The following is a 94,111-nucleotide window of genomic DNA, read 5'->3' as shown; positions in this document are numbered from 1 at the left end:
CCCCCCCCCCCCCCCCCCCCCCCCCCGTCCTGCATCCGACTTGCATCCGACGCCTAACATTGAACGTTGAACACTATGAATCGCTATCCTGTCTGGAAATACATCCTCATTGCCGTCGCCATTCTGCTGGGCGCGCTGTACACGGCGCCTAACTACTTCGGCGAATCGCCGGCGGTGCAAGTCACCAGCGGCAAGTCCACCGTCAAGATGACGAGCGAGATGGCAGCCCAGGTGGCCGCCGTGCTGCAGAAGGAAAACCTGGCGGTGGAAGGCGTGAGCTTCGACGGCACCGGCACCTACGCCTCCGTGCGTGCCCGCTTCGCCGACACCGACACCCAGTTCAAGGCCAAGGCCGTGCTGGAAAAGGACTTGAACGCCGATCCGGCCGATCCGACCTACCTGGTGGCCCTGAACCTGCAGCCCAACACCCCGAAATGGATGCAAAGCCTGCGCGCCCTGCCCATGTATCTGGGCCTGGACCTGCGCGGCGGCGTGCACTTCCTGATGCAGGTGGACGTGAAGGCGGCCCTGACCAAGCGCGTGCAAGGCATCCAGGCCTCGGCCCGCAGCCTGCTGCGCGACAAGGGCGTGCGCCACGCCGGCATCGACCGCGTGGGCGACGTCATCGAGATCAAGTTCCGCGACGAAGACACCCGCGCCAAGGCGCGCGAAGTGCTGTCGTCGTCGATGGCCGACCTGTCCATGGTGGACGGCGGCGCCGGCAGCGAGCTCAAGCTGACCGTCACCCTCAAGCCGGCCGCCCTCAAGCAGACCATCGAAGAAGGCGTCAAGCAGAACATCGCCACCCTGTCCAAGCGTGTCAACGAGCTGGGCGTGGCCGAACCCATTATCCAGCAGCAGGGCCCGGACCGCATCGTGGTCCAGCTGCCCGGCGTGCAGGACGTGGCCCGCGCCAAGGCCGTGATCGGCCGCACGGCCACGCTGGAAGTACGCATGGTGGACGACACCATCACCCCCGGCACGGAACTGTCGGCCGCCATCCCGTTCAACTCGGAACTGTTCACCGTCGGCAAGGGCGTCCCTGTCGTGCTGAGCAAGGACGTGGTACTGACGGGCGACTACATCTCCAGCGCGACGGCCAGCTTCGACCAGAACCAGCAGCCGGCCGTGGGCATCGACCTGAACGGCGACGGCGGCCGCAAGATGCGCGACGCCACCCGCGAACGCGTGGGCAAGCGCATGGCCATCGTGCTGTTTGAAAAGGGCAAGCCGGAAGTGCTGTCGGTGGCCACCATCCAGAGCGAACTGGGCAGCCGGTTCCAGATCACCGGCATGGGCAATGCGGAAAACTCGGCCGAACTGGCCCTGCTGCTGCGCTCGGGCGCCCTGTACGCGCCCATGGACGTGATCGAAGAACGCACCATCGGCCCCCAGCTGGGCGCCGAAAACATCAGCAAGGGCTTGCATTCGACCATGTACGGCTTTGCCGCCATCGCCGTGTTCATGATGGCCTACTACATGATGTTCGGCTTCTTCAGCGTGCTGGCCCTGGCCTGCAACCTGCTGTTGCTGATCGCCTTGCTGTCGCTGATGCAGGCCACGCTGACTTTGCCCGGCATTGCCGCGATCGCGCTGGCGCTCGGTATGGCAATTGACGCCAACGTGCTGATCAACGAACGCATCCGCGAGGAACTGCGCGGCGGCGCCTCGCCGCAGCAAGCCATCTCGGTCGGCTTCGACCGCGCCTGGGCCACCATCCTGGACTCCAACGTGACCACGCTGATCGTCGGCCTGGCGCTGTGGGTGTTCGGTTCCGGCGCCATCCGCGGCTTCGCCGTGGTGCACTGCCTGGGCATCCTGACGTCCATGTTCTCGGCCGTGTTCATGTCGCGCGGCGTGGTCAACCTCTGGTATGGCCGCAAGAAGAAACTGCAATCGATCGCCATCGGCACCGTGTGGGTGCCCGGCCTGTCGAAATAAGTTCACCGTCCCGCCGCGGCGGGACGGGCTCCAACCTCAGAGGATTTCATGGAATTTTTCCGCATCAAAAAAGACATACCGTTCATGCGCCACGCGCTGGTGTTCAATGCCATCTCGGCCTTGACCTTCGTCGCCGCCGTGTTCTTCCTGTTCCACAAGGGCCTGCACTTCTCCGTCGAGTTCACGGGCGGTACCGTGATGGAGCTCAAGTACGCCAAGCCGGCCAACCTGGAAAGCATCCGCCACACGCTGGAAAAGGTCGGCTATGAACAGCCGGAAGTGACCAGCTTCGGCACCGCGCACGACGTCATGCTGCGCCTGCCCGTGATCAAGACCGTGACCGGCAACGCCGCCTCGCAGCTGGTGTTCGACGGCCTGTGCAAGACCGAGCAGGGCACGCTCAAGCGGATCGACGGCGTCAGCGCCAAGGGCGAGCAAGTGACCAAGACGGCCTGCGTGGACGGCGCCGGCACGGAACTGGTGTCGCTGCAGAAGGTGGAATTCGTCGGCCCGCAGGTGGGCGACGAGCTGGCCCAGAACGGCATGAATGCGCTGGCCATGGTGATCGTCGGCGTGATGATCTACCTGGCCGTGCGCTTCGAGTGGAAGTTCGCGGTGGCGGCCATCATCGCCAACCTGCACGACGTGGTCATCATCCTGGGCTTCTTCGCCTTCTTCCAGTGGGAATTCTCGCTGACGGTGCTGGCGGCCGTGCTGGCCGTGCTCGGTTACTCGGTCAACGAATCGGTCGTGATCTTCGACCGTATCCGCGAGAACTTCCGCAAGCAGCGCAAGATGTCGGTACATGAAGTGATCGACAATGCCATCACCAGCACCATCTCGCGCACCATCATCACCCACGGCTGCACCCAGATGATGGTGCTGTCGATGCTGTTCCTGGGCGGCCCCACGCTGCACTACTTCGCCGTGGCGCTGACCATCGGTATCTGCTTCGGCATCTACTCGTCGGTGTTCGTGGCGGCGGCCGTGGCCATGTGGCTGGGCGTCAAGCGTGAAGACCTGATCAAGCCGATCAAGGAAAAAGACGAGACGGACGGCGCCGTCGTCTAAGCGCCCCCGGTCGCAAAAAATGGGGACGTACCCCGATTTGATCTTTATCAAATCGGGGTACGTCCCCATTTTCTTTGCCGGTGTCAGGGCTGGGCGCGGTGGACGCTGCCTTTCATGGCCGTGGGGCAGGCGGTCGAGCGGATGCGGAAATAGCTGCGGCCGTCGTCGAGCGAACGCAGCACGATCTTTTCCTGCGTCAGGCTGACGATCTTGTCCTTGAGGATGGCGCCGTCCGACAGGAAGGAGGTGAGGACGCCGTCGCGGATGTTCCAGCGCACGGTGATGCGCTCGACCAGCTTGCGGCAGGCCATGTCCTTGTACTCGTAATAGGTGTAGGTGCCGTTGGCCAGGAAGGTCTCGCGCGAGGGGATGCGCTCGTAGTCGGGGCTGTCCGGCGGATTGATCCAGGTGCCGGCCAGCAGCGCGCTCAGGGCCGCGTCGTCCGATTCGTTGTCGGCCGCGGGACAGGCCGGCGGCAGCAGCAGCACCGCGGTCAGCATCAGCGCCGCGGCAGTTTTTTCTAACATGCGATGTCCTTGCGCCTGCCGGGCGGGGTAGGGGCCGGGCGGTGCAGAGTGTTGGTAAATGGAAATAACAATGGGCAATAGGATAATCCAGGATGCGTGCTGACAGCCACAAATTTGTCATAATGCCGTACCGGCCGCATGGTCAAACTGTTGCGTGGATGGGAAAACGATGAGCCGTACGGGCCGATTATTCTTGCTGATGGATGCCATGCGCGGTTACCGCCGTCCCGTCACGGCGGCCAGGCTGGCCGAGCAGCTGGGAGTGTCCGAACGCACCATCTACCGCGACATCCAGACCCTGGCCAGCCTGGGCGCCCCGCTCGAGGGCGAGGCCGGCGTGGGCTATATGCTGCGGGCCGGCTTCTTCCTGCCGCCGCTGATGTTCGGCGCCGACGAGCTCGAGGCGCTGGTGCTGGGCGCGCGCTGGGTGCGCCGCCAGGGCGACGAGGCGCTGGCCCAGGCCGCCACCAATGCCTTGGCCAAGATCGCCGCCGCCACGCCCAAGGACTTGCGCGACGACATGGCCGAAACCAGCCTGTGGGTGCCGCTGGGCGTGAGCCAGCCCGACGCCAGCGACGCCTTCGTGCGTCCCGTGCGCGAAGCGATCCGTTACCAGCACCGGCTGCGCATCCACTACCGCGACGAGCACGGCGCCGAGTCGGAACGCTATGTGTGGCCATTCGCGCTGGCCTTCCTGGAGGGCAAGCGCCTGCTGGCGGCGTGGTGCGAGCTGCGCATGGCCTTCCGCCACTTCCGCATCGACCGTATCGCGGCGGCCGAATCGACGGGCCAGCGCTATCCGGCCCGGCGCCACGACCTGCTCAAGACGTGGCGCGGCGAACAGGGCTTGCGCGAAGACTCCTGACAGAAACTGTCAGCGGCCGGGCCTAGCATGAAGTCCTCAACCCACCCTATGGAGACTGACCATGCGCCTGTACTACCATCCCGTTTCTGCCAATGCCCGCCGCGTCACCCTGGCCGCCCAGCACATGGGCGCGCCGCTGGAGCTGACGGAAGTGAACCTGCTGGACGAGGCCGACCGCCGCCGCCTGCTGGCCATCAACCCCAACAACAAGGTGCCGGTGCTGCAGGACGGCGACTTCGTGCTGTGGGAATCGTGCGCCATCATGCAGTACCTGGCTGACCGGACCCCGGGCCACACCCTGTATCCGCAGGACGTGCGCCAGCGGGCCGACATCAACCGCTGGATGTTCTGGGGCGGCGAGCACTTCGCCCCGGCCCTGGCCACCTTCGCCTTCGAGCACATCTGGAAAGGCGTGACGGGCCAGGGCGGCCCCAATCCGGCTGAACTGGAGCGCGCCGGCAAGCTGGTGGCCCGCTTCGCGGCCGTGGCCGACGCCCAGCTGGCCGGCCGCCAGTGGCTGCTGGGCGACAGCCTGACCCTGGCCGATTTCGTCGTGGCCACGCCCCTGATGTACATCGAGCAAGCCCACCTGCCCGTCAAGGACTACGCCCACCTGATGGCGTGGTTCGGCCGCGTCCAGCAGCTCGAGGCGTGGAAGCGCACGGAGCCGGTCTGGTAAATCGGTCTCCTTATGTGCGCTGCCGCACGGAAAGGGGGGAGGGCCGGGCGTATGCTGCCTTCATCTCTTTCGGGAGATCCCTAGTTTTGGACTTTGCCCGCCTCCCCGGCGGGCTTTTTTTTGACTCGACGAATAGGGTGCAATCCGGAAAACCGTGTCAAAAAAGGGGTACGTCCCCATTTTTTTATCCGGCTTCCGCGGGTGCTCTGCTGCATAATTTGTGTGCAAAAAAAAGTTCAACAGGGCCATTGCGGTGGCATAGAATGGTTTGCATTCGTCTGGCTATGTGATCAGGAGGAGCCGTTCCGTGAACCATTCCGCGCATGAGATACCCGACAGCTTCCTGCGCAAGTGGCAGGATACGACCAACGTCATGGCCCATATCTTCGAAGTGCCAGCCGGCCTCATCATGCGGGTGCTGCCGGAGCAGATCGAAGTGCTGGTCTCCAGCCACACGGACGGCAATCCCTACGAGGCCGATGAAAAAGCCCACCTCGACACCGGCTTGTACTGCGAGACGGTGATGGCCACCCGTAACGTGCTCAGCGTGCCCAACGCCCTGCAGGACGCGCAGTGGCAGCACAATCCCGACGTGGCCCTGAACATGATTTCCTACCTGGGCGTGCCGCTGCTGTGGACCGACGAGGAAGTGTTCGGCACCATCTGTGTGCTCGACAGCAAAACCCGCCATTACCGCACCCGCTATGTGGACTTGCTGTGGGAAATCAAGAAAAGCATCGAGGCCGATTTCAAGGTGATCCAGCAGCAAACCCGCCTTATCGCCAGCAACCTCGAATTGCGCGACGCCGTCGAACGCCAGCGCACGGACGCGCTGGCGCTGCAGCGCAGCAACGTCGAACTGCAGGCGGCGCTGCAGACGCTGCAAACCATGCAGGCCGACTTGCTGCGCTCGGAAAAGATGGCCGCGCTTGGTTCGCTGGTGGTGGGCATCGCCCATGAGCTCAATACGCCGATCGGCAATTGCCTGATGGCGGCCAGTACCATGCAGGCCCAGGGCGCGGAATTTGCCGACGAACTGGCCCGTGGCCTGACCCGGACCCGGGCCGCGTCCTTTGCCCAGACCGTCAACCAGGGGGCCGATATCGTGATGCGGGGCCTGGGCCATGCGGCCGAGCTGGTGGGCCGCTTCAAACAGCTGGCCGTGGACCAGTCCGGCCTGGAGCGGCGCCGTTTCCTGCTGGTCGATGCCATGCTGGACCTGCGCACGTCGCTGCGCACGGTGCTGGGCCAGGCCAGCGTGGTCACCACCATCCCGTCCGAGTTGTCGCTCGACAGCTACCCGGTCCAGCTGCAGCAAGTGCTGGCCAGCCTGATCACCAACGCCGTGCTGCATGGTTTCGCGGGCCGGCCCCACGGCACGGTGACGGTGACGGCCGAGGCGCTGCCGGACGGGCTGGTGCGCCTGGCCGTGCGCGACGATGGCGTGGGCATCGCGCACGAACACCTGGGACGGGTGTTCGATCCCTTCTTCACCACCCGGCTCGGCCATGGCGGCAGCGGCCTGGGGCTGCATATCACATACAACCTGGTCCATACGGTGCTGGGCGGGACCATAGAGGTCAGCAGCGATCCGGGGCAGGGCGCCTGCTTTACGCTGCTGCTGCCGCAGGTGGCGCCCGAGCCGGTGACGCACGACAGCGCCGGCAACGTGCTGCATTGAGAACGGCCGCAGACGGAAGCCAGGGGCGGGAGCCTGGGCCGGAGCCCAGCGGCCAGAAGAGAGCGCAGCGGCCTGCGCGCTGCTTACAGCATGAGGACGGCGAACAGGGCCTGCACTTCGTGGGCCGATTCGGCCAGAATGTCGTGCAGCGTGCCTTCGCCGACGAGGAAGTCGATGGTGCGCGCGCCCAGCAGCGTGGTGGCGCCGGGGCGTTCTTGCAAGGGCGAGGGGACGGGCGCCAGGTCGTTGGCCAGCAGCAGCGTGTCGCCCAGGGTTTCCGGCGGCAGGGCCCGCAGGCCCACCCACATCGCTTCCACGGCCTGGGCCACCGGCTCCGGGACCACCAGCTTCTTGAGCACGCCGCGGCCGATTTCGGCCTCGCCGAATTCGATCCAGTCGCCCGGTTCGCCGTCCAGGATGCCGGGCCAGGCGCCGGCTTGCGACAGCAGGTAGAAACCGCCCACTTCGTGCACGATGCCGGCGAACATGGCCGTGTCCGGATCCACATGGGTTACCCGGCGCGCGATCACCTGGGCCAGCGCGGCCACATGGGCCGTGTGTTCCCACAACTGGGCCGCCTTGGCCTTGACGGCCGGGTCGCTGGACTGGCCGCCCAGCTGGCGCACGATCAGGGCCGCCACCTGCGACTGCAGGGTGCGCATGCCCAGCCGCTGCACGGCCGCGCGGACGCTGGAAATTTCATTACCGGAACGGTTGTAGGCGACGGCGTTGGCGATGGCCACGGTGCGGGCCGCCAGCAGGGGATCGGCCTGGATCAGCTTGGCCGCCGCGTCGATATGGCAGTCGGGATCGCCCAGCGCCTGCTGCAGGCGCAACGAGGCGTTGACATTGGTGGGGAACGTCAACTCTCCCCGGCTCGCTTGAGCTGCGATCTGCTTGAAGGCGTCCAGTCTGTCCATCGAAAAAATTATACTCGGAATATTGCCGTGTGGAACTTTTTCGCAAAATACTTTTCTATCCCTTGCGGCATGTCAATAGCATGCCGCAAGGGTGTGGTACGGATCAGGCCTCGCTGAAGATGGCGTCGCAGCCATCCTGGGTCGCGTCCGTGTCCTGCAGTTCATCGACCAGGCCCAGGTCGAACAATTCCTCGATCGCGTTCATGAAGCTGTTGTGCTTGGTCGCGCCGATCAGGCGGTAGATTTCACCTTCTTCATTGCGGATGCCGATCAACAGCTTTTCCTGGCGCACGACGTCCGGCGTGCTGACGTTGAGCAACAGATTGCCGATGATGTGTTTATCGAATTTGGCAGGTTTCTTGCCTTCGAGCAGAGTCGTTTTCAAAAGTTTTCCTTGGTTGAGTCGTGGGTGGCCGGACTGCCGCCGATAATGACAGTTTTGAGTGCGGACAGGGTTTTTTCAAGGGCCGCGTAGTCCTCTTCCGTAAAATTGGCGAAGACTGCGCCGCCCCTGGCCACAACGCGGGGAAATACGTCGTGGAACGTGCGTTCGCCGGCCGCCGTGAGACGGACGAAGAACGAACGCTTGTCGTCGGCGCTGCGCTCGCGCTGCACCAGGCCCTTGTGCTCAAGACGCTCGATCACCCCGGTCAGCGTGCCCTTGGTGATCAGGGTCTTTTCGCCGAGTTCCTTGTACGACATGCCCTGCGTGTTGCCCAGCGTGGCGATGATGTCGAACTGGGCGTGGGTCAGGCCGCACTGGCGCACGTGATCGGCCGACAGGCGTTCAAAACCCTGCATGCATTCGGCCAGCAGCCGGATACTTTTCAAATAGCGTTCACCCATAGACCATGATTATAGCTGGCCGGGGCGCCGCTTCCCGGCCCCGGCCCGCCAATTTCACCGTGGAGCGGGTACACTATGGCTCCCCGGCCGCCGACGTTGGCGCGCCGCAACCTGCCAGCCTTCCGTCGAGACCTGTTTGAAGCCCTCTGCGCCCCTGCATCTGCGCGGCATCGCCGCCCTGTTGACCGTCACCCTCGTCTGGGGCACCACCTTTCCCGCCATGAAGGAGATGACGGGCGCCCTGTCGGCCAGCGCCATCGTGCTGGTGCGCTTCGCCCTGGCCGGCGTCCTGCTGGCGCCGTTTTTGTGGCGGGCGCGGGCGGGCGACCTGTGGCAGGGCTGGCTGGCCGGCGTCGTGTTGTTTTTCTGCTACGTGTTCCAGATCGAAGGCCTGGCCTTGACCAGTTCCAACCGCAACGCCTTCCTGACGGGGCTGAACGTGCTGGTGGTGCCCTTGCTGGGCATGGCGGCCGGCAAGCTGCCCGAGCGCCGCATCGTCGTCGCCTTGCTGCTGGCGCTGGCCGGCCTGTTCGCCCTGTGCTGGGACGGCGGCATCAGCTGGGGCCGGGGCGACACGCTGGCCCTGCTGGCGGCCCTGTGCTTCGGCCTGTACGTGAAGATGATGGAGGCGGCCACCCGCAAGGTGGAGCGCCTGATGACGCTGACGGCGGCCCAGATCGTCACCGTGGCCCTGTGCGCGGGGGCCTGGCTGCTGTGGCGCGACATGCCGTCCGGCGCCCAGGCCGGCGCGTGGCAGGCGGCCACCTGGCAGGCCGTGCTGGACTACAAGAGCAACCTGATCTACCTGGGCGTGGTGGCCACGGCCGCCATCATTTCCCTGCAGACGTGGGGCCAGCGCCACAGCAGCGCCAACGAGGCGGCCGTGATCTATGCGTTCGAGCCGGGCTGCGCCGCCATTTTCAGCTATGTCTGGCTGGACGAGCGGCTGGCGTGGAACGGCTTGCTGGGCGCGGCGTTGTTGATCTCCGGTATGATAGTGAGCCAGTGGAGCAGCACCCGGCCCGCCGCCGTGCTGGCGCCCGAATGAGCGCCGCGCCACCGTCCCGCCCGCCCCGTCAGAACTGAATTCGCCGTATGCCATTTTCCTCCCTATCCCGCCTGGCCCAGGAACAGCCGCTGCGCCTGCTGCTGGTCAACGCGGGCGAGCCGGACGCCATCACCTGGGCCGGCCTGGTCCAGCCGCTGCGGCTGGCGGCCCAGATGCTGGGACCGGACCAGCTGCGGCTCGACATCCTGAGCCCGCAGCAGGCCGCCGAGGCCCAGCCCGGCTGGCACCTGGCCTTGCTGGTGGCCGACGAACACCAGGCGCCGCCGCCGCCGGCCCTGCTGCGCACGGTGGTCGAACGCTGCCGCTCGGCCCGCTACTGGGGCGGGGTGGGGGCCGGCGTGCTGTGGCTGGCCGACGCCGGCCTGATGGCGGGCGTGCGCATCGCCCTGCCGTGGGCCCTGTACGCGGAAACGGAGGCGGCCACGGAACGGGCCATCCTCACGCCCCATCTGTTCGAGCTGGACGGGCGCATGCTCAGCTGCTGCGGCGGCGCGGCCAGCATCGATTTTGCCCTGACCCTGGTGGCGGCCCTGTACGGCGCCACGGTCCAGGCCGCCATCAAGGAAAGCCTGTGCATCGACCGCGTGCGCGGCCACGAGGAGCGCCAGCGGGTGGCGCTGCAGGCCCGCTTCGGCGCGCTGCAGCCCAAGCTGTCGGAAGCGGTGACGCTGATGGAGGCCAACATCGAGGAACCGTTGTCGACGGACGACATCGCCGGCCTGGTGGGCCTGTCGCGGCGCCAGCTCGAGCGCCTGTTCAAGCAATACCTGGGCAGCCTGCCGTCGCGCTACTACCTGGAGCTGCGCCTGCAGCGGGCCCGCCAGCTGCTGCTGGAGACCAACCATTCCATCGTCCAGGTGGGACTGATGTGCGGCTTCTCGTCCGGTTCGCATTTTTCCACCGCCTTCGGCGCCCTGTTCGGCAATACCCCGCGCGAGGAACGCCAGCGCAAGCTGATGCCGCCGGCCGCCTGAGCCCGCTCAGATCGGCGTCTGGACGGCCGGCCCGCCGGCGTCCGGCAGCGCCACCATGCCGTGCGCGCCGCTGGCGTTGCGCGCGGTGAGCTGGGGCGCCTTCAACGGCAGGCTGATCTGGAACAGGGTGCCGGCGCCCGGTTCGCCCTGCAGCGCGATGGTGCCGCCCAGCACCCCCGTCACCAGCGTCTGCACGATGTACAGGCCCAGGCCGGAACCGCCCTGGCCCAGCCGGGTGGTGAAGAAGGGGTCGTAGATCTGGCCGCGGTATTCGGGCGGGATGCCCTTGCCGTCGTCCGTGTAGGTCAGCAGCACGCGCTCGCCCTGGCGCTGGGCGGCGATGCGGACCCGGCCCCCCTTGCGCCCTTCGAAGCCATGCACCAGCGAATTTTCCAGCAGGTTGGACAGCACCTGGGCCAGCGGCCCGGGGAAGCTGTCGAATTCGATGTCGGGCGCCACGTCCAGTTCGATGTGGTGGCCGCGGTGCTTCCACGCGTTGTGGTGGCTGGCGATCACTTCCTCCACCGTGCGCCGCAGGGGAAACTGGCGGCGCCGCACGCTGGCCTGGTCCACCGCCAGTTCCTTGAAGTTGTCGATCAGCCCCGCCGCGCGGAAGGTATTGCGTTCGATGATCTCGCTGGCCTGCTGGCACTGGGCCACGAAGGTGTCGGCCGCCGAGCGCTTGAGCAGTCCGGCCGCCAGCGCGCGGGCGAAGCTGTCCACGTGGGCCTTGAGGGTGGTGGCGGCCGTCAGTGCGCTGCCCAGCGGCGTGCTCAGTTCGTGCGCGATGCCGGCCACCAGCCGCCCCAGCGAGGCCACTTTTTCCGTCTGCAGCAGCTGTTCGGCCGCCAGCTTCAAGTCCTCGTTGGCTTGCTGCAGCTCGGCCGTGCGGGCCGTCACGCGCTGCTCCAGCACATTGTTGAGCTCCTGGATTTCCGCCTCGCGGGCGCGGCGCACGGTCACCTCCTGTTGCAGCTCGGCCGTGCGGCGCTTGACCATCACCCGCAGCTGCACGATGAAGGTGACGGCCACCAGCACGGCCAGCGCCAGCGCGCCCAGCGGCCGGTAATCGATGTCGTGCGCGTAGTGGACGGTGCTCCAGTTCTGGCGGAAGGCGTCGCGCTCGGATTTGGGAATGGCGGCCAGCGCCGCGTTCAGGATGGGCACCAGTTCCGGCCAGTCCGAGCGCACGCCGATGCCGATCTGGTAGCGGTAGTCCGTCTCGCCGGCCACCCGCACATCGGTCGCGCCCAGCTCGACCAGCTGGTGGGTGCCCGTCAGCAGGGGGGCGACGATGGCGTTGACCTTGCCGTTGCGCAGCAGGTCGGCGCCGGCCCGGAAGTTACTGACCGGTACCACGAGTACGCCGGGCCAGTCGTGCGGCAGGGCGTCGGCCACCACCGTGCGGGCCGCCACGGCCACCCGCTTGCCGGCCAGCCCGGCCAGGCCGCCCATGGGCGCGGTGGCGGTGCCGGCAAAGATCACCACGGGCGTGCTCATATACGGTTCCGTCACCGTCATGTAGCCGGCCCGGCCCGGCGTCTGCGAGATGGCCGACACCAGGTCCACCTGGCGCCGCTCGATGCGGCCGATTTCGTCGGCCACGTCGCGCGCCGGCACCAGTTCGAAGCGCACCCCCAGCTGTTCCTCGATGCGGCGCAGGAAGTCGAGTGAAATGCCGTGCAGGGCGCCGTCGTCGCCGCGCCATTCGATGGGCGCGCGGGCGCTGTCGACGGCCACCCGCAGCACGGGGTGGGCCGTCAGCCAGGCCCGCTGGGCCGCGGTGACGGGCAGGTCGCGCTGCACGGGCGCCCCTTCCGCCGTGGCCAGCCAGCGCGAACGGATCAACGCATGCTCGTCGGCCGTGATGGCGGCCACGCCCTTGTCGACGATGGACAGCAGTTCGGGTGCATCGTTGCGCAAGGCCAGCCGTATGGTGGCCGCCTCCGAGTAGTAGTACAGCAGGGCGATCTTGAGGGACGCGCCGGCCGCGCCGATGGCGCGCTGCACCACGGGCAGGTCGTCGAAGTAGGCGTCGGCCTCGTGGCGCAGCACGCGCGCCATGCCGTCCTGCGAGTCGTCCACCTCCACCAGCACGCAGTCCGGGCAGCGCGCCTTGAGCACGGGCACCCGCACCGAGTTGCGCACCACGGCCACGCGCTGGTGCGCGTAGTCGCCCAGCACGCGGGTGGCGCCATGGTCGGACCGGGTCGCCATGGCGATCGGCAGTTCCAGGTAGGGGATGGAGAAATTGAGACGGCTCCTGCGCTCGGGCCGTTCGCGCGCGCACAGCACGCCGTCCACCTCGTGCGCCATGCCCTTGGTCAGGGCCTGGTCCCAGGTGGAGCCGACGTAACGCAGCGTGAGGCCCGTCTTGCGCGCCACCAGTTGCGCGTAGTCGTAGCAGGCGCCCGCGTAGGCATCGCCGTCGGCGCGGCGGAACGCCATGGGGGGATTGAACTGGTCGAGCGCCATGGTCAGCACGGGATGGGCCTGCACCCAGGCCTGCTCCCGTGGCGTCAGCGCCACTTGCGCCGTCGCCAGCGCGGGCCATCCCAGCAGCATGAGAAGAAATATTGCCAGCTTGACCAGTGCCGTGTGCATGTGAGTGAGCCTTTAGCCTGTGCGCGCCCGATGCCGTACAGCATAGCCGACTATTTCGCCGGCGGGCATGGCCGCGTGCATAAACTGCGCGGCCGCGACACATCCGGGCCATTTGCGATACGCATGCCGGGCAAAAATGAAAATCCTTGTCGCCATTAGAAAAGAGTTTTAGCATGCCGCTTTTTATAATGGGTGCTCCAGCGCGGCCGCCGTGCCGCCACCGTACCCACTTTGATAGGGAAAGCCATGAACGCCAAGCTTGATACGACCGTGACCACACGTCCTGTAAATCGCCAGACCTTCGACGAAGTGCTGGTGCCGACCTACGCACCTTCGGCCATGGTGCCGGTGCGCGGCGCCGGCCTGGACCTGTGGGACCAGAACGGCAAGCAGTACCTGGACTTCACGTCCGGTATCGCGGTCAACTCCCTGGGCCACTGCCATCCGGTGCTGGTCGAAGCGCTGACCAAGCAGGCCAACACCCTGTGGCACCTCGGTAACGGCTACACCAACGAGCCGGTGCTGCGCCTGGCCCTGGCGCTGACGGAAGCGACCTTCGCCGACCGCGCCTTCTTCTGCAACTCCGGCGCCGAGTCCAACGAAGCGGCCCTGAAGCTGGCCCGCAAGCACGCCCACACCAAGTTCGGCGCCCACAAGTCGCGCATCGTGTCGTGCTTCCACTCGTTCCACGGCCGTACCCTGTTTACCGTCTCCGTCGGCGGCCAGGCCAAGTACACCGAAGGCTTCGAGCCGCTGCCGCCATCGATCGACCACATTCCGTACAACGACATCGAAGCGGCGCAGGCTGCCATTACCGATGACGTGTGCGCCGTGGTGGTCGAGCCGGTGCAGGGCGAAGGCGGCGTGGTGCCGGCCGATGCCGACTTCCTCAAGGAGCTGCGCGCCCTGTGCGACAAGACCGGCGCCGTGCTGATCTTCGACGAAGTCCAGTGCGGCATGGGCCGTACCGGCGACCTGTTCGCCTACATGGGCTACGGCGTGACGCCGGACATCCTGACCTCGGCCAAGGCGCTGGGCAACGGCTATCCGATCGGCGCCATGCTGACCACCAACGAGCTGGCCGCCAGCCTGGGCGTGGGCAGCCACGGCACCACCTACGGCGGTAACCCTCTGGCCGCCACCGTGGCCCTGAACGTGCTGGAGACCATCAACCAGCCGGCCTTCCTGGCCCGCGTCAAGCAAGCGAACCAGGTGCTGGTGGCCACGCTGCAGAAGCTCATCGCCGACTACCCGCAGGTGTTTACCACCGTGCGCGGTTCCGGCCTGCTGCTGGGCATGGTCGTGGCGGAAGGCTTCAAGGGCCGTTCCAAGGACATCCAGAAGGCTGCCGAAGCCCATGGCCTGATGCTGCTGATCGCCGGCACCGAAGTGGTGCGCCTGGCGCCGGCCCTGATCGTGACGGATGCCCAGATCGCCCAGGCCGACCGCCTGCTGCGCGCTGCGCTGGATGACCTGACCAAGGCCGCCTGAGCTTAGCGAATAGTTCGCCCCGCCGCTCCCGCCCCGCGCGGGAGCGCTGCGTTTTACCACACCGGCATCCGCAAGCCTGGTTTGAAATTGAAGGAGCTCCCATGTATGTTGTCCGTCCGGTAGAAATTGCGGATATTGCGGCCCTGGAAGCGCTGGCGGCTGTGACCATGCCGGGTGTCCATACGCTGCCCAAGACGCGCGAGCAGATCGCCGCCCTGGTCGAACGCTCGATCGCCTCGTTCGCCGCCCACGTCGACATTCCCAGCGAAGAGTCCTACCTGTTCGTGCTCGAATCGCTGGCCGACCACACCATCCTCGGCACCGCGTCGATCTACGCGGCGGCCGGTTCCAACGGCACCTATTTCTCGTTCCGCAACGACGTGATCCAGCAAGTGTCGCGCGACCTGAACATCAGCCATAGCGTGCATGCGCTGACGCTGTGCTCGGAGCTGACCGGCTATTCCCAGCTGTCCACCTTCTACGTCGACCCGCAGGTGCAGGACGCGCCCGAAGCGGCCCTGCTGTCGCGCGCCCGGCTGCTGTTCGCCGTGCTGGCGCCGCAGCGCTTCGCCGAGCGCTTCTTCGTGCCGCTGGCCGGCATCACCGACGCGCAGGGCGGTTCGCCGTTCTGGGATGCGCTGGGCCGCAAGTTCTTCCAGATGGACTTCCTGGACGCCGAACGTGTCATCGGCGGCGCCCGCAACCGTACCCTGATCGTCGAGCTGATGCCGCACTATCCGGTGTACGTGCCGCTGCTGCCGGGCGACGCCCAGGCGGCCATGGGCCAGATCCACCCTTCGGGCGAACTGGCCTTCAACCTGCTGACGGCCGAAGGCTTCGAAGCGGACGACTACATCGACATCTTCGACGGCGGCCCTATCCTGCAGGCCCACAAGCACGCGCTGCGCACCTTCACCGGCGCGCTGCAACGACGCGTGGCCACCTGCCCGGCCGAGCCGGACCGCAACCGCGAGCCGCCCGTGACCTACGCCATCGCCACCGGCGCCGACCAGCACTTCCGCGCCGTCGTCATGGCCTGCGCGCCGCTCGAAGCGCTGGCCGCGGTGGCGCTGCCGGTTGACGTGCAGGCCGCATTGCAGGTGACCGACGGCGACACCGTCGTCTGCGTCCGTCTCTAAGCACACTGTCAAACATTGGAAATCCTATGCTAGTTGTACGCGCCATCAAAGCCGACGACCTCGACGCCCTGTACCACATGGCCACCCAGGTCGGCAGCGGCATGACCACGCTCAAGCCGGACATGAAGATGCTGGGCGACCGGGTCAGCATCGCCGTCGCCTCGTTCGCCGAAACCATACCGCCCGAAGAGCGCGACTACATGTTCGTGATGGAAGACACCGACAGCGGCCGCATCGCCGGCGTGTGCGCCATCAAGAGCGCCGTCGGCCTGACCGAACCGTTCTATAACTACCGCATCGGCACCCTGGTCCACTCCAGCCGCGAGCTCGACGTGTTCACGCGCATGGAAACGCTGTACCTGTCGAACGACCTGACGGGCAGCACGGAACTGTGCTCGCTGTTCCTGCATCCGGACTACCGCAGCGGCAACAACGGCAAGCTGCTGTCGAAATGCCGCTTCCTGTTCATCGCCCAGTTCCCGCACCTGTTCACGGAAAAGCTGATCGCCGAAATGCGCGGCTACCAGGCCGAGGCGGGCCGCTCGCCGTTCTACGAGGGCCTGGGCCGCCACTTCTTCAAGATGGACTTCAACCACGTGGACGAACTGACCGCGCTGGGCAAGAAGTCCTTCATCGCCGAGCTGATGCCGCGCCAGCCGCTGTACGTGGCCTACCTGCCGCAGGAAGCGCAGGACGTGATCGGCAAGGTACATCCGTCCACCGCGCCGGCGCGCCGCCTGCTAGAGCAGGAAGGCATGCACTTCGAAGGCTATGTCGACATCTTCGACGCCGGCCCCGTGCTGCAGGCCCGCGTGTCCGAACTGCGCGCCATGCGCGACAGCACGCTGGCCCAGATCGGCCCGGCCGGCGACTGGGACGCGGCCTGCGCGCCCGAAACGGCGCCGGCCGAACCGGTGCTGGTATCGAACACCAATATGCGCGACTTCCGCATGCTGCTGTCGCATGCGGCCCCCGTCAACGGCGCCATCGCGCTGCCCGAAGCCGAACAAAAGCTGCTGCACTGCCATACCGGCGACTCCGTGCGCACCCTGTCTCTCAACGTGAGGAAGAACCCAAATGTCTGAAGCGAATACCCGATTGAGCAACTTCATTGGCGGTCAATGGCTGCCCGGCAGCGGCGCCGAACTGGTCACCGTCAACCCGGCCAACGGCCGCCAGACCTGGGCCAGCCGCGAGGCGACGGCGCAGGACGTGGCGCGCGCCAGCGCCGCCGCGCGCGCCGCCTTCGACGGCTGGGCACTGACCCCGCTGGCCGAGCGCATCGCCGTCTGCACCCGTTTCCGCGACCTGCTCAAGGCCAACGCCGAGGAACTGGCGCAGCTGATCTCCGAGGAAGTGGGCAAGCCGCTGTGGGAGTCGCGCACCGAAGTGACCACCATGGCCAACAAGGTCGACATCTCGGTCCAGGCCTACGGCGCCCGCACCGGCGAGAGCCACAACAAGGTAGCCGACGGCGAGGCCGTGCTGCGCCACCGTCCGCACGGCGTGTTCGGCGTGTTCGGCCCGTACAACTTCCCCGGCCACCTGCCCAACGGCCATATCGTGCCGGCCCTGATCGCCGGTAACACCATCGTCTTCAAGCCCAGCGAGTTCGCGCCGCGCACCGCCGTGCGCACCGTGCAGCTGTGGCAGCAGGCCGGCCTGCCGGACGGCGTGATCAACCTGGTCAACGGCGGCCGCGACACCGGCATCGCGCTGGGCCAGGACGCTGAGCTGGACGGCGTGCTGTTTACCGGCAGCTGCCAGACCGGCACCGCGCTGCACAAGCAGTTCGGCGGCCAGCCGGGCAAGATGCTGGCGCTGGAAATGGGCGGCAACAACCCGCTCGTGATCTGGGACGTGCAGGATATCGACGCCGCCGTGTTCATGGCCATCTCCTCGGCCTTCATCTCGGCCGGCCAGCGCTGCACCTGCGCGCGCCGCCTGATCGTGCCTGACAACGCGCAAGGCCAGGCCATCGTGGCCCGCCTGGTGGACGTGGCCAGCCGCCTGACCGTGGGCGCGCCGGACGCCGAGCCGGCCCCCTTCATGGGCCCCGTGGTGTCGGCCGCCGTGGCGCGCCGCCTGGTGCAGGCCCAGGCCGACATGGTCGCCAAGGGCGGCACGTCGCTGCTGCAGATGCGCCAGCTGGACGAGAACACCGGCTTCGTCACGGCCGGCATTGTCGACGTCACCAACGCCAAGGGCATCCCGGACGAGGAATGGTTCGGCCCCCTGCTGCAGGTGATCCGCGTGGCCGACTTCGACGCCGCCATCAAGGCCGCCAACGCCACCTCGTTCGGGCTGGCCTCGGCCCTGATCTCGAACGACCCGGCGCTGTGGCAGACCTACCAGGTGCGCGCCCGCGCCGGCATCGTCAACTGGAACCGTCCCACCACGGGCGCGGCCAGCAGCGCGCCGTTCGGCGGCGTGGGCCAGTCCGGCAACCACCGTCCGAGCGCCTACTACGCGGCCGACTACTGCGCCTATCCGGTCGCCTCGATCGAGAACAGCGCGCTTGAAATGCCGGCCAAGCTGTCGCCGGGCATGCACTTCTAAGGACCATCATGGGCAACTCCGCACGCGAATTCAACTTCGACGGCCTGGTCGGTCCGTCGCACAACTACGCCGGCCTCTCGTTCGGCAACGTGGCCTCGTTCAGCAACGTCAAGAGCGCCTCCAATCCCAAGCAGGCGGCCCTGCAGGGCCTGGCCAAGATGCGCGCGCTGGCCGCGCGCGGCTTCGCCCAGGCGCTGCTGCCGCCGCAGGACCGGCCCAACTTCCGCCTGCTGCGCAGTATCGGCTTTACGGGCACGGATGCCCAAGTGCTGGCCAGGGCCTACCAGGAGTCGCCCGTGATCCTGGCTTGCGCCTACTCGGCCTCGCCCATGTGGACCGCCAACGCCGCCACCGTCAGCCCGTCGGCCGACAGCGCGGACGGGCGCACCCATTTCACGGCGGCGAACCTGAACAACAAGCTGCACCGCGCCTTCGAGCACGCGCAGTCGGCCCGCAGCCTGCGCGCCATCTTCAAGGACGACAAGCACTTCGCGGTGCATGACGCGCTGCCCGGCACGCCGGCCTTCGGCGACGAGGGCGCGGCCAACCACACCCGCCTGTGCGCCAGCCATGGCGGGCAGGGCGTGGAGCTGTTCGTCTACGGCCGCGTGGAATTCGACGCCGCCGCCCCCGCGCCCAAACGCTACCCGGCCCGCCAGACGCTGGAAGCGTCGCAGGCCGTGGCCCGCCTGCACGGCCTGGCCGGCGAACGCACCGTCTACCTGCAGCAGAATCCGGACGTGATCGACCAGGGCGTGTTCCACAACGACGTGATCGCGGTCGGCAACGGCAACGTGCTGTTCTACCACGAGCAGGCTTTTGCCGACGAAGCGGGCGGCCTGGCCCAGCTGCGCCGCGCCATGGCCGGCGTGGGCGCGGAACTGAACGCCATCCGCGTTGATACCAAAAAGGTATCAGTGGCGGACGCCGTGGCCAGCTACCTGTTCAACAGCCAGCTGCTGTCCAAGGACGGCGGCAAGATGGCGCTGGTGATCCCGCAGGAATGCCAGGAAAACGGCGCCGTGGCCAGCTACCTGCAGGAGCTGGTGGCCAGCGGCGGCCCGGTCGATGAGCTGATCCATTTCGACCTGCGCCAGAGCATGCGCAACGGCGGCGGGCCCGCCTGCCTGCGCCTGCGCGTGGCGCTGACGGACGCCGAGGCGCAAGCCATGCACCAGGGCGTGGTGATGACGGAGACGCTGTACCACACGCTGGTGGCCTGGGTCGAGAAGCACTACCGCGACCGCCTGGAGCCGGCCGACCTGGCCGATCCGGCGCTGGCGATCGAAGTGCATACGGCACTCGAAGAGCTGAGCCGCATCCTGGGCCTGCCCGGACTGTACGATCTGTAGAAAGAAGAATTCGCCCCCACATCAAGCGGATTCAGAGCGCAGTGGACGCTGCCGCCCGAAAGCGGTTAAATACACGGCATAGTAAGTAATTGGAACGGGCCAACCCCGTTCTTTTAGCGGTATCCGACCGAAGCGCCAGGCCACAAGCCGGGGCGCGCGGCCGGAATCAAAACACTAACGGAGAAAACAGATGAAACAAATGCCACAAGACCTGCGCAAGCAGACGCTCGACCTGGTCAACGCCGGCAAGCCTGCTACCGACAGCAGCCAGGTTGCGGCCCTGATCAGCGCCTGGCTCGGTTCCCTGGACGAGGAAGACCTGGCGGGCATCGCGCCCGACAGCCTGGCGCCAGTGTTGTGGGATGGTTTCACGCAGGCGTCCCGACGCGCCGCCGCCGGCTGCCAGATCGCCGCGCTGCGCTACGCGGACGGCCGCGGCGGCATGGCCACCGCCCTGTTGATCCTCAACGATGACATGCCCTACCTGGTCGACTCGATCGTGATGGCCATGCGCCACCAGCGCGTGGCCGCCAACGGCGTGCTGAACGCCGTGCTGTCCGTGCGCCGCGGCGCCGACGGCGTGGTCACGGCCGTCGGCCAGCCCGGCGACAAGGCCGAATCCTACGTCATGTGCCTGCTGGCCGAAGAGCTGCCGCAGGCCGAACTGGACGCCCTGCTGGCCCGCATCGACATGGTGGCGCGCGACGCCGCCGTGGTGCACCGCGACCATGGCGCCATGCTCGAACGCTTTGCCGCCGTGGCGGCCGAAGCGGCCGCCGTCAACGGTGAAGAAGGCCAGGAAGTGGCCGCCTTCCTCGAGTGGGCCCGCACCGAAGGCTTCGAGCCGTTCGGCTATGCCTACTACCAGGTCAAGCCGGGCGAGCGCGAACTGGAACGCGACATCCCCAGCCGCATCGGCGTGCTGCAGGACACCAGCCACCCCGTCTACGGCACCTGCCTGGCCAACATCCCCGGCGACTTCGACACCCTGTCCAAGCGCAATCACACCCTGTCCATCGTCAAGGCTGACGTGGAAGGCACGCTGCACCGCGACCAGCAGCTCGACTTCATCGGCGTGCGCCATGTGAACGCGCAGGGCGCGATCCTGGGCGAATACTGCTTCGTCGGCCTGTTCACCCGCGCCGCCACCGCCACCCCGCTGGCGCGCCTGCCGTTCGCGCGCGGGCGCATCGCCAAGGTGCTGAGCATCGCCGGCGTGCGCCAGGAAGGCTTCCGCGCCGAGAAGTTCGTCGAGATCCTCGAATCGCTGCCGCGCACGGAAGCGCTGGAAGCGGAACCGGAATGGCTGGCCGAAGTGTGCGGCGCCGTCGTCTCGCTGTACAAGCAGCCCCGCACCAAGGTGTTCGCGCGGCGCGACGTGTATGCGCGCCACCTGAACGTGCTGGTCTACCTGCCCCGTGAACGCTACAGCGCCAGCGTGGCCTCGGCCCTGGCCAAGGCACTGCAGGGCAGCTCCGGCGCCACCCACATCAGCTCCCAGACCCTGGTGGCGGACGGCCCGCTGGCCCGCGTCTACCTGATCGCCCACGCCGCGCGCTACCCGCTGGACCTGGAAACGGACATCCAGCAGCCGCTGCTGGCCGTGCTGGACGGCTGGCACAACCAGTTCGCCGCGCTGGCCGACGCCGTGTTCGACGTGCCGATGCGCACCAGCCTGCGCAAGCTGTGCGCCACCCTGCCGGCCGACTACGTGGCCTCCACCGCGCCGGCCGTGGCCTTCCACGACCTCGGTTCGCTGCTGCGCATCGAAGACCCGTCGCGCGTCTCGGTCCGCATCGAGACGGCCGATGACGCCACCACCATCCGCCTGTACTCGGTGGAGCGGGTGCCGGCCCTGTCGACCATCCTGCCGGCGCTGCATAACGCCGGCGTGGCCATCGACCGCGAGCGCGCCCATTCGATCACCGTGGGCGGCAAGCGCCACTTCGTCAGCAGCCTGTCGGTGGACGCCGTCAGCGCCGCCAAGCTGGCGCAGCCCAACGTGGTGGACGTGGCGCAGGAACTGTTCACGGCCCTGTTCAACAACGACGCCGAAGACGGCCGCCTGAATGGCCTGGTCATCGAAGGTGGCCTCAGCATGCGCGAAGTGCAGCTGGTGCGTGCCTACATGAGCTACTGGCGCCAGGCCGGCAGCCGCTTCTCGGTGCGCTACGTGGCCGAGTGCCTGCGCAAGCAGCCGGCCGTGGTGCGCCAGCTGGTGCAGGCCTTCCTGCAGCGCTTCGACCCGTCGCTGGACGAGGCCAGCCGCCTGGCCGCCCAGCAGGCCATGCACGACATCAAGCGCGGCCTGCCGGCGATCAACCACGCCGACAGCGAGGAAATCCTGGGCGCCATCACCGACCTGATGCTGGCCACCCTGCGCACCAACTATTTCCAGAACCAGCAGAAGGGCGACAAGATCATCTTCAAGTTCGACACCAGCAACCTGGCGCTGGTGCCGGAACCGCGTCCGTTCCGCGAGATCTTCGTGTTCTCGCGCCGCTTCGAAGGCCTGCACCTGCGTGGCGGCCCCGTGGCACGGGGCGGTCTGCGCTGGTCCGACCGCATGGAAGACTACCGCACCGAGGTGCTGGGCCTGGTCAAGGCGCAGATGGTGAAGAACGCCGTGATCGTGCCGGCCGGCGCCAAGGGCGGCTTCGTCTGCAAGCAGATGCCGAAGGATGCCGTGCGTGAAACCATCGCGGCCGAAGGCGAAGCCGTGTACCGCCTGTTCATCGCCAGCCTGCTGGAAATGACCGACAACCGCGTGCTGGGCAAGATCGTGCAGCCGGCCGACACCGTGTGCTACGACAGCGCCGACCCTTACCTGGTGGTGGCGGCCGACAAGGGCACGGCCACCTTCTCCGACATCGCCAACAGCATCGCCGTGCAGCGCGGCTTCTGGCTGGGCGACGCCTTCGCCTCGGGCGGCTCGAACGGCTACGACCACAAGAAGATGGGCATCACGGCCAAGGGCGCGTTCGAAGCCGTCAAGCGCCACTTCTATGAGCTCGATCACGACATCCACGCCACCGCCACCACCATGGTGGGTGTGGGCGACATGTCGGGCGACGTGTTCGGCAACGGCGCGCTGCTGTCGCGCAAGCTGAAGGTGCTGGCCGCGTTCGACCACCGCCACATCTTCCTCGACCCGAATCCGGACATGGAAGCGTCGTTCAATGAGCGGGTGCGCATGTTCGCGCTGCCGCGCTCCTCGTGGGACGACTACAACAAGGAACTGATCTCGGCCGGCGGCGGCGTCTATCCGCGCACGCTGCGCAGCATCGAGCTGTCGCCGCAGATCCGCGAGGCGCTGGCCATCGAGGAAACGGCGCTCTCGCCGGAAGAACTGATGCACCGCATCCTGCTGGCGCCGGTGGACCTGTTCTACAACGGCGGCATCGGCACCTACATCAAGGCCTCCAGCGAAAGCCACGCCCAGGTCAAGGACCGCGCCAACGACCATATCCGGGTCGACGGCAACCAGTTGCGCTGCAAGGTGGTGGCCGAGGGCGGCAACCTGGGCGCGACCCAGGCCGGCCGCATCGAATTCGCGCTGGCCGGCGGCCGCATCTTCACCGATGCGATCGACAACTCGGCCGGTGTGGATTGCTCCGACCATGAAGTGAACGCCAAGATGTGGCTGGACGTGGAAATGAACGCCGGCCAGCTGAGCGAAGCGGACCGCAACCGCCTGCTGAACGACATGACGGCCGACATCGAACGCCTGGTCCTGCGCGACAACACGCTGCAGACCCATTTGCTGGTGCGCGAAGCGCAGGACCAGTCGGGCGCCGCGGTGCAGGATGGCTACGCCGCCCTGATCGCCAGCCTGGAGGAAGAGGGCGCCCTGTCGCGCGAACTGGAACAGCTGCCCACGGTGGCCGAACTGGCGCGCCGCAAGGCCGACGGCCGCGGCCTGACCACGCCGGAACTGGCGGTGGTGATCGCCAACGTCAAGAACCGCTACAAGCGCATCCTGTCGACCCTGCCGCTGACGGAGCACAGCTGGGCCGAGTCCGTGCTCAAGCCGTACTTCCCGGACCTGCTGGTGGCCACCCGCAGCGCGCTGGCCCACCCGCTGGCCAATGCCATCCTGGCCACCGTGCTGGCCAACGAAGCGGTCAACCGCTGCGGTCCGCTGATGCTGCGCGACCTGGCGGCCGAGCATAACGTGGACGAGGCGGAAGTGATCCAGGCCTGGGGCCAGGCCTGGTCGGCACTGAGCCTGGCGTCCGTGTTCGACACGCTGGACGCCGATGCGCTGAAGATCCCGCGCCCCGTATCGATCAAGGTCGATGGCCGCTGCCGCAGCCTGCAGAAGGCCGTGATCGAAGGTGTACTGTCGGTGCCGGCCGAGCAGCTGCGCGCCGCCGGCGGCTTGGCCGAGCTGACCCGTTTGTTCGCCAAGCCGGAGCTGCTCAAGCAGCTGACCCCGGCCGACGGCAGCGCCGACGCGGACGCCGTCCCGGGCCTGCGCGCCGGGTTCGTGCAGGCGTGGAAGGCGGTCGACGCGATCGAAGCGGTGGCGGCCTTCGTGTTCGCCGCGCTGTCCGTCAACCGGCCGGCCGGCATGGACTTGCCAGCCTTCCTGCAAGTGGGCCTGAACCTGCGCAGCCAGGCCGGCATCGACACGCTGGAGCGGGGCCTGAAACTGCCGGCCCACAGCAAGTCGCAGGAACAGCTGCGCAGCTACGCCCAGCACGCGCTGCGCCGTACCCAGCAACGCCTGCTGACCCAGGTGCTGCAGCGGGCCACGGACGGCCATGACGCCAGCGAGGCGGTGGAAGTGGTGACCTGCACGCTGGGCCTGTCCGGCTACGCGGTGCCGGCGGACCTGGAACAGGCCATGCTCGATGTGTGGGCCCTGTCCGAGGCCAGCAACGCAACCGTGGCGGCATAAGCGGATGGGCGTGACGGAAACGACATCCTCCGGCGCCCTGCCGGAGGCGGTGCGGGCCCTGGCCGAGGCGGATTTCAGCGCCGTGGCCGGGCGCTTTACGGCCGCCGGCTACACCGTGGCGCAGCCGGCCGACGGCATCCTGACCATCAAGCGTGCCGGCACGCCGGCGCGCGCCAGCGTGCTGGTGTCGGTCGGCGTGCATGGCGACGAGACGGGACCGATCGAAGTGGTGGCCCACCTGCTCGACGCGCTGTCGCGTGATGTCGGGGCGGATGCCACGGCGCTGGCCGTGGACCTGATGCTGTGCGTGGGTAATATCGGCGCCATCCGGGCCGGCAAGCGCTTCATCGACGCGGACTTGAACCGCATGTTCCGCGCCGAGCGGGGCACGCTGGCCGGCACCGCCGAGGCGGCGCGGGCCGACGTGATGATGGCCGCCACCACGGCCTTCTTCGACGGCGCCGGTCCTGTGCGCTGGCACCTGGACCTGCACACGGCGATCCGGCCGTCCGTCTATCCCACCTTTGCCATCGTGCCGGAGCTGATCAAGGCCGGCGCGCGCGGGCAGCTGATCGACTGGCTGGGGGCGGCCGGCATCGGCGCCATCATCATGAATCCGCAGTCGGCCGGCACCTACAGCTACTATTCGTCCGAGCACCACGGTGCGGCGGGTACGACGGTGGAGCTGGGCCGCATCGGCACGCTGGGCCAGAACGACATCGGCCAGTTCGCCGAGGCGGCGCAGGCGCTGGACGCGCTGCTGCGCGGCATGGCGCCCGCGGCGGCCGGACGCCAGCCGCACATCTTCCACACGGCGCAGCAGATCATCAAGCTGAGCGACCAGTTCCAGATGGCTTTCGGGCGCGACACCCAGAACTTCACGGCCCTGCCGCAGGGGGCGGAAATCGCGCGTGACGGCGACACCGTCTACACCGTGCAGCATGCGCAGGAATACGTCGTGTTCCCCAACCCGGATGTGCGGGTGGGGCTGCGCGCGGGCCTGATGGTGGTGCGCGCTGCCTGAGACGGACACGGAACCCCGCCTTTCCGCCTTTTCAAAAACAACAGGGCCGCCGGCGTTTAGCGCGGCGGCCCTGGCGTGAGCGGGTGTAGCGTCAGCGGCGCATCAGCGTTGCGGCTGCTTCTGCTGTTCCTGGATCTGGTTGCCCAGCAGGCCGCCGCCGATGGCGCCGGCGATGGTCGCTGCGGTACGGCCGCGGCCGCCGCCAACCTGGTTGCCCAGCAGGCCGCCGATCACGGCGCCGGCGCCGATGCCCACGTAGTTGGGCGACGCGTTGGCCGGTGCCGGGGCGGGCGCCGGCTGCGGCGCCGACTGGACATGACGGTCATAATCGTCCGCCTGGGCCAGCTGGGTGCTGCGGTGCGGGCGGCTCGTGTGGTGCACGACCGGCTGCGGTGCCGGCTCCGGCTGAAGCTGCGCCTGCTGAACGGCGGCGGGCGGCAGCGGGGCCGAGCCAGGGGCCAGGTCCGAGGTCAGCGCGCTGTTTGGCGCCTGGTTCATGCCGGGGTTGATGTCGCCCTTGGCTTTGGACGAAGGCAGCCAGCCGGCGATCGCCGCCGTGCCCACCAGGCTCAGAACGGTGACCGAAATCGCAGCGCCTGCGATCAGGGGATGAATGCGGCGGGTTACGGTTGGGATCTTTTCCATGTCTGGGCTCCTGGTTGTTGTTGGGTAATGCATTGCGTCAGATTAACGGTCCAGGCCGATTCTATCTATACATTGCGCTGTATCAAAAGTAAGCAACTGTAACGGCGGCGGGAAGGCGGGGGCGTCCGGGCGGAAATTATGTTGTCATTTATACACAAAAATTACTGTATGGGCTGGCGGCAAGAAGCCCTATAATCGCTTAGTTTTTTTGACCGACCATTTCGCCGGAGCGCTACCCGCGCTGCCGATGCAACCGATACAAGGATAGCCTGTGAACCAGACACTGGGCCAGAAACTGACCCGTACCAAACCGGTCGATACCACTCCTGAGCACACGCAAGGCAATAGCGGCAGCGGCCTGAGCCGTTCGATCGGTTTATTTCCCCTGACCATGATCGGCGTCGGCGCCACCATCGGCACCGGTATTTTCTTCACCATGGTGGAAGCGGTGCCCAAGGCCGGTCCGTCCGTCATCCTGTCGTTCCTGATCGCCGCCATCACGGCCGGCCTGACGGCGCTGTGCTATGCCGAACTGTCGTTCCGCATACCGGCCTCCGGTTCCTCGTATTCGTTTGCCTACGCCACCGTGGGCGAGTTTCTGGCCTTCATCATGGCGGCCTGCCTGCTGCTCGAGTACGGGCTGGCGGCCAGCGCCACGGCCATCGGCTGGTCTGACTATCTGAACAACTTCCTCGTCAACGCCTTCGGCTGGCATATCCCGTCGCTGTTGCGTTCGCCCATGATCGTGTCGGGCGCGAACGGCATCGAGTTCCATCCCGGCCATATCAACTTGCCGCCCATTATGCTGGTGTGCCTGTGCTGCTTCCTGTTGCTGCGCGGCACTAAGGAATCGGCCACCACCAACGCCATCATGGTGATGATCAAGCTGGCCATCCTGGTGTTCTTCGTCGTGATCGCGTTTTCCGGTTTCGACTCGAACAATTTCATTCCCTTCTTTAATACCGACAACAGCAAGGGCTTTGCCGGCATGAAGGGCGTGACGGCGGCGGCCGGCACCGTGTTCTTCTCCTTCATCGGTCTCGACACGGTGGCCACGGCGGGCGAGGAAGTGCGCAATCCCCGTCGCAACGTGCCGATCGGCATCCTGGCCGCGCTGGCCATCGTCACCGTGTTCTATATGCTGGTGGCCGTGGCGGCGCTGGGCGCCCAGCCGGCGGCCAAGTTCGAAGGCCAGGAAGCGGGCCTGGCCGTGATCCTGCAGACCGTGACGGGCAAGACCTGGCCGGCGCTGGTGCTGGCGGCCGGCGCCGTCATTTCCGTGTTCAGCGTGACGCTGGTGACCATTTACGGCCAGACCCGCATCCTGTTCGCCATTTCGCGCGACGGCCTGATCTCGAAAACGTTCCAGACCGTCAACCCGCTCACGGCCGCGCCCGTCAACAACACGCTGATCGTATGTTGCGTGGTGGGCCTGGTGGCCGGCTTTGTCGATGCCACCTTCCTGTGGGACATGGTCAGCATGGGTACGCTGACGGCCTTCATCGTCGTCTCGCTGGCCGTACCCGTCATGCGCCGCAAGGAAAACGGCAAGGGCGTGGCCGGCTTCCGGGTGCCGTTCGGCCCCTACGTGGTGCCGGGCCTGAGCATTTTGGCCTGCCTGTACATCATGCGCGACCTGTCGCGCACCACCTTCACCATCTTCACGATCTGGATGACGGCGGCGATCCTGACCTATTTCCTGTACGGCATGCGCAATTCGCACCTGAACGGCGCATCGCGCCGCTGATCAAAAAATGGAAAAAAATGGGGACGTACCCCATTTTGAAAAAATGGGGTACGTCCCCATTTTTTCAGGCGGCCGGACAAAGAAATAGGGGACGTAACACGGTTTTGTGTTACGTCCCCTTTTCATTTGGCCGGAGCCGTTTGTTGCCAGTGCGGCTTATTGCGCGCCGTCTTGCTCGGGCTTGGCACCCAGGTACAGGCGCAGGACGAGGCCCGACAGGGCGATGGCGGCAGGCAGATTTTCGATGATGGTCAGCATAGTTTTACTCCGATTGAGAACCAAGATATAGGCGCAGAACCAGGCCCACGGTTGCCAGAATGGCGGGTAGTAGCGTCAGCACTTGCATGCTCAGCCCCGCGACGCCATGAAGCGCAGTTCGGCCGACAGGTTGGGGGCGATGTGCTCGTAGTCGTCGGCCATGCGGGACAGATAGGTCGCTTCACTGTGGCGCTGCGCTTGCTCGGCCTGTTCGGCCGGATGCGCTTTCACCGCGAACAGGGCTGCCAGCAGACCGCGTGCTGCTTGGGCAACGTTGCTGGCGTAACCGCCGGCGGCATAATCGTTGTAGCTCAGGTTGGTGTGTGCAGTGCTCATGTGAAGCTCCTTTTCGTCCGTTGTTGCAGTGCAGTATAGGACTGATTCAGTAATAAACAAACTTTCGTTTCGTGATGTGGTCCATACAAAATCTGTATATCAATATTTTAGCAATGTAATTTTTACATGCTTTTGGGCAATGAAAAATGCGGGAAAAAGCCTGTTCTCCCTCTGGGAATGGGACTTCGCTGGGGTATGATTACTGTCCAGTTGGCAATAAGATGAAGACGGGGTGATATATGTCCTTGCGTATACGATTTATGCTTGCATTGCTGCTCAGCGGGCTGGCTGCCGTGGCAATGGTGGGTGGCCTGGCATACGTCGGGATGAGCAAAAAGGTGGATGTGATCCGGCGCCAGCAGGCGGCCGAGCACTTTTACACATACCTGAGCGCGTATCTTGAACAGTACGGTAATTGGCAAACCGCCAACATGGCCGAACCGTTCGACCGCTTCGTCCATCGCATGCAGGCCGGCGAACGGCTCAATGCTGCGTCGCAACAAAATTCAGCCGAGTCTGCGCCGCCGGGACAGCCCGCGGGGCCGGGTCCGTTTGACCGTCCACCCTCGGGCGAAGGCCGCCCGGCCGAAGGCGAACCGGGACCGCCCCCGGGTGTGCGGCCCTATCCGCCCGACGATGCGGGACCGGGCATGCGGCCACCACCCGATGGGCAGCCCCGTCCGGGACCGGATTTCGACGGGCCAGGCGGGCGTGCCCGTTCCGGACCGGATGACGCCGCCGGCGGCCGTCCGCGGCCGGGGCCAGGCTACGGCCCTGCCGACGCCCGTGCGCCGGTCGGCGGCACGGAGCGTCCCGGCAACCGGCCGCCACCGCCGCCGGGACGCGGGCCAGGCGGCGAGCCGCCCTTCCATTTCATCGTCGCGGACCAGGACTACAAGGTCTTGCTGGGCGCCGGCGTCTATCGTCCGGGGGAACTGCTGCCCGAGGCCGCACGCAAGGATGCGCGTGCCGTCATGGTGGCGGGCAGGGTGGCGGCCTATATTTCGCCGGAAGGCGTCTTCACGCCCAGCAAGGAGGAATTGCAGTACCTGACGGCCATGCGCGAAGCCTTGCTGGCCGGAGTGACGGGGGCGGCCGTGCTGGCGCTGGTGCTGGGCGTGCTGTTGAGCAAACGCCTGAGCCGCACGCTGAGCAGCCTGACCGATGCCGTGCGCGCCATGCACGGCGGCTCGCTGCTGCAGCGGGTGCCGGTGCACGGCAAGGACGAGGTGGCGGCCCTGGCCAATGCCTTCAATGCCATGAGCGAACAGCTGGCCCGCAGCCACGAGGAACTGAGCGCCTCGCACCAGACTATCCTGGCCCAGGCCGACCAGCTGCGCGAGCTCAGTGTACGCGACGCGCTCACCAAGCTGTATAACCGCCGCCATTTCGACGAACAGGCCACCACGCTGTTCAACCAGGCCGTGCGCCACCAGCGGCCGCTGAGCCTCGTGATCGGCGATATCGATTTCTTCAAGCGCATCAACGACCAGTATTCGCACGCCACCGGCGACGCGGTGCTGCGCCAGGTGGGCGAGATCCTGCGCGGCCACATGCGCCTGACCGACCTGGTGGCCCGCTACGGCGGCGAGGAATTCGTGATCGCCTTGCCGGAGACGGCGCTGCCGCAGGCGGCCGCCCTGTGCGACAAGCTGCGCCACCTGATCGAAGGCTTCCCCTGGAACGAAGTGCAGCCCGGCCTCAAGGTGACGATGAGCATGGGCGTGTATGGCGACCTGGCGGCCGGCACGGCGGAGGCCATGCTGCAGAAGGCCGATGCGCTGCTGTACCGCGCCAAGGAATCGGGCCGCAACCGGGTGTGCTTCGCCTGAGGCGGACAGCAGAACCGCCCGTCACGGTAACGGCGCCTGGCGCCCGTTTCAGGCGCGGGCGGCGTTACCCAGCCAGCGTCCGCCGAACATCACGCACACCAGCGCCGACACGATCAGCGCCGTGCCGGCCCACTGCCAGCCGCTGATGCGGTCGCCCAGCACCAGCATGCCGGCGCTGATGCCCACCACGGGCACGCCCAGGCTGAACGGCGCCACCCGGTTGACGGGATGGCGCTTGAGCAGACCGGTCCACATGGCGTAGGCCAGGATGGTGGCCATCCAGCCCAGGTAGGCCAGCGAGACCCAGGCCCCGGCCGGCGCGGCCAGCCACTGCCAGCGCGTGGCCGGGTCGTCGAAAACCAGCGACAGGGCCACGAACGGCAGCACCGGCACCGTGCTGCTCCACACCATGAACGACATCACGTCGAACTGCGGCGTGGCCTTCTGGGCCCGCCGCACGACGATGTTGGAGGCGGCCCACATGGCGGCCGACGCCAGGCAGAGGATAAAGCCGCCGGCCGTGGTGGCGCCGCCCTGGCCCTGGACCAGGTAGTTGGCGCCGAAGCAGGTCAGGCCCAGCGCGGCCAGCAGCAGCCCGCCTTGCAGGGCGCGGCTGGCGTGTTCCCCCAGCAGCACGAAGCCGAACAAGGCGGTGAAGAACACCTGCGTTTGCAGCACAACGGACGCCAGCGCGGCCGACATGCCCACCTTGAGCGACAGGAACAGCAGGCCGAACTGGCCCACACCCTGGCACAGGCCGTACAGCACCACCCAGCGCGCGGGCAGCTGCGGCCGACGGATAAACAGGATCAGCGGCAGCACGGCGAACACATAGCGGCCGGCGCCCAGCTGGAATGGTGTGAGGGACCGCAGTCCCACTTTCATGGCGATGAAATTGGTGCCCCAGATCAGTACGACGCACAGCGCGGCCAGCAGATCCCGGCCACTCAGGGGGCGGTGGTTGGATGAACTCATCGGGTAATGGTAACAGCGATCGGTACAACGCGCAGGGCACGGCCCCGGCGCGCGGTACGGTGCGGTGCGGCCAAGGCCAAGGCCAGGGCCGGCTTGTCGCTCGCGGGGACAGCGCAGGCGGCGGCACGGCCGCGCCAGGCCGCCTGCCGCGTTACATCACGCCACGTCGCGTACGATCGCTTCGCTGTGGATGATGATCTTGGCCGCGTCGGCCTGCAGCAGGCGGATGCGCCGCTGCACCAGTGGCCAGCCGGACCAGGGGACGGGCGGCGTGGCGCCGCTGCCGGCGCCGGCGGCGGGACCGATCCCCGCGCCGGCAGAGCCGGTAGCGGTGCCGATTCTTGCGCCGGCAGCGGCGCCAGTCCCCGCGCCGGCAGTGGCGCCGCCCTGGCCGTGCCGGGCCAGCGCGGCGTCCAGGATGGCGACCACTTCGCGGTGGCTGTCGCGCAGCTTCGCGTTGACGGCATCGGCCGGCAGTTCGGTGCCGTGGCGGCGCAGGATGGCACGCAGCGCCGCCACGTGCGCCACCAGCAGGTAGTTCTGTACGATGAACAGGTTGATGTCCTCCACCGCGCGCTGCTTGCTGGCCGGTTCGTCGAGCATGCGCACCAGCGCGGCGCTGAGCGCGGCCAGGCTGTCCATCAGCCGCTTGCGCTCGATGCGGTAGGCGAAATCGTCCTTGCCCTTGCCCTGCAACAGATCGAACGATGCCTGCATGTAGCGCAGGTTCACTTCCAGCACCTGGCGGATCAGGCGCGGCAGGCTTTGGTATTCCCAGTTGGCCAGCACGAAGCTGAACGCGGTGGCGACGGCCGCGCCGATGATGGTGTCGACCAGCCGTTCCATGATCAGGTTGCTGTTGCCCGGTGCCAGCAGGTGCATCTGCAGCAGGATCATCACGCTGACGGTGATGGCGGCGTAGCGGTAGCGCAGGTAGATGAAGGTGGGCGTGGCCACCGTGGACAGGATCAGGAACGCCAGGATGGCGGCCGGGTAGTTCAGGTAGCGGATGATGAAGGCCGTGATCACGCAGCCGATCACGGTGCCGACGATGCGGTCGCTGCGGCGCTGCTTGGTCATGCTGAAGCTGGGCTTGAGGATGATGACGATGGTGAGCACGATCCAGTAGCTGTGCGCCGCATACGGCAGGTGCGCGCCCACCAGCAGGCCCACCGAGATCGCCATCGCCACCCGCAGCGAGAAGCGGAACACGGGCGAGTCCCAGCGCAGGTGCGACAGGATCATCCTGAATTCGTACTTCTGCTGCGACAGGAAGGGGCCCATGTCGGCGTCGCTCCAGAACGGCGTGCTGTCGTAGGCCTTCTGGCTGGCCAGGTGCAGCTGGCCTATCATGTGCAGGATGGCCTTGATCTTGTTGCGCTGGGCGCGCAGCACGGCCAGCGCTTCCTGCGCCGGCTTGCCGTCGTCCACCTGGCGCTGCAGGGCGCGCAGCGCGTCCTCGATGGCGGCCAGTTCCGGCTCATAGCTGATCTGCGCGTACGAGGCGCGCTTGCGGGTGATGGCGTAGGCGGCCGATTCGATGTCGCGCGCCGCCTTCCACGCCAGGTCGTGCAGCGTGTTGAGCACGGGCGAATCGGCCAGGTGGGCGCGCAGCTGGGCGTAGTCGGTGTGGGTGGACAGGATCAGTTCATACAGGTCCAGCATGCAGACGTGGATCTGCACCACGATGGCGTCCTTGCGGTCCTGGTGGCTGCGCAGGATCAGGTCGCGCGATGCTTGCTGGCGGTCGGCCAGCAGGCTTTGGTGGCGCACCAGCTTGTTGAACTGCTCCGTGAGGTTGTAGCGCGTATCGTAGAAGTCGGCCTTGATGTCGATGTAGGCGGCCAGTTCGAACAGGGCCTCGGCCAGCACCTGCTGCTTGATGCGGTGACGCAGCAGCCAGGACACGGCCATCGAGTAGGCCAGGTAGCCCACGGCGCCCAGCGTGAACAGGCCGGCGTGGATGAACGACTCGCGCGCCGTCATGTCGTGCTCCATCGACATGGTCATGATGAACAGCGTGGCCAGTTGCAGCGGCATCGACTTCTTCCCGTACACCACCATCATGCAGGCCATGAAGCTGACCAGCACCAGCATCGTCATCAGCAGCCAGCGCACCGGCCCGCACAGGCTGATGAGCAGGGTGACGGCGCTGCACAACAGCACCGAGGCCGACATCTCGTTGAACTTGTGGCGCAGGGGGCTGGGCATGTCCATCAGGGCCGTGCACAGGGCGCCGATGCAGACCGTCATGGCGGTGGCCATGCCGGCGAACTGCAGCGTGATCAGGGTGACGCCCACCAGGCCGGCGGCGAAGCGCAGCCCCAGGTGGAAGTAATGGCTGTAAAAAAACGTGCGCAGGTTGAGTGCGTAATGCATGGCAGTGACCTTGTGGGCAACGGCGGTCCAGTGGTCTGGATACGGTACGAGTTGAGCTACGCGGCGGCGCCGGTGGGCGCGCCGCACGTATCACGCGCGCGCCGGGATCGCCGGCGCTGGCGCGGGTGCCGCAGGCCCGGTTCGGACCTCGCGGCGGCGTCCTGCGCGGGCAGGAGGCGTATGGGGTATTGCATGGCCGGCGCCGTGGCGCGGCCTGCGATGGATGGCGTGGCGGCGCGCGGCCGCCACCTTACCGCCGCCGGCGCCGCCCGCTGCGGGCGCGCCGGCCGTGCGGCGTCAGAACACCGACAGCACCGGGTAGCGGCGCCACTCGGGTTCCGCGTGGCGCTTGCCGTGTTCGAAGATGAAGTCCAGCACCTTCTCCTGGTCGCCCAGCAGCGCCGGGTTGGCGGCTTTCCAGGCGGCGAAGGCGGCCTTCAGTTCCGGTTCCGTCTCCAGCATTTCCAGCGCCAGGTCTTCGAACACATAGTCGGAGTAGGTTTCCTTCTTTTCCAGCACGCTGTTGAAGAAGCCCCAGCGGAAGAAGCTGTCGTGCGCCTGCGGTTCCAGCGTCTCGACGGCGTAGCGGGCGTTGTCCTGGTCGAGCGGAATGTAGTAGTCGCCCGGCTGCGCCGTGAAGCTGCCCTGGCGCGCTTGCACCTGCACTTCGTCGTGGAACATGTGGCCCTCGTAGGCGTGCGGGCGCGACGTCACGGAGGCGATGTGGTAGTACTGCGCCTCGACTTCGGTGGCCGCGTCCAGGCGGCGCATCTCGACGCCGTTCCACTGCAATCGCTCGATCGCTTCACGCCAGGCCTGCGGCACGATGTAGGCCTTGGGCGCGGGCACGACGACGTCGGCCGGGAAGTGGTTGTAGTAGGCGATGTCCTGCTCCCACGGCTGGCCGCGGTCGTACGACAGGCGCATGTAGTTGCCCAGCACACTGGGGCTGCGCTTGGCCGCGTAGCCTTTGAAACGGAAGGTGGACGGGTTTTGCTCGTCCATCTTCCAGCTCACGGGCCAGTGGCTGCGGCGGCGGTCGTGGGCGCGGGCGGCGGCGCGCAGCCGCTTGATCTGCTCGCCGTGGGCGACGGTGAAGGCCAGCGTCACGTCCACCAGGGCGCGCATCGACTCATAGCGGTCGGCGTAGGGCTTGAGCATGTGCGTCTCGGGCATGAAGCCGATCACGTGGTGCAGGGCCGCGAAGCCGGTCGAGAAGCGCGGCACTTCCAGGAATTCGGCGATACCCTGGTCCGGGCTGTCCTTGACGGGGTTGACGTAGGGGCAGGTGGGCCAGCCGCGCGCGTCCATCTGGCCGTAGATGTGGGGCAGCATGGTGTGGCGCAGGAAGGCGCCCAGCTCGCCGCCCAGCTTGTCGGCCTGGGTGTGGATCAGCGTCATCGTGTACGGATAGTCGGCGCCGTTGGAGGTGTGGGTGTCGACCATCACGTCCGGATCCCAGCTGGTGAGCAGCTGGTTGAACAGGCGGGCGTTGAGCGTGTCGCACTTGATGAAGTCGCGGTTCAGGTCCAGGTGGCGGCTGTTGCCGCGGAAGCCGAACTGCTCGGGGCCGTCCTGGTTCACGCGCGACGTGTCGGCCCGGTTCAGGCAACCATCCACGTTGTAGACGGGGACGAACAGCAGCACCGTCTGGCCCAGCGCGGCCAGTCTGGCCGGCTCGAAGCACAGGTCGCGCACCATGGCCATGCAGCCGTCCACGCCTTCCGGTTCGCCCGGGTGGATGCCGTTGTTGTTGAAGAAGACGGTGCGGCCTTCGCGCTTGATCTGGTCGCGGTCGAACACGCCGTCGGCGCTGACCACGCCCGCATGCACCGGCACGCCGCCGTCCGACACGCCGATCTGCTCGAACCGCAGCACTTGCGGGAAGCGCTGGGCCAGTTCCTGGTAGAAGGCGATGCATTCGCTCCACTGGGTGGTCTGGTTGTGGTTGCCTTTTTCGTAAGGCGTGGGCATGGCTGGGTGCATGGCGTCTGGATCTCAGAGGGGGTTGTTCAACACGCGCGCGCTGGATAAGCGCGGCGCCGAGGCCGGAATTGTATCATTCGTGCCTGATTTTTGAGCGGCGACAGCGTGTGGCGCCGCCAGTCCCGGCCCCTTGCGCTGCTTCAAAGGCCATCGCCCGCGGCAGTGCTATTACTGGCTTTTCGTTGCGGCGCGCGGAGGGGGCGATGGGCGGCTGGTATGGATGGCGGATGGTGTGCGTGGTGGGCTTGCTGGCGCTGGGCTGCCGGGTGGGGCTGGCCCAGATCGGCCCGCGCTATGTGCTGGAGTTGCCGGCCCCGCGCCAGGGCGGGGCGGCGCCGGAGCGGGGCAGCATCGCGCTGGGGCCGGACGGGCAGGCGACGATACGGTTTCATGGCCTGACGGTGGCGCTGGCCGGCCCGGACGCCATGCTGCCGCCCGGCGGCCCGGCGGCCGGCATTGCCGACCTGGCCATGCTGTTGCCTGGAGCGACAAGGGCGACGCCAGGGACTGGGGCGATGCCGGCATCCGGCGCCGCCACCAGTGTGGCGCCGGTCCATGCCGATCCGGGCGGGGTGGTGGTGGCTAGCCCGTTGCGGCCGGCGTCGGCGCCTGCCGTGCCGCTAGTGTATGCGGAGTCGCCCGCGTCGCCAATCGGGCGGCAGGAAACGCTGGCCGGCATGGCGCGCCATCCCATGCAGGCGTGGGACACGCTCTACCTGCGCAAGGGCCAGGCGCGGCTGCGGGTGACGGCCATGCCGGGCCGGCCGGGCACGCTGGCGACCGCCGGCTTCATGCTGGAGATAGGCACTTTCCACGCCACCTGCCGCATCTATGTGAGCGGGGCGGTGCTGGCGGCCGGGGAACTGGCCGCGCTGCCCCAGCGCCTGCCCGGCGCGGAGCTGGCGCTGGTGCCGGCCGGCGACGGCCCGGGGCTGACCGTGCTGCGCCGGGCCGGCGGGCGCGACCTGTTCCTGCCGGCGGCCGCGTCGCCCGGGCGCTATGCTTTTCCGCTGACGTGGCGCTAGTGGTTTCCTCCACTCCGGTCCCGGCCCCGGCGCCGGGCCGCTTTCGGTCGCCAACTGTCGCATGGCGCGGCGCGCCGGCGCTGCCGTGCTGCCGGCTTGTTGTTAATCGGCAGGAGCGTGGCGCTGCCGACAAAATATATTCCAACGCGGCATTAAATGCGCTACGCTGATATCGTGACGTTCCGCCTTGCGCGCCGGCCCGGTTGCCGGTGTCGGACGAGGAAGACGGGACGCGGCACACGGTATCCAGGTCGGCGCTGATGGCAGGAAGGGGCTGGTAATGGACTGCAATATGCATGCGTGCGCGCGCTCCCGCCTCCTGCTCCGGGCGCTGGCCCTGGGCCTGCTGGCGGCGGGCCTGGCCACGCCGCCAGCCCGGGCCGACCAGGCCGCCGCGCGGCGCTGGATCGCGCGCGAATTCCAGCCCAGCACCCTGAGCCGCGCGCAGCAGATGGCGGAGATGGACTGGTTCATCGCGGCGGCCAGGCCATTCCGGGGCATGACGGTGCGGGTGGCGTCCGAGCAGATCGACACCCACCTGTACGAGGCCAGGGTGATGCGGCGCGCGTTCTTCGACATCACCGGCATCCGCGTCATCCACGACACCATCCCGGAAGGCGAGCTGGTGGAAAAAATCCAGGCCGAGATGGCCGGCGGCGCCCCCAGCGGCTACGACATGTGGGTCAACGATTCCGATTCGATCGGCGCCCACTACCGCTACGGGGTGACGGTGCCGCTGTCGGACTTCATGCTCGGCGAGGGCAAGGACGTGACCCTGCCCACGCTGGACGTGCCCGACTTCATCGGCCGCAGCTTCGGCACCGGGCCGGACGGCAAGCTGTACCAGCTGCCGGACCAGCAGTTCGCCAATCTGTACTGGTTCCGGGCCGACTGGTTCGCCCGGCCCGAGCTGCGCCGGCGCTTCCAGGCCAAGTACGGCTATGCGCTGGCCGTGCCGCTGAACTGGTCGGCCTACGAAGACATCGCCGACTTCTTCACCAACGACGTCAAGTGGATCGACGGGGTGCGGGTCTATGGCCACATGGATTACGGCAAGCAGGACCCGTCGCTGGGCTGGCGCTTTTCCGACGCCTGGCTGTCCATGGCCGGCACCGGCGACCCCGGCCTGCCCAACGGGACGCCGGTGGACGACTGGGGCATCCGCGCCGTCAACTGCGTGCCGGTGGGCGCCTCGGTGGCGCGCGGGGGCGAGGTGAACGGCCCGGCCAGCGTGTACGCGGTGCGCAAATACATGGAATGGCTGCAGCGCTACGCGCCGCCGGCGGCGCGCCACATGACCTTCACCGAGGCCGGCCCGGTGGCCGGCCAGGGCCAGGTGGCGCAGCAGATCTTCTGGTACACCACCTTCGCCTCGGCCCTCTCGCGTCCTGGCTCGGCCGTCACCAACGGCGACGGCACGCCCAAGTGGCGCATGGCGCCGTCGCCCTACGGCGCCTACTGGCGCCCGGGCGTCAAGCTGGGCTACCAGGACGCCGGTTCCTGGACCATGCTGCGCGGCGTGCCGCTGGCGCGGCGCAAGGCGGCCTGGCTGTACGCCCAGTTCACGGTGGCCAAGAGCACCTCGCTCAGGAAGACCCTGGTGGGCCTGACCCCGATCCGCGAATCGGACATCAATTCGGCCGCCATGACGGCCGCCGCGCCGCGCCTGGGGGGACTGGTGGAGTTTTACCGCAGCCCGGCCCGCACCGCCTGGACCCCGACCGGCATCAACGTGCCCGATTATCCGCGCATGGCGCCGCTGTGGTGGCACAACCTGGGGCGGGTGCTGAGCGGCGAGCGCACGCCGCAGCAGGCGCTGGACCAGCTGGCCGCGGAAATGGAGCAGACCATGGCGGCGCTGGCCGGCGAGGGCAAGATGACGCGCTGCGCGCCACGCCTGGCGCCGCGCCAGGATCCGGCCCGCTGGTACAGCAGCGCCCACGCGCCGCATGCGCCGCTGGCCAATGAGAAGCCGCCCGGCAAGACCATCGACTATGCCACCCTGCTGGAGGCGTGGCAGGACGGCCGGGTGCGCTGATGGGGCCGAACGGGAGGAGCGCGATGCGTCATGGCCTGGCCGCGGTGCTGATGTTGTGCTGGGCGCTGGCGCAGGGTGCGAGCGCGCCCGCACCCGCACCCGCACGCCCACCCGCACCCCTGCGGGTGGGCGTGCTGCCATACCTGAGCCCGCGCACCCTGCTGCTGCAATACGCGCCCCTGCGCCTCTACCTGCAGCAGCAACTGCGGTGCGAAGTGGAGGTGCGCACCGCGCCCGACCTGGCCCGTTTCCTGAGCCGCACCCACCAGCACGGCTACGACGTGGTGCTGACGGCGCCCCATTTCGCCCGCCTGGCCCAGCTGGAGCACGGCTTCCTGCCGCTGACGGCGGTGCGGGCCGACTTCTACGCGCTGGTGCTGGTGCCGCGCGAATCGCCGGCCGTCAACCTGCGCGACCTGCGTGGCCAGGCCCTGCACCTGCCGCACCGGCTCTCGTTCGTGTCGCTCAAGGTGGAGGACTTCCTGGCCCAGCGCGGGGTCGACACCCGCTACGACTTGCGGGCCTATTACTACAGCACCGACAACAACGCCGTGCTGGCGCTGGCCAACAGCCGCAACGGCGCCGCCGCCGCCCAGCGCGCCGTGTTCGACAGCATGCCGGGCGAGATCCGGGACGGACTGCGCATCCTGGGCAGCACCCAGAGCGCCCTGAGCCTGATCGTTCTGGCCGATCCGCAATTGGCGCCTGCGCGCCTGCGGGACTTGACGGCGGCGCTGGAGCGCTTTCCCTATACCGAGGCGGGCCTGCAGTTCTTCCAGACCAGCCATAGCGAATTCGTGCCGGCCGACGCGGCCACCATGGCGCAACTGGACGCGTTCCAGGAACGGCTGCAAATGCGGCTGACGGACGGTCACTGAACCATGCGCTTCCACCTGCACTCGCTGCGCGTCAAGATCATGCTGGCCAGTACCCTGGTCGAGCTGCTGATGCTGGGCTACCTGATGCTCAACACCATGCGCCTGATCGACCAGTCGACCCAGGTCAGCACGGAAGCCGCCCTCAAGCAGACCGTGCCGATGCTGAACGTGGTGACGGCGCCCTATCTGGTGCAGGGCGACTACGCCACCTTGCAGGACAACCTGAACGAAATCCTGGGCGACACGGCGCAGGGCGTGACCTACGTGGTGGTGCGCGACAGCGCGGGGCGGGTGGTGGCCAAGGCCGGCATCGCCGACCCGGCCACGCTGCCGCCGCCCAGCGGCGAGCTGATGCCGGCGCTGCGTGCCGGCCTGGTCCACGTGCAGCGGCCGCTGAGCCTGGCGGGGCAGCAGGTGGGCACGCTGCGCTTTGGCCTGTCAACCCACCTGGTGGTGCTGGCCAGGCAGGCCGTGCTGCGCCAGAGCGGCCTGATCGCCGTGGCCGAGATCGTGCTGACCTTCATCCTGCTCGGTGTGCTCGGCTACTGGCTCACGCGCAATCTGCACGCCTTCGCCGCCAGCAGCCGTTCCATCGCCGACGGACGTTACCATCTGCGCCTGCCGGAGCGGGGCCGGGACGAGGTGGGCACGCTGGCGCGCAATTTCAACCGCATGAGCGAGGCGGTGGAGCGCACGGTGGGGGCGCTGCGGGCCAGCGAACAGCGCTACCGTGAACTCAACGAACAGCTCGAGGCGCGGGTCGAGCAGCGCAGCCGGGAACTGCGCGACGCGATCGACCAGCTGGCCGAGACGGAAAAACTGGCCTCGCTGGGGCGGGTGGTGGCCGGCGTGGCGCATGAACTCAATACGCCGATCGGCAACGTGGTGCTGATGTCATCGACCATGGTCGACAAGCTGGCGGCGCTGACGGCGGCGCTGCAGGCGCGCGCCATGACGCGGGCGGCACTGCACACGGAGCTCGACGACCTGGCCAGCCAGCTGGCGCTGGTGCAGCGCAACGCCCAGCGCGCGGGCCAGCTGATCGAGGGCTTCCGGCGGGTGGCGGTGGACCAGACCAGCCAGCGCCGCCGCCCGTTCGAGCTGGGCACGGTGCTGGCGGACGTGCTCGACATGATGGGGGCGCAGCTGCGGCGGGCCGGGGTGACGGCCACGCTGGCGGTGCCGGACGGGATCGCCATGGACAGCATCCCCGGCCATCTCGAGCAGATCTTCACCAACCTGATCGCCAACTCGCTGCTGCACGGCTATCCGGATGGCGGCGGCGGCCACATCACCGTCACGGCCCGGGAGCAGGGCGCGTGGGTGGAGATCGTCTATCGCGACGACGGCTGCGGCATCGCGCCCGGCAGCGGGCACAAGATCTTCGAGCCGTTCTTCACGTCCCGCCTGGGACAGGGCGGCTCGGGCCTGGGCCTGTTCATCGTCCACAACCTGGTGTACGGGGCGCTGGCGGGGCGCCTCAAGCTGGAAAGCGGCGCGGGACAGGGGGTGTGCTTCACCTTCCATCTGCCCCGCGTCACGCCTGGCCAGGAGGTTCAGGCCGGCCGGGCGTTGGTGTAGACCCAGTGCGCGTAGGCGGCGGCGAACTTCTGCAGGAACTCTCCGGTGCCTTCGCTGGCCAGCTTGCCGCTCTCGTCGAACAGCTTGGCCGCGCCGCCGATGTAGGCTTCCGGCTGCTGCAGCAGGGGCACGTCGAGGAACACCATGGACTGGCGCAGGTGATGGTTGGCGCCGAAGCCGCCGATGGCGCCCGGCGAGACGCTGACGATGGCGCCCGGCTTGCCGCCCCACACGCTGCTGCCGTACGGGCGCGATCCGACGTCGATGGCGTTCTTCAGCGCGGCCGGTACGGAACGGTTGTATTCGGGCGTGAAAAACAGCACGCCGTCGCAGCCCTGCACGCGCTGGCGGAAGGTGGTCCAGGCGGCCGGGGCGACGGCGCCGTGTTCTTCCAGATCCTGGTTGTACAGCGGCAGCTCGCCGATGTCGATGAATTCGAACGCCAGCGTCGATGGCGCCAGCGCCATCAGCGCATTGGCCACCTTGCGGGTATAGGAATCCTTGCGCAGGCTGCCGACCAGAATGCCGATTTTTTTCGCGGTCATCACAACTCCTTCTCAGTGGGTTGAACAGACCATAAATGTAGCGCATTTGGCAATTGCATGTCGCCGGACGAAAAAAAGGGAGCAGGCGCCGGCCTGCTCCCATCGTGCCGGGGCGAGAGGGCGGGTCTATTCGGCGCCCATCTCCTTGAGCAGCTGATCGGCGTGGTCCACGTGCTTCATGTTCCACAGGATGTAGCGCAGGTCGACCTGGATGTCACGGGTGTTGGCCTGGTTGTAGTCCCAGTCCGAGATGATGGAATCGAGCGTGCCGTCGAAGGCCAGGCCGATCCACTCGCCCTTGGCGTTGAGCGCGGCCGAGCCGGAATTGCCACCCGTGATGTCGAGCGTGGCCAGGAAGTCCACCGGCACCGTCTTCAGTCTGGGATCGGCGTACCGGCCGAAGTCCTTGGCCTTGATGGCCGCCAGCTGGGCCGCCGGGGCGTTGAATTCGCCCTGGCCGGTGGCCTTGGCCAGCACGCCGTTGACGGTGGTGAAGGCGGTCCACGCGGTGCCGTCGGCGCCATGGTCGCGGCCTGCGATCCGGCCGAAGGTCACGCGCAGGGTGCCGTTGGCGTCCGGGTACACGGCCTGGCCCTTGCTGTGCATGTAGGCGATCTTGGCCTTCATGTAGTTGGCGTAGGCTTGCTGGAGGTTGCCGTCCAATTCCTCGTCGCTGGCCTCGTCCTGCAGACCGGGGCCGTACGTGGCCACGGCGGCCTTGATGAAGCTGTCGGTGCTGGCCTGGAACTGGGCCGGGGTGCGCTCCAGCCAGGCGCTGCGCTCGGCGGCGTCGCCAAGCTGGCTGCCGGCGTACAACGTGTCGAGCGCGGCGCGCAGGTCGGCCGCGCTCATGCCGTCGTGGATGCCCAGCACGGCGTCGTACGCGGCGTTGCGCTGGGCCTGGGGCTGGGCCGCATATTGGGTCAGCGCGTGCAGCACCAGCGCCTGGTCCACCTTCTCATCGTAGTTGCGCACCAGCGCGGCCACGCTGGCCTTGATGCGCGGCAGGTCGCGCTGCTGGAAGCCGGCCTTGCGTTCGGCGTCCGGTTTGGCGTTCTCGTTGGCCAGGCGGTACAGGGTGCGGGCCGTGTTGAGCAGGCGCGGACGGGCATAGCCGAGGAAGAAATCGCGCTTCGCTTCGGCGTCGCGGCGGGCGATCAGCTGCTCCACGCGCTCGATGTCGGCCGCGTATTCCTGCCGGCGGGCGGGGGCTGCGTTGACCCACGCTTTCAGCGCCGCATGCTCGGCCGTCTTGCGGGCCAGGATGTCGCTGCCGGCGTAGGAGTCGAGCATGCCCTGGCGGTTCTTGAAGTAGTTGTTGGTGCTGGCCACCTGGGCGGCGTATTTCAGGGCCGTGTCCTTGTTGTCCCTGGTCTCGGCGGCGATGATGGCCAGGTTCTCGCCCGCCATCTTGACGTAGGCCGGGTAGCTCCAGCCGAAGGTGAACGCCACTTCCGACGGCAGGCGGTGGCGGTTGGTGCGGCCGGGGTAGCCCAGCGCCATCACGTAGTCGCCTTCCTTCACGCCTTGCCTGGCCAGCTTGAGGAAGTGCTGCGGCAGGTAGGGCACGTTGTCCTTGCTGTAGTCGGCGGCCTTGCCGTCCTTGCTGACGTAGGCGCGGTAGAAGCCATAGTCGCCCGTGTGGCGCGGCCACATCCAGTTATCGGTGTCGCCGCCGAACTTGCCCACGCCGGCCGGCGGCGCATGCACCAGGCGCACGTCGCGGATTTCCAGCTGCTTGATCAGGTAGAACTCCAGGCCGCCGTAATAGGACGATACGGTGCAGCGGTGGCCGGCATCCTGTTCGCAGGCGGCGACCATGGTTTTCTGGTTCTTTTCGATGGCGTCGCTGCGCTGCTTGCCCGTCAGTTTCGCCACATCGGCGCTGATGATCTGGGTCGTGACGTTGCGCACTTCCTTGGTCACGTAGATGCGCGAACCGGGTGCGGCGGGCAGTTCCTGGTCCAGGCTTTTGGCCAGGAAGCCGTTGGCCAGCAGGTCGCGCTGGGGCGTGGAGTTGTGGGCCACGCTGCCGTACACGCAGTGGTGGTTGGTGGCGACCAGGCCTTGCGGCGACACGAACGAGGCCGAGCAGCCGCCCAGGCTGACGATGGCGCCCATGGGGAATTCGGTCAGTTTGGTCAGGCTGGCCGGGTCGAGCTGGAGGCCGGCCGCTTTCAGTTCCCTGGCTACTTGTGGCAGCTGCTGGGGCATCCACATGCCTTCGTCGGCTTGGGCTGCGGCGCTCAGGATGGCGAGCGCGATGAGAGATTTTTTCATTTGGTGGCGAAATTGGACGTTGGGGGGACTGCCGCACGGCCGCGGTGGTGTGCAGCGAGCGTGAGTATCGGCAGGGATTGTCCGTTCGTCAACCGGATATTTGAAGGGATATTTGAAGCCTGGCTGCCGCCTGCGCGTGCGGCGGCCGGCTATAGCAGGAGGAGTAGTGCCAATATCCAGACACAGACAGAGCTGGTGTTGATGCCGCGGCCGGCTACAAGGTGGCGATTTCGTCCAACAGCTGGGGATATTTCTCGACCAGTTTCAGCAGAATAGAAGCTTGGGCATTGGGACTGGAAACACCTTGCTCCCAATTGGCGATGGTTCTCACTTCGGTACGCAGGCGGCGCGCGAAGACTTGTTGGGATACGTTGAGCTTGTGCCGGAGTTGCGTCACCTCGGCTGCGGTCATCTTGGGCATCGGCTGATATTCAACCTCGACTTTCTTGAGAGTGAGTTTGTCGTTGCGCGCAGATTCAAGGGCGTCAAAACCTTCCATCAGCTCGTCAAAAAGGACCCGTTTCATCATTTTTCGTGGCTCCTGGCCTGTAAATCCTGCTGCAGTCGTCGCTTTCATAAAGTGTATCCAACTTGGATGGGTTTGGCAATTTGACGTTGGGGCTCGAAGATGCTCCATCGTAATCGTTCTGGTCTAATGGACTCGGCGCTACATCAATACCTGGAACAAAAAAAAGGACAGGGCGCGAACCCTGTCCTTTTTCGCTACGATGCTGCGGTGATTATTTTGCTGCTGGTGCTGCCGGCTCGCCAACCTTGGCCGCGTCCTTGGTCTCGGCAGTTGCCTTGGCTACCTTGTGTTGCTTCTTGACCTTGGCGTGCTTGGCGGCTGGCTTGCTGCCTTCTTCGGCGGCCGGGGTTGCCTTGGTTTCCTTGGCTTCGGTCTTGACGGCGGCCTTGGTGTCCGTCGTGGCGACCTTGGCGGCTACTGGCGCGCTGCCGGCCGTGGTGGCGCTGGCAGCTGGTGCTGGGGCCTGGGCGAAAGCGGCGGTAGCGAACAGGGTGGCGATCAGGGTGGCGATGATTTTGCTCATTTCAGTATTCCTTCAAACAGTTGTATGGGTGGGTGCTGCGTGTTCAAATCCGGTGCTGCTTGTTTGCTGCTTGTTAGCTGATTACTTGGTGATGACGGCTTCCTTGCTGGCGACCTTGCCGGCTTCTGCCGCGGCCTTGGTCTTGCCTTCTTCACCTTTCTTGTGTTCTTTGACTTCCTTCTTTTCCACCTTGGCGTCGAGCTTGGTGTCGGTCTTGGCTTCAGCCTTGACTGCCTTGGCGTCCGTTTTGGCGGCCTTCACGTCGGCTTTGGCTTCGGTCTTGGCATCCTTGGCTTCGACTTTGACGGCGGCCTTGCTGTCTTTCGCTTCGGCTTTCACCGCGACTGGGGCGCTGGTGGCGGCGGTGGTGGCGCTGGCAGTTGGCGCTTGTGCGAATGCTGCGGTTGCGAACAGGCCGGCGATCAGGGAAGCGATAATCTTGGTCATGATGTGTAATCCTTTTCTGGTTTCTGCGCCGGGACAATTCCCGTGTCATTGAGCAGAAAACGGGGCCCACCGTTGTTCAGTTGACGGCTATTACAACCTCTTACCGAGTCTTACATTCGCTTACAACCGAAGCGGGATTGATATTCGCTGGGCAGTACGCCCAGCTGCGCGGCGAAAGCGCGCCGCAGGTTGTATTCCGTGCCGTAGCCGCTCTGGCGCGCGGCCTGCTTGACCGTCATGCCGCGCTGCTCCAGCAGGCCGCAGGCCAGCTCCATGCGCAGCCGCGCCAGCAGCTGGGCCGGCGTGACGTCGGCTTCCTGGCGCAGCTTGCGGTGCAGCGTGCGCACCGACAGCGCGCAGGCGGCGGCCATCTGTTCTATGCCGATCTGCTGGCGCAGGCGCGGCCGCAGCCACGCCGTCAGCTGCGCGCCCACGCCCTGCGGCTGCGCCTGCGCCAGCAGCTCGGCGCTGAACTGGCGCTGGCCGCCGGGACGCTTGAGGAACAGCACCAGCCGCTTGGCCACCGCCAGCGCCGCCGCGTGTCCGAGATCCTCCTCGACCAGGCTCAGTGCCAGGTCCATGCCGGCGCTGATGCCGGCCGACGTGTAGAACTTGCCGTCCCTGACGTAGATCGCGTCTTCCTGCACCAGCACGGCCGGATGCTGGGCCCGCAGTTGCGCCACGTCCTGCCAATGGGTTACGGCGCGGCGTCCGTCGAGCAGGCCCGCGCGCGCCAGCGCGAAGGCGCCCGTACAGACGGCGCAGCAGCGCGCCAGTTGTCCGCTGGCGCGCGCGATCCAGCGCAGCACGGCGCCGTCCTGCCCCCGTGCGCCGCGCGCCGCCGCATCCGGCGCCAGTTCCATGCCGCGCCCGCCCGACACGATCAGGGTCGCGCCGGCCAGGCTGCGGCGCGGCAGCGGGCCGGCCAGCATCGCCATGCCCGACGACGAGGCGACGGCGCCGCCGCCCGGCGCGATCAGGTGGATGAGGTAGGGCGCCGGCAGGCCGGCGTCGCGCGCTTCGTCGTTGGCACTGGAGAAGACCTGGATCGGGCCGGTGGCGTCGAGCAGCAGGAAGCCGGGAAACACGAGCACCCAGATATCGCGGGCAGGATGGGCGGCCAGGGGTTGTCGCCGTGGCGCCCGGATGGATGTGGTGTGGTCTTTTGTCATGATGGCAGATATTCATCCATCATCGTCATTTGTGTCAACCATGGAACTGACACAATGAAGTCCTTCAACCACGGGAGTTCACATGACACGCACCATCGCCATTTATGTTTTTGACGACGTCGAGGTGCTCGACTTCGCCGGACCGTACGAAGTGTTCACCTGCGCCAGCCGGGTCAGCGCCCAGCTGACGCCCGGCGCGCCGCCGCCGTTCAAGGTGTTGACGATAGGCCGCGGCAAGGCCATGCTGCGCGCGCGGGCCGGCCTGAGCGTGTTCCCCGATGCGCAGTTCGACGATGCCCCGACTGTCGATGTGCTGATCGTGCCGGGCGGCGTGGTGACGGCGGAGCTGGACAAGCCCGACGTCATCGCCTGGATCGCCACCATGGCCGGGCGCTGCGAACTGGTGGCATCCGTCTGCACCGGCGCCCTGCTGCTGGCGCAGGGCGGCCTGCTGAACGGCAAGAGCGCCACCACCCACTGGGCCGACATCGAGCTGCTGCGCAAGATGTTCCCGCAGGTGGACGTGTGCGAACAGCGGCGCTGGGTCGACGAGGGCGGCATCGTCACCTCGGGCGGCATCTCGGCCGGCATCGACATGTCGCTGCACCTGGTGGAGCGGCTGGCCGGGCGCGCGCTGGCGCTGCGCACGGCGCGGCAAATGGAATACGACTGGCGCGATTGAGGGCTGCGGCGCGGCCGGTCCGTAAACGAAACAGCCCCCGCTGGAACCGGCATGCCGGCCCAGCGGGGGCTGTCAGGAACAAACCGGCTTATTCGGACTTGATGGCTTCGACCTGGATCGCCAGCTTCACTTCCGGCGCGAAGGTCGGGATGGCGTAGTTCAGGCCGAAATCGGTGCGCTTGAATTCGGCCGTGGCGTCGGCGCCGCACACTTCACGCTTGAAGCGCGGATGCATGATGCACTTGAACTTGTTGACCGTCAGCGTCACCGGCTTGGTCACGCCCAGCATGGTCAGTTCGCCGTCCACGCTCACCAGGTTGTCGCCGTTGAACTTGAACGACTTGCTCTTGTAGGTCACGGTGGGGAATTTGTCCACGTTGAACATGTCGGGCGACTTGGCGTGCGTGTTCATCTTTTCGAAGCCGAAGTCGATCGAGCCGGCGTCGATGGTGATGTCCATGGCGCCCGTCTTGGCCGCGCGGTCCAGCGTCACGGTGCCGCTGGTCTTGTCGAACTTGCCGCGCCAGACGGACAGGCCCATGTGGTCGGCCTCGAAGCTGGGATAGGTGTGGCTAGGGTCGATGTTGTAGGTGGCGGCAACGGCGGAGGCGGTGGACGCGGCCAGCACGGTGGCGATCAGGATCTGCAATTTCATGAAGAATAACTCCGGTACGGGTTAATTAACGAACTACTGGCCAGCGACGACGTGAAACTTGATGATAACCTCATCGGCCACCATGCTGGTATCTTTCCACTCGCCTTCGCCGATGTTGTAGGCCAGGCGCTTGATGGGCAGGGCGCCGTCGAACACTTGCCTGGCGCCGTCGGTCTTGACGGACAGGGGGAAGCTGACGTCGGTGCTCTTGCCCTTGATGGTGAGCTTGCCCGACACGGTCAGCTTGCCGGCGCCGGCGCTCTTGATGCCGCTCGAGACGAAGCTCGCTTTCGGGAACTGGGCCGAATTGAACCACTCCTTCTTCGCCACTTCCTTGTTCATGTCCGCTTCGCCCAGGTCCAGGCTGGCCGTGTCGACGTTGACGGTGGCCTTGGCCGTATCGGGGGCGGCGGCGTTGTAGTCGATGGCGATGTCGAATTTCTTGAACGGCGACTCGACCGGCACGTTCATCTGCTTGAAGGTGGCCGACACGGTGCTCTTGGCGTTGTCCGTCTTGAGCGCGGCGGCGGCGGCGCTGGCGGCCAGCGCCAGGCCCAGCAGGGAAACGAGTACGGTTTTTTTCATGGTCTTACTCCAGGGTGGATGGCGGGTGGATCAGGGCAGCATGCGCTTGAGCACATCGTCGCGGTCGACGAAGTGGTGCTTGAGCGCGGCCAGCGCATGGAGCACGACGATGCCGGCCATGGTCATGGTGAGAACATAATGGACGCTCTTTAAGACTGGCTTAAGCTCGGGATTGGGCGCGATCAGGGACGGCAGCTGCACCAGGCCCAGATACACGACGGGCACCCCGGCCGCGCAGCTGTACAAATAGCCGGAAACGGGCACGGCGAAGATCAGGAAGTACAGCAGGTAGTGCACGCCGTCGGCGGCCTTCACTTGCCAGGCGGGCATGCCGGCCGGCGGCGGCGGCGGGGTATTGGCCTTGCGCCACAGCACGCGCACGCAGGCCACCAGCAGCACCGTCACGCCCAGCCATTTATGCCAGGAGTAGTATTTGAGCTTGGTGGGGGTGATGCCGTGGATTTCCGTCATCACCAGGCCCAGGAAGAAGGCGGCGATGATCAGCAGGGCGGTCAGCCAGTGCATCAGCATGGCGGGTTTGGTATAGCGTTGCATGGGCGATCCGTGAGAAATAGTACGTGTTAGGACTAATATACCAAAGAATCGCCAGCCGTGCTGAGCGCCCAAAAATGGGCGCGAATGGGGCCGAAAAAATGGGGACGTACCCCATTTTCAAGAAAATGGGGTACGTCCCCATTTTTTCGGCCCCATTTTTTGTGCTTAGATGGCGTGGGCCAGCTGTTCGGCGATGCCGGTGTAGTTGGCCGGGGTCATGGCCAGCAGCAGGTCCTTGGCGTCCTGCGGGATGGCCAGGCCGGTGATGAACTCGCGCAGCGCTTCCTTGGAGATGCCCTTGCCGCGGGTCAGTTCCTTGAGCTGCTCGTAGGGGTTGGCGATGCCATAGCGGCGCATCACGGTCTGCACCGGCTCGGCCAGCACTTCCCAGTTGGCGTCCAGGTCGGCCGCCAGGCGGGCGTGGTTCACTTCCAGCTTGTTCAGGCCGCGCAGGCAGCTGTCATAGGCCAGCAGGGTGTAGCCGAAACCGACGCCGATGTTGCGCAGCACGGTCGAATCGGTCAGGTCGCGCTGCATGCGCGATACGGGCAGCTTTTCCGACAGGTGCTTGAGCACGGCGTTGGCCAGGCCCAGATTGCCTTCCGAGTTCTCGAAGTCGATCGGGTTGACCTTGTGCGGCATGGTGGACGAACCGATTTCGCCGGCCTTGGTCTTTTGCTTGAAGTAGCCGAGCGAGACGTAGCTCCAGATGTCGCGGTTCAGGTCCAGCAGGATGGTGTTGGCGCGGGCGAAGGCGTCGAACAGTTCGGCCATGTAGTCGTGCGGCTCGATCTGGATGGTGTAGGGGTTGAACACGAGACCGAGGCGCTGTTCGATCACGTCCTGCGAGAACGATGCCCAGTCGAAGCCGGGGTAGGCCGACAGGTGGGCGTTGTAGTTGCCCACGGCGCCGTTCATCTTGCCCAGGATTTCCACCGCTTCGATGCGCTTGACAGCGCGCTGCAGGCGGGCCACGACGTTGGCCATTTCCTTGCCCAGGGTGGTGGGGCTGGCCGTCTGGCCGTGGGTGCGCGACAGCATGGGCACGGCCGCGTTGGCGCGGGCGATCTCGGTCAGGCGGGCGATCACGCCGTGCAGGGCCGGCAGCATCACGCCGTCGCGGGCCGCCTTGAGCATCATGCCGTGCGAGGTGTTGTTGATGTCTTCCGAGGTGCAGGCGAAGTGGATGAATTCGGACGCGGCCACCAGTTCCGGCACATCCTTGACCTGTTCCTTGAGCCAGTACTCGACGGCCTTGACGTCGTGGTTGGTGACCGCTTCGATTTCCTTGATGCGGGCCGCGTCTTCCTCGGTGAAGTCGTGGGCGATCTTGTCGAGCAGCGCCATGGCATCCTGCGAGAACGGCTTGATTTCGTCGAAACCGGCCAGCGACAGCGCCTGCAGCCACGAAATCTCCACCTTGACGCGGTGGTGCATGAAGCCCGATTCGGACAGGATGGGACGCAGCTTGTCGGTCTTGGCGGCGTAGCGGCCGTCGAGTGGGGACAGGGCCGACAGCGTGGAGTAAGGAGTAGTAGTCATGGACAGGGCAGCAGAAGTTAAGAAAACCAGGAAAACGACGGTGCGCGACGGTGCGCGACGGTGCGCCATGGCGGGCCACGGGCCGGGCCGGCAGGGGCGGATACGGCCGGCAACGCAGCCAAAGCGCGCGCAAAGTGCGATTTTACCATTGGCCGGGCCGGCCCGCCTGTTGCGGCGTCGCGCCGGCTTTGCACGCCAGTGTGCGGTGTGGGCCGCCATCGCGGTGGGCCGATGCTATACTGTTACCTAATCTTCTACTCCTAGCGTCTATGAAACTCATCGGTTCCCTCGCCAGTCCTTATGTACGCAAAGTCCGTGTCGTGTTAGCGGAAAAGAAGCTCGACTACCAGTTTGAACTGGAAAATGTGTGGGCCTCCGAGACCACCATCCAGAAACTGAACCCGCTGGGCAAGGTGCCCAGCCTGGTCATGGAGGACGGCACGGTCATGATCGACTCGCGCGTGATGGTCGAGTATCTCGACACGCTCACGCCCGTGTGCAAGCTGCTGCCGCCCAACGGCCGCGAGCGGGCCGACATCAAGTGCTGGGAAGCGCTGGCCGACGGCGTGCTCGACGCCGGGGTGCTGGTGCGCCTCGAGCGCACCCTGCGTCCGCCCGAGCAGCAAAGTGCCGACTGGATCGCCCGCCAGCTGCGCAAGGTGGAGCTGGGCCTGGCGTCCATGGCCGACAAGCTGGGCGAGCAGCCCTATTGCGCCGGCATCCACTATTCGCTGGCCGACGTGGCCGTGGGCTGCTGCCTGGGCTGGCTGGCGTTCCGCTTCCCGGAAATCGAGTGGCGCGACAGCCATCCCAACCTGGCCCGCCTGCACGACAAGCTGGCCGAACGGCCTTCGTTCAAGGACACGGTGCCGCAGTAAGCCGCGCGTTCAGGCCAGCCGTGCCCAAGACCCCGCCGCCCGCCGCCGACAGCCCCAGCCCGGCGCAGCAGCAACGCCTGCAGATGGCCGACATTGCCCGTCTGGCCGGGGTGTCCACCTCGACCGTCTCGCGCGCCCTCAGCGGCAGCAAGCTGGTCAACGATGAAACCCGGGCCCGCATCATGGAGCTGGCCCGCTCGCTCAAGTACACCATCAACATCGGGGCCCAGAACCTGCGCCTCAAGCAGAACCGCACGGTGGGCGTGGTGGTGCCGTACGACTCGGCCACCCGCCAGCACCTGACCGATCCCTTCTTCCTGGCCATGCTGGGCAGTCTGGCCGACGCCCTCACCGAGCAGGGCTTCGACATGCTGGTGAGCCGGGTCGACGCCGAGCAGCTCGACGCGGCCGCCGCCCCGTTCGACACGGGCCGCGTGATCGGCGTGGTGCTGATCGGCCAGTGGCGCCATCACGACCAGCTCAACCAGCTGGCCGCCCGCCACGTGCCCATGGTGGTGTGGGGCGCGCAACTGCCCCAGCAGCTGTACTGCACCGTGGGCGGCGACAACGTGGCCGGCGGCCGCCTGGCCACGGCCCATCTGCTGCAGCAGGGCCGGCGCCGCATCGCCTTCCTGGGCGACAAGGGCTTGCCGGAAGTGGCGCAGCGCTACCAGGGCTATGCCGAGGCGCTGGCCGCGGCCGGCCTGGCGCCCGATCCCGCCTTGCAGGTCGACGTGTCGTTCCTGCCGCAAGGGGGCAGCGAAGGCGTGCTGGAACTGGGACGGCGCGCCGTCCCGTTCGACGCCGTGTTCGCCTGCAGCGACTTGCTGGCCATGACCGCCGTCAACACGCTGCGCCAGCAAGGGGTGGACGTGCCGGGCCAGGTGGCCGTGGTCGGCTACGACGATATCGAACTGTCCAGTTACTTCCATCCGCCCCTCAGTTCGGTGCGCCAGCCCATGCGCGAGGCGGGGCGGGCGCTCGTGGCTTCGCTGCTGGAGTTGACGGAAGGCCGCCCCGCGCCGTCGCGGCTGCTGCCCACGGAGCTGGTCGTGCGCGACAGCAGCGTGGCGCCGGCCGCCCGCTGACTTCCCAGGCAAGGCAATATTGTTGCGGGCTCAAGTAAATTGCAAACGATTGCAATTTGTTTGTAAATAAGCGACAGTTTTTGTGCTGCGTTGCAGCATAAAACTTGCATAGTCTCATCTAATAAGCCAGTAAAAATCGTGATTTCATAGAGCGAAGGCTTGCCGTTGATTGCCGTAATTGCATGTTGCGCCGCTTCATTGCAATCGATTGCAATAAATCCGCAATCGAGGAATAATGGCGCACCTGCTCAGCAATTCAGCACCATCACAACCGGCCCAACAGGTTGCGCTGCATGCGAGTCCCAACCGCCGCCAAGACGCGGTGCATAACACTGGAGGAGATTATGGAAACATCGAAAATCAAACTGAGCGGCATGGCCGCCGCCGTCGCCCTGGCCATGCTGCAACTGGGCGCCGCCCACGCCCAGCAGGCCGCCGCCCCGTCGGATGCCGCCACCCCGTCGGACGCCGCCGCGCCGGCCGCCGCCGCCGCCCGGCCGGCCGACGGCCTGAACCTGGAACGCATCGTCGTCACCGGCACCACCGGCGGCTCGTCCAAGATGAAGTCCAGCCTCTCCATCAGTACCATGGACCCGGACGCCATCAAGCAGTCCGTGCCCACCAGCGCGGCCGAAGTGCTGCGTTCCGTGCCGGGCGTGCGCTCGGAATCGTCGGGTGGTGAAGGCAACGCCAACATCACCGTGCGCGGCGTGCCCATCTCGGCCGGCGGCGCGCGCTACGTGCAGATCCAGGAAGACGGCTTGCCCGTGCTGCAGTCGGGCGACTTCAACTTCATCACCCCCGACAGCTACGTGAAAATCGACGGTACGCTGGACCACCTGGAAGTGGTGCGCGGCGGCTCGGCCTCCACCCTGGCCACCAACTCGCCGGGCGGCATCATCAACTTCATCAGCAAGACGGGCGAGGAGAAGGGCGGCCATGTCGGCATCAGCCGCGGCCTGGGCTACGACGAAACCCGCTACGACTTCGACTACGGCGCCCCCATCTCGGACAAGACCCGCTTCTTCATCGGCGGCCACTACCGCAGCGGCGAAGGCATCCGCAACACGGGGCTGAGCACGGAAAGCGGCGGCCAGATCCGCGGCAATCTCACCCATGAGCTGGACAATGGTTTCATCCGCATCTCGTTCAAGCACCTGGACGACAAGTCGCCCACGGCGCTGCCGGTGCCGGTGCGCGTGGTCAACCAGCAGGTCACGGAAATTGCCGGCCTCGATCCGCGCAAGGTCAGCTTCTACTCGCCATACTGGGTGCGCGACGTGGTGCTCGACAAGAACAACAACCCCGTCTCCACCAACGTGAACGACGGCCTGCATGTGAAGAGCGACGCGCTGGGGCTGGAAGGCTCGTTCGACCTGGGCGGCGGCTGGACCCTGAGCGACAAGTTCCGCAAGGCCAGCAACAGCGGCCGCTTCGCCGGCGTGTTCCCGGCCGATAACGGCACCATGGGCAGCTATGTGTTTGCCACCGGCCCCAACAAGGGCAAGGCCTACGACGGGCTGGCCATCCATGCCGTCGTGTTCAACACCTCCATCGACGACGCCGGCAACACCCTCAACGATACCAAGCTGTCCAAGACCTACACGCTGGCCGGCGGCGGCAAGCTGACGGGCACGGCCGGCCTGTACGCCTCGACCCAGCAGCTGGGCCTGACGTGGAACTTCAACCAGTACCTGCTGCAGGCCACGGGCGACAAGCCGGCCCTGCTGCAAACGGCCAGCGCCACGCCCGGCTATGTGGGCCCGGCCTGGGGCGGCTGCTGCATGCGCGCCGTCGACATGGAGTACAAGCTGACCTCGCCCTACCTGAACGTGGGCTACGAACAGGGCCCGCTCAACGTGGACGCCAGCGTGCGCCAGGATCGGCAGCGCGCCAGCGGCACGGCCAACATCGCCACCGGCGGCCTGCATTACGACGCGGCCACTACCCAGATGGTGGACTACAAGATCAACCATAATTCGTACTCGGTGGGCGGCAACTACCGGCTGACCAAGGACCTGGCCCTGTTTGCCCGCGTCAGCGACGGCGTGGCCTTCAATGCGGACCGCATCCTGTTCGGCACCCCGCTCGACGGCACGGCGCCCATCAACATCAACACCGTCAAGCAGCTCGAAGGCGGCCTCAAATGGCGGCGCGGCGGCGTGAGCACCTTCGTCACGCTGTTCCAGGCCAAGACGAATGAGACCAACTACGAAGCGACCACCCAGAAGAGCACGGCCAACAGCTATGACGCCAAGGGCGTGGAACTGGAAGCGGCCTACAACGCGGGCGACTTTCGCATCAATGGCGGCCTCACCTACACCGACGCCAAGATCACCGGCACCGCGCCTGGCGACGTGGCCGTGATCGGCAACACCCCGCGCCGCCAGGCCAAGGTGGTGTACCAGCTGGCCCCGACCTACACCTGGAACGACCTGACGCTGGGCGCCAGCGTGATCGGCACCGGCAAGTCGTGGGCCGACGACGCCCACACCATCGTCATGCCGGCTTACCAGGTGGTCAACGCCTTCGTGAACTACCAGCTGTCGCCACAGGCCGTGTTGACGCTCAGCGCCAACAACCTGCTCGACAAGATCGGCTACACGGAAGTGGAGGGCGACGGCCATGCGGCGCGCTCCATCACGGGCCGCTCCGTCAAGCTGAGCCTGAGCTACGCGTTCTAAGCGGACGATTGCGGGCAACCGCGGGCGCCCCCGGCGCGGCAGGCCGCGGGCCCTGCCGCGCGCGCAAAAATGGGGTACGTCCCCATTTTTGTCCCCGAAGCCGGCTTAGAGGTCCTTTAACTTAAGGGCATTACCTTCTAAGCCGGCGATTGCGGGCGACCGCGGGCGCCCCCGGGCGCGTGGATTCGTCACGCCGTACTTCACGTAGTTCTTTACGCAGTACTTAAATTAACGGCACCAGTATTTTTTCTTCTTTTTGCGCACCATGACAATTACCCTCACTCCCGCCGAACGTCTGCTGGCCGCGTTGCCCGGCCCCGTGCAGCCGGCCGCCGCGCGCCGCCTGGCGGCGCACGAACCGGCCCTGCGCCGGCTGCTGGCCGGCCTGTACGGCGGCCACGCCGGCTTCGACGCCTGGCTGGGCGACCTGATGGACCAGCTGGGCCGGCTGTACGCGGCCCGCCCGGAACCGCTGCGCCAGCTCGACGCGGCGCGCGCGCAACAGCCGGACTGGTTCCTCAGCCAGCGCATGCTCGGCTACTGCGCCTACGTGCAGAACTTCGGCGGCGACCTGCAAGGCGTGGCGCAGCAGATTCCGCACCTGCAGGCGCTGGGGGTGAGCTATCTGCACCTGCTGCCCTTCCTGCGCGCGCGCGCCGGCGAGAATGACGGCGGCTTTGCCGTGGCCAGCTTCGACGAAGTGGAGCCCGCGCTGGGCAGCAATGCCGACCTGGAAGCGCTGACGGCGCAGCTGCGCGAGGCAGGCATCAGCCTGTGCTCCGACTTCATCCTCAATCACGTGGCGGACGACCATGCATGGGCGCAGGGTGCGCGCGCGGGCGACGCCAGCCTGCGCGCCATGTTCCATGTGTTCCCCGACCGCGCCATGCCGGACCGCTACGAGCGCACGCTGGGCCAGGTGTTCCCCCAGGTCGCGCCGGGCAACTTCAGCCAGGTGCCGGAGCTGGATGGCTGGGTCTGGACCACCTTCTACCCTTACCAGTGGGACCTGAACTACGCCAACCCGGCCGTGTTCGCGGCCATGGCGGCGGCCATGCTGCGCCTGGCCAACCGCGGCGTGGAAGTGTTCCGCCTCGATTCCACCGCCTTCCTGTGGAAGCGCGAAGGCAGCAACTGCATGAATCAGCCGGAAGCGCACCAGCTGCTGCAGGCCCTGCGCGCCATCGTCGACATCGTGGCGCCCGGCGTGCTGCTCAAGGCCGAGGCCATCGTGCCCACGCGCGAACTGCCGGCCTATTTCGGCCAGGCCGACGCGCCCGAATGCCACATCGCCTACCACAGCAGCCTGATGGCAGCCGGCTGGGCCGCGCTGGCCGAGCAGGACGCCAGCCTGCTGCGTACGGTGGCCGCCAACACGCCGGCCCTGCCGCCGGCGGCCAGCTGGCTCAGTTACGTGCGCTGCCACGATGACATCGGCTGGAATGTGCTGCGCGCGGAAGCGGGCGCGGACGGGCAAGACCCGAACGCCCGGCTGGCCCGCGTGGCCCAGTTCTTCGCCGGCGCCAACGGCAGTTATGCGCGCGGCGCCGCCTTCCAGAGCAGCGATCCGAACGCGGCCCACGGCAGCAACGGCATGGCCGCCTCGCTGGCCGGGCTGGAGGCGGCCGACAGCGCCGCCGAGCGCGAACTGGCGCTGCGCCGCGTGCTGCTGCTGCATGGCCTGGCGCTCAGCTTCGGCGCGCTGCCCGTGCTGTACATGGGCGACGAGCTGGCCCAGACCAACGACTACGGCTACACGGACCGTCCGCAGCATGCCATGGACAGCCGCTGGTTGCAGCGCCCCCGCTTCGACCGCGAACGCTGGAGCGCCCGCCACGACGCCGGTACCATCCCGGGCCGCATGTATGGCGCCCTGCGCCAGCTGGTGCTGCAGCGGCGCCGTTACGACGCGCTGGCCGCCGGCGCGCCGCGCACCGTGCTCGATGCGGGCCACCCGGCCGTGCTGGCGCTGGCCCGCGGCCCGCGCCTGCTGGCGCTGATGAATTTCTCCGGACAGGAGCACACGGTGGCGCTGGACGGCGTCTGGACCTGCTGCCAGGATAGCCGCATACTGGCCGGGGCGGCGACGCTGGAACCGTGGGCCATGCTCTGGCTGGAGCGGCCCGCCGGGCAGGCGCCGACGGAGCAGGTGGCATGAGTACCGACATAGATACCGGCATGAACACCGGCATGAACACCGGCATGAACACCGGCGCAGGCACCGCGCAGGCCGGAGCGGCCCGCCGGCCGGCCATGGACGGCGTACGCGGCATCGACGCCGCACAACGAACGGATGGAGCAGATGACATGAACGATGCAGGCGCAATCGCAGTCTTTGGTGAAGCCCTGGTGGACGATTTCGTCACCGGGCAGGTGGTGGGCGGCGCGCCGTTCAACATGGCGCGCCACCTGGCCGCCTTCGGCGCGGCCACGCTGATGATCACCCGCATCGGGCAGGACGCGAACGGCGCCGCCGTGCGCGCCGAGTTCTCCCATTTCGGCATGACGCAGGCCGGCCTGCAGGTCGATCCCGTCAAGCCCACGGGCCGGGTGGTGGTCGAGCGCAACGGCGATGGCCACCGCTTCATCATCCAGCCCGACCAGGCCTACGACTACATCGAGCCGGCGCCCGCGCTGGCGGCGTTGCAGGCGGCCCATCCCGGCACGCTGTATTTCGGCACGCTGGCCCAGCGCAGCAGCGGTTCGCGCGGCACGCTGCAGGCGCTGCTGGGCGCCACCCGCGCGCAGCGCTACCTGGACCTGAACGTGCGCGAAGGCCAGGTAACGGAGCGCTGCGTGTACGAATCGTTGCACCAGGCCGACATCGTCAAGGTCAACGAGGAAGAACTGCAAGCCCTGTTCGACTGGTACACCCACGACCGGCCCGGCACGGCCGACGCCAACAGCGCGGCGCTGCAGGCAGCCTGCGGCAGGCTGCTGCGCACCTTCTCGCTGCAGGGCCTGATCGTCACGCTGGGGCCGCGCGGCGCCGTCTATTTCGACGCGGACGGCGGCGTCACGGTCAGCCGCTCCGCGCCGCTGCCGGCGCCGCTGGTGGACACGGTGGGGGCGGGCGACGCCTTCTCGGCCGTGTTCCTGCACGGCCGCGCGCAAGGCTGGCCGCTGGCCGATACGCTGGCGCGCGCCAACGCCTTCGCCGGCGCCATCTGCGGCATCGCGGGCGCCGTGCCGCAGGACCTGGCCTTCTATGCACCGTGGCTGGCACGCTGGCAAGCCGGCGCCTGGCAGCTGGCTACCTCCGCTGCATCCTGAACGGGGAGACGACGATGGCATCGCACAAACCGCATCTGTCGTTCTGGCAGATCGTCAACATGAACTTCGGCTTCTTCGGCATCCAGTTCAGTTTCGGCCTGCAGCAGAGCAGCATGAGCCCGATCTACAAATACCTGGGCGCCGACGAGGCCAGCCTGCCCTACCTGTGGCTGGCCGGTCCCATGACGGGACTGCTGGTGCAGCCCCTGATCGGCGCCCTGAGCGACCGCACCGTCACCCGCTGGGGACGGCGCACGCCTTACTTCCTGGTGGGCGCCATCCTGTGCAGCATCGGCCTGCTCTTGATGCCGTTCAGTCCTACGCTGTGGATGGCGGCCGGCCTGCTGTGGATACTGGACGCGGCCAACAACGTGACCATGGAACCGTACCGCGCCTTCGTCAGCGACAAGCTGGCGCCGCCGCAGCACTCGATCGGCTTCCTGACCCAGAGCGCCTTCACGGGGCTGGGCCAGACGCTGGCCTACCTGACGCCGTCGCTGCTGGTGTGGTGGGGCATGGACAAGGATGCCGTCAATGGCCACCACATTCCGCACATCGTCATCGTCGCCTTCGTGATCGGCGCCGTGTGCTCGATCGCCTCCGTGCTGTGGACGCTCAAGACCACGCCCGAGCATCCGCTGTCGCAGGCCGAGCTGGCCGAACTGCGCGCCCGTCCGGCCGGCTGGCGCCACACGCTGGGCGACATCGCCGACGCCGTGCGCGACATGCCGCCCACCATGAAGCAGCTGGCGCTGGTCAAGCTATTCCAGTGGTACGCCATGTTCTGCTACTGGCAGTACATCATGCTGTCGCTGGCCACCACCATCTACGGCACCACCGACCAGACGGCGCAGGGCTTCCGCGACGCCGGGCTGCTGAGCGGGCAGGTGGGCGCGTTCTACAACGGCGTGGCCTTTGTGGGCGCGCTGGCGTTGGTGCCGTTCACGCGCCGCTACGGACCCAAGGCGATGCACAGCGTGTGCCTGGCGCTGGCCGGCATCGGCATGCTGTGCATCCCGCTGATCCACTCGCCGCTGCTGCTGTTGCTGCCGATGGTGGGCATCGGGCTGGCGTGGGCCAGCATCATGGGCAATCCGTATGTGATGCTGGCCGGCTGCATCCCGCCCGAACGCACGGGCGTCTACATGGGCATCTTCAACATGTTCATCGTGATCCCGATGATCATCCAGATCTTTACGCTGCCGCTGTACTACCGCAGCTGGCTGGGTGGCAATCCGGAGAACGTGATACGGCTGGCGGGGGGCTTGATGCTGTGCGGTGCGCTGGCGGTGCTGTTCGTCAAGCTCAAACCGCGCGCGGCGCAAGGGGAAGCGGCGCCGGGCGGTCAACCGGCGCGGGCCGCGCTGGGCGGCCACCATTGACGGGGGCGGGCCGGGCGGCCCGCTCCCTCAGAAGTCATGTCAAAAAGCCCATGGCGTCGTTGTGGCGCCATGGTCATTTTGAAACAACTTCCTAGTCAGCCATCTGGCTTTGCAGGTAATTCTGCAGGCCGACCTTGGCCACCAGGTCGATCTGGGTTTCCAGCCAGTCGATGTGTTCCTCGGTGTCTTCCAGGATTTCCAGCAGCAGGTCGCGCGACACATAGTCGGCCGCCTTTTCGCAGGCGGCGATGCCTTCCTTGACGGTGACCTGGGCGCCGCGCTCGAGCTGCAAGTCGCAGTCCAGCATTTCTTCCGTGTTCTCGCCCACCATGACCTTGTGCAGCGCCTGCAGGTTGGGCAGGCCGTCGAGCATCAGGATGCGGTCGATCAGGCGGTCGGCATGCTTCATCTCGCCGATCGATTCCTCGTACTCCTTCTTGGCCAGCTTGCCCAGGCCCCAGTGGCGGTACATGCGTGAATGCAGGAAGTACTGGTTGATCGCGGTCAGTTCATTGGTCAGCTGCGCGTTGAGCTGCTTGATGACGTCTTGGTCGCCCTTCATGGTGTCGCCTTCCCGGTAGTGGTGGAGTGCTGTCATTCTGCCATGAAAAGGCGTGCGCGCGGCGCGCCGCTTATGGCGCGCCGCAGCATACGGCGGGAAGGGGGGGGCGGTGCGCCTTATTCGGTCAGCACGGGGTGCAGCACGGGGCGCTTGAGCGTCGTTTCCTGCAGCTTGGCCTGGTGGGTTTCCAGCACGCCCTGCGCGCAGTCGGCGCACTGGCCGCAGCAGGTGGCCACGCCCAGCTGCTCGCGCAGCTCGTCCAGGTTGCGCAGGCCCAGCTCGGCGGCCTGGCGGATTTCACGGTCGGAGATATTGTTGCAGACACAAACAATCATCGAAGCACCTTCTGGCAGAAGAAAAAGGGAATGATGAACAATATTGCGTATTTCTCAATGCGAATCATTCTCATTACGTGATCTATTCTGCCGCAAAATCAAGCAAGGTGCAAGCGCAAATAGAAACAATTCGCATTCCCGTTTATAATGCTAGTATTGATCTTTCCGGCGAGAACGCGATCTTGCCTAACGCCGGAGAGCCGCAGCGGGCCTCGCTGCGCGGCCATTTAACCGGACATTGCCATGACACTCGCGCCCACGCTGATCAAACTCGACACCCTGCCAACGGGCAGCAGCGGCACGGTGGTGCACGTGGCGCCGGGCGACCCGGCCGACGACGGCGCCGACCTGGCGCGGCGCCTGATGGAACTGGGCTTCGTGCCGGGCGAGAAAATCCGCCTGCTCAAGCGCGGCATGCCGGGCGGCGAACCGCTGGCCATCAAGGTCGGCAACTCCACTTTCGCGCTGCGCCGTTTTGAGGCCGCGCTCATCTCGATCCAACCGGAATAACTATGGGTGCAGCAGAAAAAACGGTGTCCGCCGTGGCGCAACTGCCGATGGTGGCGCTGCTGGGCAATCCCAACTGCGGCAAGACCGCGCTGTTCAACCGCCTGACGGGCGCGCGCCAGAAAGTGGCCAACTACGCCGGCGTCACCATCGAACGCAAGGAAGGCATGTTCACCTCGCCCGAGGGCCGGCCGTTCCGCGTGCTGGACCTGCCGGGCGCCTACAGCCTGTCGGCCCACACCCCGGACGAAGCGATCACGCGCGACGTGGTGGCCGGCCTGCGCGCGGGCGAGCAATCGCCCGACGTGGTGGTATGCGTGGTCGACGCCACCAATTTGCGCCTGAACCTGCGCCTGGTGCTCGAGATCAAGCGCCTGGGCCTGCCCATGGTGCTGGCGCTGAACATGGTGGACGTGGCGGCCAAGCGCGGCATCGTGATCGACGCCGACCGCCTGGCCGAGGAACTGGGCATGACGGTGGTGGAGACGGTGGCCGTGCAGGGCGGCGGCGAAAAGTCGCTGCTGCGCGCGCTCGACGCCATGTGGCCGCTGCAGACGGTGGCCGCCAAGCCGCTGTCGGCCATCGACGCCGTGTCGGTCGAGGACACCCAGCGCGAAGTGCGCCGCATCCTGGCCGCCGTCAGCAACGACTTCCACGACACGGGCAACCTGACGGAAAAGATCGACGACGTGGTGCTGCACCCCGTGCTGGGCCCCGTGATCCTGGCCGTGCTGATGTTCCTCGTGTTCCAGGCCGTGTTCAGCTGGGCCAATGTGCCGATGGACATGATCAAAGCCGGCGTCGACGGCGTGGGCCAGTACCTGACGGCCCACATGGGCGACGGCTTGCTGCGCAGCCTGCTGGTGGAAGGTATCCTGGGCGGGGCCGGCAGCGTGCTGGTGTTCCTGCCGCAGATCCTGATCCTGTTCTTCTTCATCCTGGTGCTGGAAGACTGCGGCTACCTGCCGCGCGCCGCCTTCCTGCTGGACCGGCTGATGGGCGGCGTGGGCCTGTCGGGCCGCGCCTTCATTCCGCTGCTGTCAAGTTTTGCGTGCGCCATTCCCGGCATCATGGCCGCGCGCACCATCCAGAATCCGCGCGACCGGCTGGTGACCATCATGATCGCGCCGCTGATGACGTGTTCGGCGCGCCTGCCCGTGTATGCCCTCATCATCGCCGCCTTCATTCCCGACCGCGAAGTGGCGGGCATCATGAGCCTGCAGGGCCTGGTGCTGTTCGGGCTGTACGTGGCCGGCATCGTGTCGGCCATGGCCGTGGCCTATTGCATGAAGCGCACCATCGGCGCCAACCACCAGCAGCCGCTGATGCTGGAACTGCCGGCCTACCACTGGCCGCATGGGCGCAACCTGGCGCTGGGCCTGTGGGAGCGCGCCAAGATCTTCCTGACGCGGGTCGGCACCATCATCCTCACGCTGATGATCCTGTTGTGGTTCCTCAGCTCCTTCCCCGGCGCGCCGGCGGGGGCCACCCATCCGGCCATCTACTACAGCATGGCCGGCATGCTGGGCCGCGGGCTGGAAGTGGTGTTCGCGCCCATCGGCTTCAACTGGCAGATCTGCATCGCGCTGGTGCCGGGCCTGGCCGCGCGCGAAGTGGCCGTGGGTGCGCTGGGCACCGTGTACGCCCTGTCGCAGACGGGCGAAGAACTGGCCTCGTCGCTCACGCCCATCATCGCCGCCTCGTGGGCGTTGCCGACGGCGCTGTCGCTGCTGGCCTGGTACGTGTTTGCGCCGCAGTGCATGTCCACCCTGAGCGTGGTGCGGCGCGAGACAGGCACCTGGCGCTATCCGGCGCTGATGGCCGGCTATATGTTCGCGCTGGCCTACACGGCCTCGTTCCTCACCTATCGCATCGCGCTATGGCTGACGGGAGCCTGATATGTGGCAGCAAGTGATCGTGGCGGTGATCGTGGCGGCGGCGGCGCTGCACTTCGTCACCAAGTACCTGCCGGCCGCGTGGCGGCGCCAGATCGTCTACCTGCTGGCGCGCCGCGGCTGGGACCAGAACAAGCTGGCCCGCCTGTTCCGTACCCAGTCCAGCTGCGGCGACGGCTGCTCCAGCTGCGGTTCCTGCGATACCCCGCCGGCCACCTCGGCCACCTCGTCCGCGTCCGCGTCCGATGCACCGCCCCCTTCCGCGCCCTTGAAGCGCGTCATCAAGCTGCACGTGCAGCGCTGATCGATCTCCCGCTGCGGCAGCGCAAATGCGCCGGCCGCCGCGCCGTTACTGTATCCGTTGAAGTTTTCAAATTCACGGATAACATGACAGATGGAGATCACCTTTGATCCCGGGAAAGACAAGCTCAACCGACGCGAAGGAGGAGCAACGTTATGTTAGACAAGCGTAAGATTGTTTTTGTTACCCCGGAAGAAGATGCCGCAATCACCGCCGCCGCGCTGGCCGACCCCGACGCGCAGCCGCTGACGGACGAGCAACTGGAGCAGATGATTCCCTGGACGGAATACGTCAGGACGCACGGTGTCCGCGTCACCACCCTGTTCGACCGCGACCTGGTCCGCGCCTTCATCGCAACCGGCGACGGGTGGCGCGAGCGCATGAACGACGCCTTGCGCGCCTGGGCCACCGAGCACGGCATGCTGCCCCCGGCCTGACTCAGGCCAGCGGATGAAACGATGCCGCCTGCGCCATCGGCCAGTACATGCCGAACACGGGCGGCAGGCGCGACAACTGGGCGGGGTCGAGCAATTCCCCCGGCTCCAGGTAAGGCAGCAGGTGGGACGCCAGCTTGACCCGGTTGGGCGAAATGCGCCGCACCAGGTGATGCGGCTTCAGTTGCGACGGATGCGTGAGCCCGGCCGCCGCCACCAGCCCGGCCAAGGCCTTCAAGGTGTTCTGATGGAAGTTGGCCACGCGCTGGGTCTTGTCCGGCACCACCAGCGCGCGCTGGCGCAGCGGGTCCTGGGTGGCCACGCCCGTCGGGCAGCGGTCCGTGTGGCAGTGCTGCGACTGGATGCAACCGAGCGCGAACATGAAGCCGCGCGCCGAGTTGCACCAGTCCGCGCCCAGTGCCAGCAGGCGGGCGATGTCGAACGCCGTGATCACCTTGCCCGACACCCCGATCTTGACCCGCTCGCGCAAGTTGGCCCCCACCAGCGTGTTATGCACCAGCAGCAGCGCTTCCTGCAGCGGCGTGCCCACGTGGTCGGTGAACTCCACCGGCGCGGCGCCGGTGCCGCCCTCGCCGCCGTCGACGACGATGAAGTCGGGCGTGATGCCGGTGGCCAGCATGGCCTTGACGATGCCGAAAAATTCCCACGGGTGGCCGATGGCCAGCTTGAAGCCGGTCGGCTTGCCGCCCGACAGATGGCGCAGCCGCTCGATAAAGGCCAGCATCTCCAGCGGCGTGGCAAAGGCCGAGTGGCTGGCCGGCGACACGCAATCGTGCCCCTGCGGCACGCCGCGCGTGGTGGCGATCTCTATCGTCACCTTGGCGCCGGGCAGCACGCCGCCGTGGCCCGGCTTGGCGCCCTGCGACAGCTTCAGTTCTACCATCTTCACCTGCGGCGTGCAGGCGTTGGCCACGAAGCGCTCTTCCGAGAAGGTGCCGTCGTCGTTGCGGCAGCCGAAGTAGCCGGAGCCGATCTCCCACACCAGGTCGCCGCCATGCATGCGGTGATAGGGGCTGATGCTGCCTTCGCCCGTGTCATGCATGAAGTGGCCGATGCGCGCGCCCCCGTTCAGGGCCTGGATGGCGTTGGCCGACAGCGCGCCGAAGCTCATGGCCGAGATGTTGAACACGCTGGCCGAATAGGGCTGGGCGCGCGCGCAGTCCGGGTGGTTGCCGATCTCGATGCGGAAGTCGTGGTGCGCTTCCGGCGCGGGCGCGATGGAATGGTTGATCCACTCGTAGCCGTCCTGGTAGACGTCGAGCTGGGTGCCGAACGGGCGCTTGTCCGATTCCACCTTGGCGCGCTGGTAGACGATGCTGCGCTGGTTGCGCGAGAACGGCGCGGCCTCGGTGTCGTCCTCCAGGAAGTACTGGCGGATTTCGGGCCGTATCGCTTCGAGCAGGAAGCGGAAGTGGGCCAGGATGGGATAGTTGCGGCGCAGCGCACGCCGGGTCTGCATCAGGTCCGCCACGCCGAGCACCGTGAGGGCGGCCGCCGTGGCCTGCAGCCACGGGCTGGCGCCCAGCAGCAGCGACAGCAGCAGGGTGGCGACGGTGAGCTGGAAGGCGAGGTAGCGCAGGGTCAGAAACTTCATCAGGGATGCTCCGGTGACGGTGACGGTAAATGCATGAGGCAGCCGTCAGCGAGTGTACTGCTTTTTCCGCGCGGCAAGCGACCGGCGGCGCAATCCGGGCAACAATGATAAGCTGGCAAGGTACGCAGCCGCGTCCCAACCTGACCTGGAACCCCTCATGATCGTTGTCCACCACCTCAACAACTCCCGCTCGCAGCGCGTCCTGTGGCTGCTCGAAGAGCTGGGCCTGGAATACGAGATCGTGCGCTACCAGCGCGACCCCAAGACCATGCTGGCGCCGCCGGCCCTGCGCGCCATCCACCCGCTGGGCAAGTCGCCCGTGATCACGGATGGCGACGTGACGGTGGCCGAATCGGGCGCCATCGTCGAATACCTGGTCGAGCGTTACGGCAACGGCCTGCTGGTGCCGCCGGCCGGCACGGCCGACAAGCGGCGCTGGACCTATTTCATGCACTACGCGGAAGGTTCGGCCATGACGCCGCTGCTGATGAAGCTCGTGTTCGACCGGGTCGAGTCGGGCCCGGCGCCGTTCTTCGTCAAGCCGGTGGCGCGCGCCATCGCGCACAAGGTCAAGTCCATGTACATCCAGCCCCAGATCGAGCAGCACCTTGACTACCTGGAGTCGGAGCTGAGCCAGCACCTGTGGTTCGCCGGCGCCGAGTTCAGCGCGGCCGACATCCAGATGAGTTTTCCGCTGGAGGCGGCCGCCGCCCGCGCCGGCCTCGATGGCCGCCGGCCCCACTTGCGCGCCTTCCTCGACCGCATCCACGCGCGGCCCGCGTTCCAGCGCGCGTTGGAACGGGGTGGCCCGTATGAGCTGCTGAAATAAGGCTGCCCTAGCCGTACACGATCACGCGCCCCGACGTGGTGCCGGCGCGAAACGCGCCGGGCGTGACGCCGACGATCTTTTTGAAGAAGCGCGCCATATGGCTTTGGTCGTAAAAACCGCAGGCCAGCGCGGTGTCGGCGATGCCCATGCCTATCCGCAGCAACTGCTGCGCGCGCGCGATGCGGCGCTGCAGCTGATAACTGTGTGGCGCAATCCCCACTTCCTTGCGAAACACGCGGATCAGATACAGGGGATCCATGTTGACCAGCGTGCCCAGCTCGGTGAGCGTGATGTCCTGGTCGAAGTCGCGATCGAGCCGCTGCTTGACGCGGCGCACCGCCTCGCGTTCCGAGGCATCTTGTTCCGGCATCGGCAAGCCGTAGCGGCCGAACACCTTGGCCAGCAGTTCGATCAGGATAGTCTCGCGCTCGAGCGCCAGGCCGGAGTGCTGAATCATCCGGTGCCGGTGCAGGATCTCCCTGGCCAACTCGGGGTCCTGGCGCAGCGGCTGGCGAAACAGGTGCAGGTAGTCGGCCGGCACCTGCCCATGCAAGACCTTGTCGTTCAACCAGGTGGGATCGACATAGATCATCTGGTAGCGCCAGCCCAGCTCGTCGGCGGCGACCCCGTCATGGATCTCGGTCGGGGTGATGGCGACCACGCTGCCGGGCGTGCCGTACCAATGGCCGCCCCGGTAAAACAGCTTTTCGGCGCCGCCGGAAATGACGCCGATGGCATAGCGCTCGTGCGCATGCCGGCCAAACGTTTGCTGATTGTAATGGGCCACCAGTAACTCGCTGTCGCCCTCGGGGATGCGCCAGAACTGCGAGAAATCCTGCGGTTCTTTTGTTGTCTCATGACGTACGTCGCTCATCTCAGTGCATTCCGTTTTATCCAGTTCCGTACAAGATGGGGACAAAAAACACGCCTACACTTCATGCGCTGTCTTCTTCCCGGATGGCATCCCAACCATTTCAATTTACATACACATATGGCAACTACACTAATTATAGGCGACTACGCCAAGTCATCCTGGTCGCTGCGGGCCTGGCTGGTGCTGCGCGCCGCGGGCCTTGAATTTGAGACGGTGCAGGTGGCGTTGGACGACGCCATGACCAAGGCAAACATCCTGCGCTATTGCCCATCCGGTAAAGTGCCCGCCTTGAGCATGGACGGCATCGTCATCAACGATAGCCTGGCGATTGCCGAAGCGATGGCCGAAGCCTGTCCGCAGGCCCGCTTATGGCCCGCCGACGCGCGGGTGCGTGCGCTGGCCCGCGCGGCCGCCGCGGAGATGCATGCCGGCTTTACCCATCTGCGTACGCAAATGTCGTTCGGCCTCAATCTTGGCGACCGGCCGGGCATCCTGTCGCCGGACACCGAATGGGACATTGCGCGGGTGTTCCAGATCTGGCGCGGCTTGCGCCAGGCGGCCGGTGGCGGCACCTTCCTGTGCGGCGAATTCGGCATCGTCGATGCCATGTATGTGCCGGTGGTGTTCCGTTTCCGCCGTTACGGCGTGCCCATCCCCGGCGATTTGCTGGGATACATGGCGGCCATTCTGGACCATGCCCACGTCAAGCAATGGCTGGCGCTGGCGGCCCAGGCTCAGACGCAAGCATAAGTCCGCCGCGGCCACGCGCATCGGGGCATCCTGTCGGCGGCGGCCGGTCGGGTAAAATGGCGGCTTGAATAAGCTTGGACCTTACTGCGCATGAGTCGACTCCTCGCCATCGATGGCCTCAATATCGTGCGCCGCGTCTACGAAGCGAGCCCCGAACCGGATTCGGCGGAGAAAGCCGAGATCGCGCTGCGCCACGCCCTTTCCTCGTTTCGCAAGCTGATCACCGAGCATGCGCCCAGCCACGTGCTGCCGGCCTTCGATTTCGGCGGCCCCACCTGGCGCCACGCCCTGTATGCCGGCTACCGCGCCGGCCGCGCCCCCATGCCCGACGCGCTGCGCGCGGCGCTGCCGGGCTTCTACGAAAAACTGGCGGGCTGGGGCCTGCGCGTGGTGTCGCTGCCCGAGGTGGAAGCGGACGACGTGATCGGCACCGTGGTGCTGCGCTGGCTGGCCGAGGGCCGCGGCGAGGCCACCGTGGCCACCACCGACAAGGACCTGCATCCGCTGATCGCCAACGGCGCCCGCGTGTGGGACCACTTCAAGGGCGAATGGCACGACCACGATTGGGTCGAACGCAAGTGGGGCGTGCCGCCCGAGCAGCTGCCGGACCTGCTGGCGCTGATGGGCGACGCCACCGACAGCATCCCCGGCGTGTCCAAGGTGGGCGCCAAGACGGCGGCCCGACTGTTGCGTACATACGGCAATCTGGACGCCATCATGGCCGGCGCGGGCATTCTGAAGGATGCGCTGGGCGAAACCCTACGAAAAGAGCGGGAAATGTTGTATCTTTCTCGACAACTGGTGCAATTGAAAACGGACGTGCGGGTCGGCGTGAGCTGGAACATGCTGGCCTGGGATCGGCAATAGGAGCCGGCGGCGTCCACGAGAAAGGTTTTACGATGTTAAAGGCAGTCATTATCGACAGCAGCGCAGTGGCGCGCGGCCTGCTCAATACCGTCCTGCTGGACGGCGGCTACGACGTGGTGGGGCAGACCCATACCTGCGCCAGCGGCATGGCCCTGCTGCTCAAGCACCAGCCCCATATCGCCTGCATCACGCGCGAGCAGATCGAGAGCGACCCGCAGGCGGTGCGCGAGATCAAGACTAACTGGCCCAAGACGCTGATCTTCATGGTCTCGAGCGAGTTCGACGCGGCCACCATCCAGGCGGCCCACGCGATGGGCGTGAACGGCTTCATCGTCAAGCCGTTCAAGGCCGACACCGTGCTCAATACCATCCGCAACACGGTGATCGCCATGGTCAAGCGCCAGCGCGCCGCCATGGCGGCCAAGCAGCCGGCGGAAGGGCAGGCGGGAAGCGAGCCGGCCGCCGACGGTGCTTCAGGCGCTGAAGTCTGACCCGGCGATGATGCCGCCGCCCAGGCACACGTCGCCGTCGTACAGCACGGCCGACTGGCCGGGCGTGACGGCCCACTGGGCCTGTTCGAACTGCAGCGCGAAGTTGGCGTCGCCGTCGGGCGCTACGGTGCAGGCCACGTCGGCCTGGCGGTAGCGGGTCTTGGCCGACAGCGCGCGCGGCGCCGGCGCCGTGCCCGCGATCCAGCTGGCCTGGTCGGCGCGCAGCGTGGACGACAGCAGCCACGGATGGTCATGGCCCTGCACGATGTACAGCGTGTTGTTGGCGATGTCCTTGCGCGCCACGTACCAGGCGTCGCTGCTGCCGTCTTCCTTCTTGTAGGCCTTCATGCCGCCCACGCCGATGCCCTTGCGCTGGCCCAGCGTGTAGAAGCTCAGGCCCACGTGCTCGCCCACCGTCTTGCCGTCCGGCGTCTTCATGGGGCCGGGCTTGTAGGACAGGTAGCGGTTCAAAAATTCGCGGAACGGGCGCTCGCCGATGAAGCAGATGCCGGTCGAATCCTTCTTGGCCGCGTTGGGCAGGGCCAGCTTTTCGGCGATCTTGCGCACTTCCGTCTTGGGGATCTCGCCCAGCGGGAACAGGGTCTTGGACAACTGGGCCTGGTTCAGGCGGTGCAGGAAGTAGCTCTGGTCCTTGGTGTGGTCCAGCGCCTTCAATAATTCGAACTGTGTTCCATTCTGGCGCACGCGCGCGTAGTGGCCGGTGGCGATCAGGTCCGCGCCCAGGTGCATGGCGTGGTCCAGGAAGGCCTTGAATTTGATCTCGGCGTTGCACAGCACGTCCGGGTTGGGGGTGCGGCCGGCCTGGTATTCGCGCAGGAAGTCGGCGAACACGCGGTCCTTGTATTCGGCGGCGAAATTGACGGCCTCGATGTCGACCCCGATCACGTCGGCCACGCTGGCCGCGTCGATCCAGTCCTGGCGCGTGGAGCAGTATTCGGAGTCGTCGTCGTCTTCCCAATTCTTCATGAACAGGCCCACCACCTCGTAGCCCTGCTCCTTGAGCATCCACGCCGCGACCGAGGAATCGACCCCGCCTGACATACCGATCACGACTTTTTTCTTGCTCATCTTGCGTATTCCATTACTGTGTTAATTTGATACCGCTTCCTTGAACACGGAAACGTGGGTGTGCAGCAGCTCGAGCGGCGCGCGCCGCCCGGCCAGGTATTCGTCCACGCACTGCAGCACCAGCGGGCTGCGGTGCTGCTCGCGGCAGGCGGCCAGTTCGTCGCGCGTGAGCCACATGGTGCGCAGGATGCCCTCGTCCAGCGGCCGCTCATGGCGCCGGCCCGGCACGCCGCAGAAGGTAAAGCGCAGATACGTCACTTCCTCGCCGGTGCGGCGCGAGGTGTAGCGCGACATGTACATGCCCACCAGCGCCGTGGGCGTGAAATCGTGCGCCGTCTCTTCCAGCGTCTCGCGGATCACGGCCTGCTCGAGCGACTCGTGCGGGTCCAGGTGGCCGGCCGGCTGGTTGATGCGCACGCCTTCGCTGGTCTCTTCTTCGATCAAGAGGAACTTGCCATCCTGTTCGATGATGGCGGCGACAGTCACAGAGGGTTTCCAGATACGCGGCATGGGTCATCCTTGAAAGAGCCGCCATTTTAGCCTGTTCTGCGCGCCGGGATATGACAGCCGTATGACTTCTGGCCGGGTTGGCATTGAAATTGCTCAAACTTGTTGTGGATTGTGCTACGCAACAAATTTTTTTGGCCCGATAGTTGTTAATTCGCGTCAATTCATTACAAATAGTAATAAATGAAGTGATAATTGACCTATTTATTGATAAATGCTTACTAAGTATAGTAAAGCCAACGGCGCAGCCGTCCACCCCCCGATTAGTGGGACGGCACTATCGGGTTGCCGGGACAAATAGCTAGCAGCCATCGCATTCCGTGTTAGATTTCTATCCGTCTAGTCAGTTTATCAATCCTTTGGAGGCAATTGTATGAGAATAGGCATACCGGCCGAGACGCGGTCGGGTGAAACCCGAGTTGCGGCGACGCCCGAAACAGTCAAGAAGCTTGCAGCGAAACATCAAATCGTGGTGCAGTCGGGCGCAGGTATGCCGGCCTCGGTGACGGACGAGGCCTATGCGGCCGCCGGCGCCCAGATCGTCAGCGCGGCCGAAGCGTTTGCCGCCGACGTGGTGCTCAAGGTTCGGGCTCCCAATGCCGACGAGCGGGCCCTGATGAAGGCCGGCACCGTGGTGATCGGCATGCTCAATCCGTTCGACAGCGAGACCATCGCCGCCATGGCCGCCGCCGGGCTGCAGGCATTCGCGCTGGAAGCGGTGCCCCGCATCACGCGCGCCCAGTCGATGGACGTGCTGTCGTCGCAAGCGAACATCGCCGGCTACAAGGCCGTGATGATGGCGGCCAATACCTATCAGCGCTTCATGCCGATGCTGATGACGGCGGCCGGCACCGTGAAAGCGGCCCGCGTGCTGATCATGGGCGTGGGCGTGGCCGGTCTGCAGGCCATCGCCACGGCCAAGCGCCTGGGCGCCGTGATCGAAGCGTCCGACGTACGCCCGCCCGTCAAGGAGCAGGTCGAATCGCTGGGCGCCAAGTTCATCGACGTGCCGTTCCTGACGGAAGAGGAAAAAGAGATCGCCAAGGGCGTGGGCGGCTACGCCCGTCCCATGCCGGCCGACTGGATGCGGCGTCAGGCCGAACTGGTGCACGAACGCGCCAGGCAGGCCGACATCATCATCACCACGGCATTGATTCCGGGCCGGCCCGCGCCGACCCTGATCTCCGAGGAGACGGTGAAGGCCATGAAGCCCGGTTCCGTGATCGTCGACCTGGCCGTGTCGCAGGGCGGCAACTGCCCGCTGTCCGAACTGGGCAAGACGGTGCTCAAGCACGGTGTCTACATCGTCGGCGAGCCGGACCTGGCCACGCTGGTGGCGGCCGACGCCTCGGCCCTGTACGCGCGCAACGTGCTCGACTTCCTCAAGCTGATCATCGACAAGGAAGACAAGCTCGTGATCGACCGCGAGGACGAGATCATCAAGGCCACCCTGGTGTGCGCCGGCGGCGACGTGCTGCGCAAATAACCGTATCTGGAGGAATCATGGAAGTCAGTCACACCATCATCAATCTGATCATCTTCGTGTTGGCCATCTACGTCGGCTACCACGTGGTCTGGACCGTCACCCCGGCGCTGCATACGCCGCTGATGGCCGTCACCAACGCCGTCTCGGCCATCATCATCGTCGGCGCCATGCTGGCCGCCGCGCTCACCACCGGCCTGGTGGGGCAGATCGCCGGCACCGTGGCCGTCGCGCTGGCGGCCGTCAACGTGTTTGGCGGCTTCCTCGTCACCCAGCGCATGCTGGAGATGTTCAAGAAAAAAGAACCGAAGGCGCAAGCGCCCAAGCATGCCGCGCAAGCCGTCGGTGAAGGGAGCAAAGCATGAATTTCATCAGCATGAACCTGGTTACGATGATGTACCTGATCGCCTCGGTGTGCTTCATCCAGGCGCTCAAGGGCTTGTCTTCGCCGGCCACGGCGCGCAAGGGTAATGTGTTCGGCATGTCGGGCATGGCGATTGCCGCCATCACCACGCTGGCGCTGATCCTCAAGCTCAAGGCCGAAGTGGAGCAGGGCAGCCTGGGCTTCGCGCTGGTGGCGCTGGGCGTGATCGTCGGCGGCGGCATCGGCGCCACGCTGGCCAAGAAGGTCGAGATGACCAAGATGCCGGAACTGGTGGCGGCGATGCACTCGCTGATCGGCCTGGCCGCCGTCTGCATCGCGGTCGCTGCCGTGTCGGAACCGCACGCCTTCGGCATCGCCGCCGTGGGCGAGGCGCTGCCGTTCGGTAACCGCATCGAACTGTTCATCGGCACCTTCGTCGGCGCCATCACCTTCTCCGGCTCCGTGATCGCCTTCGGCAAGCTGTCGGGCAAGTACAAGTTCCGCCTGTTCCAGGGCGCGCCGGTCAGCTTCGCCGGCCAGCACATGCTGAACCTGATCCTGGCCATCGTCATGGTGGGCCTGGGCCTGGTGTTCTGCTTCACGGGCGGCACCGAGCCGGCCTGGGTGCCGTTCCTGGTGATGACCGCCATCGCCTTCGTGCTCGGCGTGCTGATCATCATCCCGATCGGCGGCGCCGACATGCCGGTGGTGGTGTCGATGCTGAACTCGTACTCGGGCTGGGCCGCGGCCGGCATCGGCTTCTCGCTCAACAACGCCATGCTGATCATCGCCGGTTCGCTGGTCGGGTCAAGCGGCGCGATCCTGTCCTACATCATGTGCAAGGCCATGAACCGCTCGTTCTTCAACGTGATCCTGGGCGGCTTCGGCGGCGACGCGGCGGCTGCAGGTCCGGCCGGCGCGCAGGAACAGCGTCCCGTCAAATCCGGTTCGGCCGACGACGCCGCCTTCATCATGAGCAATGCGGAAACCGTCATCATCGTGCCCGGCTACGGCCTGGCCGTGGCGCGCGCCCAGCACTCGCTCAAGGAACTGGTCGAAAAGCTGACCCACAAGGGCGTGACGGTGAAGTACGCCATCCACCCGGTGGCCGGCCGCATGCCTGGCCACATGAACGTGCTGCTGGCCGAAGCGGAAGTACCGTACGACCAGGTGTTCGAGATGGAAGACATCAACGGCGAATTCGGCCAGACCGACGTGGTGCTGGTGCTGGGTGCAAACGACGTGGTCAACCCGGCCGCCAAGGACCCCAAGTCGCCGATCGCCGGCATGCCGATCCTGGAGGCCTACAAGGCCAAGAGCATCATCGTCAACAAGCGCTCCATGGCCTCCGGCTATGCGGGCCTGGACAATGACCTGTTCTACCAGGCCAACACCATGATGGTGTTCGGCGACGCGAAGAAAGTCATCGAAGACATGGTGAAAGCGGTCGACTAAGCCGCACGGTCGTCACAACAAAAAGCCGCACCAGCCTCCCGGCGGTGCGGTTTTTTTCATTCATGGGGACACATTAATGGGGACGTACCCCATTATTTAATAAAAAGGGGTACGTCCCCATTTTTAAATAATGGGGACGTACCCCATTTTTGCGGTTTTCTGGCTTAGCGCCGGCCGTACATCATCAGCTCGGCCAGCAGGCTGCGGGCGGGGCGCAACAGGTCGACGGCGGCCAGCGACAATCCCAATAGCGCCTGCGCCGGCGATTCGTTGGCGAAGATGCGGGCCATGGTGTCGGTCAGCCGCATCGTCGTGCTGCGGTCCGTCTGGCGCAGCGCCGTGTAGCGCGCCAGATTGCCCGGCGTGGCGGCCGGCGCCAGCAGGCGCGCCAGCACGGCCACGTCGCGCAGGCCCAGGTTGAGTCCCTGTCCCGCCACCGGGTGCAGCGTCTGCGCCGCATTGCCGATGGCGACCGAGCGCGCCGTGCTGCGCGCGTCCGCGTTCAATCCCAGCGGGAAGCCCAGGCGCGGCGTGGCGGCCACGAACTTGCCGAGGCGGTCGCCGAAGGCCTGGCCAAGACGGGCCAGAAAAGCAGCGTCGTCCAGTGCCAGCAGGGCTTGCGCCTGCTCCGGACGGGCGCACCACACGAGCGAGTATTCGGCCTGGCCGTCCCGGCTGTCCTGCGGCAGCAGCGCCAGCGGGCCTTGTTCCGTAAAGCGTTCGTAGGCGCGATGGGCGATCGGCGCGCTGCTGCGCACTTGCGCGATGATGGCCGTCTGTTCGTAGTCGCGCCGCACGGCCTTGCTTTCCTGGTCGCTGAACAGGCCGCCCTCGGCCTGCACCATGATGGCGGCGCTCAGCGTGCGCGCGTCCTGCTGGCCTTCCTGCTGGATGTGCAGATCGATCCGGTCCTCGTGTTCGGCGCTGCCCGTCACGCGCGCCGGGCGCAGCATGCGGATGCCGGCCCGTTCACACACGGCGCCCAGCACCGTTACCAGGTCGCCGTAGCGGGTCACGTAGCCCAGCGCGGGCAGGCCGTGTTCGTCGCGGTCGATCAGGCTGCGGCCGAACTGGCCGCGGCGCGACACGTGGATCTGGTGGATGGGCGTGCCGGCCACGGGCCAGGCGCCTATCTCTTCCAGGATCTGGCGGCTGCCGTAGGACAGGGCCAGCGAGCGCGGATCGTTGCTGGCCTGGGCCAGCGTCTTGGCGTCGATCAGGCCGATGCGTTCAGGCGCCATGCCGCGCTTGACCAGCAGCGCGGCCAGCGCCATGCCGGCCGGGCCGGCGCCGCAGATGGCGATGTCGAGATCCGTCGCGGCGCCGGGGCTTGCGATCGGTCCAGGGCGCGCTGCGTCTTGGGCCGATGCAACAGAGCTTGTCGCACCGGGATTCGCTGCACTGGCGGCTGCTGCGCCGGAAGGCGGTACTGGATGAAGGGCGGTGGTGTCGGTGCTTGGATTCATGGCGCTTGCTGCATCAGGTGTTCAATATCGGCCACCGACTTGGGTGCGGCGGCGCTGATGATGGTGTGGCCGGTCGGGGTGACGATGACGTCGTCCTCGATGCGGATGCCCGTGTTCCAGAACCGCTCCGGCACGCCCTCGGCCGGGCGCACGTAAATGCCCGGTTCCACCGTCAGCACCATGCCCGCCTGCAGCGCGCGCGAGGGCTTGCCCTCGGCCTGCACGTCGCGGTACTGGCCCACGTCGTGCACGTCCATGCCCAGCCAGTGGCCGGTGCCGTGCATGTAGAACTGCAGATGGCTCTTGCTGGCGATGACGTCGGCCGCGCTGCCGGCCTTGCTTTTGTCGATCAGCCCCAGGTCCAGCATGCCCTGCGCCAGCACTTGCAGCGCGGCGTCGTGGATGGCCTGGTAGGGGGGGCCCGGCTTGACGGCGTGCAGCGCGGCCGCCTGGGCCGCCAGTACCAGCTCGTACAGGTCCCGCTGCGGCGCCGTGAAGCGGCCGTTGACGGGATAGGTGCGGGTGATGTCGGAGGCGTAGCCGTCCAGTTCACAGCCGGCGTCGATCAGCAGCAGCTCGCCGTCGCGGCATTGGGCGTTGTTGGCGCAGTAGTGCAGCACGCAGGCGTTGGCGCCGGCCGCGACGATGGAGCTATAGGCCGGATGCTGGGCTCCGTTGCGGCGAAATTCGTACAGCAGCTCCGCCTCGATTTCGTATTCGTGCATGCCGGGCCGGGTGGCGCGCATGGCGCGCGCGTGGGCGCGGCCGGAGATGGCGGCCGCGCGGCGCAGGGTGGCCAGTTCGCCCTCGTCCTTGAGCAGGCGCATTTCGTCGAGCAGCGGCAGCAGGTCGTGGGCGGCGGCCGGCGCCGTCACACCCAGGCGCGCCTGGCGCCGCACGGCGGCCAGCCAGTGCCGCACGCGCGCGTCCAGTTCGGCGCTGCCGCCCAGCGCGTAGTACAGGGCCGGCGCGTTGGCCAGCAGCAGTTCCATCTGCGCGTCGAGCGCGGCTATGGGGAAGGTGGCGTCGAAGCCGAAGGCGGCCAGCGCCGCTTGCGGACCGTGGCGGAAACCATCCCAGATTTCCCGTTCGGCGTTCTTTTCGCGGCAGAACAGGATGGCGCGGGCCGGCGCGTCGCCGCGCGCGGCCACCAGCACCACCACGCTTTCGGGCTCGGTAAAGCCGCTCAGGTAGTAGAAGTAGCTGTCGTGGCGGTAGGGATAGTCGCTGTCGCTGTTACGTGCCACTTCCTGCGCCGTGGGCAGCACGGCCACGGCACCGGGCGCCATCTGCGCCATCAGGCGGGCGCGCCGCGCGGCGCAGGCGGCAATCACCGGGCCGCTCCGTTTGCCGCGCCGTTGCGCGCGTTGAGCGCGTCGAGCTGGGCGATGGTGCCCACGTTATGCCATTCGCCTTCATACACTTCGCCGCCCACCTGGCCGCGTTCGATGTAGTGGCGCAGCAGGGGGCCGAGCTTGGCGTGGCTGCCGGGAGCGATGCCGTCGAAGATCTCGGGCCGGTAGACGCCGATATTGCCGAAGGTCCAGCGCGGCGCGCCGTCGTTGGTGACGGAATACAGGGTCAGGCCGAAGTCGCCCTCCGGATGGAAGGCAGGGTTCTTGACCAGGTACAGCCAGGCCACGTCGCGCTGGTCGGCTGGGTAGGGGTGGCCCCACATGTCGGCGTCGTGCAGCACGTCCTTGACCTGTTCGAAGTCGAAATAGGGGCAGTAGATGTCGCCCGAGATGGCCAGGAACGGTTCGTCGCCCAGCAGGTGGCGCGCGGCGGCCACGCCGCCGGCCGTCTCCAGCGCCGTCGCCTCGGGCGAGTAGGCGATGCGGGCGCCGTACTGGCTGCCGTCGCCCAGCGCCTGCTCGATCTGGTCGCCCAGGTGGGCGTGGTTGATGACGATGTCGGTGATGCCGGCGCGTACCAGGTTGAGGATGTGCCAGACGATCAGGGGCCGCCCGCGCACGCTGAGCAGCGGCTTGGGGCAGGTGTCGGTCAGGGGGCGCATCCGCTCGCCGCGGCCGGCGGCGAAGATCATGGCTTTCATGGGAATGGCTTTCGTAGGCGGGACAGGACGGGGCAGGGCAGGGCAGGCCGTGTCGCCGGCCGCCGCACCCGCCCGGATCAGAAGGTGTAGCCGACCTGCGGCTGCTTGTTTTCCAGCGCGTCGAGCAGGCGCACCAGCGGCTTGAGGTCGCGATAGCGGTTGGCCGTCTTGCGCACGTAGTCCATCACGGTGGGCAGGTCGGCCAGGTAGCCGGCCTTGCCGTCGCGGTAGTTCAGGCGGCAGAACAGGCCCAGGATCTTCAGGTGGCGCTGCAGGCCCATGTACTCGAAGTCCTTGTAGAAATCGTCGATGTCCTTGTTGACGGGCAGGCCGACGGCCTTGGCGTGCTGCCAGTAGCGGATGGTCCAGTCCAGCACCAGTTCCTCGTCCCATTGCACGTAGGCGTCGCGCAGCAGCGAGGCCACGTCGTAGGTGATGGGACCGTACACGGCGTCCTGGAAGTCGAGGATGCCGGGGTTGCCGGCGTCGATGCGCATCAGGTTGCGCGAGTGGTAGTCGCGGTGCATGAACACCTGCTGCTGGGCCATGGCACGTGCCAGGATGGCGTCGAACACTTTTTGCAGCTCGGCCGACTGGGCTTCGGTCAGCGTGGCGCCCAGGTGGCGGCCGATGTACCACTCGGGGAACAGGTTCATTTCGCGCAGCATGAAGGCGCGGTCGAACTCGGGCAGCACGCCGGGCTGGCTGCTTTGCTGGATCCTGACCAGCGCTTCGAGCGCTTCGGCGTACAGGGTGGAGGCGTTGTCGTGGTCGAGCTCCTGCAGGTAGGTGCTGTTGCCCAGGTCCGACAGCAGCAGCAGGCCCCGTTCGGCGTCCTGCGCCACGATGGCCGGCACCGACACCCCGGCCTGGGCCAGCAGGTCCTGCACCTTGATGAAGGCCGGCACGTTCTCGCGCTCGGGCGGCGCGTCCATCACGATCAGGGTGGCGCCGAACTCGCCCTGGCGGGCCGGCAGCACGTCGACCCGGAAGTAGCGGCGGAAGCTGGCGTCGGCCGAAGCGGGGCGCAGCGAGTCCGGCTGCACCAGGCCGAGGGTGGCGAGCCACTCCCGGAGCATGGCCAGGCGCGGGTCGGCGGCGGCGGAAGGGGCGGCAGGGGATGACGGATTTGACAATAAAGACATGGAGCGGGCCTTGGAAACCGGTGAGAGCTGAAGATTCCCATATAATAAGGGATTCAATTCAAAAAATCGCCTGTCATGGTGTTAAGTCGCTACCTTTCATGAGCTGGTTCCTGGCCCCCTACTCCTCGCAACGCTGGGCATATGCCTTGTCCGCCCTCGTCACCGTGGCGGCGTTGCCGGTCCACGCCCAGACCAAACCGCGCCCGCCGCGGGTCGATGACCAGGACGCGCCCACCATCATCAAGGCCGAAGACATCGGCGGCCGCCCCGAGCGCGAACTGAATCTGGCGCGCGACGTGGAGCTGGTCCGGGGCCAGACCCGCGTCAAGGCCGACACGGCCTGCTACCGCCAGGTCGAAAACGAAGTCGACGCCCAGGGCCATGTGCAGATCTGGCGCTTTGGCGACTATTTCACGGGCGATGAACTCAAGCTCAATATGGACACGGGCGTGGGCTACATGCTGCACCCGACCTACCAGATGGAGCTCAACCATGCCCAGGGCAAGGCGCAGCGCGTCAACTTCCTCAACGAGGACGAGGCGCTGGTACTGGACGGCACCTACAGCACCTGCCAGGGCCCCAATCCGGACTGGTATCTGAAGGCCAGCCGGCTCAACCTCGATTCCGGGCGCGACGTGGGCACGGCCGGCCAGACCATCGTCTATTTCAAGGACGTACCCATCCTCGGCACGCCGGCCATGTCGTTCTCGCTGTCGGGCGCGCGCCGCTCCGGCTGGCTGCCGCCCATGCCCGGCTTCGGCTCCAAGGGCGCGGCCGAACTGACGGTGCCGTACTACGTCAACATCGCGCCCAACCGCGACCTGACGCTGTACCCGAAGATCATCCCGCAGCGCGGCTTGCAGCTGGGCGCCAACGGCCGCTACATCGGCGAGACGGATGCCGGCACCTACCGCGGCGAGACTTACCTGGAGCTGCTGCCGCACGATAAGCAGACCCAGACCGACCGCTGGACCATCAAGTCCAGCCACGCCCAGGACCTGGCCAAGGACTGGTCCTACGGCTGGAGCGTGCGCGCCGCCTCGGACGACAACTACCCGAACGACTTTTCCAAGACGGTGGCCGGCAGCGCCGAGCGCCAGCTGCTGCGCGAGCTGCGCAGCGACTACCATGGCGAATTCTGGCGCCTGACGGCCCGGGTCCAGAAGTACCAGGTGCTGCAGGACCCCGATTCGGTGACCAACCCGGAACTGTTCGTGTCGCGCCCGTACGACCGGCTGCCGTCGCTGAACTTCCACGCCGGGCGCTACGACGTGGCCGGCTTCGACTGGGAATTCGACAGCGAACTGACCCGCTTCTGGCATCCGACGGCGTTGCGCGGCACGCGCCTGGTGGCGATCCCGCAGATCAGCTATCCCATCATCGGCCCCAGCTTCTTCATCACGCCCAAGCTGATGCTCAACGCCAGCAGCTACCAGCTCGAGACGCATGACACGGACCCGGCGCGCAACCTGTCGCGCTCCGTGCCCACGCTGTCGCTCGACTCGGGCCTGGTGTTCGAGCGCGACGCCCGCCTGTTCGGGCGCGCCACCACCCAGACGCTCGAGCCGCGCCTGTTCTACGTGAATACGCCCTACCGCGACCAGTCGGCCCTGCCCACCTTCGACACGGCCGCCGCCACCTTCAACTTCAGCCAGCTGTTCAGCGAGAACCGCTTCATCGGTTCGGACCGCATCGGCGACGCCAACCAGTTGACGGCGGCGCTGGTGTCGCGCTTCCTGGAGCCGTCCGGCGCCGAGCGGCTGCGCCTGGCGTTCGGCCAGCGCTTCTATTTCCGCGACCAGAAGGTGCAGCTCGACGCCTCCACCCCCAGCAACGACAGCCGCTCCGACATGCTGCTGGCGGCCACCGGCCGGGTGTCGGACACCTGGGGCTTCGACAGCGCCGTGCAGTACAACCCCAGCCAGCACCAGACGGTCAGCTCCAACTATGGGATACAGTGGCAGCCGGGCCAGAAGAAGGTGCTCAACCTGGGTTACCGCTACCTGCGCGACAGCTTCAAGAATGCCGAGCTGTCGAGCCAGTGGCCCGTCTCGGACCGCTGGTACGGGGTGGGCCGGGTCAGCTATTCGCTGCTGAGCAAGAAGGTGCTCGAGTCGCTCGTCGGCCTCGAGTACAACGGCGACTGCTGGGTGTTTCGCATGGGCGCCCAGCGCTTCGTGACGACGGCCAGCAAGGTGTCGACCCCGATCTTCTTCCAGCTCGAGCTCAACGGCCTGTCCAAGCTGGGCGTGGGCAATCCGCTGGAGGCCATGAAGAACAGCATCCCCGGCTACCAGCGTTTGAATGAGGGCTACGGCCGCTAAGCGCGCGGCCCGCCCGTTTGGATTTTTTTACCCCCTGACACATGAGCGTTCTCCATTATGCGTAAAGCCAGTATGCACCACACGAAGATCGCAGCGCTGTTGCTGTGCGCCGCCGCCACCTCGGGCTGCAGCATGTTCTCGAGCAAGAAGACGCCGGCCCCCGCGCCCGCCCCGGCCGCCGCGCCGGCCGCGCCGGCCGCCGCCAGCGCCGCCGCGCCGGCCGCCGCCGCGCCCAAGGCCAGCACCACCCCGATCGATTCCATCGTCGTCGTCGTCAACGACGACGTCATCACGCGCCAGGAACTGACGGCCCGCATCCAGGCCGTGACCCAACGCATGAAGGCCCAGAACGTGGCCCTGCCCGAGGCGGCCGACCTGCGCCACCAGATCCTCGAACGCATGATCGTGGAACGGGCCCAGATGCAGATGGCCAAGGAGTTCGGCGTGCGGGTCGACGACAGCATGCTCGATCGCGCCATCGGCCGCATCGCCGAGCAGCAGAAGATGACGGTGCAGGAACTGCGCAACCAGATGGAAAAGGACGGCACCACCTTCGCCGCCTTCCGCGAAGAGATCCGCGAGGAGATCATCATGCAGCGCCTGCGCGAACACGAGGTGGACGCCAAGATCCAGATCTCGGATGCCGAAGTGGACAGCTACCTGGCCGCCGAGAAGGCCGCCGCCGCCGAGCAGTTCGAGCTGAACCTGTCGCAGATCATGGTGCGCATCCCCGAGAACGCCACGCCGGAAGTGATCGCGGCCCGCCGCGAACGCGCCGAGCAGGTCATGCGCCAGCTGCGCACGGGCGCCGACTTCGCCAAGATGGCCGCCACCTATTCCGACGCCAGCGACGCCCTCAAGGGCGGCGAGATCGGCTGGCGCAACACGGACCGCCTGCCGCCCCTGTTCGCCGAGGCGCTCGGCAAGCTCAAAGCGGGCCAGGTCACGCCCATCATCAAGAGCGCGGGCGGCTTCCACATCCTGAAGGTGGTCGACAAGCGCAGCGTGGCCGAAGCCCAGGCCGCCGCCGCCGTGCAGCAGACCCACGCGCGCCACATCCTGATCAAGGTCACGCCCACCATGAGCGCCTACGACGCCAAGCGCAAGCTGATGGAGCTCAAGGAACGGCTCGACAACAAGGCCGCCAAGTTCGAGGACCTGGCGCGCCTGGTCTCCAACGACGGCTCGGCCGCCAAGGGCGGCGACCTCGGTTGGCTGTACCCGGGCGACACCATGCCTGAATTCGAAGCCGCCATGAACGCCCTCAAGCCGGGCGAAGTGAGCCAGCCGGTCGAGACTAGCTTCGGCTACCACCTGATCGAGGTGTTGGAGCGCAAGAGCGACGACGTGTCCAAGGAACGCCAGCGCAACGCGGCGCGCCAGGCCATCCGCGAGCGCAAGCTGGCCGAGGCGGTGGAAGACTGGCAGCGCGAAGTGCGCGACCGCGCCTACGTCGAATTCCGCGACGACGCCAAATAAGCGCATGGTGAGCAACCTGACCATGCCGCAGCCATCGGCCCCCCTGCCGGCGCGCCGCCCCGGCGTGCGTCCGGCGCTGGCCGTCACGGTGGGCGAGCCGGCCGGTATCGGCCCGGAGATCGCCATCCGCGCCGCCTGGCAGCGGCGCCATGACGTCAACTGCGTACTGCTGGGCGACGCCGCCTACCTGGCCATGCTGGCCGGCGAGATCGACCCCGCCATCGCGCTGTCGGCGCTGTCGCTGCAGGCCGTGCGCAACGGCGGCCTGCCCCATTTCGGACCCGGGCGCCTGAGCGTGATCGACGTGCCGCTGGCGGCCCACGTGCATCCCGGGGTGCTCGACAAGGACAACGGGCGCGCCGTGCTCGACACGCTGGACGCGGCCATCGAAGGAGTGCGGGCCGGCTGGTTCGAGGCCATCGTCACGGCGCCGCTGCAAAAGAGCACCATCAACGACGCCGGCATCGCCTTCTCCGGCCACACCGAATACTTCGCCGCCCGGACCGGCACGGCGCAGGTGGTGATGATGCTGGCCGGCCAGCCGCAGGGCGTGGCCGGCGCGCCGCCGCTGCGGGTGGCGCTGGCCACCACCCATCTGCCGCTGAAAGACGTGGCCGGCGCCCTGAGCCAGGACGGCCTGGCGCGCATCCTCGACATCATCGCCCACGACCTCAAGGTCAAGTGCGGCATCGCCGCCCCGCGCATCCTCGTCACGGGCCTGAACCCGCACGCGGGCGAGGGCGGCTACCTGGGGCGCGAGGAGATCGACGTCATCGCGCCGGCCATCGCCGCCGCCCGCGCCCGCGGGCTGGACGTGACCGGCCCCTATCCGGCCGACACCCTGTTCCAGCCCAAGCACCTGGCGCAGGCCGACTGCGTGCTGGCCATGTACCACGACCAGGGCCTGCCGGTGCTCAAGTACGCCACCTTCGGCCACGGCGTCAACATCACCCTGGGCCTGCCGCTGATCCGCACCTCGGTCGACCACGGCACGGCGCTCGACCTGGCCGCGCAGGGCGTGGGCCGGGCCGACTGCTCCAGCATGGAGGCGGCCATCGCCAGCGCGCTGCAGATGGCCGAGGCCAGCCGCGCGGCCGGCTATTCCCCTTATCACCCACAACAAGAAGAACAAGCATGAAACACGTAGCCCGCAAACGCTTTGGCCAGAATTTTTTACACGATAAGTATGTGCTGTCGTCCATCACGGAAGCCATCGCGCCCGCCGCCGGCGATGCCATGGTGGAGATCGGCCCCGGCCTGGGCGCCATGACCGAGCAGCTGATGCGCACCGTGGCGCACATGCACGTGGTCGAACTGGACCGCGACCTGGTGGCGCGGCTGGAAAAGACCTACAGCCGCGCCAAGCTGACCATCCACGCCGGCGACGCCCTCAAGTTCGATTTCTCCACCATCCCCGTACCGGCCGGCCAGAAGCTGCGCGTGGTGGGTAACCTGCCGTACAACATTTCCAGCCCGCTGCTGTTCCACCTGGCCGACTTCGCGCCGCTGGTGCAGGACCAGCACTTCATGCTGCAAAAGGAAGTAGTCGAGCGCATGGTGGCCGAACCGGGCAGCAAGACCTATGGCCGGCTGTCGGTCATGCTGCAGTGGCGCTACCGGATGTCGCTGCTGTTCGTGGTGCCGCCGGAAGCGTTCGACCCGCCGCCCAAGGTGGAATCGGCCATCGTGCGCATGATCCCGGTGGAGCATCCGCTGCCGTGCGACGGCGCCACGCTGGAGGCGGTGGTGCTCAAGGCATTCTCGCAGCGGCGCAAGGTGATCCGCAACTGCCTGGCCGGCATGTTCACCGAGGAGCAGATCGTCGCCGCCGGCATCGACCCCAAGGACCGTCCCGAGGCGGTCGGCCTGGCCCAGTACGTGGCCCTGGCCAACCTGCTCAAGCCGGCCGCCTGAGGCCGGGGCGCCTTGCCGCCCTGCTTCAGTACCCGGCGCCCGCCATCGTCCAGGACAGCGCGCCGGCGTAGCGGCGGACCCGCAACAAGTCGTCCATGGCGCTGGCCGCCGGTCCCATGGCAGTTCACCGCGGCCGTCAATTAGGCTATGCTGGCAGCAACGGCCACCGCGCCGGCGCGGCTAGGATGACGGCATCATGACGACAGCGGCAACCCGCTCCATATTCTGGAAACTGTTCCTGCCGATCGCGGCCGCCATGGGCCTGTGCGCGCTGGCCGCCGCCATCGTGGTGCCGCGCTACATCGAGCGCAACGCGGAACAGGAGGCCGTCAGCGCGGCGCGCGAGACGGCGCGCCAGTTCACCATCCTGCGCCAGTACTACACGGCCAACGTGGTGGCCAAGGTGATGCGGCAGCCCGGCCTGCACGCGGGCAGCGACCACCAGGACCGGCCCGACACCATCCCGCTGCCGGCCACCATGGTGCTGGAGCTGGGCGAACTGCTGCGCGACTCGGGCGTGAACCTCAAGCTGTACAGCCCCTATCCCTTTCCCAACCGGGCCCACCGCGTGCTCGACAGCTTCGGCGAGGATGCCTGGGCCTATTTCCAGGGCCATCCCGACCAGGCCTACACCCGCACCGAGCGGCTGGGCAACAGCACCGTGGTGCGGGTGGCGCTGGCCGACAAGATGATCGCCCAGTCCTGCGTCGATTGCCACAACAGCCTGCCCGCCAGCCCCCGCACCGACTGGAAGCTGGGCGACGTGCGCGGCGTACTGGAAGTCGATTCCAGCCTGCAGCTGGAGACGGGACGGCGCGCCATCTACGCCGTGCTGGCCACGCTGGCCGCGCTGTTGCTGCTGGCCGGGCTGTTCCTGCGGCTGTTCTACCAGCGCGCCATCGCCCGTCCGCTGGGCCAGGCGCTGGCCGCCATCGACACCCTGACCGCCTCCAGCGACGCCAAGGTGGCGGCGGCCCAGGCCATCGCGGCCGGCGACCTCGAGCGCGGTGTGGCCGGCGTGCCGGCGCTGGCGCTGGACGGCGCCGCCTCCGGCAACGATGAACTGGGCAGCCTGCTGCGTTCCGTGCAGCGCAATCTCGAGCTGCAGCGCGCCCTCGACGACGCCTTCGCCGCCATGCTGGTCTCGCTGCGGGCGGGCCGGGTGCGCGACGCGGAGCGCGACTGGCTCAAGACGGGCCAGAACGAACTGGGCGAGGCCATGCGGGGCGAATTCAGCACGGCCGAACTGGCCGACCGCGTGCTGCGTTACCTGGCCCAGCGGCTGGGGGCCGGGCTGGGGGCGCTGTACCTGGTGGGAGCCGACGGCGCGCTGGAGCGGGTGGCCACCTACGCGCTGCTGAACCGGCACGACACGCCGGCCCGGCTGGCGCCCGGCCAGGGCTTGCTGTGGCAAGCCTTGCGCGAGCGGCGCATGCTGTGTCTGGACCCGGTGCCGGACGATTACATGGCCATCGGCTCGGCGCTGGGCGCGGCCCGGCCCACGGTGCTCACCGTGTGGCCGCTGTGGCATGGCGACACGGCCGTGGGCGCGCTGGAACTGGGCGCGTTCCGGCCCTGCACGGCGCTGGAACAGGAGCTGATGGCGCTGGTGCGCGAAGCGTGCGCCCTGTGCTTCAGCATGCAGCAGGCCCACCAGCACACGGAGCAGCTGCTGCGCCAGGCGCAGGCCCAGCGCGGCGGCGATGCGCCGGCGCCCGGCGCCCTGGCCGGGCTGGCGCGGCCCCACGTGTCGGGCGGCGGCTAGCGGCGCGCCGCCCTGGCGGCGGGGCGGCAAGAACGGCAGGAACGGCAGGAACGGCAGGGGAGGGCGCGGCCCGGCGCGGGTTGGGCGGCACATTGGAGGAGTGATCTTGTTGACATCGTTTCTGAGCCGCCTGTTGCTGCGGCAAAAATTCCTGCTCTTGGCGCTGCTGGGCTGCGTGACGGTGGCCATTCCCACCGCCCTGTTCCTCAACGAGGCCAACAAGGCCATCGCCGTGGCCGAACAGGAGTTCGACGGCATCGCCCCGGCGCGCGCCCTGCTGGCCGTGGTGCAGCTGGTGCAGCGGCACCGCGGCCTGGCTTCCATGGCGCTCAGCGGCGACGCCCCGTCCCGGGCGCCGGCCATGGCCAAGCTGCGCGAGGCCGACCAGGCTTTCGCCCAGATGGAACGCCACATCCAGCGGCTCGATGAGCGCGACATCAGCGCCGCCTGGTTCCGCATCCTCGAGCAGTGGAGCGCGTTGTCGGCCCAGGATGCCCAGGGCGCGCTGGCGGCGTCCGACAGCTTTGCCCGCCACAGCGCCCTGGTCGAGCAGCTGTTCCGCCTCAACGAGAACGTGATCGACCATGCCGGCCTGCGGCTGGACCCGGAACCGGATTCCTATTTCCTGATCGACGCCCTGCTGGTGCGCGCGCCAGTGCTGCGCGAGACGCTCGGCCAGCTGCGCGGGGCCGGCAGCGGCATGCTGGTGCGGGGCGCGGCCGGTATGGACGAGCGCATCATGATCGCCTCGCGGGCCGACCGCGCCGACGACTACTACCACACCATCGACGACGCGCTGGCCATCGCCCTGGCCCACAACAGCAGCCTGCGCACCCGGCTGGCCGACTTGCTGCGCGTCAGCCGCGCCAAGGGCGAGCAAGCGTTGCGGCTGGCGCGCGAGCAGATCGTGCTGCCGCCCCGGCCAAGCTACGCCGCGGCGGCCTACTACCGCCAATACACCGACACCATCGACACCCAGCACCGGCTGGCCGAGGCGGGGCTGGACGCGCTGCAGCAAGTGCTGGCCGCGCGGGTGGCCGGCCAGCGCCAGACGGAGTTCGTGCTGATAGGCGCCGTGCTGCTGCTGTGCGTACTGGCCGTGGCCCTGGGCCACGTCATCATCGGCTCGGTGACCCGGCCGCTGGGCCAGGCGCTGGACGCGGCCCGCGTGCTGACGGCCGGTGCCAGCGACAAGATCGAGGCGGCCGGCGCCATCGCCCGCGGCGACCTGGAACGGCGGCTGACGGTGGCGCCGCTGCCGGCCATCGACCTGGCGACGGTGGCGCACGACGAAGTGGGCGAGCTGCTGCGCTCGGTCATGCGCATGGGGCAGGTGCAATGCACGCTGGACCAGGCCTTCCTGCAGATGCTGGACGCCCTGCGCGACAGCCGCAGCCAGGGCGAGCAGCGCGACTGGATGATGCTGGGCCAGAACGAACTGAATCTGCGCATGCGCGGCGAGCTGGAGACGGCCGTGCTGGCCGACCGCGTGCTGTCCTACCTGTGCCAGCGCATCGGCGCCGGCGCCGGCGCTTTCTACCTGTACGACGAGAGCCGGCAGCAGCTGTGTCCCGTGGCCGGCTACGGCCTGCCGCCGGCAGCCGGGGCGGGCGCGCCGCTGGCGCTGGGCGAAGGGGTGCTGGGCCAGGCCGTGCTGGAACGGCGCACCATCGTGCTCGACCAGGTGCCGCCCGGCTACCTCACCATCGCCTCCGCGCTGGGTCGGGCGGCGCCAGCCAGCGTGGTGCTGCTGCCGCTGCTGCATGGCGCCAACGTGGTGGGTGCGCTGGAGGCAGGCGCGTTCCGGCCCTTCAGCGAGGCCGAACTGGCATGGCTGGAACTGGTGCGCGAAGGCGTGGCCATCGGCTTTGATGTGTGCCTGTCGCGCCAGCGCACGCGCACGCTGCTGGGCGAGACGGAGCGCCAGGCCGAGGAATTGCGCATGCAGCAGGAGGAACTCCAGCAAAGCAACGAGGAGCTGGAGGAACGGGCCGAGCTGCTCGAGCGCCAGCGCGAGCAGATCCGCGCCAAGAACGCGGAAGTGGAGCGGGCCAGCCGCGAGGTCTGGCACAAGGCCGAGGAGCTGCAGCGCATCAGCGCCTACAAGAGCGAGTTCCTGGCCAATATGTCGCATGAGCTGCGCACCCCGCTCAACAGCATGCTGATCCTGTCGGGCCTGCTGCGCGACAACCGGCCCGGCAACCTGACGCCGGAACAGACGGAGTACGCCAGCACCATCCACGCGGCCGGCGAGGACTTGCTCAACCTGATCAACGACATCCTCGACCTGGCCAAGGTGGAGGCGGGCCAGGTCGATTGCCACTACGAGGATTGCGCGGCGGCCGAGCTCCTGGTGTCGCTCGACAATCTGTTCCGCTCGGCCGCCGCGCAAAAGGGTTTGCGCCTGTCCATGGCCTGCGATGGGGCCGTGCCGCCCCGGCTGCGGCTGGACCTGCAGCACACGGCGCAAGTGCTGCGCAACCTGCTGGGCAACGCCATCAAATTTACGGCCCGGGGCGAGGTGGCGCTGCGGCTGTCGGTGGCGCCGGGCGTGGCGGGCGGCCCGCCCATGCTGGCCTGCGCCGTCAGCGACACGGGCATCGGCGTGCCGGAAGGCCAGCAGCAGCTGATCTTCGAAGCGTTCCGCCAGGCCGATGGCGGCATCTCGCGCCATTACGGCGGCACGGGGCTGGGGCTGTCGATCTCGCTGCAGCTGGCGGCCCGCATGGGCGGCAGCCTGGCCCTGCACAGCGTGGCCGGCCAGGGCAGCACCTTCACGCTGCTGCTGCCGCTGCAGGCGGCCCAGGGGACGGTACCGGCCGCCGCCGCCGCCGCCGGTGTGGCTGGTGTGGCCGGCATGATCGGTATGGCCGGCGCCGCGGCCGCGGCGGGTGCTCCTGCTACATCGTTGGCGTCCGGGGCGCCTGGTGCATCCGGCACCGGCGCCGGGTTTGTAGCGCTGGCCGGAGGCGGGCCATCCACGCAGCCCACCCTGTCGGGGAGCCCCGGCGCGCCCGGTGTCGCTGACGTCTCCGGCCCCGGCGGCGTTCCCGGCACCGCTGGCATCCCCGGCATCCCTGGCAGCTCCATCACCGGCACCCCCGGCGCATCGGGTCTTGCCGGCGCGATGGATGCGACAGGTATGGCGCCGCGTGACCACGCCGCGCCGTGGTGCGTGCTGGTGCTGGAAGACCGGCCGGCCGCTCCGGCCAGCCTGTGCAGCCAGCTGGCCGGGCGCGGCATCGCGGCCGTGGGCGCGCGCAACGGCGCCGAGGCGCAGGCCGTGCTGGCCCGCCAGCGCATCGGCTGCCTGGTGCTGGATCTGGACCTGGAGCTGGCCGGCATGGCGGCACCGGACTTGCTGGCGCAAGTGCAGCAGCTGGCGGCGCAACCGCTGCCCGGGGTACTGCACTCGGCGCGCGAACTGGACCCCGAACAGCAGCGCAGCCTGCGCCAGCACGCCGACAGCATCGTGCTGCGCGGCGAGCGCAGCGCCGAGCGGCTGGCCGACGAAGTGTCGCTGTGCCTGCACGCGCTGGCGCGCCGCCAGGCCGTGGCGGGGGCCGGCCACAGCGCGGTGCTGCCGGCCGACGCCCCGTTCGAAGGGCGCAAGATGCTGATCGTGGACGACGACATGCGCAACGTGTTCTCGCTCACCAGCCTGCTGAGCGACAAGGGCGCCGTCGTGGTGGAGGCGGAAAACGGCAAGGAAGCCTTGCGCCAACTGGAGCAGCATCCGGACGTGTGCGTGGTGCTGATGGACATCATGATGCCGGAAATGGATGGCTACGAAGCCATGCGCGCCATCCGCGCCCTGGCGCAGTACCGCACGCTGCCACTGATCGCCATGACGGCCAAGGCCATGCAGGGCGACAGCGAGAAGTGCATGGCGGCCGGCGCCAGCGACTACATCGCCAAGCCGTTGGACACGGTCAAGCTGCTGTCGCTGCTGCGGGTCTGGACCCAGGGCTGAGGCGATGGCGGCCGACGACACCATCGAGGACGTGGAAATCGGCCTGCTGCTGGACGGCGTGCGCCAGGTGTACGGCCACGACTTCCGCCAGTACGCCCAGGCCTCGCTCAAGCGCCGGTTGCGCCTGTGGCTGGCCGGCTCGGGCTGCGCCACCTTTTCCCGGGCCCAGGAGCGGCTGCTGCGCGAACCGGCCCTGTTCGCCACGCTGCTGCAGGGGATCACCGTGCATGTGACGGACATGTTCCGCGATCCGCCGTTCTTCCTGGCCCTGCGGCGCCAGGTCTTGCCGTTCTTGCAGACCTACCCGTTCGTCAAGATCTGGCTGGCCGGCTGCGCCAGCGGCGAGGAAGTCTATGCGCTGGCCATCCTGCTGCACGAGGCGGGCATGCGAGGCCGCTACCGCCTGTATGCCACCGACCTCAGTGAAACGGTGCTGCACCAGGCGCGCGAGGGCATCTACGCACTGCGCCAGCTGCAAGCGTTCACCCGCAATTACCAGCAAAGCGGCGGCACGGCCGAATTTGCCGATTACTACACGGCGCGCTACGACCATGCTATCGTCATGTCTGCGCTGAAGGAAAACCTGGTGTTCGCCCAGCATAACCTGGTGACGGACACCGATATCGGGGAGATGCACATGGTCATCTGCCGTAACGTGATGATCTACTTCCAGGCTGCCCTCAAGGAACGCTGCCTGGCGCTGTTCGACGGCTGCCTGCAACCGGGCGGCTTCCTGTGCCTGGGCATGAAGGAGGGGCTGGACGGACGCGCCGTCGCCCCCCGCTACGACGCGCTGGCGCCGCGCCTGCGCATTTACCGGAAACGCTATGTGTAGCGCCGCCGTGCATCCGCTGGCCGACGGCGCCGGCCCCGTTCCCGTGCTGCTGGTGGACGACCGGCGCGAGAACCTGGCCGCGCTGGCCGCCCTGCTGGACGATTTCGGCCTGGAGCTGGAGCTGGTGAGCGCCGAATCGGGCAACGAAGCGCTGCGCCTGAGCCTGCGCCACGAGTTCGCCCTGATCCTGCTCGACGTCCAGATGCCGGACATGAACGGGCTGGAAACGGCCACCCTGCTGCGCGCCAATCCCAAGACCCGGCAACTGCCCATCGTGTTCGTGACGGCCGGCATGGCCGAGCCGCCGCACCAGTTCGCCGGCTACGAGCTGGGCGCCGTCGACTACCTGATCAAGCCCATCGAGCCGGTGGTGTTGCGCAGCAAGGTCACCGTGTTCTGCGAGCTGTACCGCCAGCGCATCGAGCTCGAGCGGCACCGCCGGCACCAGGAAGCGCTGGTGGCCGAGCGCACGGCCGAGCTGTCGGCGCTGGCCCGCGAGCTGGGCGAGGAAGTGCGCTCGCGCCGCGCGGCCGAGCAGACGCTGCGCCTGCTCAACGAGGAACTGGAGCAGCGGGTCGACGTGCGCACGCGTGAGCTGCGGCGGGCCATGGAGCAGATCGTGGAATCGGAGAAGCTGGCCTCGCTGGGCAGCATCGTGGCCGGCGTGGCGCACGAGCTCAACACACCGCTGGGCAACATCATGCTGGTGGCCACCGCCCTCGACGAGCGCTTCAGCGCCTTTGCCCAGACCGTGCAGGACGGCCAGCTGACGCGCACCGTGCTGGCGGCGGCCGTGACGGATTTTCGCGAGGCCAGTGCGCTGCTGCTGCGCAGCGCCCTGCGCGCGAGCGAGCTGATCGAGAGTTTCAAGGCCGTGGCCGTGGACCAGACCAGCGCCCGCCGGCGCGAATTCGACGTGCGCGCCACCGTCAATGACATCCTCAACAGCCTGGGCACGAGCTTGCGCCACGCCCGGGTGCACACCGTGGTGCAGATCGCCGACGGGATACGGATGGACAGTTACCCGGGCGCGCTGGAGCAGATTATCAGCAACCTGATCAGCAACTCCATCGTCCACGGCTTCGACGGCAAGGGGGGCGAGATCGTCATCGCCGGGCGCCAGCAGGGCAGCAAGGTCGAACTCGAATACCGCGACAACGGCATCGGCATCGCGCCCGAACTGCAGCACAAGGTATTCGAACCGTTCTACACGACGCGGCTGGGGCAGGGCGGTTCCGGGCTGGGCATGTTCATCGTCCACAACCTGACCCATGGCACGCTCAAGGGCGAAATCCGCATCCGCAGCGAGCTGGGCGCCGGCGTGTCCGTCACCCTGTCGCTGCCGGCCATCACCCCGACCTGAAAAATGGGGACGTACCCCATTTTCTGCATTCTCTGAAAAAGGGGTACGTCCCCATTTTTTTGGACAAAAAAAAGCCCGCTGATGAAAGCGGGCGAAATCCAATTCTTCTTAGGGAGTTGGAGGAGACAGGTGAATTATGCTGCGTCGCGGCATATAAGGCAAATTTATCTTTACAATATCAACTATCACCAATGTGAATGTCTTAGGCTTAGATGCAAGTCACCAGCACGTTGCTGATGGGCTTGTCGTACATGACGCCGGTGCCATTGCTCACGGTGCAGACCTGGTCATCGGGCTTGCTCAGCACGGTGACGCCATAGGAACTACCGTAATAAACATTGCCCATCGAGAAATTGACGCGGAAGGTCGGATCGCTGTTGGCGCTGACCGTGACGGTGTTGCCGGTACCGTTGATCAGCGTGACGGTCTTGGCCGTGCCGTCGGCTGCCATTTTCAGGCCGGTGACGACGCCGCTCAACAGAGCGCTGTCCTGGGTGCATTGCACGGTCACGAGGATGGAACTGGTGTGACCGGCCGAGCCGCTGCCGTTGTACACCTGGCACGTCATGTGGTCGGGCGGGTTCTGGACCGTGACGTTGTAGTCGTCGCCATAGGAGGCGCGGTGCGCGAAAGTGAACTGGGTGCTGTTGACCGGCACGGACAGGGTGTCGCTGCCGTTGGCCAGCACCAGGCCGGAATTGGTGAGCGGGCCGAGCGGGCTGATCACGCCGGATACGTCGAACGTGGCTTTGCCGCCGCAGGCGGCCAGCACCAGGGCCAGGGCCAGCGCCGCAGCGGCGCGCAGGGTCGAAACTTTCATGTGTATCTCCAGATAGTGGGGCGAGCGGCGCCTGCGCGGCGCCGCCGGTGTTGAGTTACAGCTTGCTGCAGCTGACGTCCAGCTGGCCGAAGTCGGCGGCCGGCATATAGGCGGCCGGGCTGTTGACCACGCAGACTGCGGTGGGTTGGCCGTTTTGATCCTTCGGCTGGGTCAGCACGGTCACGCCGTACGGGCTGCCGTTCGGCACTTTGGTCTCGAAGGTGAAGACGACGTCGGCGCCGGCCGTGGTCGGTGGCGAAACGGTCACGGTCTGGCTGCCGTTGGCCAGCACCAGGGGGCCGCCCACCAGGCCGTGCACCCTGCCGCCCAGCGAGTAGGTGGTAGTGTGGCAGGTGACGATGGCCTGGCGCACGGTGTACACGTTGGCCTTGCCTTTGCCGTACTGGACCACGGGGTCGCAGGTGGCTTCCTTCGGGTCGGGCTGGTGGGTGATCTGGATGTCGAACG

78 protein-coding genes (1 of these 78 only partly in view) are annotated in these 94,111 nt (G+C 67.0%); 46 read left to right on the top strand and 32 right to left on the bottom strand.

The window, feature by feature from the left end; all coding sequences use genetic code 11:
• Window positions 1–75: 75 nt before the first annotated feature.
• Together secD and secF are read left to right on the top strand one after the other, a co-directional pair.
• The gene (secD, locus tag AC3WOS_RS07770) at window positions 76–1,941 is read left to right on the top strand and encodes a protein translocase subunit SecD (RefSeq protein WP_492715309.1); all 1,866 of its coding nucleotides are present in this window, start codon (window positions 76–78) and stop codon (window positions 1,939–1,941) included.
• A gap of 48 nt (window positions 1,942–1,989) precedes the next feature.
• Window positions 1,990–3,012 (top strand): protein translocase subunit SecF, encoded by a 1,023-nt coding sequence (gene secF, locus AC3WOS_RS07765; protein WP_492715308.1) that lies wholly within the window; start codon window positions 1,990–1,992, stop codon window positions 3,010–3,012.
• Between the two features lie 83 nt (window positions 3,013–3,095).
• Here secF and AC3WOS_RS07760 read toward each other — a convergent pair whose 3' ends face one another.
• Window positions 3,096–3,539 carry a lipocalin-like domain-containing protein gene (locus AC3WOS_RS07760; protein ID WP_492715307.1) on the bottom strand — a complete coding sequence of 148 codons (444 nt, stop codon included), beginning with the start codon at window positions 3,537–3,539 and terminating at the stop codon, window positions 3,096–3,098.
• Between the two features lie 169 nt (window positions 3,540–3,708).
• Here AC3WOS_RS07760 and AC3WOS_RS07755 point away from each other — a divergent pair, with 169 nt between their 5' ends.
• The 3 genes from AC3WOS_RS07755 (at window position 3,709) to AC3WOS_RS07745 (ending at window position 6,764) form a co-directional block, all read left to right on the top strand.
• Window positions 3,709–4,404 (top strand): helix-turn-helix transcriptional regulator, encoded by a 696-nt coding sequence (locus tag AC3WOS_RS07755; RefSeq protein ID WP_492715306.1) that lies wholly within the window; start codon window positions 3,709–3,711, stop codon window positions 4,402–4,404.
• A gap of 61 nt (window positions 4,405–4,465) precedes the next feature.
• The gene (locus tag AC3WOS_RS07750) at window positions 4,466–5,083 is read left to right on the top strand and encodes a glutathione S-transferase family protein (RefSeq protein WP_492715305.1); all 618 of its coding nucleotides are present in this window, start codon (window positions 4,466–4,468) and stop codon (window positions 5,081–5,083) included.
• 307 nt (window positions 5,084–5,390) lie between these two features.
• Complete coding sequence (locus AC3WOS_RS07745) at window positions 5,391–6,764, top strand: sensor histidine kinase (RefSeq protein WP_492715304.1); 1,374 nt, start codon at window positions 5,391–5,393, stop codon at window positions 6,762–6,764.
• Between the two features lie 83 nt (window positions 6,765–6,847).
• Here AC3WOS_RS07745 and AC3WOS_RS07740 read toward each other — a convergent pair whose 3' ends face one another.
• The 3 genes from AC3WOS_RS07740 to AC3WOS_RS07730 form a co-directional block, all read right to left on the bottom strand.
• The gene (locus AC3WOS_RS07740) at window positions 6,848–7,684 is read right to left on the bottom strand and encodes an HDOD domain-containing protein (protein ID WP_492715303.1); all 837 of its coding nucleotides are present in this window, start codon (window positions 7,682–7,684) and stop codon (window positions 6,848–6,850) included.
• 103 nt (window positions 7,685–7,787) lie between these two features.
• Window positions 7,788–8,069, bottom strand: coding sequence for a hypothetical protein (locus AC3WOS_RS07735; RefSeq protein WP_492715302.1), 282 nt, complete (start codon window positions 8,067–8,069; stop codon window positions 7,788–7,790).
• Entirely contained in the window at window positions 8,066–8,530 is a 465-nt protein-coding gene (locus tag AC3WOS_RS07730; protein ID WP_492715301.1) for a MarR family winged helix-turn-helix transcriptional regulator, read from the bottom strand. The genes AC3WOS_RS07735 and AC3WOS_RS07730 overlap by 4 nt, the downstream gene beginning before the upstream one ends.
• A gap of 136 nt (window positions 8,531–8,666) precedes the next feature.
• Here AC3WOS_RS07730 and AC3WOS_RS07725 point away from each other — a divergent pair, with 136 nt between their 5' ends.
• The gene (locus AC3WOS_RS07725) at window positions 8,667–9,578 is read left to right on the top strand and encodes a DMT family transporter (protein WP_492715300.1); all 912 of its coding nucleotides are present in this window, start codon (window positions 8,667–8,669) and stop codon (window positions 9,576–9,578) included.
• Window positions 9,579–9,625: 47 nt separating this feature from the next.
• Window positions 9,626–10,573, top strand: coding sequence for a GlxA family transcriptional regulator (locus tag AC3WOS_RS07720; RefSeq protein ID WP_492715299.1), 948 nt, complete (start codon window positions 9,626–9,628; stop codon window positions 10,571–10,573).
• A gap of 6 nt (window positions 10,574–10,579) precedes the next feature.
• Here AC3WOS_RS07720 and AC3WOS_RS07715 read toward each other — a convergent pair whose 3' ends face one another.
• A complete protein-coding gene (locus tag AC3WOS_RS07715) occupies window positions 10,580–13,177 on the bottom strand; it encodes a transporter substrate-binding domain-containing protein (RefSeq protein WP_492715298.1) in 2,598 nt (865 codons plus the stop codon).
• Between the two features lie 270 nt (window positions 13,178–13,447).
• Here AC3WOS_RS07715 and astC point away from each other — a divergent pair, with 270 nt between their 5' ends.
• The 7 genes from astC (at window position 13,448) to AC3WOS_RS07680 (ending at window position 25,645) form a co-directional block, all read left to right on the top strand.
• Window positions 13,448–14,668: an acetylornithine/succinylornithine family transaminase gene (gene astC, locus AC3WOS_RS07710; RefSeq protein WP_492715345.1), complete on the top strand. Its 1,221-nt coding sequence runs from the start codon at window positions 13,448–13,450 to the stop codon at window positions 14,666–14,668.
• Window positions 14,669–14,769: 101 nt separating this feature from the next.
• The gene (locus AC3WOS_RS07705) at window positions 14,770–15,807 is read left to right on the top strand and encodes an arginine N-succinyltransferase (RefSeq protein ID WP_492715297.1); all 1,038 of its coding nucleotides are present in this window, start codon (window positions 14,770–14,772) and stop codon (window positions 15,805–15,807) included.
• 26 nt (window positions 15,808–15,833) lie between these two features.
• Entirely contained in the window at window positions 15,834–16,892 is a 1,059-nt protein-coding gene (astA, locus tag AC3WOS_RS07700; RefSeq protein WP_492715296.1) for an arginine N-succinyltransferase, read from the top strand.
• Window positions 16,885–18,366, top strand: coding sequence for a succinylglutamate-semialdehyde dehydrogenase (astD, locus tag AC3WOS_RS07695; protein WP_492715295.1), 1,482 nt, complete (start codon window positions 16,885–16,887; stop codon window positions 18,364–18,366). Before astA ends, astD begins: the two co-directional genes overlap by 8 nt.
• Window positions 18,367–18,374: 8 nt before the next feature.
• Entirely contained in the window at window positions 18,375–19,718 is a 1,344-nt protein-coding gene (gene astB, locus AC3WOS_RS07690; RefSeq protein WP_492715294.1) for an N-succinylarginine dihydrolase, read from the top strand.
• A gap of 190 nt (window positions 19,719–19,908) precedes the next feature.
• Entirely contained in the window at window positions 19,909–24,621 is a 4,713-nt protein-coding gene (locus tag AC3WOS_RS07685) for an NAD-glutamate dehydrogenase domain-containing protein (protein ID WP_492715292.1), read from the top strand.
• 10 nt (window positions 24,622–24,631) lie between these two features.
• Complete coding sequence (locus AC3WOS_RS07680; protein WP_492715291.1) at window positions 24,632–25,645, top strand: succinylglutamate desuccinylase; 1,014 nt, start codon at window positions 24,632–24,634, stop codon at window positions 25,643–25,645.
• 102 nt (window positions 25,646–25,747) lie between these two features.
• Here AC3WOS_RS07680 and AC3WOS_RS07675 read toward each other — a convergent pair whose 3' ends face one another.
• Complete coding sequence (locus tag AC3WOS_RS07675; protein WP_492715290.1) at window positions 25,748–26,290, bottom strand: glycine zipper 2TM domain-containing protein; 543 nt, start codon at window positions 26,288–26,290, stop codon at window positions 25,748–25,750.
• Between the two features lie 271 nt (window positions 26,291–26,561).
• Here AC3WOS_RS07675 and AC3WOS_RS07670 point away from each other — a divergent pair, with 271 nt between their 5' ends.
• Window positions 26,562–28,037, top strand: coding sequence for an APC family permease (locus tag AC3WOS_RS07670; protein ID WP_492715289.1), 1,476 nt, complete (start codon window positions 26,562–26,564; stop codon window positions 28,035–28,037).
• 348 nt (window positions 28,038–28,385) lie between these two features.
• On the opposite strand, the gene AC3WOS_RS07665 is transcribed toward AC3WOS_RS07670, so the two are convergent.
• Complete coding sequence (locus tag AC3WOS_RS07665) at window positions 28,386–28,631, bottom strand: hypothetical protein (RefSeq protein ID WP_492715288.1); 246 nt, start codon at window positions 28,629–28,631, stop codon at window positions 28,386–28,388.
• Window positions 28,632–28,957: 326 nt separating this feature from the next.
• Here AC3WOS_RS07665 and AC3WOS_RS07660 point away from each other — a divergent pair, with 326 nt between their 5' ends.
• Window positions 28,958–30,463: a sensor domain-containing diguanylate cyclase gene (locus AC3WOS_RS07660; protein WP_492715287.1), complete on the top strand. Its 1,506-nt coding sequence runs from the start codon at window positions 28,958–28,960 to the stop codon at window positions 30,461–30,463.
• A 48-nt stretch (window positions 30,464–30,511) separates the two neighbouring features.
• Here the strand turns inward: AC3WOS_RS07660 and AC3WOS_RS07655 are convergent, their stop codons facing one another.
• From AC3WOS_RS07655 to AC3WOS_RS07645, 3 genes are all read right to left on the bottom strand, one after another.
• Window positions 30,512–31,438 (bottom strand): EamA family transporter, encoded by a 927-nt coding sequence (locus tag AC3WOS_RS07655; RefSeq protein WP_492715286.1) that lies wholly within the window; start codon window positions 31,436–31,438, stop codon window positions 30,512–30,514.
• A gap of 156 nt (window positions 31,439–31,594) precedes the next feature.
• Window positions 31,595–33,817, bottom strand: a complete 2,223-nt coding sequence (locus AC3WOS_RS07650) for an FUSC family protein (protein ID WP_492715285.1) — start codon at window positions 33,815–33,817, stop codon at window positions 31,595–31,597.
• 297 nt (window positions 33,818–34,114) lie between these two features.
• Window positions 34,115–35,791 carry a M14 family zinc carboxypeptidase gene (locus AC3WOS_RS07645; protein ID WP_492715284.1) on the bottom strand — a complete coding sequence of 559 codons (1,677 nt, stop codon included), beginning with the start codon at window positions 35,789–35,791 and terminating at the stop codon, window positions 34,115–34,117.
• 215 nt (window positions 35,792–36,006) lie between these two features.
• Between AC3WOS_RS07645 and AC3WOS_RS07640 the strand changes: the two genes are divergently transcribed.
• The 4 genes from AC3WOS_RS07640 to AC3WOS_RS07625 all read left to right on the top strand — a co-directional run bounded on the left by AC3WOS_RS07640 (window position 36,007) and on the right by AC3WOS_RS07625 (window position 41,325).
• On the top strand, window positions 36,007–36,828 hold the full coding sequence (locus tag AC3WOS_RS07640; RefSeq protein WP_492715283.1) for a hypothetical protein: 822 nt from the start codon (window positions 36,007–36,009) through the stop codon (window positions 36,826–36,828).
• A gap of 280 nt (window positions 36,829–37,108) precedes the next feature.
• Window positions 37,109–38,866, top strand: a complete 1,758-nt coding sequence (locus AC3WOS_RS07635; protein WP_492715282.1) for an ABC transporter substrate-binding protein — start codon at window positions 37,109–37,111, stop codon at window positions 38,864–38,866.
• Window positions 38,867–38,889: 23 nt separating this feature from the next.
• Window positions 38,890–39,744, top strand: coding sequence for a phosphate/phosphite/phosphonate ABC transporter substrate-binding protein (locus tag AC3WOS_RS07630; RefSeq protein WP_492715281.1), 855 nt, complete (start codon window positions 38,890–38,892; stop codon window positions 39,742–39,744).
• 3 nt (window positions 39,745–39,747) lie between these two features.
• Window positions 39,748–41,325 (top strand): sensor histidine kinase, encoded by a 1,578-nt coding sequence (locus AC3WOS_RS07625; protein WP_492715280.1) that lies wholly within the window; start codon window positions 39,748–39,750, stop codon window positions 41,323–41,325.
• Here AC3WOS_RS07625 and AC3WOS_RS07620 read toward each other — a convergent pair.
• From AC3WOS_RS07620 to AC3WOS_RS07595, 6 genes are all read right to left on the bottom strand, one after another.
• Window positions 41,301–41,870 carry an NADPH-dependent FMN reductase gene (locus AC3WOS_RS07620; RefSeq protein ID WP_492715279.1) on the bottom strand — a complete coding sequence of 190 codons (570 nt, stop codon included), beginning with the start codon at window positions 41,868–41,870 and terminating at the stop codon, window positions 41,301–41,303. The two genes, AC3WOS_RS07625 and AC3WOS_RS07620, sit on opposite strands and share 25 nt — an antisense overlap.
• A 126-nt stretch (window positions 41,871–41,996) precedes the next feature.
• Window positions 41,997–44,150, bottom strand: a complete 2,154-nt coding sequence (locus tag AC3WOS_RS07615; protein WP_492715278.1) for a S46 family peptidase — start codon at window positions 44,148–44,150, stop codon at window positions 41,997–41,999.
• 214 nt (window positions 44,151–44,364) lie between these two features.
• A complete protein-coding gene (locus AC3WOS_RS07610) occupies window positions 44,365–44,727 on the bottom strand; it encodes a helix-turn-helix domain-containing protein (protein ID WP_492715277.1) in 363 nt (120 codons plus the stop codon).
• 163 nt (window positions 44,728–44,890) lie between these two features.
• Window positions 44,891–45,202, bottom strand: coding sequence for a hypothetical protein (locus tag AC3WOS_RS07605; RefSeq protein ID WP_492715276.1), 312 nt, complete (start codon window positions 45,200–45,202; stop codon window positions 44,891–44,893).
• An 81-nt stretch (window positions 45,203–45,283) separates the two neighbouring features.
• Window positions 45,284–45,649: a hypothetical protein gene (locus tag AC3WOS_RS07600; RefSeq protein WP_492715275.1), complete on the bottom strand. Its 366-nt coding sequence runs from the start codon at window positions 45,647–45,649 to the stop codon at window positions 45,284–45,286.
• A gap of 110 nt (window positions 45,650–45,759) precedes the next feature.
• Entirely contained in the window at window positions 45,760–46,821 is a 1,062-nt protein-coding gene (locus AC3WOS_RS07595; protein ID WP_492715274.1) for a GlxA family transcriptional regulator, read from the bottom strand.
• Between the two features lie 82 nt (window positions 46,822–46,903).
• Here AC3WOS_RS07595 and AC3WOS_RS07590 point away from each other — a divergent pair, with 82 nt between their 5' ends.
• A complete protein-coding gene (locus AC3WOS_RS07590) occupies window positions 46,904–47,503 on the top strand; it encodes a DJ-1/PfpI family protein (protein WP_492715273.1) in 600 nt (199 codons plus the stop codon).
• Window positions 47,504–47,591: 88 nt separating this feature from the next.
• Here the strand turns inward: AC3WOS_RS07590 and AC3WOS_RS07585 are convergent, their stop codons facing one another.
• From AC3WOS_RS07585 to purB, 4 genes are all read right to left on the bottom strand, one after another.
• Complete coding sequence (locus tag AC3WOS_RS07585; protein ID WP_492715272.1) at window positions 47,592–48,158, bottom strand: YceI family protein; 567 nt, start codon at window positions 48,156–48,158, stop codon at window positions 47,592–47,594.
• Window positions 48,159–48,191: 33 nt separating this feature from the next.
• Entirely contained in the window at window positions 48,192–48,743 is a 552-nt protein-coding gene (locus AC3WOS_RS07580) for a YceI family protein (protein ID WP_492715271.1), read from the bottom strand.
• Window positions 48,744–48,773: 30 nt separating this feature from the next.
• Window positions 48,774–49,298, bottom strand: coding sequence for a cytochrome b (locus tag AC3WOS_RS07575; protein WP_492715270.1), 525 nt, complete (start codon window positions 49,296–49,298; stop codon window positions 48,774–48,776).
• A gap of 165 nt (window positions 49,299–49,463) precedes the next feature.
• Window positions 49,464–50,840 carry an adenylosuccinate lyase gene (purB, locus tag AC3WOS_RS07570; RefSeq protein ID WP_492715269.1) on the bottom strand — a complete coding sequence of 459 codons (1,377 nt, stop codon included), beginning with the start codon at window positions 50,838–50,840 and terminating at the stop codon, window positions 49,464–49,466.
• Between the two features lie 269 nt (window positions 50,841–51,109).
• Here purB and AC3WOS_RS07565 point away from each other — a divergent pair, with 269 nt between their 5' ends.
• The 6 genes from AC3WOS_RS07565 to AC3WOS_RS07540 all read left to right on the top strand — a co-directional run bounded on the left by AC3WOS_RS07565 (window position 51,110) and on the right by AC3WOS_RS07540 (window position 60,145).
• Window positions 51,110–51,718: a glutathione S-transferase family protein gene (locus AC3WOS_RS07565; protein WP_492715268.1), complete on the top strand. Its 609-nt coding sequence runs from the start codon at window positions 51,110–51,112 to the stop codon at window positions 51,716–51,718.
• 20 nt (window positions 51,719–51,738) lie between these two features.
• On the top strand, window positions 51,739–52,806 hold the full coding sequence (locus AC3WOS_RS07560; protein WP_492715267.1) for a LacI family DNA-binding transcriptional regulator: 1,068 nt from the start codon (window positions 51,739–51,741) through the stop codon (window positions 52,804–52,806).
• A gap of 344 nt (window positions 52,807–53,150) precedes the next feature.
• Window positions 53,151–55,490: a TonB-dependent receptor gene (locus AC3WOS_RS07555; RefSeq protein ID WP_492715266.1), complete on the top strand. Its 2,340-nt coding sequence runs from the start codon at window positions 53,151–53,153 to the stop codon at window positions 55,488–55,490.
• 265 nt (window positions 55,491–55,755) lie between these two features.
• Window positions 55,756–57,648 carry an alpha-amylase family protein gene (locus AC3WOS_RS07550; protein ID WP_492715265.1) on the top strand — a complete coding sequence of 631 codons (1,893 nt, stop codon included), beginning with the start codon at window positions 55,756–55,758 and terminating at the stop codon, window positions 57,646–57,648.
• Window positions 57,645–58,763 (top strand): PfkB family carbohydrate kinase, encoded by a 1,119-nt coding sequence (locus tag AC3WOS_RS07545; protein WP_492715264.1) that lies wholly within the window; start codon window positions 57,645–57,647, stop codon window positions 58,761–58,763. The genes AC3WOS_RS07550 and AC3WOS_RS07545 overlap by 4 nt, the downstream gene beginning before the upstream one ends.
• Before the next feature lie 14 nt (window positions 58,764–58,777).
• Window positions 58,778–60,145, top strand: coding sequence for an MFS transporter (locus tag AC3WOS_RS07540; RefSeq protein WP_492715263.1), 1,368 nt, complete (start codon window positions 58,778–58,780; stop codon window positions 60,143–60,145).
• 91 nt (window positions 60,146–60,236) lie between these two features.
• On the opposite strand, the gene bfr is transcribed toward AC3WOS_RS07540, so the two are convergent.
• Window positions 60,237–60,707: a bacterioferritin gene (gene bfr / locus AC3WOS_RS07535; protein WP_492715262.1), complete on the bottom strand. Its 471-nt coding sequence runs from the start codon at window positions 60,705–60,707 to the stop codon at window positions 60,237–60,239.
• Window positions 60,708–60,823: 116 nt separating this feature from the next.
• Window positions 60,824–61,042, bottom strand: coding sequence for a (2Fe-2S)-binding protein (locus AC3WOS_RS07530; RefSeq protein ID WP_492715261.1), 219 nt, complete (start codon window positions 61,040–61,042; stop codon window positions 60,824–60,826).
• Window positions 61,043–61,285: 243 nt separating this feature from the next.
• Here AC3WOS_RS07530 and AC3WOS_RS07525 point away from each other — a divergent pair, with 243 nt between their 5' ends.
• From AC3WOS_RS07525 to AC3WOS_RS07510, 4 genes are all read left to right on the top strand, one after another.
• Window positions 61,286–61,552: a FeoA family protein gene (locus AC3WOS_RS07525; protein WP_182157048.1), complete on the top strand. Its 267-nt coding sequence runs from the start codon at window positions 61,286–61,288 to the stop codon at window positions 61,550–61,552.
• Window positions 61,553–61,554: 2 nt separating this feature from the next.
• The gene (gene feoB, locus AC3WOS_RS07520) at window positions 61,555–63,447 is read left to right on the top strand and encodes a ferrous iron transporter B (RefSeq protein ID WP_492715260.1); all 1,893 of its coding nucleotides are present in this window, start codon (window positions 61,555–61,557) and stop codon (window positions 63,445–63,447) included.
• 1 nt (window position 63,448) lies between these two features.
• Window positions 63,449–63,748 (top strand): DUF6587 family protein, encoded by a 300-nt coding sequence (locus tag AC3WOS_RS07515; RefSeq protein WP_492715259.1) that lies wholly within the window; start codon window positions 63,449–63,451, stop codon window positions 63,746–63,748.
• Between the two features lie 152 nt (window positions 63,749–63,900).
• Window positions 63,901–64,182 carry a BrnA antitoxin family protein gene (locus AC3WOS_RS07510; protein WP_492715258.1) on the top strand — a complete coding sequence of 94 codons (282 nt, stop codon included), beginning with the start codon at window positions 63,901–63,903 and terminating at the stop codon, window positions 64,180–64,182.
• A gap of 1 nt (window position 64,183) precedes the next feature.
• On the opposite strand, the gene AC3WOS_RS07505 is transcribed toward AC3WOS_RS07510, so the two are convergent.
• Window positions 64,184–65,794: an FMN-binding glutamate synthase family protein gene (locus tag AC3WOS_RS07505; protein WP_492715257.1), complete on the bottom strand. Its 1,611-nt coding sequence runs from the start codon at window positions 65,792–65,794 to the stop codon at window positions 64,184–64,186.
• Between the two features lie 157 nt (window positions 65,795–65,951).
• On the opposite strand from AC3WOS_RS07505, the gene AC3WOS_RS07500 reads away from it, so the two are divergent.
• The gene (locus tag AC3WOS_RS07500; protein ID WP_492715256.1) at window positions 65,952–66,623 is read left to right on the top strand and encodes a glutathione S-transferase; all 672 of its coding nucleotides are present in this window, start codon (window positions 65,952–65,954) and stop codon (window positions 66,621–66,623) included.
• Between the two features lie 7 nt (window positions 66,624–66,630).
• Here the strand turns inward: AC3WOS_RS07500 and AC3WOS_RS07495 are convergent, their stop codons facing one another.
• The gene (locus AC3WOS_RS07495) at window positions 66,631–67,497 is read right to left on the bottom strand and encodes an AraC family transcriptional regulator (RefSeq protein WP_492715255.1); all 867 of its coding nucleotides are present in this window, start codon (window positions 67,495–67,497) and stop codon (window positions 66,631–66,633) included.
• A 117-nt stretch (window positions 67,498–67,614) separates the two neighbouring features.
• Between AC3WOS_RS07495 and AC3WOS_RS07490 the strand changes: the two genes are divergently transcribed.
• The 3 genes from AC3WOS_RS07490 (at window position 67,615) to AC3WOS_RS07480 (ending at window position 69,605) form a co-directional block, all read left to right on the top strand.
• Complete coding sequence (locus AC3WOS_RS07490; RefSeq protein ID WP_492715254.1) at window positions 67,615–68,247, top strand: glutathione S-transferase family protein; 633 nt, start codon at window positions 67,615–67,617, stop codon at window positions 68,245–68,247.
• A 90-nt stretch (window positions 68,248–68,337) separates the two neighbouring features.
• Window positions 68,338–69,114: a 5'-3' exonuclease gene (locus AC3WOS_RS07485; RefSeq protein ID WP_492715253.1), complete on the top strand. Its 777-nt coding sequence runs from the start codon at window positions 68,338–68,340 to the stop codon at window positions 69,112–69,114.
• 32 nt (window positions 69,115–69,146) lie between these two features.
• A complete protein-coding gene (locus tag AC3WOS_RS07480; protein ID WP_492715252.1) occupies window positions 69,147–69,605 on the top strand; it encodes a response regulator in 459 nt (152 codons plus the stop codon).
• On the opposite strand, the gene mnmA is transcribed toward AC3WOS_RS07480, so the two are convergent.
• Window positions 69,588–70,694: a tRNA 2-thiouridine(34) synthase MnmA gene (gene mnmA / locus AC3WOS_RS07475; RefSeq protein WP_492715251.1), complete on the bottom strand. Its 1,107-nt coding sequence runs from the start codon at window positions 70,692–70,694 to the stop codon at window positions 69,588–69,590. The genes AC3WOS_RS07480 and mnmA overlap by 18 nt on opposite strands.
• Before the next feature lie 21 nt (window positions 70,695–70,715).
• Window positions 70,716–71,204, bottom strand: coding sequence for an NUDIX hydrolase (locus AC3WOS_RS07470; protein ID WP_492715250.1), 489 nt, complete (start codon window positions 71,202–71,204; stop codon window positions 70,716–70,718).
• Window positions 71,205–71,574: 370 nt separating this feature from the next.
• Here AC3WOS_RS07470 and AC3WOS_RS07465 point away from each other — a divergent pair, with 370 nt between their 5' ends.
• Genes AC3WOS_RS07465 through AC3WOS_RS07455 form a run of 3 tightly spaced genes read left to right on the top strand, consistent with a single transcriptional unit; the run spans window position 71,575 to window position 74,503 of the window.
• The gene (locus AC3WOS_RS07465; protein WP_492715249.1) at window positions 71,575–72,687 is read left to right on the top strand and encodes a Re/Si-specific NAD(P)(+) transhydrogenase subunit alpha; all 1,113 of its coding nucleotides are present in this window, start codon (window positions 71,575–71,577) and stop codon (window positions 72,685–72,687) included.
• A gap of 17 nt (window positions 72,688–72,704) precedes the next feature.
• Window positions 72,705–73,049 carry an NAD(P) transhydrogenase subunit alpha part 2 gene (locus AC3WOS_RS07460; RefSeq protein WP_492715248.1) on the top strand — a complete coding sequence of 115 codons (345 nt, stop codon included), beginning with the start codon at window positions 72,705–72,707 and terminating at the stop codon, window positions 73,047–73,049.
• Entirely contained in the window at window positions 73,046–74,503 is a 1,458-nt protein-coding gene (locus AC3WOS_RS07455) for an NAD(P)(+) transhydrogenase (Re/Si-specific) subunit beta (protein ID WP_492715247.1), read from the top strand. The genes AC3WOS_RS07460 and AC3WOS_RS07455 overlap by 4 nt, the downstream gene beginning before the upstream one ends.
• Window positions 74,504–74,667: 164 nt before the next feature.
• Here the strand turns inward: AC3WOS_RS07455 and AC3WOS_RS07450 are convergent, their stop codons facing one another.
• The 4 genes from AC3WOS_RS07450 to AC3WOS_RS07435 all read right to left on the bottom strand — a co-directional run bounded on the left by AC3WOS_RS07450 (window position 74,668) and on the right by AC3WOS_RS07435 (window position 79,170).
• Window positions 74,668–75,777 (bottom strand): FAD-dependent monooxygenase, encoded by a 1,110-nt coding sequence (locus AC3WOS_RS07450; protein WP_492715344.1) that lies wholly within the window; start codon window positions 75,775–75,777, stop codon window positions 74,668–74,670.
• 188 nt (window positions 75,778–75,965) lie between these two features.
• A complete protein-coding gene (locus AC3WOS_RS07445) occupies window positions 75,966–77,300 on the bottom strand; it encodes an aminopeptidase P N-terminal domain-containing protein (protein ID WP_492715343.1) in 1,335 nt (444 codons plus the stop codon).
• A complete protein-coding gene (gene murU, locus AC3WOS_RS07440; RefSeq protein ID WP_492715246.1) occupies window positions 77,300–78,025 on the bottom strand; it encodes an N-acetylmuramate alpha-1-phosphate uridylyltransferase MurU in 726 nt (241 codons plus the stop codon). Before murU ends, AC3WOS_RS07445 begins: the two co-directional genes overlap by 1 nt.
• A gap of 77 nt (window positions 78,026–78,102) precedes the next feature.
• Window positions 78,103–79,170: an aminoglycoside phosphotransferase family protein gene (locus AC3WOS_RS07435; protein ID WP_492715245.1), complete on the bottom strand. Its 1,068-nt coding sequence runs from the start codon at window positions 79,168–79,170 to the stop codon at window positions 78,103–78,105.
• 98 nt (window positions 79,171–79,268) lie between these two features.
• On the opposite strand from AC3WOS_RS07435, the gene AC3WOS_RS07430 reads away from it, so the two are divergent.
• From AC3WOS_RS07430 to AC3WOS_RS07395, 8 genes are all read left to right on the top strand, one after another.
• Entirely contained in the window at window positions 79,269–81,494 is a 2,226-nt protein-coding gene (locus AC3WOS_RS07430) for an LPS-assembly protein LptD (protein WP_492715244.1), read from the top strand.
• 72 nt (window positions 81,495–81,566) lie between these two features.
• Window positions 81,567–82,973, top strand: a complete 1,407-nt coding sequence (locus AC3WOS_RS07425; RefSeq protein ID WP_492715243.1) for a peptidylprolyl isomerase — start codon at window positions 81,567–81,569, stop codon at window positions 82,971–82,973.
• Between the two features lie 4 nt (window positions 82,974–82,977).
• Entirely contained in the window at window positions 82,978–84,111 is a 1,134-nt protein-coding gene (pdxA, locus tag AC3WOS_RS07420) for a 4-hydroxythreonine-4-phosphate dehydrogenase PdxA (protein ID WP_492715242.1), read from the top strand.
• Window positions 84,108–84,887, top strand: coding sequence for a 16S rRNA (adenine(1518)-N(6)/adenine(1519)-N(6))-dimethyltransferase RsmA (rsmA, locus tag AC3WOS_RS07415; protein ID WP_492715241.1), 780 nt, complete (start codon window positions 84,108–84,110; stop codon window positions 84,885–84,887). Before pdxA ends, rsmA begins: the two co-directional genes overlap by 4 nt.
• 196 nt (window positions 84,888–85,083) lie before the next feature.
• On the top strand, window positions 85,084–86,652 hold the full coding sequence (locus tag AC3WOS_RS07410) for a c-type heme family protein (RefSeq protein WP_492715240.1): 1,569 nt from the start codon (window positions 85,084–85,086) through the stop codon (window positions 86,650–86,652).
• 106 nt (window positions 86,653–86,758) lie between these two features.
• Complete coding sequence (locus AC3WOS_RS07405) at window positions 86,759–90,625, top strand: response regulator (protein ID WP_492715239.1); 3,867 nt, start codon at window positions 86,759–86,761, stop codon at window positions 90,623–90,625.
• Between the two features lie 4 nt (window positions 90,626–90,629).
• Window positions 90,630–91,460: a CheR family methyltransferase gene (locus AC3WOS_RS07400; protein WP_492715238.1), complete on the top strand. Its 831-nt coding sequence runs from the start codon at window positions 90,630–90,632 to the stop codon at window positions 91,458–91,460.
• Complete coding sequence (locus AC3WOS_RS07395) at window positions 91,453–92,823, top strand: ATP-binding protein (RefSeq protein ID WP_492715237.1); 1,371 nt, start codon at window positions 91,453–91,455, stop codon at window positions 92,821–92,823. The genes AC3WOS_RS07400 and AC3WOS_RS07395 overlap by 8 nt, the downstream gene beginning before the upstream one ends.
• 208 nt (window positions 92,824–93,031) lie before the next feature.
• Here AC3WOS_RS07395 and AC3WOS_RS07390 read toward each other — a convergent pair whose 3' ends face one another.
• The gene (locus AC3WOS_RS07390) at window positions 93,032–93,643 is read right to left on the bottom strand and encodes a hypothetical protein (RefSeq protein WP_492715236.1); all 612 of its coding nucleotides are present in this window, start codon (window positions 93,641–93,643) and stop codon (window positions 93,032–93,034) included.
• Window positions 93,644–93,698: 55 nt separating this feature from the next.
• On the bottom strand, window positions 93,699–94,111 hold the 3' portion of the coding sequence (locus tag AC3WOS_RS07385) for a hypothetical protein (RefSeq protein ID WP_492715235.1). 211 nt of this gene lie beyond the right edge of the window; only the last 413 of its 624 coding nucleotides appear in the window; the start codon falls outside the window, past its right edge; its stop codon occupies window positions 93,699–93,701.

The sequence above is a fragment of the Rugamonas sp. FW305-51 genome (assembly GCF_058786935.1).
Note: the sequence above shows the minus strand (reverse complement) of the source record. Positions and strands in the feature narration are given on the sequence as shown.

What these genes read in the sequence shown, in the direction of transcription:
- secD (WP_492715309.1), top strand. Translation starts at nt 76, where the DNA reads ATGAATCGCTATCCTGTCTGGAAATACATCCTCATTGCCGTCGCCATT.
- secF (WP_492715308.1), top strand. Translation starts at nt 1,990, where the DNA reads ATGGAATTTTTCCGCATCAAAAAAGACATACCGTTCATGCGCCACGCG.
- AC3WOS_RS07760 (WP_492715307.1), bottom strand. Translation starts at nt 3,539, where the DNA reads ATGTTAGAAAAAACTGCCGCGGCGCTGATGCTGACCGCGGTGCTGCTG.
- AC3WOS_RS07755 (WP_492715306.1), top strand. Translation starts at nt 3,709, where the DNA reads ATGAGCCGTACGGGCCGATTATTCTTGCTGATGGATGCCATGCGCGGT.
- AC3WOS_RS07750 (WP_492715305.1), top strand. Translation starts at nt 4,466, where the DNA reads ATGCGCCTGTACTACCATCCCGTTTCTGCCAATGCCCGCCGCGTCACC.
- AC3WOS_RS07740 (WP_492715303.1), bottom strand. Translation starts at nt 7,684, where the DNA reads ATGGACAGACTGGACGCCTTCAAGCAGATCGCAGCTCAAGCGAGCCGG.
- AC3WOS_RS07730 (WP_492715301.1), bottom strand. Translation starts at nt 8,530, where the DNA reads ATGGGTGAACGCTATTTGAAAAGTATCCGGCTGCTGGCCGAATGCATG.
- AC3WOS_RS07720 (WP_492715299.1), top strand. Translation starts at nt 9,626, where the DNA reads ATGCCATTTTCCTCCCTATCCCGCCTGGCCCAGGAACAGCCGCTGCGC.
- AC3WOS_RS07715 (WP_492715298.1), bottom strand. Translation starts at nt 13,177, where the DNA reads ATGCACACGGCACTGGTCAAGCTGGCAATATTTCTTCTCATGCTGCTG.
- AC3WOS_RS07705 (WP_492715297.1), top strand. Translation starts at nt 14,770, where the DNA reads ATGTATGTTGTCCGTCCGGTAGAAATTGCGGATATTGCGGCCCTGGAA.
- astA (WP_492715296.1), top strand. Translation starts at nt 15,834, where the DNA reads ATGCTAGTTGTACGCGCCATCAAAGCCGACGACCTCGACGCCCTGTAC.
- astD (WP_492715295.1), top strand. Translation starts at nt 16,885, where the DNA reads ATGTCTGAAGCGAATACCCGATTGAGCAACTTCATTGGCGGTCAATGG.
- astB (WP_492715294.1), top strand. Translation starts at nt 18,375, where the DNA reads ATGGGCAACTCCGCACGCGAATTCAACTTCGACGGCCTGGTCGGTCCG.
- AC3WOS_RS07685 (WP_492715292.1), top strand. Translation starts at nt 19,909, where the DNA reads ATGAAACAAATGCCACAAGACCTGCGCAAGCAGACGCTCGACCTGGTC.
- AC3WOS_RS07675 (WP_492715290.1), bottom strand. Translation starts at nt 26,290, where the DNA reads ATGGAAAAGATCCCAACCGTAACCCGCCGCATTCATCCCCTGATCGCA.
- AC3WOS_RS07665 (WP_492715288.1), bottom strand. Translation starts at nt 28,631, where the DNA reads ATGAGCACTGCACACACCAACCTGAGCTACAACGATTATGCCGCCGGC.
- AC3WOS_RS07660 (WP_492715287.1), top strand. Translation starts at nt 28,958, where the DNA reads ATGAGCAAAAAGGTGGATGTGATCCGGCGCCAGCAGGCGGCCGAGCAC.
- AC3WOS_RS07655 (WP_492715286.1), bottom strand. Translation starts at nt 31,438, where the DNA reads ATGAGTTCATCCAACCACCGCCCCCTGAGTGGCCGGGATCTGCTGGCC.
- AC3WOS_RS07650 (WP_492715285.1), bottom strand. Translation starts at nt 33,817, where the DNA reads ATGCATTACGCACTCAACCTGCGCACGTTTTTTTACAGCCATTACTTC.
- AC3WOS_RS07645 (WP_492715284.1), bottom strand. Translation starts at nt 35,791, where the DNA reads ATGCCCACGCCTTACGAAAAAGGCAACCACAACCAGACCACCCAGTGG.
- AC3WOS_RS07640 (WP_492715283.1), top strand. Translation starts at nt 36,007, where the DNA reads ATGGGCGGCTGGTATGGATGGCGGATGGTGTGCGTGGTGGGCTTGCTG.
- AC3WOS_RS07635 (WP_492715282.1), top strand. Translation starts at nt 37,109, where the DNA reads ATGGACTGCAATATGCATGCGTGCGCGCGCTCCCGCCTCCTGCTCCGG.
- AC3WOS_RS07630 (WP_492715281.1), top strand. Translation starts at nt 38,890, where the DNA reads ATGCGTCATGGCCTGGCCGCGGTGCTGATGTTGTGCTGGGCGCTGGCG.
- AC3WOS_RS07625 (WP_492715280.1), top strand. Translation starts at nt 39,748, where the DNA reads ATGCGCTTCCACCTGCACTCGCTGCGCGTCAAGATCATGCTGGCCAGT.
- AC3WOS_RS07620 (WP_492715279.1), bottom strand. Translation starts at nt 41,870, where the DNA reads ATGACCGCGAAAAAAATCGGCATTCTGGTCGGCAGCCTGCGCAAGGAT.
- AC3WOS_RS07615 (WP_492715278.1), bottom strand. Translation starts at nt 44,150, where the DNA reads ATGAAAAAATCTCTCATCGCGCTCGCCATCCTGAGCGCCGCAGCCCAA.
- AC3WOS_RS07610 (WP_492715277.1), bottom strand. Translation starts at nt 44,727, where the DNA reads ATGAAAGCGACGACTGCAGCAGGATTTACAGGCCAGGAGCCACGAAAA.
- AC3WOS_RS07605 (WP_492715276.1), bottom strand. Translation starts at nt 45,202, where the DNA reads ATGAGCAAAATCATCGCCACCCTGATCGCCACCCTGTTCGCTACCGCC.
- AC3WOS_RS07600 (WP_492715275.1), bottom strand. Translation starts at nt 45,649, where the DNA reads ATGACCAAGATTATCGCTTCCCTGATCGCCGGCCTGTTCGCAACCGCA.
- AC3WOS_RS07595 (WP_492715274.1), bottom strand. Translation starts at nt 46,821, where the DNA reads ATGACAAAAGACCACACCACATCCATCCGGGCGCCACGGCGACAACCC.
- AC3WOS_RS07590 (WP_492715273.1), top strand. Translation starts at nt 46,904, where the DNA reads ATGACACGCACCATCGCCATTTATGTTTTTGACGACGTCGAGGTGCTC.
- AC3WOS_RS07585 (WP_492715272.1), bottom strand. Translation starts at nt 48,158, where the DNA reads ATGAAATTGCAGATCCTGATCGCCACCGTGCTGGCCGCGTCCACCGCC.
- AC3WOS_RS07580 (WP_492715271.1), bottom strand. Translation starts at nt 48,743, where the DNA reads ATGAAAAAAACCGTACTCGTTTCCCTGCTGGGCCTGGCGCTGGCCGCC.
- AC3WOS_RS07575 (WP_492715270.1), bottom strand. Translation starts at nt 49,298, where the DNA reads ATGCAACGCTATACCAAACCCGCCATGCTGATGCACTGGCTGACCGCC.
- purB (WP_492715269.1), bottom strand. Translation starts at nt 50,840, where the DNA reads ATGACTACTACTCCTTACTCCACGCTGTCGGCCCTGTCCCCACTCGAC.
- AC3WOS_RS07565 (WP_492715268.1), top strand. Translation starts at nt 51,110, where the DNA reads ATGAAACTCATCGGTTCCCTCGCCAGTCCTTATGTACGCAAAGTCCGT.
- AC3WOS_RS07555 (WP_492715266.1), top strand. Translation starts at nt 53,151, where the DNA reads ATGGAAACATCGAAAATCAAACTGAGCGGCATGGCCGCCGCCGTCGCC.
- AC3WOS_RS07550 (WP_492715265.1), top strand. Translation starts at nt 55,756, where the DNA reads ATGACAATTACCCTCACTCCCGCCGAACGTCTGCTGGCCGCGTTGCCC.
- AC3WOS_RS07545 (WP_492715264.1), top strand. Translation starts at nt 57,645, where the DNA reads ATGAGTACCGACATAGATACCGGCATGAACACCGGCATGAACACCGGC.
- AC3WOS_RS07540 (WP_492715263.1), top strand. Translation starts at nt 58,778, where the DNA reads ATGGCATCGCACAAACCGCATCTGTCGTTCTGGCAGATCGTCAACATG.
- bfr (WP_492715262.1), bottom strand. Translation starts at nt 60,707, where the DNA reads ATGAAGGGCGACCAAGACGTCATCAAGCAGCTCAACGCGCAGCTGACC.
- AC3WOS_RS07530 (WP_492715261.1), bottom strand. Translation starts at nt 61,042, where the DNA reads ATGATTGTTTGTGTCTGCAACAATATCTCCGACCGTGAAATCCGCCAG.
- AC3WOS_RS07525 (WP_182157048.1), top strand. Translation starts at nt 61,286, where the DNA reads ATGACACTCGCGCCCACGCTGATCAAACTCGACACCCTGCCAACGGGC.
- feoB (WP_492715260.1), top strand. Translation starts at nt 61,555, where the DNA reads ATGGGTGCAGCAGAAAAAACGGTGTCCGCCGTGGCGCAACTGCCGATG.
- AC3WOS_RS07515 (WP_492715259.1), top strand. Translation starts at nt 63,449, where the DNA reads ATGTGGCAGCAAGTGATCGTGGCGGTGATCGTGGCGGCGGCGGCGCTG.
- AC3WOS_RS07510 (WP_492715258.1), top strand. Translation starts at nt 63,901, where the DNA reads ATGTTAGACAAGCGTAAGATTGTTTTTGTTACCCCGGAAGAAGATGCC.
- AC3WOS_RS07505 (WP_492715257.1), bottom strand. Translation starts at nt 65,794, where the DNA reads ATGAAGTTTCTGACCCTGCGCTACCTCGCCTTCCAGCTCACCGTCGCC.
- AC3WOS_RS07500 (WP_492715256.1), top strand. Translation starts at nt 65,952, where the DNA reads ATGATCGTTGTCCACCACCTCAACAACTCCCGCTCGCAGCGCGTCCTG.
- AC3WOS_RS07495 (WP_492715255.1), bottom strand. Translation starts at nt 67,497, where the DNA reads ATGAGCGACGTACGTCATGAGACAACAAAAGAACCGCAGGATTTCTCG.
- AC3WOS_RS07490 (WP_492715254.1), top strand. Translation starts at nt 67,615, where the DNA reads ATGGCAACTACACTAATTATAGGCGACTACGCCAAGTCATCCTGGTCG.
- AC3WOS_RS07485 (WP_492715253.1), top strand. Translation starts at nt 68,338, where the DNA reads ATGAGTCGACTCCTCGCCATCGATGGCCTCAATATCGTGCGCCGCGTC.
- AC3WOS_RS07480 (WP_492715252.1), top strand. Translation starts at nt 69,147, where the DNA reads ATGTTAAAGGCAGTCATTATCGACAGCAGCGCAGTGGCGCGCGGCCTG.
- mnmA (WP_492715251.1), bottom strand. Translation starts at nt 70,694, where the DNA reads ATGAGCAAGAAAAAAGTCGTGATCGGTATGTCAGGCGGGGTCGATTCC.
- AC3WOS_RS07470 (WP_492715250.1), bottom strand. Translation starts at nt 71,204, where the DNA reads ATGCCGCGTATCTGGAAACCCTCTGTGACTGTCGCCGCCATCATCGAA.
- AC3WOS_RS07465 (WP_492715249.1), top strand. Translation starts at nt 71,575, where the DNA reads ATGAGAATAGGCATACCGGCCGAGACGCGGTCGGGTGAAACCCGAGTT.
- AC3WOS_RS07460 (WP_492715248.1), top strand. Translation starts at nt 72,705, where the DNA reads ATGGAAGTCAGTCACACCATCATCAATCTGATCATCTTCGTGTTGGCC.
- AC3WOS_RS07455 (WP_492715247.1), top strand. Translation starts at nt 73,046, where the DNA reads ATGAATTTCATCAGCATGAACCTGGTTACGATGATGTACCTGATCGCC.
- AC3WOS_RS07450 (WP_492715344.1), bottom strand. Translation starts at nt 75,777, where the DNA reads ATGGCGCTGGCCGCGCTGCTGGTCAAGCGCGGCATGGCGCCTGAACGC.
- murU (WP_492715246.1), bottom strand. Translation starts at nt 78,025, where the DNA reads ATGAAAGCCATGATCTTCGCCGCCGGCCGCGGCGAGCGGATGCGCCCC.
- AC3WOS_RS07435 (WP_492715245.1), bottom strand. Translation starts at nt 79,170, where the DNA reads ATGTCTTTATTGTCAAATCCGTCATCCCCTGCCGCCCCTTCCGCCGCC.
- AC3WOS_RS07430 (WP_492715244.1), top strand. Translation starts at nt 79,269, where the DNA reads ATGAGCTGGTTCCTGGCCCCCTACTCCTCGCAACGCTGGGCATATGCC.
- AC3WOS_RS07425 (WP_492715243.1), top strand. Translation starts at nt 81,567, where the DNA reads ATGCACCACACGAAGATCGCAGCGCTGTTGCTGTGCGCCGCCGCCACC.
- pdxA (WP_492715242.1), top strand. Translation starts at nt 82,978, where the DNA reads ATGGTGAGCAACCTGACCATGCCGCAGCCATCGGCCCCCCTGCCGGCG.
- rsmA (WP_492715241.1), top strand. Translation starts at nt 84,108, where the DNA reads ATGAAACACGTAGCCCGCAAACGCTTTGGCCAGAATTTTTTACACGAT.
- AC3WOS_RS07410 (WP_492715240.1), top strand. Translation starts at nt 85,084, where the DNA reads ATGACGACAGCGGCAACCCGCTCCATATTCTGGAAACTGTTCCTGCCG.
- AC3WOS_RS07400 (WP_492715238.1), top strand. Translation starts at nt 90,630, where the DNA reads ATGGCGGCCGACGACACCATCGAGGACGTGGAAATCGGCCTGCTGCTG.
- AC3WOS_RS07395 (WP_492715237.1), top strand. Translation starts at nt 91,453, where the DNA reads ATGTGTAGCGCCGCCGTGCATCCGCTGGCCGACGGCGCCGGCCCCGTT.
- AC3WOS_RS07390 (WP_492715236.1), bottom strand. Translation starts at nt 93,643, where the DNA reads ATGAAAGTTTCGACCCTGCGCGCCGCTGCGGCGCTGGCCCTGGCCCTG.